The following is a 112,430-nucleotide window of genomic DNA, read 5'->3' on the forward strand; positions in this document are numbered from 1 at the left end:
GAGGCCGACCGCGACCGGCAGCACCGGCCGCATCCGTTCTCGGAACTCCGAGGCGGAGCGGGCGGTGTCGAGATGGACCCAGCCGATGTGCCGGTACCAGCGGGCACACCACTCGGCCGCCCCCATGGCGCAGGCGGGGGCGGCAGCCAGGGCCGGATCGGCCCCGGGCCCGAACAGCACCAGGCCGAGCAGGGCGGCCACGCCGAGGGCGTAGCCCAGGACGGCGCCCCGGGGCTGGCTCCGGCCGGCCGTCACGGCGGCGGCCAGGACCAGCAGCAGCCCGGCGGCGAGTTCGGCCCCCGGTTCGGCGGACGGCCCCAGCAGCCGCCCGGCGAGCCCGAGCAGCCCGCAGGGCAGCAGGTAGAGCAGCGCGGCGGCCCAGGCCGGGGCGGCCCGCCGGCGCCAGGGGTCCTCCGGCGCCAGGGCCGGCCGGGCGGCCGGCCGACGCGGCACCCGGGCGTACAGCTCGTCCGCCAGCGAGAAGACGTCGGCGTGCCGGTAGCGGGAGGCGGTGCCGGGACCGATGCCGGCCGCCTCCAGCTCGGCGGCGATCTCCAGCGGGTCCACCGCGCCCTCGCAGCAGAGCTGGTGACGCTCACGCAGGTCGTGGACGGGATCGGCGCTCATCCGGCACCCGCCTCCACCGGGACCGGCACCCGCAACCGGCTCGCCCCGGCCCCGACCGGCACCGGCTCCGTGCGCTCCCCCTCCCGGTCGGCCGCGCTGCCGCTCCCCGGCCGGGGTCCGGCGGGCAGTCCGGGGCGCTGCCCAGCCAGTGGTCGGCGGAGCGGGCGAAGGGCTGCCGGGCGAGGGCGGCGAGCGGGGCGAGGTCCTCCGGCACCGGCACCGGCTCGGGGCCCGCACCGGGCCAGCGCGAGACCAGCTCCAGGTACAGCCCGCGGAAGGCCGACGCGGCCGGTTCGACCGCGTACAGCTCCTGGGCGCGCAGCCGCCCGGCGGTGCCCAGCCGGGAGCGGCGCTCGGGGTCGTCGAGCAGCGCGGCGCAGGCCGCCGCCAGCGCCAGCGGGTCCTCGGCCGGGACGAGCAGCCCGGTGGGGCCGACCACCTCGCGGGCCGCACCGACGTCGGTGGCGACCACCGGTCGGCCGCTGAGCATGGCCTCGGCGAGCAGCCGGGGCGGCACCCCGCGGGTGCCGGAGAAGACCAGCACGGTGCCCTGTTCGGCCCCGGTCCCGGGCGGCACCGCCCGGTCCGGGGAGGTGGCCGGGGAGGTGTCGGGGGCGCTGTCCGGAAAGCCGTCCGGGAACCGGACCGCGTCGGGCCGGTCCGGGAGCAGCCGGCGGGCCAGGTCGCGGCAGTGCTCCGCGTGGGCCAGGCCGCCGACCGGGACCTCCCCCTCGATCCGCAGCACCGCGTCGGGGATCTGCCCGCGCAGGGTCGCGAAGGCGTGGAGCATCGCCACCAGCCCGCCGTAGGGCTCTATCGGCCCGGACCAGACCAGGGTGGGGAGGGCGGGTTCGGGCCCGGCCGGGGGCTCGCCCGCCCGCGCGGTGCCCTGGTAGACCACCCGGATCGACTCGGGGTCGGCGCCGCAGTGCAGCTGCCAGCGCCGGTCGTAGGCGCTGCCGGGGGTGATCAGGCCCGCCTGCCGGTAGCCCTCGGTCGCCAGCAGCCGGAAGAAGGCCAGCAGCAGCGCCCGCACCGGCCACCGGTAGGGGGCGGTGCGGTAGCCCCGGGCCCGTTCGCGCAGGTGCAGGCTGTGCTCGGTGATCAGCAGCGGGGTGCCGTGGTCGTGCTTGGCCAGCAGCCCGGGCAGCACCCCGAGACCGCCGTCGACGGCGTGGCAGAGGTCGGCCGCCGCCAGGGCGTCCCGGCCGTACCAAGGGGCGGACAGCGGTCTCAGGCAGCGTTCCAGCAGGTCGACGGCGACCAGGGCGTCACGGACCAGCGGCTCGCCGACGGATCCGGGGCCGATGGTGCCCCGGGCGCCCGGGGTCCGCCAGGCGGACTCGATCACGTCCAGGGCCGCGCCGGAGCGCAGCAGGGCCGGCAGCCCGCCGCCACGCCCGGCCTCGGCCAGCGCGTAGAGGGCGGGGCCGAAGCCACCGGTGGCGCCGGGCTCCACCAGTGAGCGGACCAGTTCGCGGTAGGCCGTCAGCGCCCGGCGGCGGCGCAGGCCGCGCAGCACTCCCCCGCTCAGCAGGCTGCCGAGCGGCCCTCCGGCCGGATCGGCGTGCCGGAGTCGGAGCAGCCGGGCCGGTGAGGGCTCGGGGAGCGGATCGTGCCGGGTGGCACCCAGCGCGTACAACTCGAACTCGTGCTCGGGGAGCCCGCGGGTGAGTCGTTCGCACCAGCCGCCCTCGACACTCCGGGCAGTGGGGAAGGCACTCTCGGTGAGCAGGGCAATGCGCATGGAGACCTCCTGAGCTGTTTGGTGCGAGGGATCGGGCGGGGCGTAAGGCCGTACAGGCACTCGACGTGAGGGGCGGACCGACGGGGCGGTCCGGATCGGATCCGTCCGGACCGGGGACCGCTCCGGTGAACGTCCCGACGTCTGTTCGGCCCGACGGACACGAAACTACGACCGGTGACTGACCATCAGTCGGCCATCCGGGTGCGTACCACCCGAAGGAGTGAAGCGGCGAAACCCTCGGCTTCCGGCGGCGTTACCCCGCCCGTCCCGGGCCCACGGCACGGCCGGTAACCCCGCCGCCGTCCGCTCGTTCCCCCAGGGGACGTACCGGCCCCGGCCGACCGCGTCCGGCCCCGTACTTCCCCTGGAGGCTCACCATGGACCGCAGCACCGGGCCCGGCCGGCTGCTCTTCCTGCTGGCGCTGGTCTGCGCGAGCGCACTGCCGACGGGCTGCGCCACCGCGGCCCGGAGCAGCCCGCCGACCGGCCCGGGGTCCCGCCCCGCCGCCCTCGCGCCCCCGGTCGCCGCGCGGACGGAGCTCCTGCCGGTGCCGACCGATCCCGTCCGCACCCTGGCGACGGCCTACGGCCCGGCCGCGCCCCCGTCCCCGCAGCGGCCCCCGGCCGTGGTCAGGTACCCGCGCCCGCTGCCGGGGAGCCCGGCCGCGCCGCGCCGCGCGCGTCGGCGTCCGACCCGGGCCCTCGGGACCGCGCCCGGGCTGGCCGCGCTGTGCGCCCTGGCCGCGCGGTACCCGGGCTGGCCCCCGGCGGCCCGGCGGGCGACCGGCTGCTGACCCGGCTCGCCGCCGCGCTGCGCCGCGCCGCCGCCGCTGCTTCCTGACCTACTTCCTGACCGCCGCCACCGACTCGGCATCCGGGCCGGCGGCGCCCGGACCGCCTCCGGCCGTGGTCCTCCGGGTCGGGTCCGGCGCCGTGCCCGCCGCCTCCGCCAGCAGCGCCCGGACGTGCCCGGCGACCAGCTCGGGGAACTCCAGCATGGCGACATGCCCTGCCTCGGGCAGGACCAGCAGCCGGGAGTCGCGGAAGGCGAGCCCGGAGCGGCGGGCCATCCGGTAGGAGACCAGCTTGTCCCGCAGCCCGTACACCAGCAGCACCGGCGCGACCACCTGCTCCGCCTGCTGCCACAGCGCCTGCGGACCGCGCTCGGTGTACGCCCGGACGATGCCCCGCGCCGTGCGCACCAGCACGTCCATGGCATAGGGCAGCGCCATCCGTCGCTGGTACTCGGCGACCATCTCGGCCCGCCGCTCGGCGTCGATCGCCCCGGGGTCGCCGTAGCAGAGGTCGAGCACCGCCTCGGTCTGCTGCTCGACCGGCTGGTTCCGGGTGAGCCGGCCGAAGAGCGCGGGCACCCCGGGCATCGCCAGCAGCGCGGTCGGCAGCGCCGAGGCCTGCGGCGGGACCTCCGGCAGCGCCGGGGAGATCAGCGTGAGCGTCCGCACCAGGTCGGGCCGGAGCGCGGCCAGCCGGGTGGCCACCGCCCCGCCCAGCGAGTTCCCGAAGAGGTGGACCGGGCCGCGCCCGGACAGTTCCAGGTGGTCGACGACGGCCCGCATGTGGGCGTTGACCGAGAGGTCGCCGTCGTCCGGCGGCGGGGACTGTCCGAACCCGGGCAGGTCCACGGCCTGGCCGTCGACGTCCCCGGCCAACCGGTCCATCAGCAGCGTCCAGTTCTGCGAGGAGCCGCCCAGTCCGTGGACGAAGACGGCCGGCGGCAGACCCGCGCGCTCGGGCTCCATCGCCGCGACGGCCAGCGGGCTCCCGGGGACCGTCAGCGGGTACGGGCTGCGCACGGGTTCGGGGTGTTCCGGCAGAACGCTCATGGTGACGATGGTAGAACGGGCCGTGCCGCGCGGCCGGGAAGGGCCGCCACAGGCCCGCCACCGTGCCCGCCCGGGCGGCGCTCCGGCACCGCTCCGGCACGGCTCCGGAGCCGGCCCAGGGAACTGACGTTCTTTGCCTGGTATGCACCATGATCAGGCGTTATGCCCTGAGATGCGTTGTGGACTTTGCACAACACTTGACCGAGACTTTCTACGAGCGACCTGGAGTCCGCAGGATTACCGACAAGTAGGATGGTCCAGGAAGCACCACCCGCCTCGGCCTCGGCCACGCGCGGAGCTGGGACCGGGGGTGTCGCGGGGCTACCCGCACGGAACCGTCACCGACCCGGCCCTTGCGTACCGGAGCCCCCCAACCGTGAGTGAGGAGCGCCGTGACGGCTGCCCAGGACACGGACGAGCGCCCGCGCACAGGCAAACCGACGACGGGCCGCCTGCCCCGCAGCGCCCGCCGCAACCAGCTGCTGGGCGCGGCCCAGGAGGTCTTCGTCGCCCAGGGGTACCACGCTGCCGCGATGGACGACATCGCCGAGCGCGCCGGCGTCAGCAAGCCCGTGCTGTACCAGCACTTCCCGGGCAAGCTGGAGCTCTACCTCGCCCTCCTGGACCGGCACTGCGAGGCCCTGGTCGAGGCCATCCGCACGGCGCTGGAAGCGACCACGGACAACAAGCTCCGGGTACTGGCGACCACCAAGGCCTACTTCGACTTCGTGGGCGCCGAGTCCGGCGCGTTCCGGCTGGTCTTCGAGTCGGACCTGACCAACGAGAGCGCGGTGCGGGAGCGCGTCGAGAAGGTCACCCGGGAGACCGCCACCCTGGTCAGCAAGGTGATCGCGGAGGACACCGACCTCCCCGAGGACGAGGCCATGCTGCTCGCCGTGGGCGTCTGCGGCCTGTGCCAGATCACCGCGCGGTTCTGGCTGTCCCAGGGCCGGAGCATCCCCAGCGACGAGGCGGTCCGGCTGGTGTCCAGCCTCTCCTGGCGCGGACTGAAGGGCTTCCCGATGCACGGCGGCGACCCGGCCGCGCACTGAGCGCCCGCTCCAACCTGCCCTGCCGGGCCCCGGCACGGCGCTCCGAAGCCGTAAGGTGGGCGCGTACGGCGCGGATCTTCCGCGCATGGATCACCAGCTACACGCCTTGAGGGGCCGGAGGGACGAAGCCGTGGAGGTCAAGATCGGCGTGCAGAACGCGGCTCGGGAGATCGTTCTCGAGAGCTCGCAGTCTGCCGAAGAGGTCGAGAGCGCGGTCGCCGCGGCGATCGACGGCAGCGCCAAGCTGCTGAAGCTCACGGACGAGCACGGCCGCAAGGTCCTGGTCCCGGCCGAGCGCCTCGCCTATGTGGAGATCGGCGAGCAGGCCGCGCGCAAGGTCGGCTTCGGCGCGATCTGAGGCGAGGTCCCGTACCCGCAGCCAACGGCCCCGCACCCCTCGAACGGGGGGTGCGGGGCCGTCGTCGTAGCGGACGCCCGCGCGAGTCGCCCGCCGGGTAAGGCCCAGGAGTGATTCCGTTCGGGAACCCGATCCGGACGGTTCGCCGCCGCATGCCCAGGCGTCCACCTGGGTAGTTCCTGAGTGTGCGGCCCGGCAGGGCCGGCACGGCGACGGAGCACGCAGGGACGAACCGGTTGCGACCGGGAGGAGGCAGGGCCCGTGGCGCTGGACTTTCTGACCTTTGCCCTGGTGGGACTGGTCGTCGGAGCAGGAGCCGTGCTGCTGCTGCCCCAGCTCTTCCGTGCCCCGCGCACCCTCACCGTACTGACCGGAGTCGCCTCGGCGCTGCTCATCGGCGGTGTGGCCCGGATCATCCTGGGAACGGACCACCTGCTGTTCACCGCGCTGGTGTCACTGCTCGGCTCCGGCCTGCTGGTCTCCGTCCTGGCCCGGCCGGACCAGCGCCCGCGGCCGCATTCGCACGGGACCCACCGCCGCCCGCACCACGCCTGAGGCGCCACTGCCCGGAGCGCCGCGCCCGGAAGCTCAGGACGCGAGGCCCAGCGCGGCCATCCGCCTGGTGTGCTGCTCGGTGATCCGGTTGAACATCTTGCCGACCTCGACCAGGTCGAAACCGCGTACCTCGACCCCGCCGATCAGCAGGTTGGACAGCGCGTCGCGCTCCGCCACGACCCGCTGGGCCTGACTCAGCGCCTCGCCCATCAGCCGCCGGCCCCAGAGCGCCAGCCGGCCGGCGATCCGCGGGTCGGCCTCGATGGCCAGCCGGACCTTCTCCACCGCGAACTCGGCGTGCCCGGTGTCGGACATCACCCGCAGCACCAGCGCCCGGGTGTCGTCGTCGAGCCGGACCGCGACCTCGCGGTAGAAGTCCGACGCGATGGCGTCGCCCACATAGGCCTTGACCAGGCTCTCCGGCCAGTCGGCGGGCGCCGTCAGCCGGTGGAACCCGTCCAGCGGCTCGGCGAAGGGCGTCATCGCGGCGGTGGCGTCCACCCCGGTCTCGACCAGCCGCTCGTGCAGCAGCCGGTAGTGCTGGAACTCGGCGGCGGCCATCCCGGCGAGCGCGGCCTTGTCGTCCAGCGTCGGCGCGAGCTTCGCGTCCTCGGCCAGCCGCTCGAAGGCGCTGAGCTCGCCGTAGGCGAGGGCGCCGAGCAGGTCGAGGACGGCGGCCCGGTACTGCGGATCGGCCGCGCAGCTCTCCCAGTCGCCGATCGAGGGGTGCGCCTCCCCGGCGTTGCGGCTGTCCTTGCGGTCCTGAGGGGTCTCCATACGCGGCACCTTAGTGCTCGGCGACGCCCCGTCCGAAGGGGGGCAAACCCGTCGTGTATCCCGCGTCACGTGTTCGATCATTCGCTTGACGGTATGGTGGTAGTGAGGACCGGCGTATGCGCCAGTGGCGCACACCCCCTTTCTCACGCAGACGGATGCCCGGTCGGTGGAACGATCGGCTCCGACCGACCCAGCCCTTCCGATCCGGGGACGGACCAAGAAGGGCCCGCAGTGGCCGAGCGAGGGCCGCCGCAGACCGCACCTACGCGGTCCCGCGCCGGGCCTCCCATCATTGGCCTCCCGCTGTGCCGCCCGACCGTGCATGTGATGTGACATGCGACCTCGGAGCCGGCGCGCGGGACGGCCCGCGAGGACGCCGGTTGCGGTCAGCGCCCCCGGGTACACGCATGTACCGGGTGCCCGGCCGCCCCACGCCCGGCCGCCCACACCGGAAGAGGCATCGCCCTGACTACGTTTCGAGACCTCGGGATTCTGTCCGAGACCGCAGAGGCCCTTGAGGCCGTTGGCATCACCAGTCCGTTCCCGATCCAGGAGATGACCCTCCCCGTGGCCCTCAGCGGCCACGACGTCATCGGCCAGGCCAAGACGGGCACCGGCAAGACCCTGGGCTTCGGCCTTCCCATCATCGACCGGGTGCGGGTGTCGGCCGACGTCGACGCCGGCCGCTGCACCGCGGCGGAGCTCACCACCGGACCGCAGGCGCTGGTCGTGGTACCGACCCGCGAGCTGTGCACCCAGGTCACCAACGACCTGCAGACGGCCGGCAAGGTCCGCAATGTCCGCGTCCTCGCCATCTACGGCGGCCGCGCGTACGAGCCGCAGGTCGAGGCGCTGCAGCAGGGCGTCGACGTGGTCGTCGGCACCCCCGGCCGACTGCTCGACCTGGCCCGGCAGCACAAGCTCGACCTCTCCTCGGTCCGCATCCTGGTGCTGGACGAGGCGGACGAGATGCTCGACCTCGGCTTCCTGCCGGACGTCGAGAAGATCATGACCATGCTGCCGACCAGGCGCCAGGCCATGCTGTTCTCGGCCACCATGCCGGGCCAGGTCATCAGCCTCGCCCGCCGCTACATGACCCAGCCGACCCACATCCGGGCCACCGCCCCGGACGACACCGGCGCGACCGTCGCCGCCGTCAAGCAGTTCGCCTTCCGGGCGCACTCGATGGACAAGGTGGAGACGGTCTCCCGGATCCTCCAGGCCGAGGGCCGCAGCCTGGCGATGATCTTCTGCCGGACCAAGCGCACCGCCGCCGACGTCTCCGACCAGCTGACCCAGCGCGGCTTCGCGGCCGGGGCGGTCCACGGCGACCTCGGCCAGGGCGCCCGCGAGCAGGCGCTGCGCGCCTTCCGCAACGGCAAGGTCGACGTCCTGGTCTGCACCGACGTCGCCGCCCGCGGCATCGACGTCGAGGGTGTGACCCACGTCATCAACTACCAGTGCCCCGAGGACGAGAAGACCTACCTGCACCGCATCGGCCGCACCGGCCGCGCGGGCGCCTCCGGCACCGCCGTCACCCTGGTCGACTGGGACGACGTCCCGCGCTGGGGCCTGATCAACAAGGCCCTGGACCTGGGCCTGGCGGACCCGGAGGAGACCTACTCCACCTCGCCGCACCTCTTCGAGCTGCTGAACATCGCTCCCGGAACCAAGGGCGTGCTGCCGCGCGCCGACCGCACCCGTGCGGGCCTGGGCGCCGAGCAGATCGAGGACCTGGGCGAGCCCGGCGGACGCGGCCGTCCGGCCGCGCGCGGCGAGAGCCGGGACGGCGGCCGGGGCGCGGGACGCGGCGAGAGCCGTCGTCCGGCCGCAGCGGTCGAGGCCCCGGCGGCCCCGGCGGAGGAGCGTCCGCGCCGCGAGCGGCAGCGCCGCCGCACCCGTGGAGCGGGCGCGGCCGAGGCGGTCGTCGAGGCGACGGTCGTCGAGACCGCGGTCGTCGAGGCCGCAGCGGCCGGGACCGGGGTCGTCGAGACCCCGGTGGTCGAGGCCCCGCCGGTCGAGTCGGCCGAGGAGGCGGCCCCGCGCCGCCGTCGCCGCAGCAGCGCCAAGCCGGTCGAGGCGGCGGAGCCGGTCGAGGCCGTGGTCGCCGAGACCCCCGTGGTCGCCGAGACCCCCGCGGTCGAGGCCGAGCCCGAGGCCGCCGCGCCGCGCCGTCGTCGTCGCAGCACCAAGGCGGCCGAGGCGGTGGACGCCGTCGAGGCTCCGGCCGCCGAGATCGCCCCGGCCGCCGCGATCGCGGAGGCGGTCGCCGAGGCGGTCGCCGAGGACGAGGCGCCCGCGCCGCGCCGTCGCCGCCGCAGCGCCGCGAAGCCGGTCGGGGCGACCGACGCCGAGGCCGTGGTCGAGGCCGCCGAGGCGGTCGTCGAGGCGGAGGCCGTCGTGGCCGAGGCCGAGACCCCCGCGCCGCGGCGTCGCCGTCGCAGCACCCGGGCGAGCGAGGCGCCGGCCGAGACCGAGACCGTGGTCGCGACTGTCGAGCCGGTGGCCGAGGTCCAGGACGAGGCTCCGGTCCAGCGCCGTCGGCGCCGGGCGGCGCGCCCCGAGGGCGCGGCCGAGGCCGTCGCCCCCGCCGCTGCACCCACCCCGGCCGAGGTCCCCGCGCCGCGCCGTCGGCGTGCGCCCGAGGCCAAGGTGCCGGCGGCTTCGTCGGCGCCGGCCGCCGAGGAGGCCGTGGCCGCCCCGCGCCGGATGCGCCGCAGCGAGCGGCTGGCCGCCGCCGCGGCCTCGACGCCGGCCTCCGAGCGGATGCCGCGCCGCTAGGCGCAGCAGGCAGTACCGCGACACCCGGTGGCGGGGTCGGGCTTCGGGCCCAGCCCCGCCACCGGCGCGTTCACCGGCAGCGCGTTCACCGGCAGCGCGGCGACCGGCCGCCGCCGTCCCGCCGTCATCCGGGTTGGCTACGCTCGCCCCCATGAGCACGCCACCCTTCCTCACCCTGCCCGCCTCGGCCCGGAGCGTCCGGCTGACCACCGGACGCGGGGAGTTCGCCGCCCTGCACGCCCGGCCGACGGGCCGAACCCTCGGCACCGCGCTGCTGGTGCCCGGGTTCACCGGGAGCAAGGAGGACTTCATCGCCCTGCTGGAGCCGCTGGCGGCGGCCGGCTTCGAGGTGGTCGCGGTGGACCAGCGCGGCCAGCACGAGACCGGCGGCCCGGACGACGAGGCGGCCTACTCCCTGGCGGAGCTCGCCCGGGACCTGTCGGCGGTCACCGAGGCGGTCACCGCAGCGGCGGGCGCCGAGGGCCCGGTGCACCTGCTCGGCCACTCCTTCGGCGGCTATGTCGTCCGTGAGGCCCTGCTGCACGCCGCCGCCGGCGACGAACCGCTGCCCTGGCGCTCGCTGACGCTGATGGGCACCGGTCCGGGCCCGGTCGGCACGGACGAGGCCGAGCGCGCCGAGCTGCTGGTCTCGGTGCTGCCGCCGGTGATGGAGCTGGAGGCGATCTGGCAGGTGATGCAGGAGATGGACGCCGCCGCCGGGAGCGCACCGGTGCGGGACCCGGAGGTGGCGGACTTCCTGCACCGGCGCTGGCTGGCCAATGTCCCGGCGGCGCTGCGGGTGACCGGTCGGCAACTGGTGGTCGAGCCCGACCGGGTGGCCGAGCTGGCCGCCGTGAAGCTGCCCAAGCTGGTGCTCTCCGGCGAGCGCGACTACGCCTGGCCGGTGCCGGAACAGGCCGGGATGGCCGAGCGGCTGGAGGCCCGCCAGGTGACGGTGGCCGGTGCCGGACACTCCCCCAATGCCGAGCGGCCCGAGGAGACGGCGGCGGAACTGGTCCGCTTCTGGGGTTCCTGCTGAGATTCCGGCCGGGGCTGTCAGCGGCTCGGTGACAAACGCTCAGACTCCGCCTGGAACCCGTCAGTTTCACGGAACCGAGGCGACAATAATCGTTAGCTTCGGTAATGTTCTCGGCGTCGGTATCCCTCTGCCCGGCACTCTCGTTCATCAGCGTGCACACCGTGCGCTCCCCTCGACCTTCAGGGCGCCCCGATACCCAGGTTTAACCATCGGGCAATGCCGACGAAGCGGCGCCACCGCAGAGTGGGCTGAGGAGTGGAGGAGCCCGCACGGGTGTGACGCCCTGCACCGCCCACTCCTCGCAAGAGGTCAGGAAGGGAGAGGCCCATGCGTTTCGAGGTCATGCGCCTGGACGCCGACGGCAACACCACGGACCCGCTCATCGCCGACGCCGAGACCGTGCGAGCCATGGTCGAGGACGCGGCGCTCACCGGCGAACGTCTCTACATCCGTCCCTACGAGGCGTCCTGACGCCCGTCCGGGACCCATGAACACCACCGGGCGGCGGTGGGGAGGAGCAGCATCCTCCCCGCCGCCGCCCACTGCCGTTCCGGGCCGCCCCGGCTCCCCTCCGCGTCCGCCCCGGTCTCCTCCGGACGGGTGATCGTCCTTGACGAGGGGGTTGAGAGGGAGGAGCGTAGACCTCTATGAGGGGCGAGCCCAGTTGCCCGAGGTGCGGGGGCCGTGTCCGCGCCCCGGGGCTGTTCACCGACACGTGGCAGTGCGACGTGCACGGCACGGTCCATCCGCTGCAACCCGTCGTCCCGCCCAGCGTGCAGGCGCTCGGCGTCGCGGTGGCGCGGGCCGAGGTCCCGGTCTGGATGCCCTGGCCGCTCCCGGTCGGCTGGCTGTTCACCGGCATCGCCCACGCGGGGGACGACGTCTCCGGCGCCCGGGCGACCGCGCTCGCCTGCTCCGGCCCGGGACCGCTCGGCGGTCCGGGTGAACTGATCCTGGTCGCCGAGGAGTTGGGAGTCGGTCTGGGGGCCCGCTTCGCCGGCCTCAGCGGCTCCGACCCGGGCGACTCGATCGACGTCGACCGGCCCCCGCACGCCAAGGTCCACGCCAGCGGGCGCCCCACCGCGCTCTGGCACGTCTCGGACGTCCCGGACGACCGGGCGGTCTTCGTGGGCGAGGCGCGCGGGCTGTGGCTGTGGGCCATCCTCTGGCCGGAGAGCTCCGGACTGCTGCTCTACGACGAGCTGGTCCTCACCGACCTGCGGGACGCCGGGGCCGAGCTGGACCTGATCCCCTGCGGCGCGCTCTCCCCCCGGCTGATCGGCTGACCTGCTGGTCCGCGGACCCCTCGGCCGCTCTCCCGGGCCCGGTACTACGCTGCGGGGAGCAACCCCTCGGCCCCAGGAGTCCCGCCCGTGCGCATCGACCTGCACACCCACAGTTCCGCCTCGGACGGCACCGACAGCCCGGCCGAACTGGTCCGCAACGCCGTGGCGGCCGGACTGGACGTGGTCGCGCTGACCGACCACGACGGCGTCGGCGGCCATCCGGAGGCGCTGGCCGAGCTGGCCTCCCCGGAGCTCCGCGGCAGCGGGCTGACCCTGGTCACCGGGGCCGAGCTGTCCTGCGTCGTCGGGGACGTCTCGATGCACCTGCTGGCCTATCTGTTCGACCCGGCCGAGCCGGAGTTCGCCCGGGAGCGGGAGCTGGTGCGCACCGACCGGTTCCGCCGGGCCGAGGCCATGGTCGGGCGCTGCCGGGAGCTGGGCGCGCCGATCACCTGGGAGCAGGTGCAGCGGATCGCCGGCAGCGGCGTCGTCGGCCGGCCGCATGTCGCCAGCGCGCTGGTGGAGGCCGGCATCGTGCCCGACGTCGACGCCGCGTTCACCGCGGACTGGCTGGCCAACGGCGGGCGGGCGGACGTGCGGAAGCACGAGTTCGACCCGTTCGAGGCGGTCCGGTTGGTGCGGGCGGCCGGCGGCGTCCCGGTCTTCGCCCACCCCGCCGCGGTGAAGCGCGGCCGCACGGTCTCCGAGCAGGTGATCGCGGACCTGACGGCGGCGGGGCTGGGCGGCATCGAGGTCGACCACACCGACCACGACCCGGAGACCCGGGTCCGGCTCCGGGGACTGGCCGCCGACCTGGGGATCCTGACCACCGGTTCCAGCGACTACCACGGCAGCCGGAAGAGCGTCCGGCTCGGCGCGAACACCACCGCGCCGGAGGTCTACGAGGCGCTGGTGGCCCAGGCGACCGGGGCGGAACCGCAGCGCGCCGGGTGATCGACGGGTGATCGTCCCGGCCCGTCCTTCACCCCGTCACCACAGATCTCCCCTTTAAACCTTACTTACTGATAATCTCTGCCGACTTCGGCGGGGGAACTCCGCCGCTGAGCAGGTATCAGTTCACAGATGGGGTGGGGCACATGGCCATTCGTCGGGCCAAGCAGAAGCAGCAGGTCATTGAGAAGCTCTCGCAGATCGCTCCCCCCGGGGAGACCTTCCTGACGACCGTGCACGTGGAGACCGGCCCCAGCCCCTGGCTGAACGCCCTCTTCGACGAGATCCCCGTGGTCGGCTTCGTGGTCGCGCTCACCCGGAAGCTCTACTTCCTGACCCTCACCAACAGCTCGATAGTGGTGAACAGCGCCAGCCGCTTCACCAACCGCCCCGGCGACGTCGTGGCGGTCTTCCCGCGCGACCAGTTCCCGGTCAGCAACGTCAACCGGGCCAAGGTCTGGAGCAAGCTCTACGTCCAGTTCCCCGGCAACCCCAAGCCGACCCGGCTGAACGTGCACTTCTACTGGCACGGCGAGTTCGACCAGCTGATCGCCGCCACCCAGCAGAACCAGCCCGCCATGAGCCAGAACCAGTTCTGACCGCAGGTCCGACCTGCGCGAACCGGACGCCGTCTAGTCCAGCGGGACGCCGCGGCGCTCCGGATCGCGCAGGTCGGTTCCGTGCCGGAGCCAGCGCTCCTGGAGCTCCGCCGCGCCGTGCACCCGCTTGTGGGCGGCCTCGTTCGGGGTCATCGGCAGCAGCGGCAGGAAGCGCACCGGCTCGGCCGGCTCCGGGAGTTCCAGGTCGGGCACCAGCCCGCCCGGCTCGGCCACCAGGAAGCCGGTGAACGGCGCGCCGGTCCAGAGCGGCCCACCCAGGTCCAGCGAGGCGCCGGGCGCCACCACCAGGCCCTCGACCTGCGGCGAAGCGCCGAGGGTGGCCAGCGGGCGGAGGACCTCGTCCCGGCCGCCGCGCACCGTCAGCACCAGCTCGGCGCGCGGCCCGCGCAGCGGGTCGGCGACGACGACGGTGGGATCGGCCATCGGGGCGGCGGACATGCCGAGGGTGGCGTAGCGGACCAGCCCGTCGGCGGTCGGGAAGCGCAGCACCTCGATCCGGTCGGCGCCGAGGAAGGTCACGGCGGCGCGGCTGTCCGGCTCACCGAAGGTGCTGATCAGCCGGGCTTCGACGGCGGCGAGGACTTCATCCTGGGGCATGGTCCACCACCCTACCGACGGGTCGGCGGGGATGCCGGGGCAGGCGGACGTCGGGGCAGGCGGGACGTCGGCTCAGGCGGCCCGGCGATTGCCGCGGACCACGACCACCAGTCCGGCCAGGATGATCCCGACCGCCGGGTAGACCGCGACCGGCGGCAGCTGCCCCAGCCAGACGGCGGCGATCAGCGCCGCCCCCGGGGTCTCCAGCAGGATCGCGGTGGAGACCAGCGAGGGGCCGAGGCTGCGGACCACCCGGTTGCTGAGCGAGTGCCCGAGGAACTGGGCGCAACCGGTGAGCAGTGCGATCTGCAGCCAGGCGGTGGTGCTCCAGCCGGTCATCGTGACCCCGCTGACCAGGCAGGTGACCAGCAGCAGGACGGCCGTGGTGCTGTAGCAGACGAAGGTGTAGGCGGTGGTGCTGACGGTCCGTCGGACCTCGCTGCCGAGCAGGAAGTAGCCGGAGGCGGCGACGCCCGCGCCGAGCGCCAGCCCGTCCCCGGCCAGGGCCCGGGCCGAGAGCTCGAAGTCCACCCCGGTGAGCACCAGCACCCCGACGAAGGCCAGCCCGGTGCCGATCCACACGGCCCTGGGCGCGTGGTGGCCGCGCAGCCGCAGGATCAGCGTGGTCCACAGCGGGGTGGTGGTGCAGAGCGCGGTGGAGGAGGCGATCGAGGTCATCCGCAGGCTGGGCAGCCACATCGCGAAGTGGACGGCGAGGAACGCGCCCGCCGTCAGCGCCAGCAGCAGGGTGCGCCGCCCGGCCGGGGCGAACAGCGCCCGCAGCTCGGCCCGCTGCCGCAGCAGCGCGACCGGGGCGAGCAGGCCGGTGGCCAGGCAGTTCCGCCAGAAGGCGATGGCCAGCACCGGCGCCGCGGTGGCGGAGATCAGCGGCGCGGAGAAGGCCACGCCGGAGACGGAGAGCGCGAGCAGCAGGAAGTCGATCCTGGGCACAGCGGCGAGATCGGGGTGGGCGGACCTCCGCACCGGCGCGGCATCGGCCGTCGCGGCCGGGCTCAGGGACGACTGCATGGTGCTCCTCGGCGGGTGTCGGACCCCGTCGTAAGGGGTGTTTTGATGGTATGAGACTGACGCCGATCGGCGGAGCGGGGGACCGAGGGGCGGACCGCGTACGCTTCGGCCCATGACTGAGGTGAGCGTGGAACTGCTGGACCGGGCCCTGGTGGAGGAGTCGGCGAAGAAGTCCGGGCTGCTGTGGGTCAGCGCCGGGGACGGCTCGGACCGGCCGGTCTGGCACGTCTGGCACGAGGGCGCGGTCGTGGTGGTCGGCGGGGGCGCGGAGCAGCCGCTGCACGGCTGGGCGACGGGTGACGCGGTGACCGTGACCGCGCGCAGCAAGGACTCCTGGGGCCGGCTGGTGGCCTGGCCGGCCCGGGTCGAGGAACTGCCGGCCGAAAGCCCGGAGTGGGCCGCGGCGGTGGAGGAGCTCAAGGCCAAGCGGCTGAACTCGCCCGACTTCGCGACGGTGGTGGAGCGCTGGGCGCGCGAGTCGCGGGTGCTCCGCTTCGTCCCGGCCGGTCCGAGCACCGAGCACCCCGGGGCGGAGCCGACGGACTCGCACGCGGCCGCCCCGGTGCCGACCCCGGTGACCACCCGGCAGCCCGCCCCGGCGGCCCTCCCCCGGCTGCTGTTCGGCCGCCGCCGCGCCCGGCGCGGCTGACCCCGGCCCGGCGTCCCGGGACCGGGCGCCGGTCCGGAAGCGGACACCGGTCGGGGTCCTGGCCCGGACCCGCCTCCGCCGGTGCGACAGCCCCCGCCACGGGGCCAGTAGCCTGTGCGTACCCTGGCGCGACACCGAGCCGACCGCACCTCTCCCTCCTGGAAGGTCACATGACCGGAGCTTCCTCCCGCGTGTTCATCTCCCACCTGGCCGGGGTCGGGGTGTTCGACCCCAACGGCGACCTGGTCGGCCGGGTTCGGGACCTGGTGGTGAACCTGCGACTGGGCGCCCGTCCGCCGCGGGTGCTCGGCTTCGTCGTCGAAGTGGTGAGCAAGCGCCGGGTCTTCGTGCCGATGAACCGGGTGACCAGCCTGGAGTCCGGGCAGGTGATCACCACCGGCCTGATCAACATGCGCCGCTTCGAGCAGCGCTCCAGCGAGACGCTGGTGCTGGCCGAGCTGCTGGACCGGCGGGTGGAGCTGCTGACCGACGTTCCGGACGGGGGTGCGCCGGAGAGCGTCACCGTCCGCGACGTCGCCATGGCGCAGACCCGCACCCGTGACTGGGAGATCGACAAGGTCTTCGTGGAGAAGGGGAAGCCGGGCCGGCTGCGCCGCAAGGGCGAGGCGCTGACCGTGGACTGGTCCGCCGTCACCGGCTTCGCCCTGTCCGAGCAGGGCCAGGGCGCGGCCAACCTGCTGGCGACCTTCGAGCAGCTCCGCCCGGCCGACCTGGCGAACGTGCTGCACCACCTCTCGCCCAAACGCCGCGCCGAGGTAGCCGCCGCGCTGGACGACGAGCGGCTGGCCGACGTGATGGAGGAGCTGCCCGAGGACGACCAGGTGGCGATCCTGGGCGCACTGAACCGGGAGCGCGCCGCCGACGTGCTGGAGGCGATGGACCCGGACGACGCCGCCGACCTGCTGTCCGAACTCCCCGAGAGCGAGGCCGAAGGACTGCTCCAGCTGATGGAGCCGGAGGAGGCCGCACCGGTCCGCCGGCTGCTGAGCTACGAGGAGCACACGGCCGGCGGCCTGATGACCACCGAGCCGGTGGTGCTGGAGCCGGACGCCACGGTGGCCGAGGCGCTCGCCCGGATACGGAACATCGACCTGAAGCCGGCCCAGGCCGCCCAGGTGTACGTCTGCCGCCAGCCCAGCGAGACCCCCACCGGCAAGTACCTGGGGCTGGTGCACTTCCAGCGGCTGCTGCGGGAGCCCCCGTACACGCTGCTGGGCTCGATCGTCGACCGCGACCTGGACGCGCTGTCGCCGAGCACCGAACTGCCCCGGATCACCAGCTACCTGGCCACCTACAACATGGTGGCCGCGCCGGTGGTGGACGAGAACGACCACTTGCTCGGCGCGGTGACCGTGGACGACGTGCTCGACCACATCCTGCCCGAGGACTGGCGCGAGTCGGCCCTGCACGGCGGCGACGACCACCCCGGCCACGACCACCCCGACGAGCCCGACGAGCCCGAGGAGCAGCCTGCCGATGGCCGGTGACCAGCACGAGCGGCAGCGCGAACGGATGCGCGAACGGACCCGGGAACGGGCACAGGAACGGCCCCGGGAACGGACGCGGGAACGGACGCACGACCGGCACGAGCGCGAGGACCTCCGCCGCGGCCGGCTGGACCAGCCGCAGCGCCGCCGCCCCCTGATGACCCTGCCCAACCCCGACTCGGACGCCTTCGGCCGGATGTCCGAGCGGATCGCCCGGTTCCTGGGCACCGGGCGCTTCCTGGTCTGGATGACCGTCCTGATCCTGATCTGGGTGGTCTGGAACATCGCGGCGCCGGCCTCCTGGCGCTTCGACGAGTACCCGTTCATCTTCCTGACCCTGGTGCTCTCGCTCCAGGCCTCCTACGCCGCGCCGCTGATCCTGCTGGCGCAGAACCGGCAGGACGACCGCGACAAGGTCAACATGGAGCAGGACCGCGCCCGGGGCGAGCGGAACATCGCCGACACCGAGTACCTCACCCGGGAGGTCGCCGCGCTGCGGCAGGGCCTGGGCGAGGTGGCCACCCGCGACTTCGTCCGCTCGGAACTGCAGGCGCTGCTCAAGGAGCTGGACAGCCGTGGCGTGGAGCTGCTGGAGGAGGAGCGGGTGGGCTGAGCCGGGGCCGCCGTTGTGAGCGGCCCCACGCCCGCACCGGTCCGGCCGGGAGCGCCCTGCGCCGTACCATCAGTGCATGGCTTCTGACACGCAGACGACGGCACTGGAGGAGTCCGTACGCACGGCCCTCGGGACCGTGCAGGACCCGGAGATCCACCGGCCCATCACCGACCTGGGCATGGTCAAATCCGTCGAGATCGACGAGCGGGGCGCGGCCAAGGTGGCGGTCTGGCTGACCGTCTCCGGCTGTCCGATGCGGGAGACCATCACCAGCCGGGTGACCGACGCGGTCGCCGCCGTGCCCGGGATCACCTCGGTCGCGGTCGAGCTGGACGTGATGAGCACCGAGCAGCGCCAGGAACTGGCGACCATGCTGCGCGGCGGCAAGGCCGAGAAGGAGATCCCCTTCGCCCAGCCGGGATCGCTGACCCGGGTCTACGCCGTGGCCTCGGGCAAGGGCGGCGTCGGCAAGTCCTCGGTGACGGTGAACCTGGCCGCCGCGCTGGCCGCCGACGGGCTGAAGGTCGCGGTGGTGGACGCCGACATCTACGGCCACAGCGTGCCCCGGATGCTGGGCGTCGAGGGCCGGCCCACCCAGGTCGAGAACATGATCATGCCGCCCTCGGCGCACGGCGTGAAGGTCATCTCCATCGGCATGTTCACCCCGGGCAACGCCCCGGTGGTGTGGCGCGGCCCGATGCTGCACCGGGCGCTGCAGCAGTTCCTCGGCGACGTCTACTGGGGCGACCTGGACGTGCTGCTGCTGGACCTGCCGCCGGGGACCGGCGACATCGCCATCTCGGTGGCGCAGCTCGTCCCCAACGCCGAGATCCTGATCGTCACCACCCCGCAGCAGGCGGCGGCCGAGGTGGCCGAGCGCGCCGGGACCATCGCGCTGCAGACCCACCAGACCATCGTCGGGGTCATCGAGAACATGTCCGGCATGCCCTGCCCGCACTGCGGCGAGATGGTCGACGTTTTCGGCACCGGCGGCGGGCAGACCGTGTCCGAGGCGCTGACCAAGGCGACCGGCGCGCGGGTGCCGGTGCTCGGCAGCATCCCGATCGACGTCCGGCTGCGCCAGGGCGGGGACGAGGGCAAGCCGGTCGTGCTGACCGACCCGGACTCCGCGGCCGGGGCCGCGCTGCGCGGGATCGCGGCCAAGCTGAGCAGCCGTCAGCGCGGGCTCTCCGGGCTGTCCCTCGGCATCACGCCGCGCAACAAGTTCTGAGCGGACGAGGGGCGGGGCGGGGACGCGGCCGGAGGCAGGCCCCGTCCCACGTCCCGCCCCTCGGCGCTACCGCTCGGTGTAGGCGGTGAGGTCGGTGACGGTGGTGAAGCCCAGCGCGTAGGCGCTGACCCCGCGCCCGTAGGCGCCCAGCAGCACGCCCGGCGCCTCGCCGGCCAGCACCCAGCCGTACTCGGACTCGCGGTAGCGGAACGGCTGCGGGGTGCCGTTGACCGGCAGCGTCAGCGAGGTCCAGCCGGAGCCGCTGAGGTCGTCGGCGAGCTCCCAGGCCAGGTTGGACTGCTGGTCCATCCAGGTCTGCCGCAGCTCCCGGCCCAGCGGCGCCTGCGAGGTCGCCGCCAGCAGCCCGGAGCCGGCCAGCCAGGCGGCCGAGGAGACCGAGGTGGCCTCCAGCATCCCGGTGCCGTCACCCATCCGCCGGGAGGGGCGCCGCGCCACGGTGACCACCACGGCGAAGCGCCGGCCGTCGGCCGGGTCCTCGGCGCTCCCGACGCTGCTGCCGCGCGGCACGTAGCCCCGGGCCGGGCTGTCGCCGTGCCCGATCGAGCCGTAGTCCACCAGCCCGTCCGGAGCGGTGGTGACCGTGGTCAGCCAGCGCGGTCCGGTCCAGGCGTCGTCCAGGCTGTACCAGGGGAAGTCCGCCCGCAGGTAGCCCTCGACCGGCGCCGGCAGCGGCGCCCTGACCGAGGTCGTGCGGCTCGTCGTGTCCATCCCGGCCCTCCGATTTCTGGCGCAAGGTCATGCGCTCAGCACGATACCCAGCTTCGCTGCGCGGTGTCTCCGCAGCGGACGCCGGGCGGGCGGGGCCGATCAGGTGGCGTCGAGGTCGTACGGAGCGGTCTCCCCGGCCGTCAGCGGGGCCGAGGCGGCGGCGGGCTTCTCCATCTCGACCTTGCCCAGCGGGTCCCGCTGGGCGGCCCGGACGGCGGCGCTGGCGTCGGCCGCGTCCTTGGAGAAGCCGTTCTTCAGGTCCGTGAGCTCCTTCAGGCCGAAGTCGTCGCCGTGGGTGGCGAGCTGCTTGCGGACGAAGGTCTTCGGGTTCAGGTCCTCGAACTCGAAGTCCTTGAACTCGGGTCCGAGCTCCTTGCGGATGTCCTGCTTGGCGGTCTCGGAGAACTCCCGGATCTTCCGGATGAACGCCATTGCCTCGGAGATCAGCTTGGGGAGCTTGTCCGGGCCGAAGATGACCACGGCAAGGACCACCAGCGCCACCAGCTTGAGTGGACCTATGTCGAACAACACCGTGATGCTCCCCTGAGAGATGAGGACGGCCGACCGAGAGGGCATCGGACGGTCTATTCGACCAGAGTAATCGCCCTGGGTGTCCGCAGGACCATGTGGTGTCAACGAGATCCACGCGACTTGGGAACGGTTCACCCCGCGTTCACCCGATCGGAGGCTGGTCCGCCCCGCCGCCGGGGCGGACCCCGTCAGTGGCCGATCAGGCCCTCGGGCAGCGAGAGCGGCGCGGTGGCGCCCAGCGGCGTGCTGCTCGGCGAGGCGGTGGGCCCGGCTGCGGACTGCGGCGCGCTGTACAGCCCGGAGCCGCCCGCCATGTTCGCGGCGCTCATCGGGATGCTGTTGGCCGACCGGCCGGTGAGCCGACCGGTCTGGTCGGGCCGGAGGCCGGCGCCGCCCACCCCGCCGGGGTCGGCGACCGGGGTGACGCTGCCGTAGGGCTCCTCCACCGTGGTGCCGGCGGCGGTCACTCCGGTGACGGCGCTGCCGAGGGCGACCGCGGCGACCGAGAAGGCGCCGGCTGCGGCGAAGGCGAAGCGGCGGCCGCGGGCCAGCGAGGCGGGCGCGGGGGCGCGCACCGGCTGCGGGGCGGCCTCCGGCCCCGGCCGTTCGGCGGAGCGGTCGTTGCGGCGGGCGCCCTCGTCCATCCGGGCGGCGATGGGGCGCTGCTGGCCCCGGAACGGCAGGCCGCCGGAGCGCTCGGCGCGCGGGTCCACGCCCGGCAGCGGGTTGTCGGCGCCCAGCGCGCCCCGGCCGAAGAGGCTCGACCCGAAGCCCGAGGAGCCGCCGAAGTGGCCGCCCCCGAGCGAGGGGCCGCCGAAGACGCCGCGCCCGCCCTGCGGACCCGACCGGGGCCCGGGCCGGGGCCCTCCCGGTCGCCGTCGAGGGAGATCGCCATCAGCCGGGACATCAGCACGGTGCTGGGGTCCGGCGCGGCGGCGGCGGAGAGCCGGGCCTTCAGCCCGCGCTCCTCCTCCGCCCGGGCCAGGCAGGCGGCGCAGCCTGCCAGGTGCGACTGGACGCGCTCACGGGCGTCGTGGTCGAGCTCGCCGTCCACGAAGGCGGCCAGCCGGTCGCCGAGGTGCTGTTCGGAGGTGACGGCGGCCTGCCCGGGTCGGTTGACCCGGAGCTCGACGACGACCTCGGGCCGACGGACGCGGCGCTCGGGCTCCGTCACGAGGACCGCCTCCGTTCGGCGGCGTCGTCGACCGGACCGGCCGCGGCTCCGGCGGTCGGCGGTCCGGCGTGGCCGGACGCCGCGGCGGCGCCGGAGACGCCCTCCAGCGAGGCTCCACGGCGCTCGCGGCCCTCCTGCGCGCCGGGCGCACGGTGCTGCAGCGAGGCGCGCAGATGGGCCCGGCCGCGGTGGATCCGGGAGCGCACCGTCCCGAGCTTCACGCCCAGGGTCGCGGCGATCTCCTCGTAGGACAGGCCCTCGATGTCGCAGAGCACCACGGCGGCGCGGAACTCGGGCGCGAGGGTGTCCAGCGCCTGCTGGACGTCGGCGTCGAAGTGGGTGTCGTAGAAGTGCTGGGCCGGCGAGGGCTCGCGGCTCGGCAGTCGCTCGGCGGCGTCCTCGGCGAGGGCGTCGAAGCGGATCCGCTGCTTGCGGCGGACCATGTCCAGGAAGAGGTTGGTGGTGATCCGGTGCAGCCAGCCCTCGAAGGTGCCGGGGGTGTAGGTCGACAGCGACCGGAAGACCCGGACGAAGACCTCCTGGGTGAGGTCCTCGGCGTCGTGCTGATTCCCCGTCAGGCGGTAGGCGAGCCGGTACACCCGCGCGCTGTGCGCCTGGACGATCTCCTCCCAGCTGGGGGGAGTCCACGCCGGAACGGCGCCGTCCTCGTCGAACGAGGCGGTCTGCGCGTTCATCGGATCTTCGGTCTGCGGATGCTCGGGCTGCGGCTCACTCATCACGGGCTTCGGTGTCAGGTCCGGCGCTGGACCGCGAAAGTGCCGCGAACGGGCGCCCCCCTCGACCACACCTCCTCGATCGACTCTTCTGCCAAGCAGAGCCACCACCATAGCCGCCTCGCCCGTTAGTACCGGATAAAAGCCAATCACCTGAACTGTCCGCCTGCGGTTCTCATGTCCCGCAGAACGCGGAGGGCCCCGGCGGACGCCTACCGCGTGCCGCCGTTTGCCGTATCCACCCGTCCCAACGCCTCGCGCCCACCTCGGGTTCCGCCGGTACCGACTAACCTGTGGCCTGAAATTGTCGACTCGCGGCACACGCTACGGACAAAGGGGCAGCCATCACCGGCTACGGGCAGTCGGACGCGGGCCTCGCCGACGCCTATGCCGCCGAGGACGACGTGTTGGAGCACGCCCGCGCCCAGTCCGAACTGGCGACCGTCCGGCCGGTCTCCCCCGGCAGCGGCGCGGCCCTCCAGCTGCTCGCGGCCGCACTGGACGCCAAGGCCGTGGTGGAGATCGGGACCGGGGCGGGCGTGTCGGGGATCTGCCTGCTGCGCGGCATGCGCGCGGACGGCGTGCTCACCACCGTGGACGTCCAGCCCGGGCTCCAGCGGCTGGCCCGGGAGGCCTTCGCCGCCGCCGGCTTCCAGCCCGGCCGCTCCCGCTGCATCCCGGGCGCGGCCCTGGAGGTCCTGCCCCGGCTCGCCGACGGCCAGTACGACCTGGTCTTCTGCGACGGCGACCCGGCCGAGTCCCCGGCCTATCTCGCTGAATCGTTGCGCCTGCTGCGACCTGGGGGAATGGTCTGCTTCGAGGGCGCCCTGAGCGCGCTGGACGCGGCCGCGCACGAGGCGCTGACGCTGGCCGCGCGGACCCTGGTCTCCACCGTCCGGGAGCACCCCGGACTGCTCAGCGTGCTGCTCCCGATCGGCGACGGACTGCTCTGCGCGGTCCGCCGCTGAGGCAGTACAGCCGCTGCGGCAGTACAAACGGCTGCGGCCCTGGACCCGCGCCCCGAAGCGGGACACGAAGCCAGAGCCACAGCCGTTTACATCCGTCCTACGGTCGACCCGAGGAGTCGTTCAGCCGAAGACCTTCTTGAGGGCATCGCCGAGCGCATCGGCCTCGTCCGGGGTCAGTTCGACCACCAGACGTCCGCCACCTTCGAGCGGTACTCGCATGACGATGCCCCGCCCCTCCTTGGTCACCTCGAGCGGGCCGTCGCCCGTCCGCGGCTTCATGGCCGCCATGCTCGTTCCCCTTCCTGCGAACCTGCTCACCGACGCACCCACGGCCCGTCCACCGCAGGTATCGAACGCATTGATCGGACCCCAGTATCCCGCATCGGAGCACCCGATGACCAACATCACTGCTCGCTCCCGCCCCGGAACCCGTCAGCCGCCCCTCGCGGACCCTCTTCCGACCGCTCCTCAGTTCCCTTTGCCGCCGCCCGCAGTCCGGCCACCGCCACCCCGACCGGCCTCCGGCCGACCGGCGCGGCGCGACCCACAGAAGAGTGACCTACGTCACATGATGCCGGACGCCGACGGTCCGTCATGCTGGGATGGGACTACTGATCAGTAATGAGGGAGAGCGGCATGGCCGACAGCATTGTGTACGAATTGACGGATGGGCTCGCCGTCGTCACCATCAACCGGCCGGAGGCGATGAACGCCCTGGACACGGCGACCAAGGTCGCGCTCCGGGACGCCATGGCCGAGGCCAAGGAGGACCCGGCGGTGCGGGCGGTGCTGCTCACCGGGGCGGGCGAGCGGGCCTTCTGCGTCGGCCAGGACCTCAAGGAGCACCTGGGCAAGCTGGTGGAGGCCAGGGCCGGCGGCGGCGGCGCCCTGTCCACCGTCAAGGAGCACTACAACCCGCTGGTCACCGCGATCGCGACGATGCCCAAGCCGGTGGTCGCGGCGGTCAACGGGGTCGCCGCCGGCGCCGGTGCGAGCCTCGCCTGGGCCTGCGACTTCCGGATCCTGGCCGACCACGGCGGCTTCAACACCTCCTTCGCCGGAGTGGCGCTGACCGCCGACTCGGGCGCCTCCTGGACCCTGCCCCGGCTGGTCGGCCAGGCCAGGGCGGCCGAGCTGCTGATGTTCCCGCAGACCGTCAAGGCCGCCGAGGCGCTGGCCCTGGGCCTGGCGCACCGGGTCGTCCCCGGCGCCGAGCTGGCACGGACCGCGCTGGAGTTCGCCCGCACCCTGGCCGAGGGCCCGACCGTGGCCTACGGCGCGATCAAGGAGTCGCTGGCCTACGGCGCCTCGCACTCGCTGGTGGAGACCCTCGCCAAGGAGGACGAGCTGCAGACCCGCGCGGGCGCGGCGGCGGACCACTGGATCGCCGTCCAGGCCTTCCTGGCCAAGGAGAAGCCCCGCTACACCGGCGCCTGAGCCGCCCGTCCGGGGCCCCGGCTCAGGGGCGCACCTGGCAGTCGGCCAGGTGGTCGTCGACCAGGCCGCAGGCCTGCATCAGGGCGTAGGCCGTGGTCGGGCCGACGAAGCGGAAGCCGCGGCGCTTCAGCTCCTTGGCGAGCGCCGTGGACTCCGGGGTGACCGCCGGCACCTCGGCCAGCGTGGACGGCCTGGCCGAGGCCCGGCGCGACGGGTCGGCTGTCGGGGCGAAGGACCAGATCAGCGGGTCCAGACCGCCCTCGGGGCCGTCGCGCAGGTCCAGCACCGCCCGGGAGTTGGCGACGGTGGCGAGGACCTTGGCCCGGTTGCGGATGATCCCGGCGTCGCCGAGCAGCCGCTCGACGTCGCTGTCGTCGAAGCGGGCGACCGCCTCCGGGTCGAAGCCGGCGAAGGCCCGGCGGAAGCCCTCGCGGCGGCGCAGGATCGTGATCCAGGACAGCCCGGACTGGAACGCCTCCAGGCACAGCCGCTCGTAGAGCGCCTGCTCGCCGTGGACCGCCCGGCCCCACTCCCGGTCGTGGTACTCGGTGTAGTCCTCGGCCGAGAGCGCCCAGGGGCAGCGCAGCAGGCCGTCGGGACCGGCCAGGGCGTCGCTCACGCGGGGTCGGTCCCCGGCTCCGGCGCGTCCTCCGGCCGGTCGGCGGCGGCCGGCCGACCCGGGGAGACCCGGGTCGCGCCCACGGTCGGCTGGGCGCCGTCCAGCGCGGCGGCGAGGGCGGCCTCCAGCTCGGCGATCCGCAGGTCGCGGTGCGAGAGCTCGGCGCCGACCCGGTCCAGCACGTCGTCCACCTCGTCCATCCGGTAGCCGCGCAGGGCCATCGGGAAGCGCAGTTCGTCGACGTCGGCGCGGTTCAGCGCCCGGTCGTCGGGGAGGTGCGGCGCCAGCCGGTCGCGCTCGGCGTCCGGCAGCGAGCCGCCTCCGCCCAGCGCGACCAGGGCCGCCGCACCCACCACGAGCACGATGACGACGAGGATCAACCAGAACACAGGCCCACCACTCCCAGCTCCCGGTGGGGGATCATGAGTACGCCCCACAGCAGTGACCACCATCATGGCCTACGTACCTTGGAGGACGCATGGCTCTCGTGCTCGGACCCCGGACTTTCGGTGACGACGAGCCGGTCATCATGGCCATCGTCAACCGCACCCCCGACTCCTTCTTCGACCGGGGGGCGACCTTCACCGACGACGCCGCCTTCGCCGCCGCCGACCGCGCGGTCGCCGAGGGCGCGGCGATCCTGGACATCGGCGGGGTGAAGGCCGGTCCCGGCGAGGAGGTGACCACCGAGGAGGAACTGCGCCGCACCGTGCCCTTCGTGGCCGAGCTGCGCAAGCGCCACCCGTCCACCGTGATCAGCGTGGACACCTGGCGGCACGAGGTCGGCGAGGCCGTCTGCGAGGTCGGCGCGGACCTGCTGAACGACGCCTGGGGCGGGGTGGACCCGCTGCTGGCGGAGGTCGCCGGGCGCTACCGGGCGGGGATCGTCTGCACCCACGCCGGCGGCGCCGAGCCGCGCACCCGGCCGCACCGGGTGGCCTACGAGGACGTCATGGCGGACATCCTGGAGCGGACCGTGGCCCTGGCCGAGCGCGCGGTGGCGCTGGGCGTGCCCAGGGAGTCGGTGCTGATCGACCCGGGGCACGACTTCGGCAAGAACACCCGGCACTCGCTGGAGGCCACCCGGCGGCTGCCGGAGATGACCGCGACCGGCTGGCCGGTGCTGGTCTCGCTGTCGAACAAGGACTTCGTCGGCGAGACCCTGGACCGGCCGGTGGGCGAGCGGCTGCTCGGCACGCTGGCGACCACCGCCGTCTCGGCGTGGCTGGGCGCGCAGGTCTACCGCGTGCACCAGGTCGCCGAGACGAAGCAGGTGCTGGACATGGTCGCCTCGATCCGGGGCACCCGCCCGCCGGCGGTCGCCCGCCGCGGGCTGGCCTGAGGCCGCCGGCCCCGGGGCCTGCTCCGGGCCTGCTCCGGGCCTATTCCGGGCCTATTCCGGGGAGTGGGCCGGCTGCGGGGAGCCGATCCGGCGGACGGCGTCGGAGAGGATCGCCATCGCCTCGTCGACCGAGTCGGTCAGCTGGAACAGCTCCAGGTCCGAGGCGGAGGCCTTGCCCTGGGCGACCAGGGTGTCCCTGATCCAGTCGACCAGGCCCGACCAGTAGTCCACTCCGAAGAGGATCACCGGGAACCGGGTGACCTTGTGGGTCTGCACCAGGGTCAGCGCCTCGAACAGCTCGTCCAGGGTGCCGAAACCACCGGGGAGCACGATGAAGCCGCGGCTGTACTTCACGAACATCGTCTTGCGGACGAAGAAGTAACGGAAGTTCAGCCCCAGGTCCACGTACTGGTTGAGGCCCTGTTCGAAGGGGAGCTCGATGCCCAGGCCGACCGAGGTGCCACCGGCCTCGTGGGCCCCGAGGTTGGCCGACTCCATCGCCCCCGGGCCGCCGCCGGTGATCACCGCGTAGCCGGCGTCCACCAGGGCCCGGCCGATGGCGACGCCGGCCGCGTACTCCGGCGAGCCGACCGCGGTCCGGGCGGAGCCGAACACGCTGACGGCGGGGCCGAGTTCGGCCAGGGCGCCGAATCCCTCGACGAACTCGGACTGGATCCGCATCACCCGCCAGGGGTCGGTGTGGAGCCAGTCCGAGTTCTGCGCCGAGTCCAGCAGCCGCTGGTCGGTCGTGCCCGTGTCCACCTGGGCTCCGCGCATCAGCACCGGGCCCCTCCGCTTCTCCGCAACCTTCTTCACGGCCGCTCGGATCTGCCCGGGGCCGCGGCCGTTCGCCTTGTCGTCTGTCATACCTAAGGAGGGTACGACGCCGGAGGACGGGCTGGTGGGAGGTTTGTCACCGGTTCACACGCGCAGCCAGTCGGCGATGCGCCGCTCGCATTCGCCGATCGCCGCCAGCGAGCAGTGCTCCTCCCGGGTGTGGGCCAGATTGGGGTCGCCGGGGCCGTAGTTGACGGCCGGGACGCCCAGCGCCGAGAAGCGGGCCACGTCGGTCCAGCCGAACTTGGCCTGCGGGGTGGTCCCGGTGGCCGCGATGAAGGCCGCCGCGGCCGGGTGGGACAGGCCGGGCAGCGCACCGGCGGCGAAGTCGGTGACCTCCACCTGGTAGCCCTCGAAGACCTCGCGGACGTGCGCCTCGGCGGAGGCCCGGTCCCGGTCGGGCGCGAAGCGGAAGTTGACGATCACGCTGCACACGTCGGGAATGACGTTGAGGGCCACGCCGCCCTCGATCCGGACCGCGTTCAGCCCCTCGTGGTACTGCAGCCCGTCGATGTCCACCAGCCGTGCCTGGTAGGCCGCCAGCCGCTCCAGCACCGGCGCGGCCTCGTGGATCGCGTTGACGCCGAGCCAGCTGCGGGCCGAGTGCGCCCGGTGCCCGGCGGTGGTCACCCGCGCCCGCATGGTGCCCTGGCAGCCGCCCTCGACCTGGGCGCTGCTGGGCTCCATCAGCACCGCGAAGTCGGCCTGCAGCCAGTCCGGGTGGTCCCGCACGAGTCGGCTGAGGCCGTTGCGGGCCTCCTCGACCTCCTCGCACTCGTAGAAGACCAGGGTCAGGTCGCGGTTGGGCTCGGTGACCGTCGCCGCGATCCGCAGCTGGACGGCGACCCCGGCCTTCATGTCGGAGGTGCCGCAGCCGTGCAGCAGGTCGCCCTCGACCCGGGAGGGCAGGTTGTCGGCGATCGGCACGGTGTCGAGGTGCCCGGCCAGCACGATCCGCTCGGCGCGGCCCAGATTGGTCCTGGCGACGACGGTGTTGCCGTCCCGGTCGACGGTCAGGTGCGGCAGCTTCCGCAGGGCGGCCTCGACCGCGTCGGCGATCGCGCGCTCGTCCCCGCTGACGGAGGGGATGTCGACGAGCCGGGCGGTCAGCTCCCCGCCCGACAGGGACAGGTCCAGCTCGGCGACGGACTCGTTGGCGGACGCGAGGGCTTCTGGAGCAAGGCTGGGTGTCATGGGTCGTCAGCCTACGGGGCGGCGGCGAGCCCGGGTCGCCGACTTGGTCGGCGGCCCAGAACCGGATGCCCCACTCGCCCGTCCAAGTGGATAGGGTGCACCGAAATCGAAAGGCCGTTGGACGCCGCCGCAGTTGACGACGTGCAGCAGTCGACGACGCACAGCGGTCGACGACGTGCAGGGAGGGAGGGCCCGGTGGGCCTGACGGAGATGATGGACTCCGGCGCCGATGCGCCGCCGCGCCGTCGCCGGCGCCGCCGCTGGCTGGGCTGCCTGCCGCTGGTGCTGCTGCTGGTGATCGCCGCGGGCGTGGGCCTCTACCTCGGCCGCTCGCACCACCTGCTGAGCCTCCCGGTGATCGAGGGCTGCACCGCCTCCACCCCGGACGGCATCGTCGACCTCGACGTCGACCAGATGGACAGCGCCGGAACGATCACCGCCGTGGCGGTGTCGCGGGGCCTGCCCGAGCGGGCCTCCACCATCGCGCTGGCCACCGCGATGCAGGAGTCCAAGCTGCGCAACCTCGGCGGCGGCGACCGCGACTCGATCGGCCTGTTCCAGCAGCGGCCGTCCCAGGGCTGGGGCTCCGCCGCGCAGATCGCCGACCCGGTGTACGCCACCGACAAGTTCCTGGACCGGCTGGTGGCCGTCCCCGGCTACGCCCAGCTCCCGCTGACGGTGGCCGCCCAGGACGTCCAGCACAGCGGCTACCCGGACGCCTACGCCCAGCACGAGACCGACGCCACGGTGCTCTCCGGCGCGCTCACCGGCCGCGTCCCGGCGGGGATCAGCTGCCAGGTGAACAGCGTGGGCACGGCCCCGGCGGCGACCGGCGCCTCGGCGCTCTCGGACCGGCTGCAGAAGGAGTACGGCTCGGTGGTCACCCCCCGGGTGCTGCCCGCGAGCGGCGGGTCGGGCGGGTCGGGCGACGCGGCCTCGGCCAGTGCCGCCCCGGTCGATCCGGTGGTCAGCGTGGCCCTGCACGCGGGCGCGACCACCGCGGCACAGCGCGGCTGGTCGGTGGCCCAGTGGTCGGTGGCGCACTGCCAGGACCTGCACCTGGCGTCGGTGCAGTACGCGGGCCAGGTGTGGACCGCGGCCGACTCCACCCAGGGCTGGCGGCCGGTCGCCTCCGCCGCTGCCTCCGCCCCGGCCGGGATCGCCGGGGCCGACCCGGCCGACGTGCTGATCACCGTCGCCGTCGGCTGATTCCGGAGCGGCCGAGGCTCCCGAAAGGGTGAGTCCGGCCATCGCCGGATTGACGCGCGAGAGTGTTCCCGGCCGGTGTGCCACCGGCAGTTGCGGCGATGCTGTGACGGCCGTCCGGCCTCGGGAAATCACCCGCCGAAACAATTCGGCGGCGGGCCGGATATGCCCTTTATGTCCGCAATATCCAGAAACAGATTATGCGATGTTTAGGAACTCTTTACCCAAGTCGGCCGCAACCTTCTCGCTCCTGGAGCGGTAGTCACCACGTCCGCCCGCCGGACGGGTCCTGTCACCACCTCCACGAGGAGCACCATGTCTCTCCCCCTCAAGCGCCGGATCGTCCAGGCCGCGTTCGTCGTCGCCGCCGGCGCCGTCCCGGCGCTGCTCGCCGGCTCGGCCTCCGCCGCGACCGCGCTGCCGAACGTTCCGGACCTGGGTGGGCTCAGCCAGCTCGACTCCGGGGGCCTCGGCGGCAATGCCCAGAGCGCCACCCACGAAGCGGGTCAGCTGGCCGGTTCCGGCGCCGCCACCACCGTCGGCACCGCTGTCCCCGCGCTCGCCGACGCCACCGGCGCCACCGCCGGACGGGCCATCCCGGCCTCCAGCGACATGCTGGGCACCGCGACCCAGCAGGCCGGGCACGTCGCCGGCGCCACCACCGGCTCGACCGGGAACCTCTCCGGCGTCTCCGGACTCTCCGGGCTCACCGGACTGACCGGGACCGGCCCGACCCGGGCCATGCCCGTCGGAGCCGTTCCGCAGGCCGCCCAGGCCCCGGCCGCCGCCGTACCGGCCGCCGCCCCGGCGTCGGCGCCCGCCCCGGCCGCCGCGCCCGCCGCACCGGCCAGCCCGCTGAGCACCGTCACCGGCGCACTGCCGCCGGAGACGCTGCCGCTGGGCCCCGTCGGCAGCGTGGCCGAGGGCAACCCCACCCAGCGCCTGGGCGGGCTGCCCAGCCTCGGCGACACCTCCGGCCTGGGCGGGCTCACCCACACCCTGCCGATCAGCAGCCTCGGCGGGCTGCCCGGCCTGTCGTAGTCCGGCACTGCGGCGGGGGTGGTACCGGGACTCCCGGTACCACCCCCGCCGCAGTCGTGGGCCACAGCAGCCGGGCGTCAGCCGCCCAGCCGCTGCACCGCCGCGCGGACCCGCTCGTCGGTCGCGGTGAGGGCGACCCGGACGAAGTTCGCGCCCGCCTCGCCGTAGAACTCGCCCGGGGCGACCAGCACCCCGTGCTTGGCCAGGTCCTCGACCGTGGCCCAGCAGGGCTCGTCGCGGGTGGCCCAGAGGTAGAGGCTGGCCTCGGAGTGCTCGATCCGGAAGCCGTAGGACTCCAGCGCCCCGCGCAGCGCCTCGCGCCGGGCGGCGTAGCGCCCCCGCTGCTCCGCCACGTGCGCGGTGTCGGCCAGCGCCGCCACGGTCGCCGCCTGCACCGGGGCCGGCACCATCAGCCCGCTGTGCTTGCGGATCTCCAGCAGCACCGCCAGCACCGCCGGGTCGCCCGCCAGGAAGGCCGAGCGGTAGCCCGCCAGGTTGGAGCGCTTGGAGAGCGAGTGCACGGCCAGCAGGCCCCGGTGGTCGCCGTCGCAGACGTCCTGGTGCAGCACCGAGACCGGCTCGGCGCCCTCCCAGCCCAGCTCCAGGTAACACTCGTCGCTGACCAGCAGCACACCGTGCTCCCTGGCCCAGGCGACGGTGCGCCGCAGCTCGGCGACGGTCAGCACCCGGCCGGTCGGGTTCGAGGGCGAGTTCAGCCAGAGCAGCCGCAGGCCGGTCGGGTCGAGCTCCCAGGGGTCGTCGTAGACCACGTGCTCGGCCCGGGCGAGCCGGGCGCCGACCTCGTAGGTCGGATAGGCCAGGCGCGGATAGGCCACCCGGTCGCCCGGGCCCAGACCCAGCTGCGCGGGCAGCGAGGCCACCAGCTCCTTGGAGCCGACCAGCGGCAGCACGTGGTGGTGCGTCAGCCCGCGTGCCCCGAGCCGCGCTTCGGCCCAGCCCACCAGGGCGTCCCGCAGTGCGGGCGTACCCCAGACGGTCGGGTAGCCGGGGCTGTCCGCGGCGGCGGTCAGCGCGTCCTGCACCAGCTGCGGCACCGGGTCGACCGGGGTGCCGACGGAGAGGTCGACGATGCCGTCCGGATGCGCCAGCGCCGTGGCCTTGTAGGGCTCCAGCCGGTCCCACGGGAAGGCCGGCAGCAGCCCGACCGTGCCGGTGAAGCCGGTCTTCCCGGCGGTGGAGACGCGGCGCGCCGCCCCTCCGGAGAGGGACGGCGCGGCGGTGCTGTCGTGCACGTTGCTCACGCCACGATCACTGGTTCTGCGGCGGAAGGGCCGCGATGAAGGGGTGGTCCTTCTCGATCAGACCGAGCTTGGAGGCGCCACCGGGCGAGCCGAGATCGTCGAAGAAGTCGACGTTCGCCTTGTAGTAGTCCTTCCACTCGTCCGGGGTGTCGTCCTCGTAGAAGATGGCCTCGACCGGGCAGACCGGCTCACATGCGCCGCAGTCCACGCACTCGTCAGGGTGGATGTACAAGGACCGCTGGCCCTCGTAGATGCAGTCCACCGGGCACTCTTCGATGCACGCCTTGTCCTTGACGTCGACACAAGGCTGCGCGATGACGTAAGTCACGCTGACGTTCCTCCTCGTAGGGGCTGGCTTTCGCGCACGGTAGGCGCGGCGTCGTCGATGCCCGCCCCTAGTATCGCCGTTTCAGGACGGCGGTTGCACCGGAGGTGGCGGGTATGGCGTACAACACTATCGGACGTGGACGAGCTGAGGTCCATATCACCCCGGCTGACCTGGGGCGACGCGTCTCCGTGCGGCGGATTGCGGGGATTTCGGACGAACGTCCGGTCTTCTCCGACGTGGTCGGCGTGCTCACATCGTGGGACAACGGGGTGCTGACGGTACTGGACCGGGCCGGGGAACCGGTGCTGATCAGGGAGGACGCGCTGGTCGCGGCCAAGGCGGTGCCGCCGGCGCCGGTCCGCCGGGGGGCCGGCGCGGTCGCCGCGCACCGGGCGGTGGAGGCCGTCGAGCTGGAGCGGATCGCCGCTCGCGGCTGGCCCGGCACCGACAGCGAACCGCTCGGCGGCTGGACCCTGCGGTCCGCACGCGGCTTCACCAACCGCGCCAACTCGGTGCTCACCGGCGGCGATCCCGGCCTGCCGCTGGACGAGGCGCTGGCCCTGGCCGACGACTGGTACGCGGCGCGCGGCCTGCCCGCCGCCCTCCAGGTCAACACCGGCGACCCGCTCGACGCCGAGCTGGCGGACCGCGGCTGGACGCCCCGCGCCTCGGCGCTGATGCAGACCGCGCCGCTGGCCCCGATGGTGGACGACCGGGCCGCCGCGGCGGCCGGGGTGCTGCTCGCCCGGGAGCCCGGCGCAGCCTGGCTGTCCCGCTACCGCCGGGTCACCGACCCGGCGTTGGCGCCGACCGCGCTGGCCGTGCTGCTCGGCGCGCCCTCGGTCCGGTTCGCCACCGTCCCCGACCCGGACGGCGGCGCGCCGCTCGCGATCGGGCGCTGCGCCGTGGACGGGCGCTGGGCCGGCTTCGCGGCCGTCGAGGTCGCGCCCGAGCGGCGGCGGCAGGGCCTGGCCGTGGCGGTGATGGCCGCCCTCGCCCGCGCCGCCGCCGACGAGGGCGCGGACCTGGCGTACCTCCAGGTGGAGCCGGACAACGCGGGTGCGATCGCGCTCTACGAACGCCTCGGCTTCTCCACCCACCACGGCTACCACTACCGGATCAGGCCCACCCGCTGACGCAGCGGCAGCACCCGACCCGGGCCGATACGGGCCCAGTCGCGCGCGCTCCGCATAGAATCCCCCGCGATGACCGAGGAGAGCAGAGCGCGGTTCGCCGAAGAGGCGCGGGCAGAGCGGCCCGACCTGGTACTGCTCTGCCTGCTGATCGGCTTCGAGGCCGGACTCGGCGAGATGACCGGGCTCGGCGGTCCCGGCGAGGGGGCCGCTCCGGCCGTCGACCCGCTGGACGCCGCGCTGGCCCCCAGCCTCCGTGCCCTCGGCCAGCTCGGCGCGCTCACCGCCGCGGCCCTGACCGCCGCCGGCCACCCCCGGGCGGCCCCGACGGCCCGCCGGACCCGGCCTGCACGGCCGGCCTGCTGGCCGGTGCGCTCGGCGGCTCGGCGGACCTGCGCGGCGGTCCGGCCGCCTACCGGCGGCTGGAGTCCTCGCTGCTGCACCAGGTGCTCCGCACCGGCCGGGGCCTGCCGATCACCCTGTCCGTGGTCTGGGTCCAGGTCGGCCGCAGCCTCGGCCTGCCGGTCTACGGGGTCGCCCTGCCGGGCCACTTCGTCGTCGGCGTCGGCGACCCGGACGGCGAGTACGTGCTGGTCGACCCCTTCCGCGGCGGCCGGCTGCTCGGCCCGGCCGACGCCGAAGCCCTGGTGGCCGAGGCCGGCTACCCGCTGCAGCCGGAGATGCTGCGCCCGGCCGAGCCGCTGGACATCGTGCTGCGGGTGCTCAGCAACATCCGCAACTGGGCCGCCGCCCGCCCGGAGCACGCCCGCACCCAGCTCTGGGCGACCGAGCTCTCGCTACTGCTCCCCCGGCACCCCGCCCAGCTGCGGCTGGAGCGCGGCGAACTGCTGGTCAAGACGGGCAGGTTCACCGAGGGCGCGACCGAGCTGGAGTCCTATGCGGAGATCCTCGACGCCTTCGACCCGGAGTCCGCACAGCGGGTCCGGCTGGAGGCCCGCGCCGCCCGGCACCGGCTGAACTGAGGCTTCCGCGCCGACCGCGTCAGAGCCAGCCCTTCTCCCGGGCGATCCGGACCGCCTCGCTGCGGTTGCGGGCCCCGGTCTTCTGGATCGCCGCCGACAGGTAGTTGCGGACCGTGCCCTCGGAGAGGTGCAGGTGCTTGGCCACCTCGCCGTTGGCCGACCCGTCCGCCACCGACGCCAGCACGTCCCGCTCCCGCGAGGTCAGCGGGTTGGCCCCCTCGGCCAGGGCGGCCGCGGCCAGGGTCGGATCGATCACCCGCTCGCCGCGCAGCACCCGGCGCACGGCCTCGGCCAGCTCGGACGCGGGCGCGTCCTTGACCAGGAAGGCGTCCGCCCCCGCCTCCATCGCCCGGCGCAGGTAGCCGGGACGGCCGAAGGTGGTGACGATCACGATCTTCGTCGTCGGGCGGGCGGCGTGGAGCAGCGCGGCGGCCTCGATGCCGGTGAGGCCCGGCATCTCGATGTCCAGCACCGCGACGTCGGCGTCGTGGGCTGTGGCGGCGGCCACCACCTCGTCGCCGCGCGAGACCTGGGCGACCACCTCGATGTCCTCTTCCAGGCCGAGCAGTGCGGCGAGGGCTTCGCGGACCATCCCCTGGTCCTCCGCGAGCAGAATTCTGATCATTGGTGCACGCTATCGGCACTCTCCGGGCCGAGGGCGCCGGTTGCCGAGGTCCGCAGCGGTACGGAGGCACTCAGCCGGAATCCGCGCCCCCGCGGTCCCGGGCCGGTCTCCAGGGTCCCGTCGGCCAGTTCCAGCCGTTCGGCCAGCCCGGTCAGCCCGTTGCCGGGACGGCTGCGCCTGACCCCGGCGCCGTCGTCCACGACCTCCAGCCGCAGCAGCCGGCCGCCGTCCTCGCGCGGGAACTCGGCGAGGCTGACCGTGCAGTGGCTGGCCCCGCTGTGCCGGACGACATTGGTCGCGGACTCGCGCAGGGCCCAGGCCAGCGCGCTCTCCCCGTCCGGGCCGAGGCCGGGGTGGCCGCCGGCGACGCCCGGGTCGGCGTCGACCACGATGTCGGCCGCACCGAGCGCGGTCCGGGCCGCCGCCAGTTCCACCGCGAGCTTGGGGCGCCGGTAGCCGCCGATGGCCTCGCGGACGTCCACCAGCGACTGCCGGCTGACCTGTTCGATGTCGGCGACCTGGGACCGGGCCTCGGCGTAGCGCTCCTGCTCCAGGAACCGGGCCGTCAGCTCGCTCTTCAGGGTGATCAGCGAGAGCGAGTGGCCGAGCAGGTCGTGCAGGTCCCTGGCCATCCGCAGCCGCTCGTCGGAGGCGGCCAGCGCGGCCACCGCCTGTCGGGCCTCGCGCAGCTCCTGCATCGTCCGGACCAGGCTCTGCAGGCCGGTCATGGCCGCCCCGCCGAGGAAGGCGCTGACCGCGACCGGCGCCAGTCCGTCGCCGACCGGGTCCGGGCAGCTCAGCCCGACCAGCACCAGCGCGCCGGTGACCACGGCGACCCCGGGCAGGGCGTGCCGCGGCGGCAGGGTGAGGCCGCAGGCGATGGCGGTGTAGCTGAACAGCGCGATCCAGTCGCCGCCCAGCGTGTAGCAGGTGACCAGGCCGATCACCAGCATCCCGGACAGCATCAGGAGCGCCAGCGGCCGCCACTGCGCGACCTGCCCCATCAGCTGACGGCGCACCACCAGCGTGACGTAGCAGGCCAGGAACGCCACCAGGGCGATCCAGCCGGCCGTCTTGGCCCCGGCGCCGTGCCGGTCGCCGAGCAGGTCGCTGATCGGGTAGGCCAGATAGACCATCCACAGCATCATCCAGCAGAGCTTCACCATCAGCGCGCGGCGGCTGTCCGGCGGCTGTCCGATGCGTGGCATGCCACGGGTGTCCATGGCGCGGCCTCCTTGCGAGTGGCGGCTTGGGTGTGCCGCCGCCGGGGAGCAGGGGCTCCCCGGCGGCGGGCCGGTCGGTGTCGGGCAGGTCGGCGCCGGGCGGGCGGTGGCCGCGGGCCGGTGACGGCCGGTCAGGACTCGCGGCGGTCGCGCTGGTAGAGCCAGGCGGCGAGGAGCCCGAAGACCGCCGCGTAGACCACCACCGCAGTGATCTCTCCGGCGCCGACCGAGGCGCCGGTCTGGGCGTAGCGGCCGAACTGGTTGTAGACCGCCACCGGCGTCCACTTGGCGAAGCTGCCGAAGCTGCCGCCGATCTGGAAGTAGGTGCCGCCCAGCATCAGCATCAGCATGTAGCTGATCATGATGATCGGCTGGATCGAGTCGGGCGCGGCGGAGTAGCCGAGGGCCACGCCCAGCGCGGCGAAGACGAAGCCGCCGAGCCACAGCGTCAGCCCGAGCAGCAGCCACTCGGAGACCGAGAGCCGCACCCCCTGGGAGTAGCCGACGACGAAGACCACCACGATGGCCGGCAGGGTCGAGGCGGCGGTGGCGGCGATCTTGGCGACCACATAGCCGTAGCTGGGCAGCGCGGTCAGCCGCAACTGGCGGGCCCACCCGCTCTTGCGCTCCAGCGCGATCCTGGTCGCGTTGGTGGTCATCGCCGCGGAGATGGTGCCCACGGTGGCCATCGTCACCATGAAGTACCCCTTGACGGACACCCCGCCGAGCTCTGCCAGGCCGTGGTACGCCTGCACCATCAGCAGGTAGAGGAGGACCGGGAAGACGATGGTGAAGAACATGTAGCGGCGGTTGCGGAGGATCCGCAGCACCTCGAGCTTGATCAGGGTGGTCATCGCACGCTCTCCTTGCCGGTCGAGCCGTCCAGCACGGCACTCTGGTCCTCTGCGTCCTGCTCACCGGTGATGGCCAGGAACGCCTGCTCCAGGCCCACCCCGGCGACCTCCAGGTCGTGCGGGTAGAACCCGGCCCGGTAGATCGCGGCCACGGTCGCGTCGGCGTCGCGGCTGCTGATCCGGACGGTGTGGCCGGAGACGTCCAGCAGGGTCACCTCGGGCAGGTTGGACAGCAGCCGGCGGTCGGTGTCGTCGTCCGGGCGCAGCTCGAAGGAGATCTTGCGGAGCCCGGCGCGGGCCTTGATCTCCGCCGCGGTGCCGTCGGCGATCAACCGGCCCCGGTCGACCACCAGCACCCGGTCGGCGATGGCGTCGGCCTCCTCCAGGTAGTGGGTGGCGAAGAGCACCGTCCGACCCGCGTCGACCTGCGCCCGCATCACCGCCCAGAACGCCTGGCGGGCCGTCACGTCCATGCCGGTCGTGGGCTCGTCGAGGACGATCAGCTCGCTGTCCCCAGCGGTGGCGAGGGCGAAGCGGACCCGCTGCTCCTGGCCGCCGGAGAGCTTGTCGACCATCCGGTCGGCGAGTTCGGTGATGCCGGCGGTCTTGAGCACGTCGTCGACGTCGTAGCCGCGGGGGTGGACGTCGCAGGCGAACTTCACCAGCTCGCGCACCTTGACGTCCGGCATCAGGCCGCCGCTCTGCAGCATCACCCCGACCTTGCCGTCCAGGATCGCCTGGCGCGGGGTGCCGCCGAAGAGGGTGACGGTGCCGGAGGTGGGCTCGCGGAGCCCGAGCAGCATGTCGATGCTGGTGGACTTGCCGGCCCCGTTCCGGCCCAGGAAGGCCACGGTCTCCCCCGGGTACAGCGTCAGCGACACGTCGTTGACTGCCCTGACCGAGCCGAAGTGCTTGCTGACGTTGCGGAAGGCCGCGACCTCCCCGGCGCCCGGACCGTTCCGGCCCGCCCCCGTCTGCTGCCCTGTGGAAGTACTCATCGTCTCGGCTGCTCCCTGTCCGTCTGCGTCGTCCTGCTGACAGTCATCAGACTGGCCGAAGCCGGACCGTGCCGGACAGTGCCGTGCCGCCCTATGTCGGCATGACGGATGTCATGGCCCGAGGGGTGCCCGAGGTGTTACGGCAACGTACCTGTGAGCAGGGAGTGACACTGGTGTACTCCCGTTTGGGCTACCCTCTGCGCGTCCGCAATGCTTTTGATGGGGGATTCAGCTATGGAACCGCTCGCCGCCGGTGATCCACGACAGGTCGGCCCTTACAGACTGATGGGGAGCCTGGGCGCAGGCGGCATGGGCGCGGTCTTCCTGGGCCGCTCGGCCGGCGGCCGGACGGTCGCGGTCAAGCTGGTACGCCGCGAGTTCGCCTCCGACGAGGAGTTCCGGGCCCGGTTCCGGCGCGAGGTGGAGGCCGCCCGCGCGGTCTCCGGAGCCTTCACCGCCTCGGTGGTGGACGCCGACACCGAGGCCGAAATGCCTTGGCTGGCGACGACGTTCGTGCCCGGCGTACCGCTGAGCTCGGCCGTGCGCCGGCACGGCGGCTTCGACGAGCCGGTGCTCCGCGCGCTGGGCGTCGGCCTGGCCGAGGCGCTCCAGGAGATCCACCGGGCCGGAGTGATCCACCGCGACCTCAAGCCGGCCAATGTGATGCTGGCCGCCGACGGCCCGCACGTCATCGACTTCGGCATCAGCCGCGCGGTCGAGGGCGCCGCGCTGACCTCCACCGGATTCGTCGTCGGCTCCCCCGGCTTCCTCTCGCCCGAGCAGGCGATGGGCAATCAGGTCGTGCCCGCCACCGACGTGTTCGCTCTGGGCGCAACCCTGGCCTATGCGGCCAACGGCACCGGCCCCTTCGGCGACGGTCCGACGCCGGCGCTGCTCTACCGCGTCGTCAGCCAGGAGCCCGACCTCTCGGCGATCCCCGAATCGCTGCGCCCCGCGGTGACGGCCTGCCTCGCCAAGGACCCGGCCAACCGGCCCACCCCCGCCCAGCTGGTGGCCGCGCTCAGCGAGGACGCCCCGGCGTTCAGCGGCGGCTGGCTGCCGCAGCCGGTGCTGCGCGACATCGTCGACGCGAGCGCCGTCCTGACCGGCGCCGCCGGCGGTCCGGCGGACGCGACCCACAAGCTGCAGCCCGCGCCGGTGGACGCGGCGGCCGGCGGCCCGCAGGGCTTCGGCCCGCCGACGCCGCCGCCGTTCCCGCCGCCGCAGTACGCGCCCCAGCAGGGCCAGGGCGGGCAGGGCACTCCGCCGCCGTTCCCGCCGGCCTACCCGCCGCAGCCGCAGGCCCAACCCTCGCCTTACCAGCAGTTCCCGCAGCAGCAGATGCCCTCGTTCCAGCAGCAGAGCCAGCAGCAGGGGCAGCAGCAGGGCCAGGGCGGCGGCGGTACCGGTCCCACCCGCCCGATGCCGCAGCAGGACGGCGGCGGCTCCGGCTCCGGCTCCGGCATGAGCCGCCGGACCCTGCTCGGGCTGATCGGCGGCGGGGTCGTGGTCGTCGGCGGCGCGGCCACCGCCTTCGCGCTCAGCGGCGGCAGCAAGCCCACGCCCAAGCCCGGCCCGAGCACCGGCCCGACCGGCGGCCCCAGCGCCAGCGCCACGCCCACCGGCGGCTCGTCCACCGCGCCGAGCAGCCCCTCCCCGGTCGCCTCCGGACCGCTCACCCCGGTCACCACCGCCCCCGGCACCATGGCCGGCCCGGCCGCCACCCCGGTCTGGTCGAAGGTGCTCAACGACACCGTCTACAACATGGTCGTGGGCAACGGCACCCTGGTCGCGGTCTGCATCGACTCCACCCAGGGGCTGAAGACCAGCGACGGCACGCCGGCCTGGCGCGGCACGGTCGACCTGGGCAGCGGCACCATCTCCTCGCAGCCGTACGTCTCCGGCAGCTACGCCTACGTGGTCGGCCAGAGCAACTCGGACGGCCACCGGGGCCTGGACGTGGTCAGCCTCGCCGACGGCACCACCAAGTGGTCGCTCAACGTTCCCAACCAGGACTGGGAGCTCCAGGGCGCCTACGGCATCCTCGGCAACAACCTGTACATCACCGCGAACATCGCCAGCATGTCGGCCAACGGTCTGTGGGTCGTCGACATCAGCACCCAGAAGACCGCCTACACCACCACCGGCGCCTTCGTCGGCTCGCTGGTGGTGCCGCCCAGCGGCAACACCGTCCTCGGATTCAACGAGGTCAACGAGAACGGCACGGCCAACGGCTTCAACGCCACCACCGGCCAGCGGATCTGGAGCCAGACCCCGCAGTACCTGACCACCGAGGGGCTGGGCGGCACCGACGGCTGCCTCGCCGACGGCATGCTCTTCTTCGGCGGCCAGGACCTCCACGCGGTCAACCCCAACACCGGGACCGCCAGTTGGACCCCGGTCAGCTACAACTCGATGGACATCTACGGCCCGCCGTCGACCGACGGCGCCGGACGCGTGTTCGTCACCGCGGGCTCCACGCTCTACTGCGTCCGGGCCTCGGACGGCACCAAGCTCTGGCAGTCCACCGGCGTGAACGAGTTCACCGCGCCCGGCAACGTCCTCTGCGCCAACGGCATGGCCTACGTCAACGACGACAAGGGCGTGCTGTACGCGGTCAACGCCGCCACCGGGGTCTGCGCCTGGAGCTACGCCAACCCGGCGGCCACCGGTGCCGGCGTCGACATCAGCGCGGCGGCCGACGCCGGCGGCGTCTACTACGCCATCGGCACCCAGGTGTTCCGCCTGCCGGTGAGCTGAGCCGGAGCGCACGGCGGGGCGGCGGCCGGAAGGCCGCCGCCCCACCTGCTCCGGCTGCGCTCAGCCCGCCGTCGGCGGCTTCAGCCCCAGCGAACGGCGCAGGAAGTCGACCTGGAGCAGCAGCAGGTTCTCCGCGACCTCCTCCTGCGGAGTCATGTGGGTGACCCCGGACAGCGGCAGCACCTCGTGCGCGCGCCCGGCGGCGAGCAGCGCCGAGGACAGCCGGAGCGAGTGCGCGACCACCACGTTGTCGTCGGCCAGGCCGTGGATCAGCTGCAGCGGACGGGTCAGCTTCGCGGCGTCGGCGGTGAGCGAGTTGGCGGCGTAGACCTCGGGCCGGACGGCCGGGTCGCCGAGGTAGCGTTCGGTGTAGTGGGTGTCGTAGAGCGTCCACTCGGTCACCGGGGCGCCGGCCACGGCCGCGTGGAACACGTCCGGGCGGCGGAGCACCGCCAGGGCCGCCAGGTAGCCGCCGTAGGACCAGCCGCGGATACCGACCCGGGTGAGGTCGAGCGGGTACTCCTCGGCGAGCGCCTGCACCGCCTCGACCTGGTCGTCGAGGGTGGACCCGGCGAAGTCGAAGGCGATGGCCTTCTCCCAGCCGGGGCTGCGCCCCGGGGTGCCCCGGCCGTCCGCGACCACGACGGCGAAGCCCTGGTCGGCGAACCACTGGGAGACCAGGTGGGCGTTGTGGGCAGCCAGCACCACCTGACCGTGCGGGCCGCCGTACGGGTTCATCAGTACCGGCAGCAGACCGTCGCGCTCGCGGTCGTAGCCGGTGGGCAGCAGCACCGCGGCCGGGATCCGGCTCTTTCCGGCCAGGGTGAGCACCGGGCGGGCGGTGAGCACCGGGTTCTGCGCCAGGGAGGCGATCACCGCGACCTCGACCCCGTCGCGGACCACCCGGACCAGCGCGCCCGGGCGGTCCGGCGCGGCGGAGACCAGCACGGTCAGCCCGCCGCTGCGGACGGCCGAGTGGTAGCCGGGCTCGGTGCTGACCCGGGCGATCCCGGCCTCGGCGACCCGGTAGACGTGGACCTCGCCGACCTCCGGCGACCCCTCCGCGGCGGCGCCCTCCCCGGCGGAGGCGGAGAGCAGGATGTCGTCGGCGCCGACGTCCAGGACCGCGCGGACGTGCAGCGCGTCGCCGGTCAGCAGCCGGGCGCCGACCGCCAGCGCACGGACGCCGCCCTCGTCCGCGATCCGGACCAGTCGGCCGTCCTGGGTCCAGGCCGGGACGCCGGGGAAGAGGTCGAGCCAGACCGGGTCCTCCTCGGCGTGCACCGGGGTGGTCGCGCCGGTGGCCGGGTCGAGCGCCAGGAAGAGCTGGCTGTGCTGGTCCCTGGCCTGGACCAGCAGCAGCGGCGGGCCGCCGGCCGACCAGTGCACCCGGGCCAGGTAGGGGTAGGCCGCGCGGTCCCACTCCACCTCGGTCCGGCTGCCGTCCAGGCCCAGCACGGCGAGCGAGACCTCGGCGTTCGGGCTGCCGGCCTTCGGGTAGGCCACCTCGGTCGCGGGGCGCTCGGGGTTGGCCGGGTCGGCGATCCACAGGCGCTGCACCGGAGCGCTGTCGACGCGGGCGGCCAGCAGCTGGTCGCCCTCGGGGGCCCACCAGTAGCCGTGGCTGCGGTACATCTCCTCCTGGGCGATGAACTCGGCCTGGCCCCAGACCACGTCGTCGTGCTCGGGCGAGGCCAGGGCGCGGTCGCCGCTGCCGTCGGCGGCGATCACCCGAAGCTCGCCGCCGGTCGTGGCGTAGGCGATGTGGCGGCCGTCGGGGGCGGGGCGCGGGTCGAGCACCGGCCCGGCGGCGGGCAGCTCGCGGGCCCCCTCGGCCAGCAGGTCGGCCAGGAACAGCCGGCCGGACAGTGCGAAGGCGGCGGCGGTCACCTCGGCGTCGGTGGCGTAGCCGACGACGCCGGAGGAGCTCTCCCGGCTGCGCTCGCGGCGGGCCCGCTCCTCCGGGGTGAGCTCCTCGCCGCCGGCGCCCAGCAGCGCGGCCGGGTCGGCCGCCACTCGCTCGGATGGCGCACCCTCGACCGGAAGATCGAGTACCTGGAGCAGGTTCGCCCGTTCGGCCCCGCCGGCGGACCGGAGGAAGACCACCCGGCGGCCGTCCGGGGAGACGGTGAAGGATCGGGGGGCACCCAGGGTGAAGCGCTGCGTCCGCGAGTGCTGGCGGGGGAAGGAGATCTCCTTGGTCATCCCCCGACCCTAGTCCGAGGCCCCGACGGCGGGAAAGGTCCGCCGACGAACCGTCGAAACCCCCAACGGTCATCGATCGCCCGTTCGGACGCTCGAAAACCTCCTTCCCCGCGCGCCGCACGCGCCCTGACCGTGCATCGGTGCACCGGCATATGCATGATGACCGAAAGTGACAGACAGGTCACTCGATGGGTATCAACCAACTGCTGTGCTCCGGGTACGTCCCGGTACCCGATACCCGCCCCCGCCCCTACGGTCGGCCGTCCCAGCCGTACCGCTGCTGAGAGGTGAGTCGCGATGATTCTGCCGATTTCCGCTTCCGTCCTGATGCTCATCGTGGTCGTCCTGCTGATCCGCCGCTCCGGCCTGAAGTTCTGGCACGCGTTCGCCTGTGCGCTGCTCGGCTTCTACATGGCGTCGACCTCCATCGCCCCCTCCATCCACACCCTGACGACCAACGTCGCCGGGATGCTGTCCGGCATCAAGCTCTGAGCGGTCGGCCGTCGGACCCGGCACGTACGCTGAACCCATGAATGTCCTGCCGCCCGATGCCCCCTCGGCCGACCGCCGTCTGCTCCTCGTCCACGCCCACCCGGACGACGAGTCGATCGGCAACGGCGCCACCATGGCCCGATACGCGGAGCAGGGTGACCACGTCACCCTCGTCACCTGCACCCTCGGCGAGGAGGGCGAGGTCATCGGCGCGGAGCTGGCGCATCTGGCGGCGGACCGGGACGACACCCTCGGCGAGCACCGGATCGGCGAACTCGCCGCGGCCATGGGCGAGCTGGGGGTGAGCGACCATCGCTTCCTGGGCGGCCCGGGGCGCTACCGCGACTCCGGGATGATGGGCGTGGAGAGCAACAAGCGTCCGGACTGCTTCTGGCAGGCCGACCTGGACGAGGCGGCCGGCCACCTGGTCGCGGTGGTCCGCGAGGTCCGCCCGCAGGTCCTGGTCACCTACGACCCCGACGGCGGCTACGGCCACCCCGACCACATCCAGGCGCACCGGGTCGCGATGCGGGCCCGCGAGCTGGCCGCCGACCCGGCCTTCCGCCCGGAGCTCGGCCCGGCCCACGCCATCGCCAAGGTCTACTGGAACTGCATGCCCCGCTCGGTGCTCGACGCCGGCTTCGCCGCCCTCCGCGCCGCCGGCCGGGAGGCCCCCTTCCCCGGTGTCGCCGGGGCCGACGACGTCCCCGGGGTGGTGCCGGACGAGCAGGTCACCGCCGCCGTCGACGGTGGCGCCCAGGCCGGGCGGAAGGCCGCGGCGATGCGCGCCCACGCCACCCAGATCGCGGTGGACGGCTCCTTCTTCGCCCTCTCCAACGACCTCGGCCAGCCGCTGCCGACCGTCGAGTACTACCGGCTGGTGCACGGCCGCCCCGGCCCGCTCGGGGCCGACGGCCGGGAGGCCGACCTCTTCGCCGGCCTCGACCTCGCCACCGGCCTCCCCACCGACAGCGCCGCCGCACCGGCCGTACAGGAGGCCTCCCGATGACGCGCCCCCACGACAGCCTCGGCCGCGCCACCGTCCCCGGCCCCCGGTCGGCCTCGCCCCGGCCGCCGGAGCCGGAGTACCCGGTCGGCAAGCCGGTCCGGGTGACCGCCTATGTGCTGCTGCTGGTCCTGGGCGCGGTGGTCGGCCTGGCCGGGACCTTCGTGCTGTCGCTCTGGTTCCCCGCCGGGCTGGTGCTGTCGCTCGCCGCGATCGCCGCGCTCTGCTGCGGCGGCCGGCTGCTGACCGGCTCCAGGACCGGCTCCGCGATGGCCGCACTTGGCTGGTTCGCGATGCTGATGGTGGCCCAGGCTCCGCGCCCGGAGGGCGACTTCCTGCTCGCCGCCAATGCCGGCACCTATGCGTTCCTGCTGGGCGGGATGCTGATCGGCGTGATCTGCACCACACTCCGAACGCTGCCGCGGGTCTTCACCGACTCCTCGTCCCGCTGATCCGGGTCGGTCGGCGGGGGCCCACCGGTTTTCCCGGGCGCTCCCGCCGCGGCAGAGATTCGCAGGTGGGCGGGGGCCCGGTCGGCCCAGGTCGGCCGCTGCCGGGGGAACTCTGTTACCGGTATGCAATCCGGGGCCGATGCGCTCCCAGTAAGGTAGTGCCGCAGCGCGGGGGCGCACGATCCGCCTAGGACGCACGATCCACGACCGCACCCTGCCCCACGGGCGGTGGAGCGAACCGGAGCAGAGCCAGTGAGCCGAGAATCTGACAATTCGTCGCCGACGCCGCCCCGCCCCAGTGGTGGCGCATATCCGTCGGGGACACCGCCGTACGGCATGCCCAGTGACACCTCCTTCTCCCGGGCCGGGCAGCCCGGTGCGGCGCCCCAGCCGCCGGAGCCCGTCGCCGAGGAGCCGCGTACCACCGAGACCACGCTGACGACCCGGATCCGGATCAACATCCCCGGCTCCCGGCCGATCCCGCCCGTCGTCGTACGCAGCCCGATCGCGGGCGGCGAGTCCGCCGAGGAGCAGCCGGAGGCCCGCGAGGCCGCGGCCCCCGAGCCGCCGGCCCGGCGTCGGCACCGGGGCGACACCTTCGGCTCGCCCGTGCTCGGGGTGATGGAGGGGAGCAACAGCACCGCGACCCCGCCCGACCTGCCCCCGGAGTGGCAGACCGGAGCGCCGGCGGCGGCCGCCCCGGCGCCGGCCCCGCCCCCGAGGCCGAGGGCGCGCCGGAGAGCGGCAGCACCTGGTTCGCGCCGCGCAAGAAGTCGCGTCCGGGCAGCGCCCCGGCGGCCGCGCCCGCCGCGCAGGCTCCCGCCCCGGCCCCGGCCCCCGCCCCGGCGCCGACCTATCCGGAACCGCAGCAGCAGCCGTCCTACCAGCCGGAGCAGACCTACGAGACCCCGCTGCCGCCGCAGGCGTACGAGCAGCAGCAGCCGTCCTTCGAGCAGCCGCAGCAGCCGTTCGAGCAGCCCTACGAGCAGCCCTACGAGCAGCAGCAGCAGCCGTTCGAGCCGGGGCAGCCGCCCTCGGACCACACCATGCAGCTGTTCCTGCCGCCCGCGCCCGAGGCCCAGCAGCCCTTCGAGCAGCCCTTCGACGAGCGGTTCGAGGCCCAGTTCGCCCCGCAGCCGTACGATCCGTCGGCGAACTTCCCGCAGCAGCAGGGCGGCGCACCCGCGGCCGGTCGCCGGCCCGCACCCGCCGCCGGCTTCAACGGCGGCCTCACCGCCGCCGCCTCGGCGACGGCGCAGCAGCCGGCGCAGAGCCCGGCGCCGGAGAACGCGTTCGAGGCGACCGCACCGATCCCGGTACTCCCCAAGCCGAAGGGCGGCCAGCAGCAGGGCGGGAAGCAGCAGACCCCCAAGCAGCGCGGGCCGAAGCAGCAGGCGGCAGCCCAGCAGCGCGGGCCGCAGGAGCGCGCCGCGGCCGCCCCCTCCGTGCCCGACGGCTACGCGGGCGGCACCGGCGGCGCGGGCGCCCCGCCGCGCAAGGAGAGCGACCAGGAGGCCGCCGCCCCGGCCGCCGGCGCCTCGGCGAAGCCCGCCAAGAAGCGCGGACGCGGGCGGAAGCTCGTGGTCACCGGTATAGGTGCGCTGGTGCTGGCCGCCGCCGTGGCCTACGGCGCCGGGCTGATGCTCAACCAGGCCGACGTCCCCCGGGGCACCACCGTCCTCGGCTACGGCATCGGCGGGGACACCCGCGACACCGCCGTGGACACCCTGAACAACACCGTGGGCAAGATCGCCACCGCCCCGATGACCCTGTCGGTCGGCGGAAGGTCGGTGTCGCTCAACCCGACCGCGGCCGGCCTGACCATCGACACCACCGCCACGGTGGCGAGCGTCGCCAAGAAGAGCTACAACCCGGTCACCGTGGTCGAGTCCCTGCTCGGCGGCGTCCACGCGGTGGACCCGGTGGTGGTGATCGACCCGGACAAGCTGCGCTACGCGCTGCAGCAGCTCTCGACCGGTTCCGGTACGTCGCACGAGGGCAGCGTCCACTTCGACGCGGACGGCAAGGTGGTCACCGTGCTGCCGCAGGCCGGCCAGGCCCTGGACGTGGACCAGGCGGTCAACCTGGTCCGACAGGCCTACCAGGCCAGGGCCCAGGGGGCGCCCAGCACCACCGTGGTACTGCCGATGACCACCACGGCGCCCAAGGTGTCGGCGGCGGCGGTGCAGTCGGCCGCGTCGACCATCGGCGCCTGGGCCGTGAAGCAGCGCTTCTACGTGACGGTCAAGGGCAGCAGTCCGGTGCCCTTCGGACAGCACACCTTCAGCGAGGCGCTGTCGCTCCAGCCGGGCCCGAACGGCACCCTGGTCCCGGTATTCGACCTGGCCAAACTGGAGAACGCCTATGGTCCGGCATTCGCCGGCGAGACCGTCCTCCACAATGGCACGGCCGGTCCGGTGACCGTCCAGGACGTGGCCTCGGCCCTGGTCCAGCTCATCAGCAAGCCGGGCGGGCCGACGACCATCACCATCCAGTAGTACTTCGCTTTATTGGCCGGGACCTGACAAAGGTCCCGGCCTTTTCGTTGCCCGGTCCGATATAAAACGGACATAAGTGCCATCCGCGCACATACTCCACCGGGGAAAATCGGCCGGATTGAAGGCCAATCTTCCTGGGCAACTACCTCGGGATTCACAATCCGGTGTCAATTCGATACGAGGCGCGTTGCGCAAGGGCGAGGCCCGCCCGGCGGAGCATAACCGCTGGAACCGGACATTAGTACCCTTAGGCACCACCCAGAGGGGTGGCAGCAACGTCGTCCGCATATCGGTGCAGCAAAATACTTGTTACGGATACATGAACGAGATTTGTCCGTTTTTGGCGCATAAGTACCGTATCAAGAAGTGGCTGTCAATACCCTGACAGACACAACCTGATGGACCTTGCAGAACGAAGCCGCAACTCAATCTCAGAAGCAGAGAAGCCTCTTGACGACCAGATAAAGCAGTTGCGAGAGTCCGTGCCACCCAATCTTTTTGCACCAGAACACCCAGCGGGCGGGAGCATTCGCACGATGACCATGCCAACCGAGGCTGCGCTCGACCCAACAGCCGACCCTGCGGGGGCGGAGGGCGGCCCGGCCAGCGGCAGCAAGAACGCGGAGCTCGTCGGGCGCTCCCCGGGGCAGCTCGCCTGGATCCGTATCAAGCGCGACAAGGTGGCGGTCATCTGTGCCGTCATCGTGGCCCTGTTCTTTGTGGTCGCCTATAGCGCTCCGCTGATCGCCAAGCTCTACGGGAAGAACCCCTACACCCCGTACGGCCTGGTCGACCCGAACCTGACGGACGCCAGCGGTATGCCGCTCGGCTCCTTCGGCGGTATCAGCAGCCAGTACTGGCTGGGCATCGAGCCCGGTGGGCTCGGCCGCGACGTCTTCACCCTGCTGATCTACGGCATGCGCACCACGCTGACCATCTCGGTGCTCGCCACCATCCTCAGCACCGTCCTCGGTGTCGGCCTCGGGCTGGCCCAGGGCTACCTCGGCGGCAAGGCCGACTACTGGCTCGGTCGCATCTCCGACCTGCTGATGGCCTTCCCGCAGCAGCTGTTCTTCATCGCCTTCACCCCGGTCGTGATCGCGCTGTTCTACCCCCCGGGCAACGCCGTTCCGACCTGGTTCCGCGGGACCGCGCTGATCGTGGTGCAGGTGGCGCTCGGGTGGATGGGCCTCGGGCGACTGCTCCGCGGCATGACCCTGAGCCTCCGCGAACGCGAGTTCATCGAGGCCGCGAAGATCGCCGGCGCCTCGCCCTGGCGGATCATCCGCAAGGAGCTGATGCCCAACCTGGGCACCACGATCCTGGTGCAGACCACGCTGAGCCTCTCGGGCTTCGTGACCACCGAGGCCGGCCTCTCCTTCCTCGGCGTCGGCATGGTCGACCCCACCCCTGACTGGGGTCGCCTCTTCCAGGACGCCGCTCCGTACTACCAGACGGACCTCGCCTTCCTTCTTGTCCCCGGCCTCTCGTTGATGATCTTCACGATCGCCTTCAACCTGCTCGGGGACTCGGTCCGGGACGCACTCGATCCCAAGACCGCGCGTTGAGTGTCCCAACCCCGTGAGTCGACCTCGACTCCCGGCGCCTGTGGCAAACCGGTGAACAGTGACAGGTAGGAATCCAATGAGACAGCGCAAGACCATAGCCGTGGTGGCAGTGGCCGCAGCAGGGGCACTCGCCCTCTCCGCGTGCAGCAGCAGCTCCAGCTCCTCGAAGACCAGCAAGGCCGACTCCGGCCCCACGTCGACCGTCGCCGACTTCGGCCTCGGCTCCGCGGCCGACTCGACCGGTCCCGCTCCGGCCGTCGCCGGCGCCAAGTCCGGTGGCACGGTCTACGACCTCGAGCCCAGCGGCTTCGACTACCTCGACCCCGGTCAGGTGTATGTCAGCAACGAGATGGCCGTCTCGACTCTGTACAACCGCACGCTGACCGGTTACAAGACCGACGCCAGCGGCAAGGAGATCCTGGTCGGCGACATGACCACCGACACGGGCACCGCGTCCGACGGTGGCAAGACCTGGACCTACCACCTGAAGTCGGGTCTGAAGTTCCAGGACGGCACCGCGATCACCTCTGCGGACGTCAAGTACGCGATCGAGCGCCTGTACGAGGCCTACCAGACCCAGGGGCCGACCTACCTGCCGATCTGGCTCTCCGGCCCGAACTACAAGAAGGTCTACACCGGCCCGGCCAGCGGCGAGCTGCCGCAGAGCGTCATCGGCACCCCGGACGCCAGCACGATCGTCTTCCACTTCACCGCCGTGCACGCCGACGCGCCCTACGCGATGGCCATGCCCAGCAGCGGTGCGATCGAGCGCTCCAAGGACACCGGCGCCAACTACAACAACGACTTCCAGTCGGACGGCCCGTACATGCTGGCCAGCCCCAGCGACTACGTGCCGAACAAGAGCCTGACCCTGGTTCGCAACCCCAACTGGAACCCGTCGACGGACCCGATCCGCAACGACTACCCGGACAAGTGGGTCTTCAACCTCGGCGTGCAGAACCCGCAGCTGACGACCCGTCTGGAGCAGAGCGTCGGCACCGACGCGGACGCCCTGTCGCTGTCGACCGCCGCGGACGCCTCGCAGAGCGACGTGATCCTCAACGGTGCTCAGTACAAGAGCCGTACGATCAGCCAGTACGCGCCCTACGTCGAGTACCTGAACATCAACACCTCGCGGGTCAAGAACGTCAACGTTCGCAAGGCCATCGCGCTGGCGTTCCCGGACGCCGCCATCCAGAAGCTCTACGGCGGCCCGTCGCAGCTGCAGATCGGCTCCACGCTGATCAGCCCCACCGTCGGTGGCTGGACCAACGCGGACCCGTTCAACAAGACGCAGAACCCGAACGGTGACCCGACCGCCGCCAAGGCGCTGCTCACCCAGGCCAACTCGGTCGGCTACAAGCTGGTCTACGCGTACGCCAACTCCCCGCGCAACCAGAAGATCGCCGTGGAGCTCCAGCTCGCCCTGGACGCGGCCGGCTTCAACGTGGTGACCGAGCCGCTCGACAACACCTCGTACTACACCCTGATCGGCACCGTGCCGAACTCGTACGACATCTACCGCTCCGGCTGGGGCGCGGACTGGCCGGTCGCCTCGACCGTCGTTCCGAACCTGCTCGACGGCCGTCAGATCGGCAGCGGCGACCCGGACTACTCGCAGTACCTGAGCACGTCCACCGACGCCCAGATCGACACCATCAACAACAACCCGGACGTGGCCTCCGCTGCCAAGCAGTGGAACACCCTGGCGCAGCAGGTCATCGCGAACGACGTGCCGCAGGTGCCGTTCGGCTTCGACAAGTTCCTGCAGATCTACGGCAGCGGCCTCGGCGGTATCCGCTACAACCAGGTCATCGGTGCTGTCGACGCGAACAGCGTGTTCGTGTCCAACCCCTGATGAGCTGATCGTCTAGCTCCACCCAGCCGGGTCCGCCCCCACCCCGGGGCGGACCCGGCACCCGGGCGACACACGCCCATCCGCACTCCCCACGACTTGGCCGCCTGCGGCGCCCTCTCTCGGAAGAGCCCCATCCATGCTCCGATTCCTGACCCGCCGGGCGCTCGGCGCCATCGTCATCCTGATCTGCATCAGCATCATCACGTACATCGCCTTCTTCGCGATCGTGCCCGACCCGGCGCGACTCTCCTGCGGGGCCAAGAACTGCACCCCGCAGATGCTGGAGCAGATCCGGATCAACCTCGGTTTCAACAAGTCGATCCCGGTCCAGTACTGGGACTACATGCACGGCATCTTCTTCGGCCGCAACTTCCCCGCCTTCGGCCACTGCGTCGCCCCCTGCTTCGGCTACTCCTTCGCCGACCAGGAGCCGGTCTGGACGCTGATCAAGAGCGACTACCCGACCACCCTCACGCTGGCCGTCATGGGCGCGCTGATGTTCCTGGTCATCGGTGTCGGCCTGGGCATGATCTCGGCCTGGAAGCCGGGCTCGACCTTCGACCGCATCGCCAGCTCGCTCTCGCTGATCGGTCAGTCCACCCAGATCTACTTCATCGGCCCGCTGCTGATCGTGCTCTTCGTGGTCGACCTCGGCTGGCTGAGCCGCGGCTCGGACCCCACCTGGTCCACCAACCCGATCGGTTCCATCACCGGGATGCTGCTGCCGGCCTTCACCATGTCGGTCATCTTCTGGTCGAACTACAGCCGCCAGGTCCGCTCGCTGATGCTGGAGCAGCTCTCCGAGGACCACATCCGGGCCGCCCGCGCCAAGGGCATGTCGAAGACCTACGTCTTCATGCGCTACGCCCTCCGCGGTGCCATGGGCCCGATCGTCACCATCTTCGGCATCGACCTGGGCGCGGTCTTCGGCGGCGCGATCATCACCGAGTACACCTTCAGCCTCCACGGCCTGGGTACCCTGGCTGTGTCGTCGGTGAACGCCTCCGACCTCCCCATGGAGATGGGCGTCATGCTCTTCAGCGCCGCCTCCATCGTCATCTTCAACGTGATCGTCGACGCCTCGTACGCTCTCATCGACCCCCGGATCCGGCTCGCGTGAGCACCGACCGTACTGTTGCCGTTCCGTGCACCGCACCCCAGGAGAACCGCCCGTGACCACCCTTGCCAAGCCCGAGGCCGACCCCGTGCCGAGCAACGGGGACGCCTTCCTCTCCGTCCGTGACCTGAAGGTCCAGTTCGCCACCGAGGACGGTGTCGTCAACGCCGTCAACGGTCTCTCCTTCGACCTGGAACGCGGCCAGACCCTCGGTATCGTCGGCGAGTCCGGTTCGGGCAAGTCGGTGACCAACCTGACCATCCTGGGCCTCCACAACATGCGGAAGACCACGGTCTCGGGCGACATCCTGCTCGACGGTGAGCAGCTCGTCGGCGCCTCCGACCACGAGCTGTCCAAGCTGCGCGGCAACAAGATGGCCATGGTCTTCCAGGACTCGCTGGCCGCGCTGTCGCCGTACTACACGGTCGGCCGGCAGATCGCCGAACCCTTCATGAAGCACACCGGCGCCAACAAGCGCGAGGCGCACGACCGCGCCGTGGAGATGCTGGAACGGGTCGGGATCCCGCAGGCGAAGACCCGGGCCAACGACTACCCGCACCACTTCTCCGGCGGTATGCGCCAGCGCGCCATGATCGCCATGGCGCTGGTGAACGACCCGCAACTGCTGATCGCGGACGAGCCGACGACCGCCCTGGACGTCACCGTCCAGGCGCAGATCCTCGACCTGCTCAAGGACCTCCAGCAGCAGACCGGCACCGCCATCATCTTCATCACCCACGACCTCGGCGTGATCGCCAACGTCGCGGACGAGGTGCTGGTGATGTACGCCGGGCGCTGCGTGGAGAAGGGGACGATGCGGCAGATACTGAAGGAGTCGCAGCACCCCTACGGCTGGGGCCTGCTGAGCTCCATCCCGCACCTGAGCGCCGACGTCGACGTGCCGCTGATGCCCATCCCCGGCTCCCCGCCGTCGCTGCTCAACCCCCCGTCCGGTTGCGCCTTCCACCCGCGCTGCGCGTTCCGCGACCAGGTGCCGGACGACCGCTGCGTCACCGACCGACCGGTGCTCGACCTGGCCAACGGTCACTTCTCTGCCTGCCACCTCACCCCCGCGCAGAAGCAGTCCATCTTCACCGAGCAGATCCAGCCGCGGCTCGGCTGATCAGGAGTCAAGGTAACAACGATGAGTGAGCAGCAGACCGTGGCAGAAGACGCCACCACCCCCGCCGCGAAGGTCCCGGCCCCGCGCACCGGAGAACCCCTGCTTGAGGTCAAGGGGCTCACCAAGCACTTCCCGGTGACCGCCGGCTTCCTGTTCAAGCGCACCGTCGGTGCCGTGCAGGCCGTCGACGGGGTGGACTTCGACATCCACGCCGGTGAGGCCCTCGGCATGGTGGGCGAGTCGGGTTGCGGCAAGTCCACGACCGGACGCCTGGTGACCCGCCTGCTGGAGCCCACCGGCGGCCGGATCAGCTACAACGGCGTCGACATCACCCATGCCAACCGCAAGCAGCTGGCGCCGATCCGGTCCGAGATCCAGATGATCTTCCAGGACCCGTACGCCTCGCTGAACCCGCGGCACACGGTGGGCACGATCGTGGCCGGCCCGATGGAGATCAACAACGTCAACCCGCCCGGTGGCCGCGAGGCCCGGGTGAAGGAACTGCTGGAGATCGTCGGGCTCAACCCGGAGCACTACAACCGCTTCCCGCACGAGTTCTCGGGCGGCCAGCGGCAGCGCATCGGTGTCGCCCGCGCCCTGGGCCTCAGCCCCAAGCTGATCGTCGCGGACGAGCCGGTCTCGGCGCTGGACGTGTCGATCCAGGCGCAGGTCGTGAACCTGCTCCAGCAGCTCCAGCGCGACATGGGGATCTCCTTCCTCTTCATCGCCCACGACCTGTCGATCGTGCGTCACTTCTCGCAGCGGGTCGCGGTGATGTACCTGGGCAAGGTCGTGGAGATCGCGGACCGCGACTCGCTCTACGGCAGCCCGCGCCACCCGTACACCCACGCCCTGCTGTCGGCGGCCCCCGAGGCCGACCCGGACCAGGTGGGCCGGGAGCGGATCCGGCTGGAGGGCGACGTCCCCTCGCCGATCGCCCCGCCGAGCGGCTGCCGCTTCCGCACCCGTTGCTGGAAGGCCCAGGAGAAGTGCGCGACCGAGGAGCCGCCGCTGATCCAGCTCTCCGGCAACAAGGCCGGCCACCTCACGGCCTGCCACTTCCCGGAGGACGGCGCGACCGTGCACGAGACGCCCAAGGAGATCATCCTCGACCCGGCGCTCGCCGCCATCGAGGGCGACGACAAGAAGTAGTCCCGCACGACGGAGGCCCCGACCGCAGCAGCCGGTCGGGGCCTCCGTCGTTCCCGGCCACCGGGCCTCCGGACCTCCGGCACCGGCCCTCCGGCACCGGGCCGTACGGCGTCCGGGAACGGCGCAGGGCCCGCACCCCCGGTGAAAGGTGCGGGCCCTGCGTAGCGGGACTGCGTCAGCTCGCGCCGACGATGTCCACGTCCTCGGCGAAGTGACAGGCCGAAGGGTGCGCGGCCGGGGTGTCCTGGCCGCGGAAGACCTCGGGGATCGCCAGCAGCGGCTCCTCGACCGCGCACTTCTCCTGGGCCTTCCAGCAGCGGGTGCGGAAGCGGCAGCCCGACGGCGGGTTGGCCGGCGAGGGGATGTCGCCGGAGAGGATGATCCGCTGGCGCCCCTCGCGCCCCGACGGGTCGGGGACCGGCACGGCCGAGAGCAGCGCCTGGGTGTAGGGGTGCGTGGGGTGCTCGTAGATCTGCTCGTCGGTGCCGATCTCGACCATCTTGCCGAGGTACATCACGCCGACGCGGTCGGAGATGTGCCGGACGATGGAGAGGTCGTGCGCGATGAACATGTACGACAGGTTGAACTCGCTCTGCAGCCCGGCCAGCAGGTTGATCACCTGGGCCTGGACCGAGACGTCCAGGGCCGACACCGGCTCGTCGCAGATGATGATCTCGGGCTTGAGCGCCAGGCCGCGGGCGATGCCGATGCGCTGGCGCTGTCCGCCGGAGAACTGGTGCGGGTAGCGGTTGATGTACTCGGGGTTGAGCCCGACCACGTCCAGCAGGTCCTGCACGGCCTTGCGGCGGTCGCCCCTGGGCGCCACCTCGGGGTGGATCTGGTACGGCTCGCCGATGATGTCGCCCACGGTCATCCGGGGGTTCAGCGAGGTGTACGGGTCCTGGAAGACCATCTGGATGTTGCGGCGGATCTCCTTGAGCGCCCTGCCGGACACCTTGGAGATGTCCTCGCCCTTGAACAGCACCTGCCCCGCGGTGGCCCGCTCCAGGTTCATCAGCACCTTGGCCAGCGTCGACTTGCCGCATCCTGACTCGCCGACGATGCCCAGGGTCTCACCCTGGTGCAGGTCGAAGCTGATGCCGTCGACGGCCTTGACCGCGCCGACCGTCTTCTTGAAGACGATGCCCTGCGTGAGCGGGAAGTGCATCTCCAGGTCGCGGACCTGGAGCAGCGGCTCGCCCTTCCGGATCGTGGCTGCCTCAGCCATGGAGGGTCTCCTTCCAGAAGTGGCAGGCGCTGCCGCGGCCCTCGAGCTCGGCGCCGTCCTCCTCGGTGACCGCGAACAGCGGCGGCACCTCGGTGCGGCAGATCTCCTGGGCCATCGGGCAGCGCGGGTTGAAGGCGCAGCCCGCGGGGATACGCAGCAGGTTCGGCGGCAGGCCCTTGATCGCGTAGAGCTCCTGGCCCTTCTGGTCCAGCCGCGGGATCGACTGCAGCAGCCCCTTGGTGTAGGGGTGCGAGGGGCGCGAGTAGAGCTCGTGCACCGGGGCGGTCTCGACGATCCGGCCCGCGTACATGACCGCGATCTTGTCCGCGACGTCGGCGACCACGCCGAGGTCGTGGGTGATCAGGATCAGGCCCATGTTGTACTCGCGCTGGAGGTCCGCCAGCAGCTCCATCACCTGGGCCTGGACGGTGACGTCCAGGGCGGTGGTGGGCTCGTCCGCGATGATCAGGTCGGGCTCCAGGGCCAGCGCCATCGCGATCATGACGCGCTGGCGCATACCGCCGGAGAACTGGTGCGGGTACTGGTTGACCCGCTCCTTGGCCCCGGGGATGCCGACCTTCTCCATCAGCTCGACGGCCTTGAGCTTGGCGTCCTTCCGGCTGGTGCCCTTGTGCGTCCGGTACATCTCGCCGAGCTGGTAGCCGACGGTCAGCACCGGGTTGAGCGAGGACAGCGCGTCCTGGAAGACCATCGCCATCTGCGCGCCGCGGATCTTGCGGCGCTCCTCGTTGCCGAGCTTGAGCAGGTCGCGGCCCTTGAAGATGATCTCGCCACCGGTGACGAACCCGGGCGGGCTGTCCAGGATGCCCATGACGGCCTGCGAGGAGACCGACTTGCCGGAGCCGGACTCGCCCAGGATGGCGAGGGTCTCGCCGGCCCGGACGCTGTAGTCGACGCCGTTGACGGCCTTGGCCACGCCGTCGCGGGTGCGGAACTCGACCTGCAGGTCACGGACCTGCAGCAGGGGTGCCTCGTCCGTGTCCGCGGTGCGGTTGCGAGCTGATACTGCGGTACTCACGTTCTACCTCTCTCAGCGCAGCTTGGGGTCGAGGGCTTCGCGCACCGCTTCGCCGAGCATGATGAACGCGAGGACGGTGATGCTCAGCGCTGCCGCCGGGTAGAACAGCATGTGCGGAGCGTTGCGGAACGACGTGGCGGCGTTGGAGATGTCGATACCCCAGGAGACCGCCGGGGGCTTCAGGCCGACACCGAGGAAGCTCAGCGTCGCCTCCAGCGAGATGTACGCGCCGAGGGAGATGGTGGCGACCACGATGACCGGCGCGACCGCGTTGGGCACGATGTGGCGCAGCATCAGCCGACGGCTGCCGGCGCCGAGCGCGCGGGCCGCGGTGACGTAGTCCTGCTGCTTGGCGGTGACCACCGCGCCGCGCGAGATACGCGCGACCTGCGGCCAGCCGAACACGGTCAGGAAGCCGACCACGATCCAGATGGACTGGCTGGTGAAGGCCGACAGCACCACGATGCCGCCGAGCAGCAGCGGGATGCCGAAGAAGATGTCGGTGATCCGGGAGAGGATCGCGTCCAGCCAGCCGCCGTAGAAGCCGGCCAGTCCGCCGAGGACGCTGCCCAGCAGGGTGGTGCCGAGGGTGGCGAAGACGCCGATGGTCAGCGAGTCACGGGTGCCGTGGACGACCCGGGAGTAGACGTCGCAGCCCTGGGTGTCGAAGCCGAAGGGGTGCCCGGGGGCCGACCCCAGCTGCGAGTTGGCCGCGGTGCAGTCCAGCGGGTTCACCGAGGTGAACAGGCCGGGCGCGAGCGCCATGACCACCAGCAGCGCGATGATCGCCACCGAGATCCAGAAGATCCAGCTGGTCCGCAGGTCCCGCCAGGCGTCCTGCCAGAGGCTGCGGGCCTTCTCGCGGTCCGTCACCCTGGGTTCCGGGGAGGACATGTGCGGCGTACCGCTCAGCACCTCCTCGCTCACCAGGTCGTGCGCCTCCATGGCGCCCGGGCCGAGGCCCGAGTCGCCGCTCGGGAACGCGCTGGACAGCTCGTTGCCGCCGGGGTGCTCGGGGTGGATCGAGTTCGGGTCAGACATAACGAATCCTCGGGTCCAGGACCGCGTACAGCAGGTCGACGAGCAGGTTTGCCGCCAGGTAGACGACCACCAGCACCGTCACGAAGCCGACGACCGTGGCGGTGTTCTGCTGCTGGATGCCCTGGTAGAGGTAGTAGCCGACACCCTGGATGTTGAAGATGTTCTCGGTGACGATGGCGCCACCCATCAGGGCGCCGAGGTCGGTGCCGAGGAAGGTGACCACCGGGATCAGCGAGTTGCGCAGCAGGTGGTTGACCACGACCCGGCGGCGGGGCAGGCCCTTCGCGGTGGCCGTGCGCACGTAGTCGGCGCGGACGTTCTCGGCCACGGTGGAGCGGGTCAGCCGCGCCACGTAGGCCAGTGACGTGGAGGCCAGCACGATGCCCGGGACGATCAGCGAGCCCCAGGGGGCGCCGTAGCCCACCGAGGGGCTGATGATCCCCCACTTGACGCCGAGGAAGTACTGCAGCAGGAAGCCGATGACCAGGACCGGGACCGAGATCACGATCAGGGTGAACACCAGCACCAGCGTGTCGACGATCTTGCCTCGCTGGAGGCCGCTGACGACACCCAGCAGGATGCCGAAGACCAGCTCGATCGAGAACGCGACGGTGGTCAGCTTCAGCGTGGTCGGGAAGGCCTGGCCCATCAGCTGGGTGACCGGGGTGCCGTTGAACGAGGTACCGAAGTCCAACCGGAACACGCCGGACATGTAGTGCAGGTACTGCACGATCAGCGGACGGTCCAGCCACAGCTGGTGCCGGATCTGGTTCGCGACGGCGGGGTCCGGGGCCTTGCCCTGGAAGAACGCCGCGACCGGGTCACCGAGGCTGTAGACCATGATGAAGATCAAGAAAGTGGTCCCGATGAAAACCGGGATCATCTGGAGCAGGCGTCGAATGACGTAGCGCCCCATGTGGCCTCCTGGAGTGAAGACGGCCGGCAGTCGGGAGCGTATGTCGCGACTGCCGGCCGCCTAACGAACAGACGTACTACTTCTTGATGGCCCAGTAGACCGGGTTCTTGAAGCCGTCCATCTGAACGTTGGACACGTTCGCTGAGTAGCCGGCCAGGTTGTTGGAGTACCAGAGCGGCGCCACCGGCATGTCCTTCGCCAGCTGCAGCTGCGCCTGCTGGAAGAAGCTGTTGGCCTCCGCGGGGCTGTTCGCCGCGTTGCCCTCGGCGATCAGGTTGTCGAAGGTGGTGCTGCTGTACTTCGAGAAGTTGTTCGGCGCGCCCGTGGCGTACAGCGGGGCGAGGAAGTCCACCGCGAGCGGGTAGTCCTGGCCCCAGCCGGTGCGGAACGGGCCCGTCATCTGGAAGCCGCTCATCTTGTTCAGGTAGTCGTTGAACGTCGTGGTCGGCAGGCCGACGCAGGCGGTGGTGTTGCCCACGACGTTGTTGATGCTGTTGCAGACCGCGTTGACCCAGTCCGCGTTGCCGCCGTCGGCGTTGTAGGCGATGGTCATCTTGCCGCCGGGGATGCCGCCGGCCTCGGTGATGAGCTTCTTGGCCTCGGTCGGGTTGTAGGTGCACGCGGCACCGCAGAGGCCGGCCTTGTAGCCGCCGGACGCGCCCAGCGTGGGCGAGGTCCAGTCGGTGGCCGGGGTGACCGAGCTGTGCAGGATCCGCGAGGTGATGGTGTTGCGGTCGATCGCCTCGGAGATGCCGGTGCGCAGCTCCGCGCCGTTCGGGCCGTTCCAGGCCTTGTCGTACAGCGGGAAGGACAGCGTCACGTTGGCGCCGGTCGGGCTGTTGATGACCCGGCCACTGAGGTCCGACTGCATGTTCGGGATGTTCGAGGTCGGGATGACGTCGTCGACGTCCAGCCGGCCGGACAGCAGGTCGGCGTAGGCCGGCACCGGGTTGGTGTAGACCATGAGGTCGATGCCCTTGTTCTCGGGCGTCTGGCTGCCCGAGTAGTCCGGGTTGGGGACCAGGTTCAGGTTGGCGCCCGAGGTGTAGCTGCCACTGACCTTGTAGGGGCCGTTGCCGACCGGGTTCTTCTCCCACGCGGTGGGGTTGGCGAAGAAGGAGGTGGGCAGCGGGTCGAAGTACAGCGCGCCCAGCGTCTGCGGGTAGGTCGAGTCCTTCGCGGTCAGCGCGACGGTGAAGGTGGTGTCGTTCAGGACCTTCAGGCCGGACATGGTCCTGGCCGTCGGGTTGCCGGTGGCCGGCGCGACCGCGTTGTAGCCCACGACGTTCGAGAAGTAGCTCGAGTTGACCTGCTGGTTGGTGGAGAGCGCGCTGTAGTTCCACGCGTCCACGTACGAGGAGGCGGTGACCGGCGTGCCGTCGCTGAACTTCAGGCCCGGCTTGAGCTTGATGGTGAAGTTCTGCTGGTCGGTCGTGGTGATCGACTCGGCGTTCTCGTTGATGACCGCGTTGGTCTTGGGGTCGTACGAGATCAGCCCGGTGAGGATCGAGGTGACGACCTTCGAACCGTTGATCTCGGCCGTGTCACCCGGGGTCAGCGGCTTCTGGGGGACGCCCCAGATGGCGGTGACGACACCGTTCCCGCTGGAGCCGGAGCTGCTGGAGCTGCTGCTCCCACAGGCGGTGGCTGCGAGGGCGATGGCAACCGCCCCGACAACGAACTTGGCTCGCGTGGCTCCACGCATATGAACGTGCCTCCTCAGGCGTGCTGTGCATCGACGAACGCCCTGCTCCCACCCCTGGAAGCCCTGGCGTCGACCCGGTGACTCAGACGTCACTTTTCCTACTATCAGTCACCACGGGCGATGCTTGTGGCCAAATTAGATTTCGGTTTGATCACACGCCTGTGACTCATGTCTCGCAACCCGGGCACTGCCAAGTGGGTGCAAGGAGTACGCAAACGGTCATCGGGCCTTCCTACAGCAGAGGATGTCACCGATATCCGAACAGAAGGGCCAGGACACTCGCGCGGCTGGCAACTACCCTCGGTCACCACTTGGGGGGACAAAAAACCGCCGTCCGGCCCCCCCGATCGGGGGGCGGACGGCGGTCCGGTCCAGCCAGGTGCCAGGCTGTGGATCAGCCCTTGTTGCGGCCACGGTTGCGGCCACGGGTGGCGGCGTCCAGGATCACCTTGCGGATGCGCACGGTCTCCGGGGTGACCTCGATGCACTCGTCCTCGCGGCAGAACTCCAGCGACTGCTCCAGCGAGAGCTTGCGCGGCGGCACCAGGTTCTCGGTGGTGTCGGAGGAGGCGGCACGCATGTTGGTGAGCTTCTTCTCCTTGGTGATGTTGACGTCCATGTCGTCGGCGCGCGAGTTCTCGCCGACGATCATGCCCTCGTACACCTCGGTGGTGGGCTCGACGAAGAGCACACCGCGCTCCTGCAGGTTGATCATCGCGAACGGGGTGACCGCGCCCGCGCGGTCCGCCACCAGCGAGCCGTTGTTGCGGGTGCGCAGCTCGCCGAACCACGGCTCGTGGCCCTCGAAGAGGCTGTGCGCGATGCCGGTGCCGCGGGTGTCCGTCAGGAACTCGGTACGGAAGCCGATCAGACCGCGGGCCGGGACCACGAACTCCATCCGGACCCAGCCGGACCCGTGGTTGGTCATGGTCTCCATCCGGCCCTTGCGGGTCGCCATCAGCTGGGTGATGGCGCCGAGGTACTCCTCCGGGCAGTCGATCGTCATCCGCTCGACCGGCTCGTGGAGCTTGCCGTTGATCTCCTTGGTGACCACCTGCGGCTTGCCGACGGTGAGCTCGAAGCCCTCCCGGCGCATGGTCTCGACCAGGATCGCCAGCGCCAGCTCGCCACGGCCCTGGACCTCCCAGGCGTCCGGACGCTCGGTCGGCAGCACGCGGAGCGAGACGTTGCCGATCAGCTCGCGGTCCAGGCGGTCCTTGACCAGGCGGGCGGTGACCTTGTGGCCCTTGCCGCCCTTGCCGACCAGCGGCGAGGTGTTGGTGCCGATGGTCATCGAGATGGCCGGCTCGTCCACCGTGATCAGCGGCAGCGGGATCGGGTTCTCCAGGTCGGCCAGGGTCTCGCCGATCATGATGTCCGGGATACCGGCGATGGCGCAGATGTCGCCCGGGCCGGCCACCTCGGCCGGCTTGCGGGTGAGCGCCTCGGTCATCAGCAGCTCGGTGATCTTGACCTGCTTGATCGTGCCGTCCCGCTGGATCCAGGCCACCTGCTGGCCCTTGCGGAGCTCGCCCTCCTCCACCCGGCAGAGCGCGATACGGCCGAGGAAGTTGTCCGCGTCCAGGTTGGTCACGTGCGCCTGCAGCGGCGCGCCCTCGGTGTAGGTCGGGGCCGGGACGTGCTCCAGGATGGTGGAGAAGAAGGGCTCCAGGCTGTCGCTGTCCGCCGGAACGGTGCCGTTCTCCGGCTTGGTCAGCGAGGCCACGCCGTCACGGGCGCAGGCGAAGACGATCGGGAACTCGATCTGGTCCTCGGTCGCGTCCAGGTCCAGGAAGAGGTCGTAGGTCTCGTTGATGACCTCGTCGATCCGGGCGTCCGGACGGTCGGTCTTGTTGATGCAGAGGATGACCGGCAGGTTCGCGGTCAGCGCCTTGCGGAGGACGAAGCGGGTCTGCGGCAGCGGGCCCTCGGAGGCGTCCACCAGCAGCACGACGGCGTCGACCATCGACAGGCCGCGCTCGACCTCACCACCGAAGTCGGCGTGGCCGGGGGTGTCGATGATGTTGATGGTGATCACGTCGCCGCCACCCTTGGGGTGGTACTTGACGGCCGTGTTCTTCGCGAGAATGGTGATGCCCTTCTCGCGCTCCAGGTCGTTCGAGTCCATCATGCGCTCGTCGAGGTGCTGGTGAGCGGCGAAGGCACCCGCCTGCTTGAGCATGGCGTCGACCAGAGTGGTCTTGCCGTGGTCAACGTGGGCGACGATGGCAACATTGCGGATGTCATTACGCGTGGGCATGCGGAGTACGGTTCTCCCGAATCGAGGGTCGTGGTATCCGCCGCCTCGGTCCGCCGACTCTCCCGAGTCGTCCGCGCCACCTGCCGCCGGTCCACCTACCGGGCACGACATGCCACGGCTTACCCCCATGGTACGGGGCGCGGCGTCGCTGCACCGACTCGGCCGGTCCGTGGGACGGTGCGACGCAGATCACACCGTACCGCGGACCGGCCTCCGGGGTGACCGCCGGGCGGCCGGCGGTCGACTACGGAGCCGTGCTCGGGTGTCCGGCGAGGGTGGTGAAGCCCAGGTCCTGGAACCGGGGCGTGGCGAAGCCGAAGGCTCCGGCGTTCACCACCCGGTCGCTGACCGCCACCAGCTGCGGGTGCTGGATCAGCGGGACCGAGCCGGCCACCTGCCAGATCCGGGTGTCGGCCCGGGCGGTCAGCGAGGCCGCGGTCTTCGGGTCCAGGGTGCGGACCGCCTGGCCGAGCAGCTGGTCGATCTCGTTGGTGCCGATCGCGGCCAGGTTCTGCCCCGGGTCCACCGTGCCGTCGGCGCCCACCTGCGGCTTGGCGTAGAGCGGCAGCTCGTCGGCGACCGGGTAGCGCGAGGCCGGCCAGCTGAACAGGGCGAGGTCGTAGTCCCCGGTCCGCACGTGGTCGGCGAAGAAGGTCTCGGCCGGCACCGCCTTCGTCGTCAGCGGGATCCCGGCGGCGGCCAGCTGACCGGTCAGCAGCTGGGCGACCTGGGCGTCCACCGCCGACCCGGCCCGGGTGAGCAGGGTGAGCGCGATCGCGTGCCCGGCCTTGGCCCGCACCTTGGCGCCGGCCGTGATCCGCCAGCCGTCGGTGTCCAGCAGGTTCCTGACCTCGTCCGGGCTGTTGTCGATGGCCGAGCTGTTGTCCTGGTAGCCCTGCTGGTCGGCCATCACCAGGTGGTTGCCGAGCGGGACGGCCGGCAGCCCGAGCGGGGTGAGCACCGCCCGGGCGATCTGCTTGCGGTCCACCGCCTCGGCCACCGCCAGCCGCAGGTCCGGATCGGCCAGCTGGCCGCGTCCGCCGTTCAGCGCGAGCTGGAGGAAGGCCGGCGCGGAGGCCCGGTGCAGGGTCACCCCGGGGATCGACCTCACCTCGGCGAAGGTCTGCGACTCGGCCGAGACGGCGGCGTCGGAGGCGGCGCTGCTGCTGATCCCGGTGCCGCCGTCCTCGACCGCGCTGCTGACGTCCGCGATGTCGAGCCGGCCCACCCGCAGCGCGTCGGCGCGGGCGCCGGGGGCGACGGCGGTGAAGTCGATCGCGTCCAGCTTGGCCCGGTCGCCCCACCAGCGCGGGTTGCGGACCACGGTGACGGTGCCGGACTGCTCGCCCTTCAGGGTGAACGGCCCCGAGTCCAGCGGCAGGGTGGTGCTGGTGCCGCTGCCGAAGGCGGCCGGGGTGGCGGTCGCGGCGGCCGGGTAGAGCGGGCTGAACAGCCGCCGCCAGGGCGCGTACGGGTGGGTGAAGGTCACCTGGACGTCCTGGGCGGTCGCGCCCTGCCGGACGTCGCCGATGCTGTCGTAGCCGTCGGTGCGGACCGCCCCGAAGGCGGCGCTGCCGCTGAGCGCCTGCCACTGGCCGCGGAAGTCGGCGGCGGAGAGCGGGGTGCCGTCGCTCCAGACCGCCTTGGGGTTGAGGTGGTAGACGACGGTCTGCGGCTGGGCCGAGGTCTGCTGGACGCCGCTCAGGTAGTCCGGGTCGGGCGTGGCCCGGGCGTGCTCGTCCTGGGTGAAGAGGGTCGGCAGCAGCGCCTGGTCGATCAGCGCGGTGCTGTCCCCGGCCTCCGGCTGGAAGGCGTTGAGGGTGGCCGGGACCTCGTCCACGGCCCAGTGCAGGGTGCCGCCGGTGACGATCCGGCCGCGGTCGGCGTGGGCCAGGTCGGCCGAGGTCTCGGCCGGCCCCCCGGCTCCGGAGCAGCCGCCGAGGGCCGTGACGGCCCCCAGGACGAGCGCCGCGCAGGCCGTGGCCGCGACAGGGCGTCGGGCCGGGCGGAGCGTCCCTGGGACCGGACGGTCGCTGCCGCGGACGATGGGCTGAGAACCGATGGACACAGGGGCCTCCGCGCTCGGGTGCAACTGCACATATGAGGTGATTTCTGGCTGCTCTCGGTCCACTGAAAGTCAGCCGTCCGGCGCCGCGCGGACGACACGGCCAGGTGGTTACGAAGACTCACCCGTTCGGGGCAGCGGGTGCGCCGGGCGAGGGGCGCGTGGCGGCCGAGAAATCCCGCCAATACTGACCAAGCCCTTCCCAAGGCCCTGTGATCGGGTTCACACTCGCTTCCGCGCACCATCCCTGACACGTCATCAGACCCAATGGCAAAACCGGACGTTGATCGCACCAACGCGCGGAGGTGAGTACAGCCATGCCCGCACCAGCTACGGCCCCCCTGGCCGAGGCCAGGAGCCGCCTCGAAGCGCTGGACAGCGCCGTCCGGGAGGCGCAGCAGCGCCTCGGCGGCGGCCTGGAGGTCCGCCGGGTCCGCACCGACCTCGACCACCTCCGGGAGAGCCTGGCCCTGCTCTGCGAGTCGGTCGCGGCGGCCGGCCCCGGGGCGGACCCCGCCGCGCCGCCCGGCATCCCGGCGATGACCGGCGTCGCCCTGGAGATCGTGCGGATCCCGGACACCCCCTACGACCCGGAGATGTGGCGCGGCATCGACGACGAGGGAATCGGCTGCCGCCACCGCTAGGCGCAGCACCCACCAGCAGGAGGACGAGCAAGCGTGACCACCGAGATCCGGCCCCCGGAGAGCCCCGACCGATCCCGACCGAACGGGAAGGGGGTGCACTCCCCGGGCCGGGCCGCCATCCCCGCGCGCCATCTGCGCACCGACCGGTGGTGGCTGCCACAGCTCGTCACCGGGCTCGGGCTGCTCGCCTTCGTCGTCTACTCGACCTGGCGGGCGTTCTGGGGCCTGCACACCGCCTACGCCGCGCCCTACCTCTCGCCCTTCTACTCCCCCTGCCTGGCGGCGAACTGCCCCAAGGTGGCGGGCGGAGCCGACTGGGCGCTGTTCGGCAGCTGGTGGCGGCTCTCCCCCGCGCTGATCGTGCTGATCTTCCCGCTGGGCTTCCGGATGACCTGCTACTACTACCGGAAGGCCTACTACCGCGCCTTCTGGTCCTCGCCGCCGGCCTGCGCGGTCGCCGAGCCGCACGCCTCCTACAGCGGCGAGACCCGGTTCCCGCTGATCCTGCAGAACCTGCACCGCTACTTCTTCTACTTCGCGGTGGTCGTGGCCGGGATCCTGACCTACGACACGGTGCTGAGCTTCCGCAACGCCGCCGGGCAGTGGGGCCACGCCGGCCTCGGCACCCTGGTCTTCCTCGCCAACATCGTGCTGATCTGGGCCTACACCCTGTCCTGCCACTCCTGCCGGCACATCGTCGGCGGTCGGCTCAAGCACTTCTCCAAGCATCCCGTCCGCTACCGGATGTGGAGCTTCGTCGGAAAGCTGAACGCCCGCCACATGCAGCTCGCCTGGGCCTCGCTGATCAGCGTCGGCGTGGCGGACTTCTACGTCTACCTGCTCGCCAGCGGCGCGTTCCACGACCCCCGCTTCTTCTAATCACAGGTAAGGACACGTACAGGTATGACCGAGGTGGAGCGCCACTCCTACGACGTGGTCGTGGTCGGCGCCGGCGGTGCCGGGCTGCGCGCGGCGATCGAGGCCCGCGAGCAGGGCCTGCGCACGGCGATCATCTGCAAGTCACTGTTCGGCAAGGCCCACACGGTGATGGCCGAGGGCGGCATCGCCGCCAGCATGGGCAACGTCAACGACCAGGACAACTGGCAGACGCACTTCCGCGACACCATGCGCGGCGGCAAGTTCCTCAACCACTGGCGGATGGCCGAGCTGCACGCCCAGGAGGCCCCCGACCGGGTCTGGGAGCTGGAGACCTGGGGCGCGCTGTTCGACCGCACCGAGGACGGCCGGATCTCCCAGCGCAACTTCGGCGGCCACGAGTACCCGCGCCTCGCCCACGTCGGCGACCGCACCGGCCTGGAGCTGATCCGCACCCTCCAGCAGAAGGTGGTCTCGCTCCAGCAGGAGGACTTCAGGGAGTACGGCGACTACGAGGCCCGGATCCGGGTCTTCCAGGAGTACACCGTCACCCGGATCTTGAAGGATCCCAGTCTCAAGAGCCGCAGCGGCGACCGGGTCAGCGGGGTCTTCGGCTACCAGCGCGAGTCGGGGCGCTTCTTCGCCATCGAGGCGCCCGCGGTGGTGCTCGCCACCGGCGGCATCGGCAAGTCCTTCAAGGTGACCTCGAACTCCTGGGAGTACACCGGCGACGGCCACGCGCTGGCGCTGCTGGCCGGGGCCAACCTGCTGAACATGGAGTTCGTCCAGTTCCACCCGACCGGCATGGTCTGGCCGCCCTCGGTGAAGGGCATCCTGGTCACCGAGTCGGTCCGGGGCGACGGCGGGGTGCTGCGCAACAGCGAGGGCAAGCGCTTCATGTTCGACTACATCCCGGACGTCTTCCGGGAGAAGTACGCCGAGACCGAGGCCGAGGGCGACCGCTGGTACAGCGACCAGGCCAACAACCGCCGGCCCCCGGAGCTGCTGCCCCGGGACGAGGTCGCCCGGGCGATCAACTCCGAGGTCAAGGCCGGACGCGGGACCCCGCACGGCGGCGTCTTCCTCGACGTCTCCACCCGGCTGCCGGCCGAGGAGATCCGCCGTCGGCTGCCGTCGATGCACCACCAGTTCAAGGAGCTGGCGGACGTCGACATCACCGCCGAGCCGATGGAGGTCGGCCCGACCTGCCACTACGTCATGGGCGGCGTCGAGGTCGACCCGGACACCGCCGCCTCCTCCGTCCCCGGCCTGTACGCGGCCGGCGAGGTGGCCGGCGGGATGCACGGCTCCAACCGGCTGGGCGGCAACTCCCTCTCCGACCTCCTGGTCTTCGGCCGCCGGGCCGGGCTCCACGCCGGACTCTACGCCGCGGCGCTGGCCGACCGGCCGACCCTGGACGAGGAGCAGATCACGGCGGCGGCGGCCGAGGCGGTCGCCCCGTTCGAGGGCGCCTCGGGCTCCGACGGCGGGCCGGTGGAGAACCCGTACACGGTGCACCAGGAGCTCCAGCAGTCGATGAACGACCTGGTCGGCATCATCCGCCGGGAGGGCGAGATGGTGGAGGCGCTGAAGCGGCTGGCGGCGCTGCGCGAGCGCGCCGACCGGGCCGTGGTCGAGGGCCACCGGCAGTTCAACCCGGGCTGGCACCTGGCGCTGGACCTGCGGAACATGCTGCTGGTCTCGGAGTGCGTCGCCCGCGCCGCGCTGGAGCGCACCGAGAGCCGGGGCGGGCACACCCGCGAGGACCACCCGGGCATGGACCACGAGTGGCGGCGGGTCAACCTGGTCTGCTCGCTGGCCGACAAGCCGACGGCGGACGGGCAGATCACCGTCCAGCACAAGCCCAACCCGCCGATCCGGGCGGACCTGCTGGAGCTGTTCGGCCTGGACGAGCTGAAGAAGTACCTGACGGCGGAGGAGCTCCCGGCAGCAGCAGCCGAGGTGCCCACGCCCCGCGCCGCCGACTCCGACACCACCTCCGACGCACCGACGGGAGCAGACCAGTGAGCTACCAGGCCAACTTCCGCGTGTGGCGCGGCGACTCCTCCGGCGGCGGCCTTGAGGACTACCAGGTGGAGGTGAACGAGGGCGAGGTGGTGCTGGACATCGTGCACCGGCTCCAGGCCACCCAGACGCCCGACCTCGCGGTCCGCTGGAACTGCAAGGCCGGGAAGTGCGGCTCCTGCAGCGCCGAGATCAACGGGCGGCCCCGGCTGATGTGCATGACCCGGATGTCCACCCTGCCGCCGGACCAGCCGGTGGTGATCACCCCGATGCGCTCCTTCCCGGTCCAGCGCGACCTGGTGACCGACGTGTCCTTCAACTACGCCAAGGCGCGCGAGGTCCCGGCCTTCGTCCCGCCGGCCGACCTCAAGCCCGGTGAGTACCGGATGGCGCAGGAGGACGTGAACCGCTCGCAGGAGTTCCGGAAGTGCATCGAGTGCTTCCTCTGCCAGGACACCTGCCACGTGGTCCGCGACCACGAGGAGAACAAGCCGGCCTTCTCCGGGCCGCGCTTCCTGATGCGGATCGCCGAGCTGGACATGCACCCGCTGGACGCGGCCGAGGACGGCGGCCTGGACCGCAAGCGGACCGCGCAGGAGGAGCACGGGCTCGGGATGTGCAACATCACCAAGTGCTGCACCGAGGTCTGCCCGGAGCACATCAAGATCACCGACAATGCGCTGATCCCGCTGAAGGAGCGCGCGGCCGACCGGAAGTACGACCCGCTGGTCTGGCTCGGCTCCAAGATCGGACGCCGCCGGTAGCGGCCCGGACCACGTCCTGACCGCCGGTCCGGTCGCGCCCTCCCCGGGCGGCGCGACCGGGCCGGCCTCAGCGCACGGTCGGCAGCGCCATTTCGAACCAGACGGTCTTGCCGGTCGGCGTCCGCCGCGAACCCCAGCGGTCGGCCAGCAGGCTGACCAGCTGCAGTCCGCGTCCGCCCTCGTCGGTGTCGCGGGCCCGGCGCTGGCGCGGCTGGGCGTAGCCGTTGTCCCAGACCTCGCAGACCAGGGTGGTGTCCCGGAGCAGCCGCAGCCGGATGTCACCGCTGCCGTGCCGCAGGGCGTTGGTGGCCAGCTCGCTGACGAGCAGTTCGCAGGTGTCGATCAGGTCGTCCAGCCCGCGCGACAGCAGCCAGGCACAGGCGAGTTCGCGACATCGGGCCACCGAGGCCGGGTGGGACGGCAGCGTCCAGTCGCCGACCGCGTCCGCCGGCAGGGCGTGCACCCTGGCCATGAGCAGCGCGATGTCGTCCTCGCCGTGGTGCGGGTCGAGGGCGGTGAGCAGGTGGTCGCAGAGGTTCTCCAACGGGCGCGGCGGCCCGGAGAGGGTCTCCCGCAGTGCCGAGAGGCCCTCCTCCAGCTGGTGCTTGCGGGACTCGACCAGGCCGTCGGTGTAGAGGCCGAGCAGGGCGCCGTCGGGGATGTCGACGCAGACCTCCTCGAAGGGCTCGCCGCCGACGCCCAGCGGCAGTCCGGGCGGGACGTCCAGCATCAGCGCCGGCTCCCCCGGGTTGACCAGGACCGGCGGAAGGTGGCCGGCATTGGCGATGGTGCAGCGCCGGGTCACCGCGTCGTAGACGGCGTAGACGCAGGTCGCGAGGTAGAGCTCCTCGTTGTGGGAGTCGGCGTTGTCCTCCGGCGAGGTGCCGTCGCCGAGGCCGCGGGCGATCTCGTCCAGGGCGGTCAGCACCTCGGCCGGGTCCAGGTCCAGCATGGCCAGGGTGCGGACCGCGGTGCGCAGCTGGCCCATGGCCACGGCGGCGCGCAGCCCGCGGCCCATCACGTCGCCGACGACCAGCGCGGTGCGGTTGCCCGGCAGCTGGATCACGTCGAACCAGTCGCCGCCGACCTCGGTGCCGCTGCTGCCGGGGCGGTAGCGGCAGGCGATCTCCAGGCCCGAGGCGGCCGGGTTGCCCGGGGGCAGCAGGCTGCGCTGGAGGATCAGCGCGCGCTCGTGCTCCCGGCGGTAGAGCCGGGCGTTGTCGATGCAGACGGCGGCGCGGGCGACCAGCTCGGTGGCGATGGCCACGTCCCGGGCGTCGAAGGGCTCGCTGCCCTTGGCCCGGGAGAGCTGGACCAGTCCGAGGACGGTGTCCCTGGCCACCATCGGGACGACCACGGTGCTCTGGATCATCGGGTCGGGATCGGGGTTGCCGGGGGCGGTGAGGGTGAGGCTGCGCCCGGTCCGCAGCGCCTTGGCGTACGGGGAGCGCGGGGGGTAGCAGAACGCGCCCCCGACCTCGGCGCGCGGGCCCGGCAGCATCGGCTCGGAGCCGGTCGCGGCGTGGTAGCCGACGGTGCTGGCCGAGGCGACCCGGCGCAGCTCGCCCGCGCCGTCGGCGCGCCCGGCCGGGAGGCCGAGGTCGGTGTCGGCGGCGAGCACCCCGTGGTAGAGGTCGACCGTGGCCACGTCGCAGAAGCCGGGGACGGCGACGTCCAGCAGCTCCTTGGCGGTGACCTCCAGGTCGAGCGTCGAACCGATGTGCGAGCTGGCCTCGTTGAGCAGGGCCAGGCTGCGACGGGCGCTGGCCGCCTCGCGCTCGGCCCGCTGACGGCCGGTCACGTCGACCACCTGGCCGGCGATGCCGATCGTCCGACTGCTCGAACTCAGCAGCCGGTAGAGCGAGATGGCCCAGCGGCGACGGCCCGGGCGGATCGGCACCGTGCCGCTGAAGCGCAGGTCGACCACCGGCTCGCCGGTCTCCAGCACCTGCTGCAGCGCCTGCTGCAGCCGCTCGGCCTCCGGCCGGGGCATCAGGTCGTGGACGTTCATCCCGAGCAGGTCGGCCGGGGACGCGCCCAGGCCCTCGGCGAAGCTCTCGTTGACCCGCTGCACCCTGAAGTCGCGGTCGAACAGCACGAATCCGGTGGGGGCCTGGCCGAAGACCGCCTCGGAGGCGGCCAGATCGGTCTCGATCCGGCGCAGCTTGCGCAGGTCGACGGCCATGCAGACGACCCCGCCGCGCCCGTCCTCGCCCCGGGCGGGCATCAGGTACAGCTCGGCGACGCTCTCGTTGCCGTCGCTGTCGCGGTAGGGCGCGGTGCCGACCCACTCCTGGCCGGCCAGGATCTCGGTCATCCGCTCCCGGCCGCGCAGCCAGAGCTCGCGCGGCGCGAAGGTGGTGACCGGGTCGCAGCCGACCGCCTCCTCGGCCGGGACGCCGAAGAACTCGGCCGCCCGGTCGCTCCACTGGCTGATCCGGCCGTCGGGTCCGATGGCGAAGGCAGCGACCCGTATGTAGTCGTAGATCGAGCCCGGGTCGCCGTGTCCCCAGTCGCCGGTGCCGCCCTCGTCCGACCCGCCGCTCAGGCCCATGGCCAGCAGGTTCGCCGCGCGCTCGGTGCGGGCGGCGCCCTGGCTGTCGTCCGCGGCGGCTTCGGGCCGGTCTCCGTGGTGATCGGACTGATGACCGATCGGCATCTGTCCACCGGCCGCGGCGGAGGCCGAACCGGCGGCCGAACCGGCGGCCGAACCGACCGCCGAACCGACCGCCGGAACGGGGCGCCAGCTGGATGACGCGATGGCCGGGCGGGTGGCGGACCGGGCCTCGGCCCGCGCCTCGGACCAGGCCCCCGGCCTCAGTTCCGGCCGCACGGCATCGACGCCGGGCCCGTCCTCGGCGGCGGCCCCGCCGCCGTCGTGCCCGGTCCCGGACGCGACTCGGTCGGGCGCTGGGCCCGTACCGCCGCCCGGCGACGCCTCTTGTGTCGGCATCTCACTCAACTGCCCGACTCCTCCAGCCTTCGTCACCTGGATGTCGCTTGCTCCGAGTATTCATCATCGGAGTGCGGCAGCACACGTCCCGGGAGTACACAACATCAAATCGAGGTAAGGAATTGGCATTCCTGCCGCTCGGAGCCCTGCCGGGACTCGCCGGGATCGGAACCCTACGCCTCAACCAGGAGAAACGGGAGGGCTCATGGGCAGACTCTGCTCGAACCACACCACTTTGCCCTCACCCTCCACTCTGGTTCCCCAGTTGTCCGCCAGGCTGTGGACCAGCTCCAGACCGCGTCCGCCCTCGTCCGTCCGGGCGGCCCGGCGCTGCCTCGGCGGGTCCGGCAGCGGGTCGGCCACCTCGACCCGCAGCACCTCGTCCAGCATCAGCCGCAGCCCGATCGGGGCGTCGGCATAGCGGACGGCATTGGTCACCAGCTCGCTGACCAGCAGCTCCGCCGTGTCCGCGAGCACGTTCAGGCCCCAGTCGGCCAGCGTCGAGCGGACCAGCCGCCGGGCCCGGCCCGGGGCCGCCGGATCGGCCGCCAGCGTCCACCCGACCTGCCGGGCCGCGCCGGGCTGCTCCGAGACCGGCGCCGCCGTGCCCAGCCGGGCCAGCAGCAGCGCGACGTCGTCCGGCTCCTGCCCGCGCTCCAGCGTGTCCACGATCCGCTCGCAGGCCTCCTCGACCGAGCCGAGCGGCTGGTCCAGGACGTCGCACAGCCGTTTGGTGCCCACGTCGATGTCCTCGGTCCGGGACTCGACCAGGCCGTCGGTGTAGAGCAGCAGCAGGGTGCCCTCCGGCACGGTCAGCTCGACCGACTCGAACGGCACCCCGCCGACGCCCAGCGGCGTCCCCGAGGGCAGGTCGAGCAGGACCGCCCCCTTCCCCGGGACGGCCAGGACCGGGGGCAGGTGCCCGGCCTTGACCAGCGTCAGCCTGCGGGTGGGCGGGTCGTAGACGGCGTAGATACAGGTCGCCATCAGCGCGTCGTCCGGCCCCTGGGCGAGGTCGTCGGCCAGGTCGTGGACGTGCTGGAGCAGCACCTCCGGCGGCAGGCCGAGACCGGCCAGGGTCCGGACCGCGGTGCGCAGCCGGCCCATGGTCGCGGCGGCGCGCAGCCCGTGCCCCATCACGTCGCCGACCACCAGCGCGGTACGGCCGTCCGGCAGCGGGATGACGTCGAACCAGTCGCCGCCGACCTCGGTGCCGCTGCTCCCGGGGATGTAGCGGTAGCCGATCTCCAACCCGGCCGGCTGCGGCACCGTCTTCGGCAGCAGGGTCCGCTGCAGCATCAGCGCGGCGGCGCGCTCCCGGGTGTAGAGCCTGGCGTTGTCGAGCGAGGCGCCGGCCCGGTCCGCCAGCTCGTCGGCGAAGGCCGTCTCGTCGCGGTCGAACGCCTCCCGGCGGCCGGCCCGGCAGAGCAGCATGAAGCCGAGCACGATGCCGCGCGCCCGCAGCGGCACCACCAGCATGGAGTGCAGACCCAGTTCGTAGGCGGCCCGGAGCCGGGGGTCGTCGGGCTGGGTGCTCGCCCCGACGGCTTCGAGCGAGTCCAGCAGTTCGGTCACCCCGGTCCGCAGCACCCGGGCGAAGACGGTGCCCTCGGGCATCGGGATGCTGTCGCCCCGGTGGATGACCGAGGCGGCCAGCGGGTTGTCGGTGATTCCGGACATGCCCATCAGGATCATCGGCATCAGCTGGTGGTGCGGGTGCCGGGGCAGGTCGTCGCCGTTGGCGACGGCCGGGAGCAGCACCACGCCGGCGTAGTCGGCCAGGGTCGGGACCAGTGCGTCGGCCAGCTCCTGGGCGATCCGCTCGGCGTCCAGCAGGTCGCCGATCCTGGTGCCCAGTTCGTTCAGCAGGGCGAGGCGGCGGCGAGCCTGCTCGACCTTGGCGACGGCCCGGTAACGGTCCGTCACATCCATGATCATCCCAGTGATTCCGATGATCTTGCCGGCCCGGTCGTGCAGCCGGGCGTAGGAGACGGAGCGGAAGCCGTGCCGGTCCGAGTGCGGCCCGGCCACGGTCAGGTCCACCACCGGCTCCCCGGTGGCCATGACCTGACGCTGGATCGCGGCGATCTCGTCGGCCGCCTGCTCCGGCAGGGTCTCGCCGGCGGTCCGCCCGAGGTGCTCCTCGATCGGCAGGCCGTTCATCCGGGCCAGGGTCTCGTTGAGGCTGACGTAGCGCAGCCGCCGGTCGAAGACCGCGATGCCCAGCGGCGACTGCTCGAACAGGGCGTCCTGGAGGGCGAGGTCGTGCTCGACCGCGCGCAGCTTGGTCGCGTCGGCGAGCCGGACCAGCAGGAAGGTGACGCCGTCCCCGTCCACCAGCCGCGACAGCCTGGCGTCCAGCTCGACCATCCGGTCGTGGTCGTCCCGCACCACCACCGAGCCGCGCCAGCCGCCCTCGCGCAGCACGTGGCCGAGCACCTGCCGGATGCTCCCGGCCAGATCGGGGACCGGCTCCCCCTGGTACGTCGGGACGAGGTAGGAGTCGATCCGCCGACCGATCAGCAGCTCGCTGGGCCAGCCGAGGAGTTCCTCGGCGGCAGGGCTCCAGAGCACGACCCGGCCGGAGGCGTCCAGCACCGCGATGGCGACCCGGACCACGTCGAGCAGGCTGCGCGGCTGGTCCGCCGGTCCGCCGGCCGGCGGACCGGGTCGAAGGCGGCCACCGGCGGGCCCGGCGGGCCCGGCGAAGCCGCCGGATCTGTCGGGACCCTCGCCGGGACCGCCGCCGATGGCTCGCGGGTGGCTCGCGGTGGGCGCGGCGCCCGGGAAGGGCTGCACGGCATGGCTCCGGTTGGAGAACGGCGCGCTCCCCGGGGCGCCGGGGTCCGGCTCGAAGCCGCCCTGGCCGCCGTCGGCCGGGCCGCTGCCGCGCGGACTGCCCGAGGTCGCAGCATCGCCGTCCGGGCCACCCGCGGCGGCCCCGCGCGCCCCGGGCATCCGGCCCTGCGGGGACGAGCGGTTCCGGCCGACGCCGCCGCGGCGCAGGCGCGCCCGGGCAGCGGCGCTCGGCTTGCGTCGTGGCTGCCTCACAGGCGTCCCCAGTCCCGGACCGCTGCCCGCTACTCGGAGTGATCGGTCATCTACCCGCATACCCGATCAAACCTGACCCTACCCAGGCGTACGGGTCAAGTCGAGAGGAGTGCGGCGACATGGGGCAGCGCGAACCGGTCCCCGTCCAGCCAGTCCACTTCGTCCAGTTCGTCGGCGGTCAGCCAGCGCAGCTCGGAGTGGTCCTGCAGCGGCGCCGGAGTTCCCGAGAGCAGTTCCGCCGTCCAGATCTGCAGCTCCAGATCGGCGCGGACCGGCCAGGCCCCGGGGATCCGGGCGAGCGCCCGGGTCTCCACCCCCAGCTCCTCGCGCAGCTCCCGGACCAGGGCCTCGGCCGTGGTCTCCCCCGGCTCGACCTTGCCGCCGGCGAACTCCCAGCGTCCGGCCACCGCCGCGGGTGCGCTGCGCCGCGCCGCCAGCACCCGCCCCCGGTGCAGCAGCGCCCCACCGACCACGATCCGCATCTCCGTCATCGTCACGGAGGGTAAGACTAGTCCGTCTCCACCCAGTACAGCTGCTTGTGGCCGCGGGCCTCGTACATCGCCGCCTCGGCCTCGGCCTCGGCGCGCACGGCGTGGCGGGAGACCGGGTAGCGGTTGCCGTTGTCGTCCTGGCGCATCAGTACGAAACGGGCCGGGCCTGCGCCGCCCCGGTCCGGGGCGGTCGGGGGTACTGGTTCGGGTCGTCCCATGGGCGCAGCCTAACCAGCGCCGCCGACGGCCGGAACCCCGTCCCGCGCCCGGCCCGCCCCCGTGGGGGTGGGGCGGGACCGGCGCGGTGCGTGCCGAGGCTAGCGCGGGCGTGCTGCTCCGGCGTTCCCACGCGGTTTCGTCCCGGTGACGCCCGGCGGGCGCGGGCGTCCGCCTCCCGTTCGCCGTCCGGCGCGGCGGCGTTCACCACGGCGCCGGTCGGCCGCACCACAGCTTCAGGACACGCCCTCGATGTCGGAGAACCGCCAGCGCCGGGCCACCCCTCGATGATCGAATGAGGTCATGACCACCCAACAGGAAAAGGCCCTGCTCTTCCGCTCGCTGCACAACCCCTCCGCTCCGCTCGCGCTGGCGAACGTCTGGGACGCCGCGAGCGCCCGCCTGGTCCAGCAGGCCGGGGCGCCCGCCGTCGCCACCACCAGTGCCGGCGTCGCCTGGGGACTCGGCGCCGCCGACGGGGACGTCCTCGGCCGCGACGAGGCCATCGCGCTGATCGCCCGGGTCACCGCCGCCGTGGACGTGCCGGTGACCGCCGACATCGAGAGCGGCTTCGGCGCGACCCCGGCCGAGGTCGCCGAGACCGTCGGCGGGGTGCTCGCCGCCGGCGCGGTGGGCGTCAACCTGGAGGACGGCCTCCGTGACCGCACCGCCCCGCTGCGCGAGGTCGCCGAGCAGGCCGAGCGCCTGGCGGCGGCCCGCTCGGCCGCGGACGCGGTCGGCGTCGACCTCTACCTCAACGCCCGGATCGACACCTACCTGCGGGGCGTGGGCGCACCGGAGACCCGGCTGCAGGAGACCCTGGCCCGGGCCTCGGCCTATCTGGCCGCCGGTGCGACCGGCGTGTTCGTCCCCGGCGTGGCCGACCCGGTCACCATCGCCGCGCTGGCCGAACTGATCCCCGCCCCGCTCAACGTCCTGGTCCACCCCGGCTCGCCCAGCGTCCCCGAGCTGGCGAAACTCGGCGTCGCCCGCGCCAGCCTGGGCTCGGCCGTCGCCGAGGCGGCCTACGCCGTGGTCCGCCGCGCGGCCCAGGAACTCGCCGCGACCGGCACCTACGACTCCGTCAGCGAGGCGCTGGCGTACGGCGACCTCAACTCCCTGATGCGCTGACGGCCTCGTCCGGAGGCATCAGTAGCATCTCCGAGCGGAATCGCAGTCGTCGAGCGGACCGTCCCGAGGCGTCGAGGCGTCGGGCAGCCGAGCAGCGGAGGGCGAGCGAGTCGTGTCGGAGCGTCCGCTGGAGGAACGCGCCAGCCAGTGCCCGAACTGCTGGACGGCCGTGATCGACGGACCGCACGGCGGTTTCGTGTGCTCCCACTGCGGCGACTTCACCGAGCCGCCGACCCGCGTCGTCGAACGCAAGGCCCGCCGGAAGCTCCCGCCCGTCCACCGCTACGTGGAGCTGCGGAAGCTGGTCCAGGAGCTCCGCGACGCCGGCGCGCTCGACGCCTGATCCACCGGCACTGACTCGGCCCCGGCCACCCTCTCCTCGTGGGGTGGCCGGGGCCTCCGCCTTTTCTCGGGCCTTCTTGCCTCGCAGCTCAGCCGCATGTCATCATGCGAAGACATCAACCGATGACATATCGAGAGGCGCCCGATGGCAGCGCAGCACGCCAAAGCGGACCAGCGGCAACGCGCCCTGGTGCCGGTCCTGGTCTTCCTCGGCATGGTGGTCGCCGTCATCAGCAGCCTGGGGGCGCCGCTCGTGCCCACCATCGCCACGGTCGACCACGTCTCGCTGACCGACGCCCAGTGGTCGCTCACCATCACGCTGCTGGTCGGCGCGGTCGCCACGCCCACCATGGGGCGGCTGGGCGACGGGCCGCACCGGCGGCGGGTGATCCTCGGCGCCACCGCGGTGGTCCTGCTCGGCAGCGTGCTGGCCGCCCTGCCGCTCGGGTTCGGCTTCCTGGTCGCCGGGCGCGGGCTCCAGGGCGTCGGCCTGGGCCTGGTCCCGCTGGCCATCGCCACCGCCCGGGACGCGCTGCCCGCGGACCGCTCCCGGCCGGCCGTCGCCATGCTCTCCATCACCACCGTGGCCGGGGTCGGTCTCGGCTACCCGCTCACCGGGCTGATAGCCGAGACCCTGGGCGTCCACGCCGGCTTCTGGTTCGGCGCGGTCATCAGCGCGCTGGCACTGGCCGGGGCCGCCGTCGTCGTCCCCCGTACCGACGGCCGGGAGAAGCACCCGCTGGACGCGCTCGGCGCGATCCTGCTCGGCGCCGGCCTCGCCGCGCTGCTGCTCGCCCTGAGCGAGGGGGAGAGCTGGGGCTGGGCCTCCGCACGTCTGCTCGGACTGACCTCCGTCGCACTCCTGCTGCTGGTCGGCTGGGCCTTCCACGAGCTGCGCACCGCGCACCCCCTGGTCGACCTGAGGACGCTCCGCAACCGCGCCGTGCTGACCGCCGACGTGTGCGGCCTGATCGCCGGCGTGGCGATGTACATGCTGATGTCGATGGTCACCCGCTTCGTCCAGACGCCGTCGGCGGCCGGATACGGCTTCGGCGCCTCGGTGCTGGTGGCCGGTCTGGTGCTGCTGCCCTTCTCCGCCGCCAGCGTGGCCTCCAGCAAGCTGGTGCCGGCCCTGGCCCGACGCACCTCGATGGCGGTGGTGCTGCCCTTCGGCTGCGCCGTCTCCCTGCTGTCGATGGTGCTGTTCCTGTGCGCCCGCACCAGCCTGTTGGAGCTCTTCGTGATCATGGGTGTCGCCGGGCTCGGCGTCGGCTGCACCTTCGCCGTGATGCCCGGACTGGTCGTCAGCGCCGTTCCGGCGCACGAGACCGGCAGCGCCATCAGCTTCAACCAGGTGCTGCGCACCATCGGTTACTCCACCGGCAGCGTGCTGGGCGCCGTCGTGCTGGAGGGCCACACCCCCGCCGGGCACCTGCTGCCCACCGACAGCGGGTACCAGGCCGCGGCCTGGCTGGGTTGCGCGGTCTGGATCGTCGCCATGGTGGTTACCATCGTCGTGCCGAGGCGACGCGCAGCGGCCCAGCAGCTGGTGACCGCGGACGAGGAAATCCTCATGGACGAGAGCATCGCCGACGCCGAGACGGCCGAGGACAGTGTCACGGCGATGACCGGCCGGGCCGGTCGATGAGCACCGAGCGGCAGCCGGGTCGGCGCCGCGACGCCGCCCGCAGCCGTGAGCTGCTGCTCACGGCCGCCAGCGAACTCTTCGCCGTACGCGGGTTCGACCGCAGCACCACCCGGGAGATCGGGGAGCGGGCCGGGGTGGACCCGGCCCTCATCGCCCGCTACTTCGGCGGCAAGGCCCAGCTCTACATCGCCACCCTCCAGCTCGACCAGGCCGGCGCCGCCCCGGCCGACCTGCTCGAACCCGAGCGGATCCGCGCGCTGCTCGACGCCACCGCCCAACGCGGCCCCGGCCCGATCCACCGGGCCGCGATCGTTCCGCACGAGGAACCCGACGTCCAGGCCGCCGCCGCAGAGCAGCTGCGCCGGCGCCTGGTCGACCCCCTGCGCGAGCGCTTCGCCCGTGAGGGCCTGGACCGCCCCCAACTGCGGGCGGAGCTGACCGTGGCCGCGTTCGTCGGCGTGGTCCTGGCCCGCAGCAGCGGCACCCTGCGGACGCTGGCCGAGACCGACAACGAAGAGCTCCAGGAACTCGTGCACGAGTTGCTCGACCCGCGCCGCTGACGCCGGCGCCAGCCACGGCGAATCGTCAGAATTGCAGTGGCCGCGCCGACGGGTCAAGGTCCTCCGTGTAACAGGACGCAACGGCGCGCGTAACTGCAGTTGTTACGGCCGCGGGGAAACTGAGTCGCCCCCGAACGGCGTGTAGCGGACTGAAGCCGTACCGCGCTTCGCCTTTCCCGCAGGAGGTACTTTCCATGAACGCTCGCCGTCGCATTCTGCCGCTCGCCCTCCTCTCCGGCGCCGCCGCTCTCGCCATCGGCCTGGTCGGCGCCGGCGGAGCCGAGGCAGCCGCCGTCCACGCCCAGCCGGCCACGGCGCACGCCCAGGTCCTGGCCGCGGCGGCCTCCGGCACCAACAGCGACGCGTACGCCTACAAGCACTCCTGCACCCCCGGTCAGGTCAAGGTCAATGTCGTCTACGACGCCAAGCTCGGCGCGACCAAGCGCCTCATCGAGGTCACCAACACCAGCTCGCGTGCCTGCGGCCTGACCTACTACCCCACGGTCGCCATCGACAACAGCAAGACGATCCACGTGCCGTGGGGCCAGGCCCAGACCGTTCAGCCGAAGGTCCCCGGCGGCCTCGGCGGCGCACCGGCCTTCCCGCTCCTGGCCAAGCAGACCGCCTACTCCGTCCTGGACCTGGACCCCAGCCACGCCAAGGTCGCCAAGCGCCCGTACAACGAGATCAGCGTCATCTTCAACAACAACCTGCCCAACGCCGACACCCGGAACTTCTCCGCCGCCATCGCCCACCAGGGCAACCCCAGCGTGAAGAACCCCTTCCTCGGCCTGTACCGCAGCACCATCGCCGCCGCGAACGCCTCCGCGAGCCCGGCCCACCGCTGACGTACCGGCACAGTCGACCCGGCCAGGCAGTTCCCGTTCGGTCCCGTCTCCCCGATTCCTCCGATCCCGGGGGCGGGACCGAGTCACAATCCAGGCAGACCGCTTCGTATATCGCCGACTTCGCCCTGGGGTTCTGGCGGATCGGCGGCCGCCGAGGAACTCCGCCCGGATTTCCAGGAATACTGCGAAGGAATTTCCGTCGCCGATTCCGGCTGCACCGGTTGCGGGTGGTCCGGGAGTCGACAACGCCCCGTGATCCAGTGGGAGATGCAGTTCCTGCACAGCCGGGAGCAGTGCGGGTCAGCTGTGCGGGACCAGGCCGACGATCACCGCGTGAACCCGTCGCCGAAGATCGACCAGCCCTCGGGCCAGTCGCCCAGCCCCGAGGCCGCGTTGATGTGTCCCCGGCGGCCGACGTTCACCAGTCGGGCGCCCAGCCGTTCGGCGGCTGCCGAGGCGAACTCCAGGGAGCCGTAGGGGTCGTCCTCGCTCGTCACCACAACCGTCCGGAAGGGCAGTCGGAGCTCCGGAGGCGCACCGAACCCCACGGCCCGGGCCGGGAAGTCGTCTCCGTGCACGTCCGGCATCGCGACCAGGAACGCGCCCACGACGGTCTCGTCCTCGTGCTCCGCCGCCCACTCGGCCACCAGCGAGCAGCCCAGGCTGTGCGCGATCAGGAGCTTGGGACCCTCGATCGCCGCGAGGGCGTCGTCCAACTCCCTGACCCACACCTCGCGAACGGGGTTGTCCCAGGAGTCGTGCTCCACCCAGACACCGCGCGCCACCCGGCCCCGCCACCGGGACTGCCAGTGCTCCGGCCCGGAGTTCCCGATGCCGGCGAGGAACACGTGCGTTGTCGCGGAGTCCATGCGCAGACCTCGTGCTCGGTGTCGACGATGCGGTGCTGCCCGCCACCGTACCGGGATGGACCGCCTGATCGTGGTGCGGTGCGAGGCGCCGTCGCGCAGCGGACCGGCACGCCGTCGCGAGGCCGACCGGCTCGCCGTCGCGCAGCGCGCCGAGCGCGACCACTCCGGTGGGTCGGGCCCACGGGTGGGTGGTTCAGTGGCGGTACCGCGCTGCCGGGTGGCTGGCGGGCAGCGCCCGGTCGGACGCGCCGGTCAGCCGTTCGCGCAGCGACTCGCCGGCCGCGTACTCGCCGCGGAAGACGCCGCGGGCGCGCAGGATCGGCAGCACCGACTCGACGAACTCCGTGCTGGAGGCCGGCTGCACGGTGGGCGAGAGCAGGAAGCCGTCCAGGTCGGCCCCCTCCGCCAGGGCGCAGATCTCGTCGGCGATCTCCTCGGCGGTGCCGACCACCGGACGGGCGCCGACACCGTGGGTGTGCCAGTCGGCGAGCACGTCGCCGACGGTCCGGCCGGCGAACCGGGCGACCTGGGTCTGCGACATCTCGGTGGACAGCTCCGTCATCGGGGTGTCCGGTGCGTAGGAGGACAGGTCTAGGCCGGTGAACATGGCGTAGCTGGCGACGGTGACCTCCGGGCGCTGGGCGTCCAGGACGCGCTGCCACCGGCGCTCGGCGTCCGAGGTGGTGGCGCCGACCACGCAGGAGAACGCCGACATCACCTGGACCTCGTCCGCACGGCGGCCGGCCCGTACGGCCTCCTCCCGGATCGCCGTCGTGTGCCCGGCGAGCTGCTGCACCGAGCCGCTGCCGACGAACATGCACTCGCCGTGCTGTCCGCCGACCCGCCGCCCGGCCGGGGAGGCGCCGGCCTGGAAGAGCACCGGGGTGCCCTGCGGGGAGCGGGCGGTGTTGCCGTAGCCGTGCGAGCGGAAGTACGGGCCCTCGTGCTCGACCAGGTGCACCTTGGCCGGGTCGGCGAAGCGGCCGTCCTTGTCCTTCTCCAGGGCGTCCGGATCCCAGGCGCCCTCCCAGTACTTGTAGACCAGGTCGAGGAAGTCCTCGGCCATCTTGTAGCGGTCGTCGTGCGCGACCAGGTCCATGCCGAAGGCCTTGACCGCGGTGTCGGCGGTGCCGGTGGTCACGATGTTCCAGCCGAGCCGGCCGCCGGACAGCTGGTCCAGGGTGGCCAGTCGGCGGGCGAACGCGTACGGCGGCTCCACCAGCACCGAGCCGGTCACCACCAGGCCCAGGTCGGTGGTGCTGGCCAGCAGCGCCGAGGCGATCACGAACGGGTCCAGCCGGGGCAGGTCCAGGGTCTCCTCGGTGGCGATCGGCGGGCGGACCCCGTCGATCTCCGACCAGCCCCAGGCGTCGGCCAGGAACAGGAAGTCCAGCCTGGCGTCCTCGCAGAGCTGCGCGATGTCCCGCCAGTACCCGAGGGTGTCGAACAGGTGCCGGCGGCTGTCGGGGTGGCGCCAGGTGGCGGTGCCGCTCGCGTTGGTCTGGGCGTTCTCGAACAGTCCGAGCTTGAGGTTGCGCATGGGTGGTTCTCCGTTGCACTGGCGGTGGTCCCGAGGATAGGGGAGTCGGGGGCAGGGAGTCAGCGAGCGCCCCGCAGCACCCTGGCTCTCCTCCAGGGGCCGTCCTGCGAACGCGCGGAGAGCGCGGAGAGCTTCGCACCGCAGCTGGTGCTCCGCTCCTCCGCCGACACCTGACACCTGACACCCGGCACCGTTGACCGGCCGTCAGGTCGGCAGCGCTCAGTGACTGTTGCCGACCCGACGGCCCGGCCTCACTTCAGGTGCCGGTCGAAGAACCGGCCCCCGTCCTCCAGTTCGAACCACGGGGTGCCGATGTGCCCGCCCATATTGGCGTGCAGCGTCTTCTCCTTGGTGCCGAAGGAGTCGAACAGCTCCAGGGCCCGCTGCCGGGGGTTCCCTTCGTCGTCCCACTGCAGCAGGAACAGCAGCGGGATGGAGAGCTGCCGGGCCTCCTCGCGCTGGGCGAGGGGCACATAGCCCCCGGCGAAGAAGCCGGCCGCCGCGATGCGCGGCTCCACCGCCGCCAGCCGAATGCCGACGGCGGTCCACCCCGAGTACCCGACCGGGCCGTCGATCCCGGGCAGCTCAAGGAGGGCGTCCAGGGTGGTCCGCCACTCCGGGACCGCCCCTTCGACCAGTGGGCCGATGAAGGACTCGAAGATCTCGTCGACCGGCTCGCCGGCCTGCATCGCCCTTCGGAGGTCGGCCCGGGCCTGCTCCTCGGCAGCGGAACGGGGCCGGTCACCGCACCCGGCCGCGTCGATGGCGGCCACCGCGTAACCGTGCGCAGCGTAGTACCGGGCCCGGGCCACCAGCCGGGGCTGCCCCTTGGGCAGGCCGTTGTTGTGGACCATCAGGATCAGCGGGGCCGGAGCGGATCCAGGCGTCCACAGGGTGCCGGGAATCTCGCCGAGGGTGAACTCACGTTCGAGGACGCCGTCATCGAGGCGCCGTTCGGAAGTGAACTGCATGGTCGTGCCTTTCGGGAATGCGCTTGGACGGCGCTCCCGGACGACCTATCGCCCGACCGTGACCCCGGAGGAGAGCACCCATGTCGATACTGTGTTCACGGGTACCACCTCCTCGTTCTCTCGCACGGCCTCCGAAACCCTAGCAGCGGCCGCAGTGGTCCGCCAGGTGGGCGAGCACGGGCCCAAGGGTCTCCACACCGTGCGACCACCGCCCGCCACGGGGTCAACCGGACGCGGGCCGGAGACCGTCCATCAGCAGGCCGAGGGCGAAGTCGAAGCGTTCGTGCCCGGTGCCGGAGACCAGCTCGGCGGCATGGCGTCGGGTCTGCGGGAACCTCTCGGCAGGCAGTGCGGTGAAGCGGTCCAACAGCTCCTCGTGGCTGAGCACCCACTCCTGGTCCTGGCGCCGGCGCCGTTGCTGGACCAGCGACTGCTCCAGCGTGTAGGCGCTGACGTAGAGGGACAGCGCGTCGCGGGCCCATCCGGCCGCCCTCGGTTCGATGCCGCCCGCGAGCAGGATCGCCAGGATTCCCTCGCCCACCCGCAGCGTCTCCAGGTTGGTCGACACCACGGCCAGCGCGGCGCGCGAGACCCCGGGGTATTCCAGGTACAGGTCGCGGATCTGCGAGTACACCCCGAGCAGCTGCTCGCGCCAGCCAGTCGGGTCCGGTTCGGGGAGCGCGACCTCGGCGTAGAGCCTGCCGATCAGCAGCTCGTCGATGCCGTCCTTGCTGTCGATGTGTGCGTACAGCGACGAAGGACCGGTGCCGAGCACGGCGGCGACCCGGCGGATGGTCAGCGCGTCGTACCCCTCGGTGGCGACGACCTCCAGGGCGGCGTCGGTGATCCGTTCGACGGTGATCGGCTTCTTGCGTGGCGCCGACACAGCGGCCTCCGCTCCGGGTTGGGCTTGGCGGGCTGCGCGGCGCTGGTGGGGATCGGCGGACATGCGGGCCACTATAACTTGACACGATCTAAGTTCGTTGAGTAGAACTAAGTTCGCTAGAACGAACTTAGTTCGTATCAATGTCCTGGAGGTGTGGGATGCGAGTTTCCGTTGTCGGAGCCGGTCTGGGAGGTCTGGCTCTCGCGCAGGGTCTGCGTGGTGCCGGGATCGAGGCCGACGTGTTCGAGCGCGACCCGGGGATCGTCGCGCGGTTCCAGGGCTACCGACTGGTGCTGGACCCGGTCGGATTCCAGGCGGTTCGCGACTGCCTGCCGACGCGCTGGCACCCGCTGCTGGACGAGATCGTCATGGACGCCTCCGCCGAGCAGCTGATCCTGGACCCGCAACTGAACGAGATCGGCCGGCTCGGCGCGGGCCGGACCGGGATCGTGGTCGACCGGCAGGTGCTGCGACAGCTGTTGCTGACCGGCCTCACCGTGCACACCGATGCCGCGCTGACCGGCTACGACGTGCTGGCCGACGGCGGTGTCCGAGCCCGGTTCGCCCGCCGCGACCCGGCCACCGCCGACCTGCTCGTCGGCGCGGACGGCGTCACCTCGGCAGTGCGCAGGGTGCTGTCGCCGCAGACCACCCCGACCGACACCGGCGTCCGGTTCGTCATCGGCCGCACCCCGCTGAGCGGCGGGTTCGCCGGCCTGTCCAGGGCGTACGGCTCGAAGATCACCGGCGAAGGCGTCAGCCTGCTGCTCGGCGCGATGCGCTTCCGCACCCCGCCGAAGCAGGCCGCCGAGCAGCTGGCCCCCGAAGTCACGCTGCCCGACATCGGCGACTACGTGCGCTGGGCCATGATCCTGCCGCCGAACGACTCACTGGAGGAGCTGACCGCGCAGGACGCCGTGCTGTCCAGGATGGACGGTTGGCACCCGGAGCTGCGCGCGCTGATCGAGCAGGCCGATCCGGACAACAGCACGCTGCTGTCCATCCGGGTGGTCAAGCCCGGTGGGCGCTGGGCCTCCGGCCCGGTCACGCTGCTCGGCGACGCGATCCACGCCACCTCGCCGACCGGCGGCAACGGCGCGAACACCGCGCTGCGCGATGCCGACCTGCTGCGCCGCTGCCTGATCGAGGCCGACGAGGGCCGCCAGGACCTGCTCGGCGCGGTCGGCGACTACGAGCGGCAGATGTTCGAGTACGGCGCCGAGGCCGTCCGCAGCAGCCTCGCGAAGCTGCCCGCCTTCGCCCCCGGAGCGAAACTGTCCTGAGTCGGCCGACTCCATGGCCAAGGGCATCCCGGCACCTACCGGACACTCGCCGATCAGTAGTGATACCGGGCGGCGAGGATGACGATCTCCCGGTCCGTCACCAGGTAGACGAGGCGGTGCTCGGCGTCGATCCGCCGCGACCAGGCCCCCGGCAGGTGATACTTCAGCGGCTCCGGCTTGCCGATGCCCGCGAAGGGGTCACGCCTGACATCCTCACCGGCCGTGATGTTCGTCAGGTAGCCCCAATCCAGCTCATACCGAATGTAGTTGGTCAGCGGGCAGGTGACGATGTGCACCCGGTGCATCCGCTTGCCTGCGGCCGTGTTCCGGCCGACCTGCGCCAGCCACCCAGCGTTGTAGTCCGCTGGCTTCTCCTCGCCAGCCGCGCAGGCCCGAAGATTCTCGGCGCTCGAAGACCCCGTGTAGTCGTCCAGGGACTCCAGTCGGAAGGCTTCCCGGTCGAAGCTGTCGAACAGCGCTCCGAAGTCCTCAGGCGAGATGTTCACGTGCAAGCCTCCGGATCAGTTCCATGGGGATCTCCACCATGGTTTCGCGAGCGGGGATGTCCCGCCCATGGTCGGTGATCTGCTCACCCTGGACAGCGAGCGTGCCCCGATCTGTGAGGTACACCGTCGGGCACGACCCGTTCTCGCAGTCGCCCACAAGTACGGTCAGCTTCGTCAAGGGTCCAAGTCCGTGGCCGGCGGTTTGGTGACGGCTGGTCATCTACGGAGTCCCGTAGAGGGCACGTCAGGTTCCTTGAAGGCGGCTACGCACCGCCTCGATCTCGTTCCGTGCGGCGGTGCCGAATACAGCCTGATCCCTCAGGGCACCGAACACGCGGATGAAGTACGCGATGTTCTCGGGTCTGGATGTCTGGAACGCACCCGACCAGAACTCTTGCTTGAGCAAGCTCTCATCAAACAGGTAGAAGCCCTCACCGGGGTAGAGCGTCCGTGGTCGGCCTTGGGGGATGATCCCGATAGACACATACGGAAGCTTGGCCAATTGCAACAGGTGGTCAAGCTGGCCGGTCATCACCTCGACCCCACCTGTGTTGTTCGTCAGCGCGGACGCCTCCAGGAGGAACGAGAATATGGGTGCTCCGGTGCCGAGGAACCGCTTCCGGACCATCCGGTTCTGTGCCGCTTCCTCGACGTCGTCCAACGGCAGGCCGTGCAGTTTGGCGTGAATGGTGAACTGTGCCTTGGCGTACTCGACCGTCTGTAGGAATCCAGGGATGAACAGCGACTCATACACGCGGAGGAACTTGGTCCTCGCGTAGAGGTCCATGGCCTGGAACTGGAGACGTTTCATCCCCGGCCGATGCCACCGCTTGTAGTCGGTCCACATCTGCTCGATCTCACGACTCACCGCGATTAGTTCGGGGATCTGCCCCTCAACGGCGCAGGCCGTCGCCCACCTCCGAATGTCGTCCTCGGTCGGGCTCTGTGTCCCGTGCTCGATCTTCGACACCTTGGTCTTGTGCCAACCGCAGCGCCGAGCGAGCTCGACACCCGAAATATGGCTGTCCCGGCGCAGTTCCTTGAGTTGAGTCCCGAACGCGCGCTTCGCGGACTCGGACGGTCCTTGATCCGACATGTCGTTACGGCTTGTACCCATCGTTGGGGACGCCGAGCGACCATGCCCGCTCGAACGCGTCATTGCAGAAACTGACCACGTCCGGATCGGTTGAGAGCTGAATATCGGTCTGTTGGTTGTCTCCACCGATGAGGTTGAACACCACTAGGTCATCACGGATCAGACAGTCGTTCCCCGGCAACGGCAGCGCCGACACGAGGGGGCGGGGAAGCCATCGAAGACGTTCCTCGGGGTCGGCCAACTCCACCGCCATCCGCTGATACTCCGAGAGCGGTTCGGAGATGACCCGCACACGCCGGTAGGGGAAGCCGAGAGCGGCCTTCCCGGACAGGAACGCGCGATGCCCACGCATCGACTCTTCGACCGTCTCACGGTCGCCTGAGCGCCACGCCTCGAACAGCGGGCGATCTACCTCATAGAAGTCCCGTAGCTCAAGCTTCCGCACCTCTTGGGCGGGCTCACCGAACAGCAACTCAAGTCGGCGTGATGCCGAGATCAATTCCATAGCGCTCCCTGACGTACTTCCGCACGAACACATCCATGGTCCGTCCGGACATCTCTCCGAACGTCTCGTCCTCGGCCAGCGAGACGAGCTGATCCCGGACCTTCGGGCCGCGCGTCTTGAGCTGCACGATCCAGGAGTCACGGTCGGTCTCATAGAACGTCTCGCACTCGACACCGCCCTGTGAGCTGGGGTCCGTGCAGAAGAACGTAGCGGTCAAGTCGTCGCTGTCGATGCTGTGTTGCCGCATGTTGCTCCCCATGATCCGGCCACATGTCACCTCCGACCTTCACCCCACGACTGCCCCGAGGTCAAGCATCCGGAGCACCGAAGCCCAGAGACGCTGATCGGTCACGCCAGAGCCTCCCTCGTGGGTTCGGGCAACTATGAGCAACTTCATTGAGCCTGCTGCACAGCCGCTTCTACCGTCGTGGAGAAACCCCGGAACTCACCGCTCGGGAGCGACGAAATGAGTGCAGCAGCCAGAGGCGAACCCCCTCTCCCGATGCCCCTTGACGGCTGCACCAGCCTGACGGGCGGGTGAGCGCATGAGCATGGCCGATGGTGAGATCTACCCCCGTGACCCTGACACGTTCGACTACGGGTTCCCCCCGAAAGATCCTCAGGTAGTCGGTGACTGTCCCACCTGCGCCGAACTGGTATTGCGTCGGGGAAAGTGCCGCGCGGTCAACAACCGCAGCGGCGCGTCCGACATGAACGTCCTGCTGCGGGAGCACCAAGACCAAGAGCACATGACCCCCGAACAGCGGGCACGGACGGTGATCCTGTGACCGTTCGCCAGCGCCTCCGGTTCCGGCAGTACCACGTGAAGCCGGACGAGACAGCTACCGTCATCGGGCAGGCATGGTGCTGCACCGATGAGACCGAGTGCCAGTGGACGAGTGGTGAGCGCACTCGTGCCGACGATCTCACTGCCCTGATCGCGAAGCATGCCGCCGAGACAGAACACCAGTGCTACCGGCGGACGGCTACGGACTACGCCACCGCCGTACCTGGTGACTGGGTCTGAGAAGAGAGCCGGATTCGCGCTGATCAGAGCAACTGAGAAGCCATCAGGTTAGTCACCACCGTGCCGGGGAAGAGACAGGAACGGCCCGGAACACTCCGAAGAGTGGCCGGGCCGTATGTGCTCTGGACTGCGTGTCTGGTGCTACTGACCAGGGGCGACAGAAGCCCCCGATCAAGTCCTAGACGTTGAAGCGGAACTCCACCACGTCGCCGTCCTGCATGATGTATTCCTTGCCCTCGATGCGGGACTTGCCCTTGGCGCGGGCCTCGGGGATCGAACCGCACTCGACCAGGTCGTCGTAGGAGACGATCTCGGCCTTGATGAAGCCCTTCTGGAAGTCGGTGTGGATCACGCCGGCGGCCTCGGGGGCGGTCGCGCCCTTCTTGATGGTCCAGGCGCGGACCTCCTTGGGGCCGGCCGTGAGGTAGGTCTGCAGGCCCAGGGTCTCGAAGCCGACGCGGCCGAGGGTGGACATGCCGGCCTCCTCCTGGCCCATGGACTGGAGCAGCTCCAGGGCCTCGTCCTCGTCCATGCCGATCAGCTCGGACTCGATCTTGGCATTGAGGAAGATCGCCTCGGCGGGGGCCACCAGCTCGCGCTGGGCCTGCTTGAAGTCCTCGTCCATCAGCTCGTCCTCGTCCACGTTGAAGACGTAGAGGAAGGGCTTGGTGGTGAGCAGGTGCAGCTCGCGGACGGACTCCTTGTCGAAGCCGACCTCGAACAGGGTCTTGCCGGACTCCAGGACCTTCTGCGCCGCCTCGGCGGCGGCCAGGGTGGCCGCCGACTCCTTCTTGAGGCGGGACTCCTTCTGCAGTCGGGGGACCACCTTCTCGATGCTCTGCAGGTCGGCCAGGATCAGCTCGGTGTTGATGGTCTCGATGTCGTCCTTGGGCGAGACCTTGCCGTCGACGTGCACCACGTCCGGGTCCTGGAAGGCGCGGATGACCTGGCAGATGGCGTCCGACTCGCGGATGTTGGCGAGGAACTTGTTGCCCAGGCCCTCGCCCACGCTGGCGCCGCGCACGATGCCGGCGATGTCCACGAAGTCGACCGTGGCCGGGAGCACCCGCTGCGAGCCGAAGATCTTGGCGAGCACGGCGAGCCGGGCGTCGGGCACGCCGACGACGCCGACGTTCGGCTCGATGGTGGCGAACGGGTAGTTGGCTGCCAGCACGTCGTTCTTGGTCAGGGCGTTGAACAGCGTGGACTTGCCGACATTCGGCAGGCCGACGATTCCGATCGAAAGCGACATGTGGCTGGATCCTGGAGGCGAGGCGGGACGGGGGACGGATCCCCAGTCTACGGAGGTCGGCCCGCCGCTCCGTACCGCGCCGGCGGCGGACGGTCCGGAGCGCGGACCCCGGCCCCCGCGAGCCGGCCGTCACCGGGCGAACGGTGGTGCGAGGGCAGCCCTGGCGAGCCCGGCCGATAGGCACAGCGGGTGACAGCGGTGAATTATCGGCGTGTCCGTGCGCACAGGTGGCGTTCATCCGACCGTACGTTGGTCCCGTGGAGTACCGACGCAGGTCCGACGAACGCCCCGGTGTCATGGAGGCCCCCGCCGTGCCCGGCCCGGCGCGCTCCCCCGAGCCGAGCCGAGGCGGCACGCCCCGGCCCGGCGGCGGGCGGCCCGTGCCGAGCGGCGCGGGCGGTCCCCGGGGACCGCGACGGCTGACCGCCATCGGCGGCGCCGTGGTGACCCTCGGCGCGACCTTCCTCGGCGGGGCGGTCGACTACTGGCTCTTCGACGGCGTGGGCATCCTGATGGGCCTGGTCTACGTGGTCGCGAGCTTCCAGGTCGCGATCCGGGTGCGCCCGATCGACCTCGCGGCGGCGCCGATCAGCGGGCCGATCGCCTTCGCGGTCACCCTGGCCGTGCTCAGCCCCGCCCCCGGCCCCGGCTTCATCGGCCACGCGGTCGGACTGGCCACCGCACTCGCGCTGCAGGCCGGCTGGCTGTTCACCGGCACCCTGGTCTCGGTCGTGATCACGCTGGCCCGGCACCTCGCGCTCAGCCGCGCCCGTCGCCGGACGGCCGGCCCCGCCGCCTGAGACCCACCGTCCGGAGAACCGGCGGCCTGACCCCGACCGGGTCCGGGGCCGGGCCGCGGCCCGGGTACTGGGCCGGGCCGCGGCGCCGGTCAGGCCAGCTTGGCGGCCGTCATCGCCGCGCCGACGATGCCGGCGTCGTTCTGCAGCTGGGCCGGGACGATCTCCGCCCGCAGCGGCTTCAGCAGCGGCAGGAACTTGTCCGCCTTCCGGCTGACGCCGCCGCCGATGATGATCAGCTGCGGCGAGAACAGTCCGTCCACCATCGCGAAGTAGTCGTCCAGTCGCTCCGCCCACTGGTGCCAGTTCCAGCCGTGCTCCTCCCGGGCCGCCGAGGACGTGTGCTTCTCCGCGTCCTTGCCGTGCAGCTCCAGATGGCCGAGCTCGGTGTTGGGCACCAGCACGCCGTCGACGAAGAGCGCGCTGCCGATGCCCGTGCCCAGGGTGAGCATCAGGGTCACGCCCTTGCGCCCCTTGCCCGCGCCGTAGGTGACCTCGGCCAGGCCGGCCGCGTCGGCGTCGTTCACCAGCGCGACCGGCAGCCCCAGGTCCTCCGCGAAGAGGCTGCGGGCGTCCAGGCCGATCCAGCCCTTGTCGACATTGGCGGCCGTCCGGGTGTGCCCGTCGACGACGACGCCAGGGAAGGTCAGGCCGACCGGCCCCTTCCAGCCGAAGTGGCCGACGACCTCCTTGACACTGGCTACCACGGCCTCCGGTTCGGCCGGGGACGGGGTGAGCACCTTGAACCGTTCCTCTGCGAGCCGGCCCTGGTCCAGGTCGGCGGGGGCGCCCTTGATGCCGGAGCCGCCGATGTCCACGCCAAAGACGTTCACGTTGTGATACCCCTGTTCGTCGTTGAACCAGCCGTTGAAGCGACTATCGCCAACGTAGGGCCTACCCCGTCGTGCCGCCCTGCTTTCGTGGTGCCACCGCGTTACTTCGGTGACTTGCGGCTACCTGCCCACAGCGGGCTACTTGCCCGCGGCCTCGGCCCGCAGATCGCGACGGAGCTCCTTGGGCAGCGAGAACTGCAGGTGCTCCTCCATCGTCCGGACCTGCTCGACGTCGCCGAAGCCGCGCGCGGCCAGCCACTCCAGCACGCCCTCGACCAGGATCTCCGGCACCGAGGCGCCGCTGGTCAGGCCGACCGTGGAGACGCCCTCCAGCCAGGCCTCGTCGATCTCCTCGGCGAAGTCCACCAGGTGGGCGGCCTTGGCCCCGGCCTCCAGCGAGACCTCGACCAGCCGCACCGAGTTGGAGGAGTTGCGCGAGCCGACCACGATCACCAGGTCGGACTGGGCGGCGACCTGCTTGATCACCACCTGCCGGTTCTGTGTGGCGTAGCAGATGTCGTCGCTGGGCGGGCTGGTCAGCAGCGGGAAGCGCTGCTTGAGCGCGCCGACGGTGGCCATGGCCTCGTCCACGGACAGGGTGGTCTGCGACAGCCACACCACCTTGGACTCGTCGCGGACCTGCACACTGGCGACGTCCTTGGGGCCGTCGACCAGATGGGTGCGCTCCGGCGCCTCGCCCATCGTCCCGATGACCTCCTCGTGGCCCTCGTGGCCGATCAGCAGGATGTCGTAGTCCTCGTCGGCGTAGCGCAGCGCCTCCTTGTGGACCTTGGTGACCAGCGGGCAGGTCGCGTCGATGGTGGCGAGCCTGCCGCGCTCGGCCTCGTCGTGGACGGAGGGGGCGACGCCGTGGGCGGAGAAGACGACGATGTTGCCCTCGGGGACCTCCTCGGTCGCGCCGACGAAGATGACCCCCTTCTTCTCCAGGGTCTGCACCACGTACTTGTTGTGGACGATCTCGTTGCGGACGTAGATCGGGGCCCCGTACTGCTCCAGGGCCTTCTCGACGGCGATCACGGCACGGTCGACGCCGGCGCAGTAACCGCGCGGTGCGGCGAGCAGGACACGGCGGGGAGCGGTAGCAGCAGACATGTGCCCAGCCTACCGGCCGCCCGGGCGCGGCCCCGGGGCGTGACGGCCCACGCCGGGGCGCGGGGCGCACGCCGAGCGCGGACGGCGGCAGGGACCCGGCCTTCTCGGGGCCTGGTGTTGTCGGGGTCGGCCGATACGCTCGACGCATGGCTCTCGACAGCTCAGCCGAAGCAGCAATCCCGGTCGGCCGGGTCTCCCAGCTCATCGGCGGGTGGATCAACCGCCTGGGTGCGGTCTGGGTGGAGGGGCAGATCACCCAGCTCAGCCGGCGGCCCGGCGCGGGCGTGGTGTTCCTGACGCTGCGTGACCCCTCGGAGGACGTCTCGCTCTCGGTCACCTGCTACCGCTCGGTCTTCGATCCGGTGGCGGAGCTGGTCGGCGAGGGCTCACGGGTGGTGCTGCACGCCAAGCCCGAGTGGTACGGACCGCGCGGGACGCTGTCGCTGCGCGCCGCCGAGATCCGGCTGGTCGGCCTGGGCGACCTGCTGGCCCGGCTTGAGCTGCTGAAGCGCACCCTCGGCGCGGAGGGGCTCTTCGCCGCCGAGCGGAAGCGCCCGCTGCCCTTCCTGCCGCAGTGCATCGGCCTGGTGACCGGCCGCGCCTCGGCCGCCGAGCGCGACGTGCTGCAGAACGCCCGGCGGCGCTGGCCGGCCGTGCGCTTCGAGGTGCGCAACGTCCCGGTGCAGGGGGTGCACGCGGTGCCGGAGGTGATCGCCGCCGTGAAGGAGCTGGACGAGCACCCCGAGGTGGACGTGATCATCGTCGCCCGGGGCGGCGGCAGCGTCGAGGACCTGCTGCCGTTCTCGGACGAGCGGCTGGTCCGCGCGGTCGCGGCGGCCCGGACGCCGGTGGTCAGCGCGATCGGCCACGAGCCGGACCAGCCGCTGCTGGACTACGTCGCGGACCTGCGCGCCTCCACCCCGACCGACGCCGCCAAGCGGGTCGTTCCCGACGTCCGCGAGGAGCTGGCCCGAGTGCACGGGCTCCGCGACCGGGCCCGCTACGGCGTCCGGGCGCGGCTGGACCGGGAGCGCTCGGGGCTGGACGCGGTGCGCAGCCGTCCGGTCCTGGCCGCGCCGCACCGGATGGTCGACGAGCGGGCCGCCGACGTGGCCGCCCTGCTGGAACGTTCCCGCCGCACCCTGGACCACCGGCTGGACCGCGCCTCGGCCGATCTGGCGCACACCCTCGCCCGGGTGGTGGCGCTCTCCCCGGCGGCGACCCTCCAGCGCGGCTACGCGGTGCTGCAGCGCGCGGACGGCGCCGTCGTCCGCGACCCGTCCCAGGTCACGGCCGGGGAGCCGCTGCGGGCCCGGGTCGCGGGCGGCGATTTCCCGGTCACGGTCGGCCCCGAGGACTGAGCCGCGCCCGGCGGCCGGCAGCCCGCGGACGGCAGCCGGCCGACGGCCGGACGGAGCGGCGGAATTGTCGGTGCCCACCCGTACGCTGAGTGCCATGACGAAGCAGTCGGACAGCGCGGTGGCGGCAGCGACGACAGGGACGGACGGGACGGACGCGTCGGCGGTCGACGACGCCCTCGGTTACGAGCAGGCGCGCGACGCGCTGCTCGACGTGGTGCGCCGGTTGGAGACCGGGGGCAGCTCCCTGGAGGAGTCCCTGGCGCTGTGGGAGCGCGGGGAGCAGCTGGCCAAGGTGTGCGAGCGCTGGCTCGACGGCGCCCGGGCCAGGCTGGACGCGGCCCTGGCCGAGGGCGAGGACGCCGACCCGGAGTAGGGCGCCGAGCACAGTGAGGTGGATCACACGAGAACTTGGCTGCCTTGGAAATAGTTGAAACTTCACCTATGTTGTAACCGGCAGGCGGCGATCGGGCCGCCCCGGACTTCTTCAGAGGTGTACCCATGACCATTGCCGACGCTCTCGTCCTCGACCCCGCCGCCCAGGACCTGCTTTTCCGCGAGGCCCGCACCGCGAACACCTTCACTGACGAGCCGGTCACCGACGAGCAGATCCAGGCCATCTACGACCTGGTCAAGTACGCGCCGACCTCGATGAACATGTCGCCGCTGCGGATCGTGCTGGTCCGCTCGGACGAGGCCCGCGCCCGTCTGGTCGGCCACATGAGCGACGGCAACAAGGACAAGACCGCGGGCGCCCCGCTGGTCGCGATCCTGGCCGCCGACCACGAGTTCCACGAGGAGCTGCCGAAGCTCTTCCCGCACTTCCCGCAGGCGAAGGACCTCTTCTTCGCGGAGCGCCCCGGCCGTGAGGCCGCCTCCAACCTGAACGCCACCCTGCAGGCCGCCTACTTCATCCTCGGCGTACGCGCCGCCGGCCTCGCCGCCGGCCCGATGACCGGCTACGACGCCGCCGCCATCAACAAGGAGTTCTTCGCCGACGGCGACCACTCCGTGCTGGCCGTCGTCAACATCGGCAAGCCGGGCGAGAACGCCTGGTTCCCGCGCTCCCCGCGGCTGGAGTACGACGAGGTCGTCACCACCGTCTGACCCGGCACGCACAGCGCCCCGGCCGAATCCGTTCGGCCGGGGCGCTGTCGTCGTTCCGTGCTGCGCTCAGCTGCCGCTGAGCCGGGCCGCGAAGCTCTCCATCGCGGCATAGGACTCGGTGCCGGTCACCACCGTCGTCACCTTGGGCGTCTGCAGCACCAGGGCGCGGTAGTTCGAGCCCTGGTAGTGGCTCCAGACCACGCCGTTCACCGTGCTGGTGCCGCTGACCTTGACGCCGCCGGTGGTCACGCTGGGGATGAAGTCGGCCGGCGAGCCGTTGCTCTGCTGGACCGAGACGTACTGGCCGCCGGGGTCGACGAAGCCCAGGCTCCAGACCGCGTCGGTGGCGTCCATCCCGTTGTAGTTGACCTCGGTCGCGTTCCAGCCCTTCGGCAGGCCGGTCGGGGCCAGCACCGGGTAGGGGGCCGCGCGCCGGGCCGAGTCGACGGCCGCGCCGTACTCCACCGGATGGACCCCGTTGCCGCCCGAATGCGGGATGAAGTAGTAGATCACCAGGCCGGTCAGCATGACCGCCGCCAGGGACAGCACCATGTCCTTGATCGACTTGGAGCCCATGCCCGGACGCTTCTGCGTCGTCGTGGGCGCCGTCCCGACCTGAGCCACCGCGTTCTCTGTTGCCACGTACCCATGGTGGCCCATGGGTCCGCGCGAGCACAGCACCGGGGGGGTACGTGCCGCGCGCCACAGACATCTCCGCAGGTCGCGGATACGATCAACACACCCTCATCCGGCCGTCGTCGTACAGAGAGGTACGGGAACCGATGACCGAGCAGCACCCGCACGACCAGCAGCACCAGCACGGCCAGCACAATCTGCCCCAATCCCTGGAGGTCGCCCCCGAGGCGCCCGACCGCAACCTCGCCCTCGAACTGGTCCGGGTGACCGAGGCCGCCGCCATGGCGGCCGGTCGCTGGGTCGGCCGAGGCGACAAGAACGGCGCGGACGGCGCAGCCGTGCGCGCCATGCGCACCCTCGTCCACACCGTGTCGATGAACGGCGTCGTCGTCATCGGCGAGGGCGAGAAGGACGACGCGCCCATGCTCTTCAACGGGGAGCGGGTCGGCGACGGCACGGGCCCCGAGTGCGACGTGGCCGTGGACCCGGTGGACGGCACCACCCTCACCGCCAAGGGCATGCCCAACGCGGTGGCGGTCCTGGCCGTCGCCGACCGGGGCACCATGTTCGACCCCAGCGCCGTCTTCTACATGGACAAGCTGGTGGCGGGACCGGAAGCGGCCGGTCTCGTCGACATCACCGCACCGGTCGAGCACAACGTCCAGGCCGTCGCCCGGGCCAAGGGCTGCGCACCGGAGGACGTCACCGTCGTCCTGCTGGACCGACCCCGCCACGAGAAGCTGGCGGCCGAGATCCGGGCCACCGGCGCCCGGATCAAGTTCATCTCGGACGGAGACGTGGCCGGAGCGGTGATGGCCGTCCGCGAGGGCACCGGGGTCGACCTGCTGCTCGGCGTCGGCGGGACGCCCGAGGGCATCATCGCGGCCTGCGCCATCAAGTGCCTCGGCGGCGTGATCCAGGGCCGGCTGTGGCCGAAGGACGAGGCGGAGCGCCGCAAGGCCCTGGACGCCGGCCACGACCTGAGCCGCGTGCTGCACACCGACGACCTGGTCAGCGGCGAGAACGTGTTCTTCGTCGCGACCGGGATCACCGACGGCGAACTGCTGCGCGGCGTCCACTACAAGGCGGAGACCGCGATCACCAGCTCGCTGGTGATGCGCTCCAAGAGCGGCACGATCCGTCGGATCGAGAGCGAGCACAAGCTGTCGAAGCTGCGGGCCTACAGCGCGATCGACTTCGACCGCGCACGCTAGCGGCGGCGCAGTACCGCAGGCACTCGCCGCGGCCGGCTCAGCCGGCCGCGGCGACCTGCGTTCCGATCCGGGCCGCCTCGCGCAGTTCCTGCTCCCGACGGCGGCGCCGGGCCAGCACCACCCGGCGCTCGGCGGCCGTCAGGCCGCCCCAGACGCCGTAGGGCTCCGGCTGCAGCAGGGCGTGCTCGCGGCACTCCAGCAGGACCGGGCAGCGTCCGCAGACCCGCTTGGCCTGCTCCTCGCGGGCCAGCCGGGCCGCGGTGGGCTCCTTGGAGGGAGCGAAGAACAGTCCGGCCTCGTCCCGCCTGCAGGCGGCACTGGAATGCCAGGGAGAGTCGTCCGTATGTCCGCGCTGCGTGGGAACGCGTGAACGGTTCGCGTCCAAACGGGCTTCTATCGGACGAAGCACAGCACACTCCTGACGGCGGTCCGGGGAGGGTCAGCACCGCCGTACGACCCAGCGGATCCACTGCCGCGCGGCGAGGCGATGTGAGCCAGGATCTACCCCGTCGGTAGGCCATTCATGCACACCGCACACAATCCGATGAACAGACTCGTCGGAATGCGCGCGGGCCCGCCGAGCGATTCCCCGCCGATTCCCCCGCCGCCCCTCTGCCCTCAGTACCCGCCGCGGTAGCGGTCCCGGCGCTGCCGGCCCCGGTCCCGGCGCTCCCAGCGGCGCTCCAGGTGGTCCTCGTGCCGCGAGCGGCGCCACTCGTCCCGCGCCTCGCGCCCGATCCGGCCCAGGTCCTCACGGTCGAAGCCCTCGTCCACCGCCCGGCGCAGCGTCTCCTTCAGCTTGCCGAACCGCTTGCGCTTCGCCTCGACCCCGCCGAAGACGCAGACGGACTTGACCACCACCACCGGGCTGGAGGCGTCGGCCCCCTCCTGCTGGCGGATGTCGGTCCCGCCGAAGATCCCGATCCCGCCGCCGCGCAGGGCCACGTGCTCCGGCACCTTGATCTCGACGCCGCCGAAGACGGCCGTGCAGTGGATCACCAGCTCGGGCTGGTCGAAGACGGCCTCGGACAGGTCGATCGAGACGCCGCCGAAGACCGCGATCGCCTTCATCCAACTACCGGCCCGGAAACGCCCCTTGCGCTCCGCGCCGCCGAAGACCGCGATCAGCTTCGGGTCCTCCGAGCGAGCCGGCGGCTCTCCGCCGGCCGGTCCGCGCGCGGGCGCGGGCTTGGACATCGAGACCGGCTGCGGCGCCTCGCCGTGCAGGTCGCCGTGGGACGGCAGGTCCCGGGTCAGCGGCACCAGTTCGCCCAGGGTCTTCGCGGCGTAGACGGAGTCCACCCGCTCCGAGTGCTCCTCGGCGGTGAGTCTGCCCTCGGCATAGGCCTCGCGCAGCGCCTCGGCGACCCGCTCGCGGTCGGCGTCGGAGGCGCGCATCGCCAGCGCGTCGACGGCGGCGTCGGCCGGATCCGCGTACGGCCGCTGGGGCTTGTTCTCCGGGACGGCTTTCTTCATGGGGTCCGGCAGGGAGGAGTTGTCCACAACGTGAGGATAGTCACCCGAGGGCACGGGCGGACACCCCCGCTCAGTACTCTGAACTGCAAACCCGGAACGGTGCCCGCCGACGATCACGCCCCGAGCCCGTACGACAACCCCACCTGTTGAAGGACAGCCGCTGATGCCTGACTTCGCCTACACCGACCTCCTCCCGCTGGGCACGGACCCCACCCCGTACCGGCTGCTCACCACCGAGGGCGTCAGCACCTTCGAGGCGAACGGGCGCCGCTTCCTCCAGGTCGAGCCCGAGGCGCTGCGGCTGCTCGCCGCCGAGGCCATGCACGACATCTCGCACCTGCTCCGCCCGGCCCACCTGACCCAGCTGCGCCGGATCCTGGACGACCCCGAGGCCAGCCCCAACGACCGCTTCGTCGCCCTGGACCTGCTGAAGAACGCCAACATCGCGGCCGGCGGCGTGCTGCCGATGTGCCAGGACACCGGCACCGCGATCGTCATGGGCAAGCGCGGGCAGAACGTGCTGACGGCCGGCACCGACGAGTCGGCGATCTCGCGCGGCATCTACGACGCCTACACCAAGCTGAACCTGCGCTACTCGCAGATGGCCCCGCTGACCATGTGGGACGAGAAGAACACCGGCAGCAACCTGCCCGCCCAGGTCGAGCTCTACGCCACCGACGGCGACGCCTACAAGTTCCTGTTCATGGCCAAGGGCGGCGGCAGCGCCAACAAGTCGTACCTCTACCAGGAGACCAAGGCGATCCTCAACGAGGCGTCGATGATGGCCTTCCTGGAGCAGAAGATCCGCTCGCTGGGCACCGCCGCCTGCCCGCCGTACCACCTGGCGATCGTGGTCGGCGGCACCAGCGCCGAGTTCGCGCTGAAGACCGCGAAGTACGCCTCCGCGCACTACCTGGACACCCTGCCGACCGAGGGCTCGGCCGTCGGCCACGGCTTCCGCGACCTGGAACTGGAGGCGCAGGTCCACCGGTTGACCCAGAAGATCGGCATCGGCGCCCAGTTCGGCGGCAAGTACTTCTGCCACGACGTCCGGGTGATCCGGCTCCCCCGGCACGGCGCCTCGCTGCCGGTGGCGATGGCCGTGTCCTGCTCGGCCGACCGGCAGGCGCTGGGCAAGATCACCGCCGAGGGCGTCTTCCTGGAGCAGTTGGAGACCGACCCGGCGAAGTACCTGCCGGAGACCACCGACGAGCACCTCGACGACAACGTCGTCCGGATCGACCTCAACCGGCCGATGCCGGAGATCCGCTCCGAGCTGTCCAAGCACCCGGTGAAGACCCGGCTCTCGCTCACCGGCACGCTGGTGGTGGCGCGCGACATCGCCCACGCCAAGATCAAGGAGCGGCTGGACGCGGGCCAGGGCATGCCGCAGTACCTGAAGGACCACCCGGTCTACTACGCCGGCCCGGCGAAGACGCCCGAGGGCTACGCCTCCGGCTCCTTCGGCCCGACCACGGCCGGGCGGATGGACTCCTACGTCGACCAGTTCCAGGCAGCCGGCGGCTCGATGGTGATGCTGGCCAAGGGCAACCGCTCGCAGCAGGTCACCGACGCCTGTGCCAAGCACGGCGGCTTCTACCTGGGCTCGATCGGCGGCCCGGCGGCCCGGCTGGCGCTGGACTGCATCAAGAAGGTCGAGGTGCTGGAGTACGCCGAGCTGGGCATGGAGGCGGTCTGGCGGATCGAGGTCGTGGACTTCCCGGCGTTCGTCGTGGTGGACGACAAGGGCAACGACTTCTTCACCGACCCCGGTGACGACCAGCCGCTGATCACCAGCATCCCGGTCCGGCCGGGGAAGTAGCGGCGCGCCCGCGCCCGGCGTCGACACGCCGGGCGCGGGAACACCCGAAGGGCCGGTGTGGCTGTCCATCCTGGTGGGGCTGTTCCTACAGGAGGTCATGGCCATGAGCGAGTACCGGATCGAGCACGACTCCATGGGTGAGGTGCGGGTTCCCGCGCAGGCGAAGTGGGGGGCGCAGACCCAGCGGGCGGTGGAGAACTTCCCGATCTCCGGGCAGCGTCTCGAACCGGCGCACATCGCCGCGCTGGCGCGGATCAAGGCAGCGGCGGCGAAGGTCAACGCCGAACTGGGCGTGCTGGACCCGGCGGCGGCGAAGGCGATCGAGGAGGCGGCCGAGGAGGTCGCCTCGGGCCGGTGGGACGCCGAGTTCCCGATCGACGTCTTCCAGACCGGCTCCGGCACCTCGTCCAACATGAACACCAACGAGGTGGTCGCGACCCTGGCCGGCGAGCGGCTGGGCCGACCGGTCCACCCCAATGACGAGGTCAATGCCAGCCAGTCCTCGAACGACGTCTTCCCCAGCTCCATCCACATCGCGGCGACCGCCGCGGTCACCCACGACCTGGTCCCGGCGCTGGAGCAGCTCGCCGCCGCGCTGGAGCGGAAGGCGGAGGAGTTCGCCGGGACGGTGAAGTCGGGCCGGACCCATCTGATGGACGCCACTCCGGTGACGCTGGGTCAGGAGTTCGGCGGCTACGCCGCGCAGGTCCGCTACGGGATCGAGCGGCTGCGGGCGACCCTGCCCCGGGTCGCGGAGCTGCCGCTCGGCGGGACCGCCGTCGGCACCGGCATCAACACCCCGCCGGGCTTCTCGGCCGCGGTGATCGCCGAGGTCGCCCGGGTGACCGGCCTGCCGCTGACCGAGGCCCGCAACCACTTCGAGGCTCAGGGGGCCAGGGACGGGCTGGTCGAGCTCAGCGGCCAGCTGCGCACCATCGGGGTCGGCTTCACCAAGATCGCCAATGATCTGCGCTGGATGGGCTCGGGCCCGCGCACCGGCCTCGGCGAGATCAACCTGCCCGACCTCCAGCCGGGTTCGTCGATCATGCCGGGCAAGGTCAACCCGGTGATCCCGGAGGCCGTGGTGATGGTCGCGGCCCAGGTCACCGGCAATGACGCGACGGTCGCGGCGGCCGGCGCGGCCGGGAACTTCGAGCTCAATGTGATGCTGCCGGTGATCGCCCGCAACCTGCTGGAGTCGGTCCGGCTGCTGGCCAATGTCGCCCGGCTGCTGGCCGACCGGACCGTGGACGGCATCACCGCCAACACCGACCGGCTGCGCGAGTACGCCGAGTCCTCCCCCTCGGTGGTGACCCCGCTCAACCGCTGGATCGGCTACGAGGAGGCCGCCAAGACCGCCAAGCAGGCGCTGGCCGAGCGGAAGACGATCCGTCAGGTGGTGCTGGAGCGCGGCTACGTGGAGCAGGGCAGGCTCACCGAGCAGCAGCTCGACGAGGCCCTGGACGTGCTGCGGATGACCCGCCCCTGAACGGTGCCGGGGGCGGGCCCGCAGCTCAGACCTCCGGGTCGCCGTCCATCGCGGCGGCGATCCTGAGGTGCGGGACGGCCTCGGCGGCCCGGCCCTGGCGCTCCAGGGTGCGGCCCAGCATGAGATGGGCGTAGGACTCGACCGGGTCCCGCTCCAGCACCAGCCGCAGCTCGGCGGCGGCCCGGGTGAGCTGGGCCGAGTGGTAGTAGGCGCGGGCCAGCAGCAGCCGGGCCGCGGTGCTCGCCGGGTCCTGCTCCACGATCCCGGCCAGGATCAGCGCGGCGTCGCTGTACGCCTTGGAGTCGAAGAACAGTTGGGCGCGGGCGTACTCGTCCGCGAGCGTGGGGGCGGTGGTCACGCCGGCTCCTTCCGGATGGATCCCGGCCGGTCTCCCGGCCGAGGTGTCGTGACCACCACAACACGGACATCCCGGACGGCATTCCCGCCTCACTGCAGCCAGGCGCGTTCGGTGGCGAGAGCGCCGGCCTGGAAGCGGCTGCGAGCCCCCAGGAGGTCCATCACCTCGGAGATCAGCCGCCTGACGGTGCGCTCGGAGATGCCCAGCTTCCGGGCCGCGACCAGGTCGGTCTCGCCCTGCTGGAGGATGCGCAGCAGGGCGTAGTGCTGACTGGACATGCCGTGCGAGTCGCGGCTCTTGGAGTCGCCCAGCGGCGCGGCGCCCGACCAGACCAGGTCGAACAGCGCGCACATCGCAGCGACCGCGCCCTTGCCGTAGAGCACGGTCGCGGTGTCGCTCCGTTCGGGATCGAGCGGCACCACCGCGGCCTCGCGGTCCACCACGACCATCCGCAGCGGCAGCGAGGGCGCCGTGCGCACCTGCCCGCCGCGCTCCGCGAGCCAGCGCGCGTAGTCCGTGGTGGGCTGGTGGTTGCGCACCGAGTCCAGGAAGGTGGTCCGCAGCTCGACGCCCCGGCCCAGCAGTTCCTCGTCGAGCGGCCGGCTGGACTCGCGGGCCGCCTCGCTCTGGCCGCCCCCGGGGACGAAGGTGAGCACCTGGAACCTGGTCCGGGCGCTCAGTTCGGCCAGCCGGTCGCGGATCGCGTCCACCCCGACCAGGTCCTCGGTCTGCAGGTACTGGCGCGCGCAGGCCGCCTCGGCGAGGACCACCGCGTAGGCCGCCTGGCACTGCTCCAACTCGTGTCGGTGCGCCAGCAGTTCGGCCTCCCGTTGGGCCAGCAGCGCCTTCAGCCCGAGCTCCGGCACCACCGGTCGCAGGGTCAGCGGGTCGTCCCAGGAGGAGCGGAGCAGTCCCAGCTCGGCCAGCTCCTGGTAGCCGGCCCGCACCTCGGGCTCGGACAGGTTCAGCTCGGCGGGCAGGTCGCCGAGGCCGGAGTCCGGGTTCTGCAGCAGTGCCCGGTACACCGCCTCGGCCGTCCCGCTCAGCCCGAATGCCTTCAGCGTCGCGCCCATGTCAGGACCGGGCCACCGCTCGGGGGCCGGGCCGGCCACGATCGATCACTTGAAGCACCGGACTCTCCGCTCCCCCGACTGACGATCACCCGGAGTAGGTCTAGACCATTGCGGCGTCCGGTGTCAATGCCTGCCCATTGGCCTCGGGAGTGTCGCCCACGAACGAGCCGGCCGGGGAAAGCCGGGGTCCGACCGGGTGGGCCGGAGCGTCGGCCGGAGCGGCGCGGTAGCGGTCGATCTGTCCGATCGGCCCGGTCGGCCTCCAGGTCATGTACGGGATCTCGTCGTTCCTGGCCGCCTCGTCCGGCCGGGGCGCCTTGACCGGATGGTGGAGATGGACCATGAAGTCGTCGGCCGCGTAGAGCGCGGTCGACGCCTGCAGCCGGAGCACGAGGTCCACGTCCTCGCCGCCCCAGCCCTCGTAGCGCTCGTCCATCCCCCGGATCCGGTCGAAGACCTCGCGCCGGAGCCAGACGCAGCCGCCGACCGGGCGGCGCATCCAGAAGCCGCGGAGCACCCCGGGGTCGAGGGCGGGCTCGCCGTCGAGGCAGCGCGCACCGATGGCGCGCTCACTGGAGGCGTCGTCGAGGTAGAGCATGTCGCGGTAGGGCAGCAGGGCGCCCGCCCCCGGCTCCCCGAGCCGGCCGACGTTCCGGGCGACGAAGCCGCGGTCCGCCAGCAGGTCGGCGTCGAAGACGCACACGGTCTCGGCCTGCGACGCCGACCGGACCACGCCGACGTTGACCACCCACGCCTTGTTGAAGGGGCCGTCGTGCCGGGCGAAGAGGTACTCGTCGGCCACCGCCTCGATCTCCGCGCGCCACCGGGGCGACTCGTCCGCCTCCACCACGGTCACCGTGTAGCCGCCGTCGACCCGGTCCTGGTCGCGCAGGCTGCTCAGGCAGCTCAGCAGGTTGCGCAGCCGGTGCCCGGAGGCGCTGCGGTCCCGGAACGGGATCACGATCTGCGCGGCCGAGCCCGGCGGCTCGGCCCGCGGCGGGGCGGGGACGGCACCGTCCGGCGGCAGCGGGCGCCGCGCGCCGGTGGGCACGGCCTCGCCCAGGTGGTAGCCGATGCGGCCGCGGTGGGCCGCCCTCCGGGCCAGGTCGGTCAGTTCGCGCATCCGCTCGGGGAACTGGGCGACCATCGGGGTGAGCGCGTCCACCAGCCGCCGGTGGCGCTCGGGCTGCGCCGGCTCCTCCATCAGTCGGCGTGCGGCAGGCGCGAAGGGGGCGCGGTCCTCGTCACAGGCCAGTCCGGCGATCGATTCGGTCAGCGGCTGCGACTGGAACCAGTGGTAGGGGTTGGTGGCTCGGGCATGCGGATCCGAGTGGATCACGAGGGCGTCCGCGATCAGGCGGGCCGCGGAGCGCGCGTCGTCGACGCGGGGCCTGTCCATGTTGATCTCCGATCTTCACTGGCCAGGTGCCAGTGACGCTGTGTCAGAACCGTGCGGGAGCAGCTCCTCCGGCAGCCGCCGAAGCTCCTCGGCCGCCCAGTGCGCCACTCCGTGGTTGGACCGCAGCCGGGCGCCGAATCCCACCGCCCGCCACAGGACGTCCGTCAGTTCGTCCGTCCAGGCCGTCGGCCAGCCCCACTGCGGCTGCGGCCGGACCGCGCACCGGACGGCGGTGCACAGGCACGGGCGGACGGCCCCGGCCGAGGTCTCGGGCGGCGCCCGGTTCAGCGTCGCCCCGAGGGCGATGCCGTAGCGGACGACCTCGGCCAGCGGCAGCAGCCGCTCCCGCTCCCGGGGCGGCGCCCCGTCCGCGACGGCGACGAAGGCCGCCGCCGGGGCCGCGCCCGGCCAGCACCGGCCGATCCGGGCCATGTGCTCCGGCCACGAGGCCCGGCGCCAGCCGGCCGACCCGGCGTCCCACAGGGCGACCTGCGCCCGGCCGTCGTGGAGCCGCGGCAGGACGGTCGGCAGCGGGCTCACCTCGTCCCGCGGCCGGCCGTGGTCCGCCGGGTGCTCGGCGGCGCGGGCGTCCGGGCCGGTGACCAGGCTGTGCACCCGGATCAGCAGCTCGATCCGGCGCTCCCACGAGAACCGCGCGACCAGGTCGCCGTCGTCCCCGGCGGCCGGGGCGGCCTCGGCGAAGTCGGCGAAGGCCAGCGCCTGGGCCGAGGGCAGCACGACGGCGAGCGTCGGCACCCGTGCCCGGGGCACCGCGACCGCCCACGCGCACCCCCGGAGCGCGGCCAGCCGCACCACGGCGCCGGTCCACGAGCCGCAGTCGACGGAGAGGGCCAGCGCCGCGTCCGGACGCCGCGCGACGGCCCGGAGGACCTCCTCGGCGAAGGACGGCACCGGTTCGGCGCCGGCCAGGACGACCAGGTGGTGGCTCGACCCGGTGCCCGCCGCAGCCCGCCAGGCCCGCACGGTGGCGGCCGGTCCGCGCGTCGGCGCCCCGTGTTCCGGGTGGACCGCGACCACCGGGCCCAGCTCCCGCAGCCGGGCGGCCAGCACCGTCGCGGCCTCCGGCCGGGACGGGTCGGCCACCACGGCCGCGCTGATGCCGGGCGTCACGGCGCCTGCCGGACCGCGCCCGCCCCGACCGGGACCGGCCGCGCCAGACCGCGGACACAGGCTGCCAGACAGGCGAGCTGACGGCCGGTCGAGTCGTCGAACGGCAGATGGAAGACCACCCGGTCGAGCCGGTGGGCGGCATAGCGCTCCAGGAGCGGTTCCACCAGCCGTGCGCCGACCTCCACCACCGACACCCGGCCGAGGCTGCGGACACCGATCGGCCGGTTCCGGTCCGCGGTACTGATCGCCAGGCTGAGCTGCATGGTCCTGGGCAGGTCCGCCACCGCCGGCGGAGTGTCCGGGCCGGGCCCGGCCGGCCGGTCGGGCCCGGCGCCGGGCACCATCAGGCCCTCCAGGTAGGGCGCCAGGGCGGAGAGCACCACCGGGTCCCCGCTCGCGAGCAGGATCGGCGGGGCCTGGAAGGTCGGCGGCTTCTCGAAGCGGACCGTGTCCGGCAGCAGCCGGCCCCCGTGCCGGAGCATGTCGTCCAGGGTGCGGACGGTGTCGAGCAGGTTCCGTCGACGGGCTTCGGCGTCCAGCCCGTAGAGGGCGTTGACATTGCTCCGGGAGCCCGCGCCGATGCCCAGGACCAGCCGGTTGCCGGAGAGCTGCTGGAGCATGACGACCGATCTGGCCATGCTCAGCGGGTGCCGGTAGCCGGCGCAGAGAATGGCCGTGCCGAACTCCTCGAACGGCAGGCCGGTGCCCATGGCGTGGGCGAGGTCGGCCACCGGGTCGCCGGCGACGGCACGGTCCGCGCCGTCGTTCTCGGTCAGGGTGACGTCCCTGGTCCACACGCCGGTGAAGCCCAGCTCGGCGACCTCGTGCAGCCGGCCCAGGCCGTGCTGCCAGGGGGCGTCGTAGAGGGGCAGCAGAAGGCCGGTCCTCATGCCGTCCACCGCCCCGGGGCCGGAGCGGTGAGCGGGGCCGGAGCGGTGAGCGGGGCCGGAGCGGTGAGCGGGGCCGGAGCGGTGCCGGGCACCGCCGAGACCCTCAGGTCGGGACCGACCAGGGCGCACTCCCGGAACTCCCAGCGGAGCGCCTCGCCGATGGTGTCGGCCCCGATGTCCCCCACGGCGGCGGGACCCGCGCCCAGCAGGGCCGGGGCGATGTACCCGACCAGCTCGTCGACGCACCCGGCGGCCAGCAGCCCCGCGGCGGTCAGTGGCCCGCCCTCGACCAGGACCGAGCCGATCCCGAGGTCGAACAGGGCCGACAGCAGCGCCTCCGGCTCCACCCGGCCGTCCACCGCGTCGACGGTCAGCACCTCGGTGTCGGGCGCGTCCCGGAGGACCGGGGCGGCCGTCGCGCCGGCGACCGCCGGAACCACGACGACGGTGCGCACGCTGCCGTCCAGGACCCGGGCGCCGACAGGGAGGCCGTCCGTCCCCGACGCCACGACCACCCTGGTGGGCGCGGCCCCGTCGACGCCGTGCCGCACCCCGAGCTGCGGATCGTCGGCGCGCACGGTTCCGGCCCCGACCAGGATGGCGTCGTGCCGCGACCGCAGCCGGTGCGCGTCGGTGCGGGCCGCCTCGGAGGTGATCCAGCGGGAGCTGCCGTCGCGGGCCGCGATCCGGCCGTCCAGCGTCGACCCGAACTTCCAACTGACCCACGGCCGCGACCTGGTGGCATTGGTGAGCCAGAAGCGGTTGGCCCAGCCCGCCTCCGCCGTCAGCAGACCGCCGGCGACGTCGACCCCCGCCGCCGCCAGGGTGGCGGCGCCCCCCGCCGCCGCGGGGTTCGGGTCGGCGACGGCGTAGACCACGCGTCCGACACCGGCCGCGCGCAGCGCCTCCGCGCAGGGACCGGTCCGGCCGGTGTGGTTGCAGGGCTCCAGCGTGACCACCGCCGTGCCGCCCCGGGCCCGGCGACCGGCCTGCGCCAGCGCCGCGACCTCGGCATGGGCCTCCCCGGCCCGCAGATGGAGCCCCTCACCGACGACCCGCTGCTCGCGGTCGAGGACCACGCAGCCCACCGTCGGATTGGCGCCGGTGAGCCCGAGCCGGCTCCCGGCCAGTTCGACGGCGCGGCACATGGCGTCGTGCTCAGCCTGGGTGAACACCGGCTACACCCCCGCCGGAGCTCGGAAGAGCACGGAGAGCCGCTGCAGTTCGGCCGCCATGGCCCGGCACCGTTCGCGCAGCTCGGCCGAGGCCGAGGCGGTCAGCGCGCCCTCCGGGACGAAGTCGTCCGGACAACTGGCCGCCTGCGTCGGCACGATCCAGGCGCCGAGCGCCCGGGCGACCGTCCGCAGCTGCTCGCAGACGACGGTGCCGGTGCGCGGACCGCTGCCGTTGGCCGCGACCGCGACCGGCTTGTCGGCGAAGGCGTCGCCCGGCAACAGGTCCAGCAATCCCTTCAGCAGCGCCGAGTAGCCGCCGTGGTAGACCGGCGAGACCAGGACCACGGCATCGGCCGCCGCGACCCGCTCCCGCAGCTCCGCCGCGATCCCGGCGGGGGTGCGGCCGGACGGCGCACTCCACTCCCCGGCGTTGAGGATGTCCGACTCGACCCCCACCGACAGCAGTGCGTCCGCGATCGTCCGGGAGAGGGCCGCCGTATAGGAGTTCTCACGCGAACTACCCATGATTATCAGCGCTGTCATGCGATGCCCCCGAGGTGCTGCACGGTCCTCATCCCGCAGCCCCGACGGTGAGTTCGCCGAGTTCCAGGGTGTGCCGCGTGACCCGGGCCTTGGTCTCCAGGTAGAACCGGTTCTGCTCGGTGACGAAAACCCCGGTCGGCACGACGCTGACGACGTCGATTCCGTACTTCGCCAGCTGTGCGGCCTTCTCCGGATTGTTGGTCAGCAGCCGGACCGAGGTGAATCCGAGAAGGGTGAGCATCTCGGCCGCCACCCGGTAGTCCCGGGAGTCCGGATTCAGTTTCAGCTCCTCGTTCGCGGCATAGGTGTCGAATCCGCGGTCCTGCAGCACATAGGCGTCCAGCTTGTTGTAGAGGCCGATTCCCCGCCCCTCCTGGCGCAGGTAGAGCATGCAGCCGCCCTCGGCGTCGATCTGCCGCACCGCCTCCTGGAGCTGGGGGCCGCAGTCGCACCGGGCGGAGCCCAGGACGTCACCGGTCAGGCACTCGGAATGGATCCGCACCAGCGGGACGCGCTCCGGGCTGAGGTTCCGCTCGCCGATGCTCACCGCGATGTGCTCACCCGGGTCGCTGAGCCCGTGGAAGGTGTGCAGCTTGGCGGCGACGCCGGCCCCGGAGTTGAGGTGGATCGGGATGGGCACGGTCGCGCGGATCCGTGCGGAAACGGTCTCGGTGTTCTGCATCGGTACTCGTCCCTTCGTTCTTCGGCCGACTAGTCGCAGGAGTGGGCGGCATCGGGCGCCGCCACCGGAATTGCGGTTCTCCGAAAGAGGCTTCCGACACGGGCCATGGCATGCTCCAAGGAATTGGCGGGCCGTACGACGGCGACCGCCGAAGTCCGGCCCGGTGCGCGAGTCGCATATTCTGCCGACGCCACAACTGTCCCCCGGTCGCGCGCACCGCCGCCACGGATCGCACTGGCCGGACCCGGCCCGGCCTGATCCGGTCAGCGGGGCGACGGACCTGAGCACCGGTCACGAATACGACGTTTCCTTTAGGGTGGCCGAATGACCCAGCAGAGAGAATCAGACCCGCAGACGACGCTGCTGCTGCTCCGGCACGGGGAGACCGTGCTGACGCCCGAGCGGCGGTTCTCCGGGAGCGGCGGCACCGACCCCGAACTCTCCGACACGGGAAGGTGGCAGGCGGCGCGCGCCGCCGACTCCTCGCTGCTGGCGGCGGCGTCCGTGGAGGTCGTCGTCTGCTCGCCGCTGCGGCGCTGCCGGCAGACGGCGGCGGCCGCGGCCCGGGTCCTCGGGCTGGACCTCGTGGTCGAGCCCGAGCTGCGCGAGGCCGACTTCGGCGACTGGGAGGGGCTCACCTACGCGGAGGTGCGCACCCGCTTCCCGTCCGACCTGGCGGCCTGGCAGGCGTCCGCCTCGGTACCGCCCACCGGCAGCAGCGAGAGCACGGCCGACGTGGCCGAACGGGCCGGACGGGCCAGGGACGGCCTGCTGTCCCGGTACCCGGGGAGCCGGGTGCTGGCGGTCACCCATGTCACGCCGATCAAGGCCCTGGTCCAACTGGCGCTCGGCGCACCGGGAGAGGCGATCCACACGATGGACCTGTCCCCCGCCTCGTTCTCCGGCCTGGTGTACCAGGGGGCGACGCCGTCGCTCCGCCTCTACAACGACACGGCGCACCTGCGCTGACCGGTTCCCCGGCGGTCCGGGGCGGCTGGCCGGATCAGGCAGTTCCGGGTCCGGCCAGCCGCCGTTGTGGCGGCCCCGGGCGGCCCCGGGCGATGGTTGACCCACCAGCGGAGCCGTTCGCTCGACCGGACTCGGGCACCCGCTCCCGGACCGACGGAGGGAATCATGGCCCACATCGTCTTCGCACACCAAGTCCCGGATGCTGCAGCTGAGTTCATCAGCGTGTTGGACCTGGCGGACGAGGATGTCTCGGTCGTCCTCACCGGCCACGAGTGGCGGTCGATCGCTCTCCCCCACGCCGGTGCGAAGGAACGGCTGCACTTCCTGGCCGACGCCGCCGCCCGGCCCGCGACCGGGACCTGGCAGCCGGACCGCAGCGGGCCCGACGACAGCCACTGGGCCCACAGCCCCGCCGACTGGCGCCAGGAGCAGGCCCGTTCCGGCCTGGCCGCCGCCGCGGCCGTCGGCGCCGGCCGGATCAGGTACAGCCTCGGCCACGCGGGCCACTCCCAGTTCCTGGTGAGCGAGGCGAGGCCGCTCTCGGTGGAGCAGCTGCGGACCAAGATCGACGTACTGGCCGGCTTCGCCTCCGGGGCGCTGCCCGGGGCCGACGCCAAGCGGCAGTTCCTCTCCCAGGCCGCGCCCTCCTGCGAGAGCTTCCTCGCCCTCACCCGGCAGCAGGCCGAGCACCTCTACTACCTGATGTACAGCCCGGATCCGCTGGTGAAGGTGCCACGGGACCCCTGGGACTTCGACCGCTCCGCCTACGAGCAGGAGCGGCTGTCGGCCACCCGGGACTGGGTCAGGGCGGCCGTCCCCGGCCCGGCGGCGACCCTGGTGGAGGCCGGGGCCTGCGAGGGCTCGCTGACCGAACTGCTCTGTGACGCGGGCTTCCGGGTGACTGCCACCGAGCCGGCCCAGGACTTCCGGGAGCGGCTGGGCTCCAGGGTGGCCGGGCGCGCCGAGGTGACCGCGGCCACCGTCGAGGACCTCGCCGGCCCGGCGCCCGTCCCTGCGGACGCCTACCTCCTGGCCGAGGTGATGTACTACCTCGACGACCTCGCCGTGGTCGAGTCGCTGCCGACCGACCTGCTGCTGGTCACCGCCCCGCGCGAGCTCCTGGAGTCGGTGCTGCGCCCGTACTTCGAGGGCGCCGGGGCCGCCTGCTGGCGGGTCGAGTCCGAGCAGGAACTGCTGGGCGCACGCCTGGACTTCCTCGTGGACGGCCTGATGTACCAGCGCAAGCGCGGAAGCGTCGGCCTGACCTGCCGCCGCCGCTGATCCTCCGCGGCAGCGCCCTTCAGCACTTCAGCCCTTCGCCCCTTCCTCCCGTTCGCTTCCCGTCCCAGGAGCCGCCATGCCCGCCCCCGCCCCCGCACGCCCGGAACTCCAGCACATCAGCTGGGAGTCCACGCCGGAGAACGACATCTCACCGCTGGTGCACCAGCAGCTGAACACCCTGCTGCGCGCGGCGTTCCCCTACACCGTCGACCAGTTCCGGGACGGCCGGAGCTGGGCGGGCGCCCGGCCCGAACGCCGGGTGATCGGCTGGGCGGACGGACGGCCGGTGGCCCACACGGGCCTGCTGCGGCGGTTCCTCCGGGTCGGCGGCCAGGAGCAGCTCGTCGGCGAGGTCGGACTGGTGGCGGTCCACCCCGACCTCCAGGGGATCGGCGCCGGACGGGCCCTGGCCGACCGGACCCGGCAGGCCCTGGCCTCGCTGGAGCTGCCCTTCGGCTATCTGAACTGCATGGACAGTGTGCTCGGCTACTACACCTCGGCGGGCTGGATCGAGGTCTCCGGCGCGGACACCCGGCACTACGAGCCGGACGACGAGCTCACCGCCGTGGTGACCACGGCCCGCCCGCTCATCCTGCCGGTCGCCGCGGACGCCGTTTCCTGGCCCGCCGGCCC

Annotated in this window: 109 protein-coding genes and 1 pseudogene (2 of these 110 running past the window's edge); 53 read left to right on the plus strand and 57 right to left on the minus strand. The window is 72.2% G+C overall.

All coding sequences use genetic code 11. The features are described from left to right. Positions 1-627, minus strand: the 5' portion of a protein-coding gene (locus tag BS75_RS44285; protein ID WP_052069429.1) for a hypothetical protein. It extends 393 nt beyond the left edge of the window; only the first 627 of its 1,020 coding nucleotides appear in the window; its start codon is at positions 625-627; its stop codon lies off the left edge, out of view. After that, positions 596-2,374, minus strand: coding sequence for a DUF3492 domain-containing protein (locus tag BS75_RS15280; protein WP_052069430.1), 1,779 nt, complete (start codon positions 2,372-2,374; stop codon positions 596-598). The genes BS75_RS44285 and BS75_RS15280 overlap by 32 nt, the downstream gene beginning before the upstream one ends. Before the next feature lie 377 nt (positions 2,375-2,751). On the opposite strand from BS75_RS15280, the gene BS75_RS15285 reads away from it, so the two are divergent. Next, complete coding sequence (locus BS75_RS15285; RefSeq protein WP_034088624.1) at positions 2,752-3,168, plus strand: hypothetical protein; 417 nt, start codon at positions 2,752-2,754, stop codon at positions 3,166-3,168. A gap of 48 nt (positions 3,169-3,216) precedes the next feature. Here BS75_RS15285 and BS75_RS15290 read toward each other — a convergent pair whose 3' ends face one another. After that, positions 3,217-4,218, minus strand: coding sequence for an alpha/beta fold hydrolase (locus tag BS75_RS15290; protein WP_042441104.1), 1,002 nt, complete (start codon positions 4,216-4,218; stop codon positions 3,217-3,219). Between the two features lie 392 nt (positions 4,219-4,610). Between BS75_RS15290 and BS75_RS15295 the strand changes: the two genes are divergently transcribed. From BS75_RS15295 to BS75_RS15305, 3 genes are all read left to right on the plus strand, one after another. Continuing rightward, positions 4,611-5,270, plus strand: a complete 660-nt coding sequence (locus tag BS75_RS15295) for a TetR/AcrR family transcriptional regulator (protein WP_034088625.1) — start codon at positions 4,611-4,613, stop codon at positions 5,268-5,270. A gap of 130 nt (positions 5,271-5,400) precedes the next feature. Beyond that, positions 5,401-5,628, plus strand: coding sequence for a DUF3107 domain-containing protein (locus BS75_RS15300; RefSeq protein WP_034088626.1), 228 nt, complete (start codon positions 5,401-5,403; stop codon positions 5,626-5,628). 261 nt (positions 5,629-5,889) lie between these two features. Beyond that, a complete protein-coding gene (locus tag BS75_RS15305) occupies positions 5,890-6,183 on the plus strand; it encodes a hypothetical protein (RefSeq protein WP_034088627.1) in 294 nt (97 codons plus the stop codon). Positions 6,184-6,216: 33 nt separating this feature from the next. Here BS75_RS15305 and BS75_RS15310 read toward each other — a convergent pair whose 3' ends face one another. Continuing rightward, a complete protein-coding gene (locus tag BS75_RS15310) occupies positions 6,217-6,960 on the minus strand; it encodes a ferritin-like fold-containing protein (protein ID WP_034088628.1) in 744 nt (247 codons plus the stop codon). 555 nt (positions 6,961-7,515) lie between these two features. Between BS75_RS15310 and BS75_RS15315 the strand changes: the two genes are divergently transcribed. From BS75_RS15315 to BS75_RS15335, 6 genes are all read left to right on the plus strand, one after another. Continuing rightward, complete coding sequence (locus BS75_RS15315; RefSeq protein WP_034088629.1) at positions 7,516-9,741, plus strand: DEAD/DEAH box helicase; 2,226 nt, start codon at positions 7,516-7,518, stop codon at positions 9,739-9,741. A 151-nt stretch (positions 9,742-9,892) separates the two neighbouring features. Further along, positions 9,893-10,780, plus strand: coding sequence for an alpha/beta fold hydrolase (locus BS75_RS15320; RefSeq protein ID WP_034088630.1), 888 nt, complete (start codon positions 9,893-9,895; stop codon positions 10,778-10,780). A gap of 327 nt (positions 10,781-11,107) precedes the next feature. Next, positions 11,108-11,251 carry a hypothetical protein gene (locus BS75_RS49310; protein WP_169790788.1) on the plus strand — a complete coding sequence of 48 codons (144 nt, stop codon included), beginning with the start codon at positions 11,108-11,110 and terminating at the stop codon, positions 11,249-11,251. A gap of 176 nt (positions 11,252-11,427) precedes the next feature. Then, positions 11,428-12,066 (plus strand): DUF6758 family protein, encoded by a 639-nt coding sequence (locus tag BS75_RS15325; protein ID WP_034088631.1) that lies wholly within the window; start codon positions 11,428-11,430, stop codon positions 12,064-12,066. Between the two features lie 87 nt (positions 12,067-12,153). Next, positions 12,154-13,020: a PHP domain-containing protein gene (locus BS75_RS15330; protein WP_034088632.1), complete on the plus strand. Its 867-nt coding sequence runs from the start codon at positions 12,154-12,156 to the stop codon at positions 13,018-13,020. A gap of 143 nt (positions 13,021-13,163) precedes the next feature. Further along, positions 13,164-13,616: a hypothetical protein gene (locus tag BS75_RS15335; RefSeq protein WP_034088633.1), complete on the plus strand. Its 453-nt coding sequence runs from the start codon at positions 13,164-13,166 to the stop codon at positions 13,614-13,616. A gap of 33 nt (positions 13,617-13,649) precedes the next feature. Here BS75_RS15335 and BS75_RS15340 read toward each other — a convergent pair whose 3' ends face one another. Next, positions 13,650-14,234, minus strand: coding sequence for a suppressor of fused domain protein (locus BS75_RS15340; RefSeq protein WP_034088634.1), 585 nt, complete (start codon positions 14,232-14,234; stop codon positions 13,650-13,652). A 72-nt stretch (positions 14,235-14,306) separates the two neighbouring features. Next, on the minus strand, positions 14,307-15,263 hold the full coding sequence (locus tag BS75_RS15345) for a DMT family transporter (protein WP_052069431.1): 957 nt from the start codon (positions 15,261-15,263) through the stop codon (positions 14,307-14,309). A gap of 112 nt (positions 15,264-15,375) precedes the next feature. Here BS75_RS15345 and BS75_RS15350 point away from each other — a divergent pair, with 112 nt between their 5' ends. The 4 genes from BS75_RS15350 to BS75_RS15365 all read left to right on the plus strand — a co-directional run bounded on the left by BS75_RS15350 (position 15,376) and on the right by BS75_RS15365 (position 19,264). Further along, entirely contained in the window at positions 15,376-15,912 is a 537-nt protein-coding gene (locus BS75_RS15350) for a hypothetical protein (RefSeq protein WP_034088635.1), read from the plus strand. A 170-nt stretch (positions 15,913-16,082) separates the two neighbouring features. Further along, positions 16,083-17,420 carry a magnesium transporter MgtE N-terminal domain-containing protein gene (locus BS75_RS15355; protein WP_042438401.1) on the plus strand — a complete coding sequence of 446 codons (1,338 nt, stop codon included), beginning with the start codon at positions 16,083-16,085 and terminating at the stop codon, positions 17,418-17,420. A 25-nt stretch (positions 17,421-17,445) separates the two neighbouring features. Then, positions 17,446-18,033: a DUF1003 domain-containing protein gene (locus tag BS75_RS15360; protein ID WP_034093102.1), complete on the plus strand. Its 588-nt coding sequence runs from the start codon at positions 17,446-17,448 to the stop codon at positions 18,031-18,033. A 76-nt stretch (positions 18,034-18,109) separates the two neighbouring features. Beyond that, positions 18,110-19,264, plus strand: coding sequence for an Mrp/NBP35 family ATP-binding protein (locus BS75_RS15365; protein WP_034088636.1), 1,155 nt, complete (start codon positions 18,110-18,112; stop codon positions 19,262-19,264). Positions 19,265-19,330: 66 nt separating this feature from the next. On the opposite strand, the gene BS75_RS15370 is transcribed toward BS75_RS15365, so the two are convergent. The 5 genes and pseudogenes from BS75_RS15370 to sigE all read right to left on the minus strand — a co-directional run bounded on the left by BS75_RS15370 (position 19,331) and on the right by sigE (position 22,435). Beyond that, positions 19,331-19,993: a hypothetical protein gene (locus tag BS75_RS15370; protein WP_034088637.1), complete on the minus strand. Its 663-nt coding sequence runs from the start codon at positions 19,991-19,993 to the stop codon at positions 19,331-19,333. Positions 19,994-20,092: 99 nt separating this feature from the next. Continuing rightward, positions 20,093-20,524 carry a sec-independent translocase gene (locus tag BS75_RS15375; protein ID WP_034088638.1) on the minus strand — a complete coding sequence of 144 codons (432 nt, stop codon included), beginning with the start codon at positions 20,522-20,524 and terminating at the stop codon, positions 20,093-20,095. Between the two features lie 188 nt (positions 20,525-20,712). Next, the gene (locus BS75_RS50290; protein WP_034088639.1) at positions 20,713-21,237 is read right to left on the minus strand and encodes a hypothetical protein; all 525 of its coding nucleotides are present in this window, start codon (positions 21,235-21,237) and stop codon (positions 20,713-20,715) included. A gap of 284 nt (positions 21,238-21,521) precedes the next feature. Continuing rightward, positions 21,522-21,698 (minus strand): annotated as a pseudogene (locus BS75_RS51470) (zf-HC2 domain-containing protein); the annotation flags it as partial. Further along, positions 21,695-22,435 carry an RNA polymerase sigma factor SigE gene (gene sigE, locus BS75_RS15390; RefSeq protein ID WP_408022538.1) on the minus strand — a complete coding sequence of 247 codons (741 nt, stop codon included), beginning with the start codon at positions 22,433-22,435 and terminating at the stop codon, positions 21,695-21,697. The gene sigE and the pseudogene BS75_RS51470, both read right to left, overlap by 4 nt. 341 nt (positions 22,436-22,776) lie before the next feature. Between sigE and BS75_RS15395 the strand changes: the two genes are divergently transcribed. Continuing rightward, the gene (locus BS75_RS15395) at positions 22,777-23,400 is read left to right on the plus strand and encodes an O-methyltransferase (protein WP_034088640.1); all 624 of its coding nucleotides are present in this window, start codon (positions 22,777-22,779) and stop codon (positions 23,398-23,400) included. Positions 23,401-23,520: 120 nt separating this feature from the next. On the opposite strand, the gene BS75_RS46445 is transcribed toward BS75_RS15395, so the two are convergent. Further along, a complete protein-coding gene (locus tag BS75_RS46445; RefSeq protein WP_152645929.1) occupies positions 23,521-23,688 on the minus strand; it encodes a DUF3117 domain-containing protein in 168 nt (55 codons plus the stop codon). Positions 23,689-24,036: 348 nt separating this feature from the next. Between BS75_RS46445 and BS75_RS15400 the strand changes: the two genes are divergently transcribed. Then, complete coding sequence (locus BS75_RS15400; RefSeq protein ID WP_034088641.1) at positions 24,037-24,837, plus strand: enoyl-CoA hydratase-related protein; 801 nt, start codon at positions 24,037-24,039, stop codon at positions 24,835-24,837. 22 nt (positions 24,838-24,859) lie between these two features. Here BS75_RS15400 and BS75_RS15405 read toward each other — a convergent pair whose 3' ends face one another. Then, the gene (locus tag BS75_RS15405) at positions 24,860-25,456 is read right to left on the minus strand and encodes a DNA-3-methyladenine glycosylase I (RefSeq protein ID WP_034088642.1); all 597 of its coding nucleotides are present in this window, start codon (positions 25,454-25,456) and stop codon (positions 24,860-24,862) included. Then, positions 25,453-25,845: a DivIVA domain-containing protein gene (locus BS75_RS15410; RefSeq protein WP_063771506.1), complete on the minus strand. Its 393-nt coding sequence runs from the start codon at positions 25,843-25,845 to the stop codon at positions 25,453-25,455. Before BS75_RS15410 ends, BS75_RS15405 begins: the two co-directional genes overlap by 4 nt. 89 nt (positions 25,846-25,934) lie before the next feature. On the opposite strand from BS75_RS15410, the gene folP reads away from it, so the two are divergent. Further along, the gene (folP, locus tag BS75_RS15415; RefSeq protein ID WP_034088643.1) at positions 25,935-26,798 is read left to right on the plus strand and encodes a dihydropteroate synthase; all 864 of its coding nucleotides are present in this window, start codon (positions 25,935-25,937) and stop codon (positions 26,796-26,798) included. Between the two features lie 51 nt (positions 26,799-26,849). On the opposite strand, the gene BS75_RS15420 is transcribed toward folP, so the two are convergent. Both BS75_RS15420 and dapE read right to left on the minus strand, forming a co-directional pair. Then, a complete protein-coding gene (locus BS75_RS15420) occupies positions 26,850-27,575 on the minus strand; it encodes an LOG family protein (protein WP_042438460.1) in 726 nt (241 codons plus the stop codon). 144 nt (positions 27,576-27,719) lie between these two features. Further along, a complete protein-coding gene (gene dapE, locus BS75_RS15425; protein ID WP_042438409.1) occupies positions 27,720-28,829 on the minus strand; it encodes a succinyl-diaminopimelate desuccinylase in 1,110 nt (369 codons plus the stop codon). Positions 28,830-29,042: 213 nt separating this feature from the next. Between dapE and BS75_RS15430 the strand changes: the two genes are divergently transcribed. Together BS75_RS15430 and BS75_RS49315 are read left to right on the plus strand one after the other, a co-directional pair. Next, positions 29,043-30,038 carry a hypothetical protein gene (locus BS75_RS15430; RefSeq protein ID WP_042438461.1) on the plus strand — a complete coding sequence of 332 codons (996 nt, stop codon included), beginning with the start codon at positions 29,043-29,045 and terminating at the stop codon, positions 30,036-30,038. Between the two features lie 312 nt (positions 30,039-30,350). Beyond that, entirely contained in the window at positions 30,351-31,076 is a 726-nt protein-coding gene (locus tag BS75_RS49315) for a hypothetical protein (protein WP_052069434.1), read from the plus strand. A gap of 77 nt (positions 31,077-31,153) precedes the next feature. On the opposite strand, the gene dapC is transcribed toward BS75_RS49315, so the two are convergent. Continuing rightward, the gene (gene dapC / locus BS75_RS15440) at positions 31,154-32,236 is read right to left on the minus strand and encodes a succinyldiaminopimelate transaminase (protein ID WP_034093110.1); all 1,083 of its coding nucleotides are present in this window, start codon (positions 32,234-32,236) and stop codon (positions 31,154-31,156) included. A 109-nt stretch (positions 32,237-32,345) separates the two neighbouring features. Continuing rightward, positions 32,346-32,666, minus strand: a complete 321-nt coding sequence (gene fdxA, locus BS75_RS15445; RefSeq protein ID WP_034088644.1) for a ferredoxin — start codon at positions 32,664-32,666, stop codon at positions 32,346-32,348. Between the two features lie 113 nt (positions 32,667-32,779). Between fdxA and BS75_RS15450 the strand changes: the two genes are divergently transcribed. Both BS75_RS15450 and BS75_RS52200 read left to right on the plus strand, forming a co-directional pair. After that, entirely contained in the window at positions 32,780-33,802 is a 1,023-nt protein-coding gene (locus tag BS75_RS15450) for a GNAT family N-acetyltransferase (RefSeq protein ID WP_174515060.1), read from the plus strand. A gap of 389 nt (positions 33,803-34,191) precedes the next feature. Next, on the plus strand, positions 34,192-34,782 hold the full coding sequence (locus BS75_RS52200) for a transglutaminase family protein (protein WP_408022592.1): 591 nt from the start codon (positions 34,192-34,194) through the stop codon (positions 34,780-34,782). 19 nt (positions 34,783-34,801) lie between these two features. Here the strand turns inward: BS75_RS52200 and BS75_RS15460 are convergent, their stop codons facing one another. The 4 genes from BS75_RS15460 to BS75_RS15475 form a co-directional block, all read right to left on the minus strand. Next, entirely contained in the window at positions 34,802-35,407 is a 606-nt protein-coding gene (locus tag BS75_RS15460; protein WP_034088646.1) for a response regulator transcription factor, read from the minus strand. Beyond that, a complete protein-coding gene (locus tag BS75_RS15465; protein WP_034088647.1) occupies positions 35,404-36,630 on the minus strand; it encodes a sensor histidine kinase in 1,227 nt (408 codons plus the stop codon). The genes BS75_RS15460 and BS75_RS15465 overlap by 4 nt, the downstream gene beginning before the upstream one ends. 131 nt (positions 36,631-36,761) lie before the next feature. Further along, the gene (locus BS75_RS15470; RefSeq protein ID WP_034088648.1) at positions 36,762-37,484 is read right to left on the minus strand and encodes an ABC transporter permease; all 723 of its coding nucleotides are present in this window, start codon (positions 37,482-37,484) and stop codon (positions 36,762-36,764) included. After that, entirely contained in the window at positions 37,481-38,482 is a 1,002-nt protein-coding gene (locus tag BS75_RS15475) for an ABC transporter ATP-binding protein (protein WP_042438415.1), read from the minus strand. Before BS75_RS15475 ends, BS75_RS15470 begins: the two co-directional genes overlap by 4 nt. Before the next feature lie 234 nt (positions 38,483-38,716). On the opposite strand from BS75_RS15475, the gene BS75_RS44300 reads away from it, so the two are divergent. Further along, complete coding sequence (locus tag BS75_RS44300) at positions 38,717-41,242, plus strand: protein kinase domain-containing protein (RefSeq protein ID WP_081982346.1); 2,526 nt, start codon at positions 38,717-38,719, stop codon at positions 41,240-41,242. Positions 41,243-41,302: 60 nt separating this feature from the next. Here the strand turns inward: BS75_RS44300 and BS75_RS15490 are convergent, their stop codons facing one another. Continuing rightward, complete coding sequence (locus tag BS75_RS15490) at positions 41,303-43,447, minus strand: alpha/beta fold hydrolase (protein ID WP_034088650.1); 2,145 nt, start codon at positions 43,445-43,447, stop codon at positions 41,303-41,305. A 297-nt stretch (positions 43,448-43,744) separates the two neighbouring features. Here BS75_RS15490 and BS75_RS15495 point away from each other — a divergent pair, with 297 nt between their 5' ends. From BS75_RS15495 to BS75_RS15535, 9 genes are all read left to right on the plus strand, one after another. Then, positions 43,745-43,939: a hypothetical protein gene (locus tag BS75_RS15495; protein WP_034088651.1), complete on the plus strand. Its 195-nt coding sequence runs from the start codon at positions 43,745-43,747 to the stop codon at positions 43,937-43,939. Positions 43,940-43,976: 37 nt separating this feature from the next. Then, positions 43,977-44,948, plus strand: coding sequence for an N-acetyl-1-D-myo-inositol-2-amino-2-deoxy-alpha-D-glucopyranoside deacetylase (gene mshB / locus BS75_RS15500; RefSeq protein WP_042438418.1), 972 nt, complete (start codon positions 43,977-43,979; stop codon positions 44,946-44,948). Next, positions 44,945-45,397: a DUF6113 family protein gene (locus BS75_RS15505; RefSeq protein ID WP_034088652.1), complete on the plus strand. Its 453-nt coding sequence runs from the start codon at positions 44,945-44,947 to the stop codon at positions 45,395-45,397. The genes mshB and BS75_RS15505 overlap by 4 nt, the downstream gene beginning before the upstream one ends. A gap of 668 nt (positions 45,398-46,065) precedes the next feature. After that, entirely contained in the window at positions 46,066-47,895 is a 1,830-nt protein-coding gene (locus BS75_RS15510; protein ID WP_034088653.1) for a hypothetical protein, read from the plus strand. Positions 47,896-48,431: 536 nt separating this feature from the next. Further along, a complete protein-coding gene (locus BS75_RS15515) occupies positions 48,432-49,463 on the plus strand; it encodes an ABC transporter permease (protein WP_034088654.1) in 1,032 nt (343 codons plus the stop codon). A 76-nt stretch (positions 49,464-49,539) separates the two neighbouring features. Then, the gene (locus BS75_RS15520; RefSeq protein ID WP_052069437.1) at positions 49,540-51,321 is read left to right on the plus strand and encodes an ABC transporter substrate-binding protein; all 1,782 of its coding nucleotides are present in this window, start codon (positions 49,540-49,542) and stop codon (positions 51,319-51,321) included. A gap of 136 nt (positions 51,322-51,457) precedes the next feature. After that, positions 51,458-52,441: an ABC transporter permease gene (locus tag BS75_RS15525; protein WP_034088655.1), complete on the plus strand. Its 984-nt coding sequence runs from the start codon at positions 51,458-51,460 to the stop codon at positions 52,439-52,441. 52 nt (positions 52,442-52,493) lie between these two features. Further along, positions 52,494-53,561: an ABC transporter ATP-binding protein gene (locus tag BS75_RS15530; protein ID WP_034088656.1), complete on the plus strand. Its 1,068-nt coding sequence runs from the start codon at positions 52,494-52,496 to the stop codon at positions 53,559-53,561. A gap of 21 nt (positions 53,562-53,582) precedes the next feature. Beyond that, positions 53,583-54,713, plus strand: a complete 1,131-nt coding sequence (locus BS75_RS15535; RefSeq protein WP_034088657.1) for an ABC transporter ATP-binding protein — start codon at positions 53,583-53,585, stop codon at positions 54,711-54,713. A 175-nt stretch (positions 54,714-54,888) separates the two neighbouring features. On the opposite strand, the gene BS75_RS15540 is transcribed toward BS75_RS15535, so the two are convergent. The 7 genes from BS75_RS15540 to BS75_RS43375 form a co-directional block, all read right to left on the minus strand. Next, on the minus strand, positions 54,889-55,941 hold the full coding sequence (locus BS75_RS15540; protein WP_034088658.1) for an ABC transporter ATP-binding protein: 1,053 nt from the start codon (positions 55,939-55,941) through the stop codon (positions 54,889-54,891). Then, a complete protein-coding gene (locus BS75_RS15545) occupies positions 55,934-56,980 on the minus strand; it encodes an ABC transporter ATP-binding protein (RefSeq protein WP_034088659.1) in 1,047 nt (348 codons plus the stop codon). Before BS75_RS15545 ends, BS75_RS15540 begins: the two co-directional genes overlap by 8 nt. 12 nt (positions 56,981-56,992) lie before the next feature. Beyond that, a complete protein-coding gene (locus tag BS75_RS15550) occupies positions 56,993-58,021 on the minus strand; it encodes an ABC transporter permease (protein WP_034088660.1) in 1,029 nt (342 codons plus the stop codon). Beyond that, the gene (locus BS75_RS15555; RefSeq protein ID WP_034088661.1) at positions 58,014-58,937 is read right to left on the minus strand and encodes an ABC transporter permease; all 924 of its coding nucleotides are present in this window, start codon (positions 58,935-58,937) and stop codon (positions 58,014-58,016) included. Before BS75_RS15555 ends, BS75_RS15550 begins: the two co-directional genes overlap by 8 nt. 76 nt (positions 58,938-59,013) lie before the next feature. After that, a complete protein-coding gene (locus BS75_RS15560) occupies positions 59,014-60,642 on the minus strand; it encodes a peptide ABC transporter substrate-binding protein (RefSeq protein WP_034088662.1) in 1,629 nt (542 codons plus the stop codon). A gap of 394 nt (positions 60,643-61,036) precedes the next feature. Next, positions 61,037-62,902, minus strand: a complete 1,866-nt coding sequence (typA, locus tag BS75_RS15565; protein WP_034088663.1) for a translational GTPase TypA — start codon at positions 62,900-62,902, stop codon at positions 61,037-61,039. A 244-nt stretch (positions 62,903-63,146) separates the two neighbouring features. Further along, a complete protein-coding gene (locus BS75_RS43375; RefSeq protein WP_052069438.1) occupies positions 63,147-64,970 on the minus strand; it encodes an ABC transporter family substrate-binding protein in 1,824 nt (607 codons plus the stop codon). Between the two features lie 314 nt (positions 64,971-65,284). On the opposite strand from BS75_RS43375, the gene BS75_RS15575 reads away from it, so the two are divergent. The 4 genes from BS75_RS15575 to BS75_RS15590 are packed head-to-tail and all read left to right on the plus strand — an operon-like array spanning position 65,285 to position 69,276. Further along, entirely contained in the window at positions 65,285-65,611 is a 327-nt protein-coding gene (locus BS75_RS15575; protein ID WP_034088664.1) for a hypothetical protein, read from the plus strand. 33 nt (positions 65,612-65,644) lie between these two features. Next, complete coding sequence (locus BS75_RS15580) at positions 65,645-66,490, plus strand: hypothetical protein (RefSeq protein ID WP_034088665.1); 846 nt, start codon at positions 65,645-65,647, stop codon at positions 66,488-66,490. Between the two features lie 24 nt (positions 66,491-66,514). Continuing rightward, positions 66,515-68,515, plus strand: coding sequence for a fumarate reductase/succinate dehydrogenase flavoprotein subunit (locus BS75_RS15585; protein ID WP_034088666.1), 2,001 nt, complete (start codon positions 66,515-66,517; stop codon positions 68,513-68,515). Then, entirely contained in the window at positions 68,512-69,276 is a 765-nt protein-coding gene (locus BS75_RS15590; RefSeq protein ID WP_034088667.1) for a succinate dehydrogenase/fumarate reductase iron-sulfur subunit, read from the plus strand. The genes BS75_RS15585 and BS75_RS15590 overlap by 4 nt, the downstream gene beginning before the upstream one ends. Before the next feature lie 67 nt (positions 69,277-69,343). Here the strand turns inward: BS75_RS15590 and BS75_RS15595 are convergent, their stop codons facing one another. From BS75_RS15595 to BS75_RS48160, 4 genes are all read right to left on the minus strand, one after another. Next, positions 69,344-71,830 carry a SpoIIE family protein phosphatase gene (locus tag BS75_RS15595; protein WP_042438465.1) on the minus strand — a complete coding sequence of 829 codons (2,487 nt, stop codon included), beginning with the start codon at positions 71,828-71,830 and terminating at the stop codon, positions 69,344-69,346. 579 nt (positions 71,831-72,409) lie between these two features. After that, positions 72,410-75,280 (minus strand): SpoIIE family protein phosphatase, encoded by a 2,871-nt coding sequence (locus BS75_RS15600; protein WP_231607782.1) that lies wholly within the window; start codon positions 75,278-75,280, stop codon positions 72,410-72,412. A gap of 95 nt (positions 75,281-75,375) precedes the next feature. Then, on the minus strand, positions 75,376-75,771 hold the full coding sequence (locus BS75_RS15605) for a (deoxy)nucleoside triphosphate pyrophosphohydrolase (RefSeq protein WP_034088668.1): 396 nt from the start codon (positions 75,769-75,771) through the stop codon (positions 75,376-75,378). Positions 75,772-75,788: 17 nt separating this feature from the next. Next, positions 75,789-75,989: a hypothetical protein gene (locus BS75_RS48160; RefSeq protein WP_034088669.1), complete on the minus strand. Its 201-nt coding sequence runs from the start codon at positions 75,987-75,989 to the stop codon at positions 75,789-75,791. Positions 75,990-76,290: 301 nt separating this feature from the next. Between BS75_RS48160 and BS75_RS15615 the strand changes: the two genes are divergently transcribed. The 5 genes from BS75_RS15615 (at position 76,291) to BS75_RS15635 (ending at position 80,516) form a co-directional block, all read left to right on the plus strand. Beyond that, positions 76,291-77,118 carry an isocitrate lyase/PEP mutase family protein gene (locus BS75_RS15615; RefSeq protein WP_034088670.1) on the plus strand — a complete coding sequence of 276 codons (828 nt, stop codon included), beginning with the start codon at positions 76,291-76,293 and terminating at the stop codon, positions 77,116-77,118. Between the two features lie 112 nt (positions 77,119-77,230). Continuing rightward, positions 77,231-77,461, plus strand: coding sequence for a hypothetical protein (locus BS75_RS15620; protein ID WP_034088671.1), 231 nt, complete (start codon positions 77,231-77,233; stop codon positions 77,459-77,461). Positions 77,462-77,605: 144 nt separating this feature from the next. Beyond that, entirely contained in the window at positions 77,606-79,108 is a 1,503-nt protein-coding gene (locus BS75_RS15625) for an MFS transporter (protein ID WP_042438426.1), read from the plus strand. Next, the gene (locus BS75_RS15630; protein WP_034088672.1) at positions 79,105-79,668 is read left to right on the plus strand and encodes a TetR/AcrR family transcriptional regulator; all 564 of its coding nucleotides are present in this window, start codon (positions 79,105-79,107) and stop codon (positions 79,666-79,668) included. Before BS75_RS15625 ends, BS75_RS15630 begins: the two co-directional genes overlap by 4 nt. A gap of 194 nt (positions 79,669-79,862) precedes the next feature. Next, positions 79,863-80,516 carry a DUF4232 domain-containing protein gene (locus BS75_RS15635; RefSeq protein WP_052069440.1) on the plus strand — a complete coding sequence of 218 codons (654 nt, stop codon included), beginning with the start codon at positions 79,863-79,865 and terminating at the stop codon, positions 80,514-80,516. 326 nt (positions 80,517-80,842) lie between these two features. Here BS75_RS15635 and BS75_RS15640 read toward each other — a convergent pair whose 3' ends face one another. The 4 genes from BS75_RS15640 to BS75_RS15655 all read right to left on the minus strand — a co-directional run bounded on the left by BS75_RS15640 (position 80,843) and on the right by BS75_RS15655 (position 84,845). Beyond that, entirely contained in the window at positions 80,843-81,385 is a 543-nt protein-coding gene (locus tag BS75_RS15640) for an RBBP9/YdeN family alpha/beta hydrolase (RefSeq protein WP_052069441.1), read from the minus strand. A gap of 193 nt (positions 81,386-81,578) precedes the next feature. Further along, on the minus strand, positions 81,579-82,925 hold the full coding sequence (locus BS75_RS15645; RefSeq protein ID WP_034088674.1) for an NtaA/DmoA family FMN-dependent monooxygenase: 1,347 nt from the start codon (positions 82,923-82,925) through the stop codon (positions 81,579-81,581). 251 nt (positions 82,926-83,176) lie between these two features. Beyond that, a complete protein-coding gene (locus BS75_RS15650; RefSeq protein ID WP_034088675.1) occupies positions 83,177-83,896 on the minus strand; it encodes a dienelactone hydrolase family protein in 720 nt (239 codons plus the stop codon). Between the two features lie 223 nt (positions 83,897-84,119). Further along, entirely contained in the window at positions 84,120-84,845 is a 726-nt protein-coding gene (locus BS75_RS15655; protein ID WP_034088676.1) for a TetR/AcrR family transcriptional regulator, read from the minus strand. Positions 84,846-84,940: 95 nt separating this feature from the next. Here BS75_RS15655 and BS75_RS15660 point away from each other — a divergent pair, with 95 nt between their 5' ends. Beyond that, positions 84,941-86,065, plus strand: a complete 1,125-nt coding sequence (locus BS75_RS15660; RefSeq protein ID WP_034088677.1) for an FAD-dependent oxidoreductase — start codon at positions 84,941-84,943, stop codon at positions 86,063-86,065. A gap of 53 nt (positions 86,066-86,118) precedes the next feature. Here BS75_RS15660 and BS75_RS51915 read toward each other — a convergent pair whose 3' ends face one another. The 5 genes from BS75_RS51915 to BS75_RS15685 form a co-directional block, all read right to left on the minus strand. After that, on the minus strand, positions 86,119-86,571 hold the full coding sequence (locus tag BS75_RS51915) for a Txe/YoeB family addiction module toxin (protein ID WP_052069442.1): 453 nt from the start codon (positions 86,569-86,571) through the stop codon (positions 86,119-86,121). Then, the gene (locus tag BS75_RS15670) at positions 86,555-86,749 is read right to left on the minus strand and encodes a hypothetical protein (protein ID WP_034093119.1); all 195 of its coding nucleotides are present in this window, start codon (positions 86,747-86,749) and stop codon (positions 86,555-86,557) included. The genes BS75_RS51915 and BS75_RS15670 overlap by 17 nt, the downstream gene beginning before the upstream one ends. A 66-nt stretch (positions 86,750-86,815) precedes the next feature. Continuing rightward, positions 86,816-87,667 (minus strand): helix-turn-helix domain-containing protein, encoded by an 852-nt coding sequence (locus BS75_RS15675; protein WP_034088678.1) that lies wholly within the window; start codon positions 87,665-87,667, stop codon positions 86,816-86,818. A 4-nt stretch (positions 87,668-87,671) separates the two neighbouring features. Then, positions 87,672-88,172 carry a DUF6879 family protein gene (locus BS75_RS15680; RefSeq protein WP_034088679.1) on the minus strand — a complete coding sequence of 167 codons (501 nt, stop codon included), beginning with the start codon at positions 88,170-88,172 and terminating at the stop codon, positions 87,672-87,674. Next, positions 88,141-88,431: a hypothetical protein gene (locus tag BS75_RS15685; RefSeq protein WP_034088680.1), complete on the minus strand. Its 291-nt coding sequence runs from the start codon at positions 88,429-88,431 to the stop codon at positions 88,141-88,143. The genes BS75_RS15680 and BS75_RS15685 overlap by 32 nt, the downstream gene beginning before the upstream one ends. Before the next feature lie 286 nt (positions 88,432-88,717). Between BS75_RS15685 and BS75_RS15690 the strand changes: the two genes are divergently transcribed. Both BS75_RS15690 and BS75_RS52425 read left to right on the plus strand, forming a co-directional pair. After that, entirely contained in the window at positions 88,718-88,960 is a 243-nt protein-coding gene (locus BS75_RS15690) for a hypothetical protein (protein WP_034088681.1), read from the plus strand. Further along, on the plus strand, positions 88,957-89,199 hold the full coding sequence (locus BS75_RS52425) for a DUF7848 domain-containing protein (protein ID WP_034088682.1): 243 nt from the start codon (positions 88,957-88,959) through the stop codon (positions 89,197-89,199). The genes BS75_RS15690 and BS75_RS52425 overlap by 4 nt, the downstream gene beginning before the upstream one ends. A gap of 178 nt (positions 89,200-89,377) precedes the next feature. Here the strand turns inward: BS75_RS52425 and ychF are convergent, their stop codons facing one another. After that, on the minus strand, positions 89,378-90,451 hold the full coding sequence (gene ychF, locus BS75_RS15700) for a redox-regulated ATPase YchF (RefSeq protein WP_034088683.1): 1,074 nt from the start codon (positions 90,449-90,451) through the stop codon (positions 89,378-89,380). Between the two features lie 257 nt (positions 90,452-90,708). On the opposite strand from ychF, the gene BS75_RS15705 reads away from it, so the two are divergent. Further along, the gene (locus BS75_RS15705; RefSeq protein WP_152645930.1) at positions 90,709-91,251 is read left to right on the plus strand and encodes a DUF6542 domain-containing protein; all 543 of its coding nucleotides are present in this window, start codon (positions 90,709-90,711) and stop codon (positions 91,249-91,251) included. Positions 91,252-91,340: 89 nt separating this feature from the next. Here the strand turns inward: BS75_RS15705 and ppgK are convergent, their stop codons facing one another. Together ppgK and BS75_RS15715 are read right to left on the minus strand one after the other, a co-directional pair. Beyond that, positions 91,341-92,081, minus strand: a complete 741-nt coding sequence (gene ppgK / locus BS75_RS15710) for a polyphosphate--glucose phosphotransferase (RefSeq protein ID WP_034088684.1) — start codon at positions 92,079-92,081, stop codon at positions 91,341-91,343. A gap of 138 nt (positions 92,082-92,219) precedes the next feature. Next, complete coding sequence (locus BS75_RS15715) at positions 92,220-93,194, minus strand: 4-hydroxy-3-methylbut-2-enyl diphosphate reductase (protein ID WP_063771508.1); 975 nt, start codon at positions 93,192-93,194, stop codon at positions 92,220-92,222. 146 nt (positions 93,195-93,340) lie between these two features. On the opposite strand from BS75_RS15715, the gene xseA reads away from it, so the two are divergent. The 3 genes from xseA to BS75_RS15730 all read left to right on the plus strand — a co-directional run bounded on the left by xseA (position 93,341) and on the right by BS75_RS15730 (position 95,659). Next, a complete protein-coding gene (gene xseA / locus BS75_RS15720) occupies positions 93,341-94,555 on the plus strand; it encodes an exodeoxyribonuclease VII large subunit (protein WP_034088686.1) in 1,215 nt (404 codons plus the stop codon). A gap of 94 nt (positions 94,556-94,649) precedes the next feature. After that, complete coding sequence (locus BS75_RS15725; RefSeq protein WP_042438471.1) at positions 94,650-94,928, plus strand: exodeoxyribonuclease VII small subunit; 279 nt, start codon at positions 94,650-94,652, stop codon at positions 94,926-94,928. Positions 94,929-95,053: 125 nt separating this feature from the next. Beyond that, positions 95,054-95,659 (plus strand): malonic semialdehyde reductase, encoded by a 606-nt coding sequence (locus tag BS75_RS15730; RefSeq protein WP_034088687.1) that lies wholly within the window; start codon positions 95,054-95,056, stop codon positions 95,657-95,659. 66 nt (positions 95,660-95,725) lie between these two features. Here the strand turns inward: BS75_RS15730 and BS75_RS15735 are convergent, their stop codons facing one another. Further along, a complete protein-coding gene (locus BS75_RS15735; protein WP_231607783.1) occupies positions 95,726-96,301 on the minus strand; it encodes a DUF4245 domain-containing protein in 576 nt (191 codons plus the stop codon). 140 nt (positions 96,302-96,441) lie between these two features. Here BS75_RS15735 and glpX point away from each other — a divergent pair, with 140 nt between their 5' ends. Further along, positions 96,442-97,509: a class II fructose-bisphosphatase gene (gene glpX, locus BS75_RS15740; RefSeq protein WP_042438431.1), complete on the plus strand. Its 1,068-nt coding sequence runs from the start codon at positions 96,442-96,444 to the stop codon at positions 97,507-97,509. Positions 97,510-97,546: 37 nt separating this feature from the next. On the opposite strand, the gene BS75_RS15745 is transcribed toward glpX, so the two are convergent. Next, positions 97,547-97,918 carry a WhiB family transcriptional regulator gene (locus tag BS75_RS15745; protein ID WP_081982350.1) on the minus strand — a complete coding sequence of 124 codons (372 nt, stop codon included), beginning with the start codon at positions 97,916-97,918 and terminating at the stop codon, positions 97,547-97,549. A gap of 209 nt (positions 97,919-98,127) precedes the next feature. Then, positions 98,128-99,012 carry a DUF1707 SHOCT-like domain-containing protein gene (locus BS75_RS51475; RefSeq protein WP_063771509.1) on the minus strand — a complete coding sequence of 295 codons (885 nt, stop codon included), beginning with the start codon at positions 99,010-99,012 and terminating at the stop codon, positions 98,128-98,130. Between the two features lie 136 nt (positions 99,013-99,148). Between BS75_RS51475 and BS75_RS15755 the strand changes: the two genes are divergently transcribed. Both BS75_RS15755 and BS75_RS15760 read left to right on the plus strand, forming a co-directional pair. Continuing rightward, positions 99,149-100,807, plus strand: a complete 1,659-nt coding sequence (locus tag BS75_RS15755) for a fumarate hydratase (protein ID WP_034088688.1) — start codon at positions 99,149-99,151, stop codon at positions 100,805-100,807. 97 nt (positions 100,808-100,904) lie between these two features. Beyond that, entirely contained in the window at positions 100,905-102,296 is a 1,392-nt protein-coding gene (locus BS75_RS15760) for a class II fumarate hydratase (RefSeq protein ID WP_408022539.1), read from the plus strand. Between the two features lie 25 nt (positions 102,297-102,321). Here the strand turns inward: BS75_RS15760 and BS75_RS15765 are convergent, their stop codons facing one another. From BS75_RS15765 to BS75_RS15800, 8 genes are all read right to left on the minus strand, one after another. After that, positions 102,322-102,654: a tetratricopeptide repeat protein gene (locus tag BS75_RS15765; RefSeq protein ID WP_034088689.1), complete on the minus strand. Its 333-nt coding sequence runs from the start codon at positions 102,652-102,654 to the stop codon at positions 102,322-102,324. A gap of 89 nt (positions 102,655-102,743) precedes the next feature. Further along, positions 102,744-103,727, minus strand: coding sequence for a LuxR C-terminal-related transcriptional regulator (locus BS75_RS15770; protein WP_034088690.1), 984 nt, complete (start codon positions 103,725-103,727; stop codon positions 102,744-102,746). Positions 103,728-103,827: 100 nt separating this feature from the next. Then, positions 103,828-105,126 (minus strand): galactosyltransferase-related protein, encoded by a 1,299-nt coding sequence (locus BS75_RS44305; protein WP_052069444.1) that lies wholly within the window; start codon positions 105,124-105,126, stop codon positions 103,828-103,830. 15 nt (positions 105,127-105,141) lie between these two features. Continuing rightward, on the minus strand, positions 105,142-106,257 hold the full coding sequence (locus BS75_RS44310) for a hypothetical protein (protein ID WP_052069445.1): 1,116 nt from the start codon (positions 106,255-106,257) through the stop codon (positions 105,142-105,144). Further along, positions 106,254-107,147, minus strand: a complete 894-nt coding sequence (locus BS75_RS15785) for an LLM class flavin-dependent oxidoreductase (protein WP_034088691.1) — start codon at positions 107,145-107,147, stop codon at positions 106,254-106,256. The genes BS75_RS44310 and BS75_RS15785 overlap by 4 nt, the downstream gene beginning before the upstream one ends. Continuing rightward, the gene (gene ribD, locus BS75_RS15790; protein WP_081982351.1) at positions 107,144-108,322 is read right to left on the minus strand and encodes a bifunctional diaminohydroxyphosphoribosylaminopyrimidine deaminase/5-amino-6-(5-phosphoribosylamino)uracil reductase RibD; all 1,179 of its coding nucleotides are present in this window, start codon (positions 108,320-108,322) and stop codon (positions 107,144-107,146) included. The genes BS75_RS15785 and ribD overlap by 4 nt, the downstream gene beginning before the upstream one ends. 3 nt (positions 108,323-108,325) lie before the next feature. Then, positions 108,326-108,865 (minus strand): NADPH-dependent FMN reductase, encoded by a 540-nt coding sequence (locus BS75_RS15795; protein ID WP_081982352.1) that lies wholly within the window; start codon positions 108,863-108,865, stop codon positions 108,326-108,328. Between the two features lie 28 nt (positions 108,866-108,893). Beyond that, positions 108,894-109,547: a GTP cyclohydrolase II gene (locus tag BS75_RS15800; RefSeq protein WP_034088692.1), complete on the minus strand. Its 654-nt coding sequence runs from the start codon at positions 109,545-109,547 to the stop codon at positions 108,894-108,896. Positions 109,548-109,871: 324 nt separating this feature from the next. On the opposite strand from BS75_RS15800, the gene BS75_RS15805 reads away from it, so the two are divergent. The 3 genes from BS75_RS15805 to BS75_RS15815 all read left to right on the plus strand — a co-directional run. Continuing rightward, positions 109,872-110,516 carry a histidine phosphatase family protein gene (locus BS75_RS15805; protein ID WP_052069447.1) on the plus strand — a complete coding sequence of 215 codons (645 nt, stop codon included), beginning with the start codon at positions 109,872-109,874 and terminating at the stop codon, positions 110,514-110,516. A gap of 165 nt (positions 110,517-110,681) precedes the next feature. Then, the gene (locus BS75_RS15810; protein WP_081982353.1) at positions 110,682-111,797 is read left to right on the plus strand and encodes an SAM-dependent methyltransferase; all 1,116 of its coding nucleotides are present in this window, start codon (positions 110,682-110,684) and stop codon (positions 111,795-111,797) included. Positions 111,798-111,873: 76 nt separating this feature from the next. Further along, positions 111,874-112,430: the 5' portion of a GNAT family N-acetyltransferase gene (locus BS75_RS15815; RefSeq protein WP_052069448.1), read on the plus strand. It continues 31 nt past the right edge of the window; only the first 557 of its 588 coding nucleotides appear in the window; it begins with the start codon at positions 111,874-111,876; its stop codon lies off the right edge, out of view.

Source organism: Streptacidiphilus albus JL83, assembly GCF_000744705.1.
Taxonomy (GTDB): domain Bacteria; phylum Actinomycetota; class Actinomycetes; order Streptomycetales; family Streptomycetaceae; genus Streptacidiphilus; species Streptacidiphilus albus.

Bases quoted from the DNA above. Each gene is read 5' to 3' on its own strand.
- BS75_RS46445 (WP_152645929.1), bottom strand. From the start codon at position 23,688: ATGGCGGCCATGAAGCCGCGGACGGGCGACGGCCCGCTCGAGGTGACC.
- BS75_RS15650 (WP_034088675.1), bottom strand. From the start codon at position 83,896: ATGCAGTTCACTTCCGAACGGCGCCTCGATGACGGCGTCCTCGAACGT.
- BS75_RS15475 (WP_042438415.1), bottom strand. From the start codon at position 38,482: ATGAGTACTTCCACAGGGCAGCAGACGGGGGCGGGCCGGAACGGTCCG.
- BS75_RS15725 (WP_042438471.1), top strand. From the start codon at position 94,650: ATGACGAAGCAGTCGGACAGCGCGGTGGCGGCAGCGACGACAGGGACG.
- dapE (WP_042438409.1), bottom strand. From the start codon at position 28,829: ATGACACCCAGCCTTGCTCCAGAAGCCCTCGCGTCCGCCAACGAGTCC.
- BS75_RS15585 (WP_034088666.1), top strand. From the start codon at position 66,515: ATGACCGAGGTGGAGCGCCACTCCTACGACGTGGTCGTGGTCGGCGCC.
- mshB (WP_042438418.1), top strand. From the start codon at position 43,977: ATGAATGTCCTGCCGCCCGATGCCCCCTCGGCCGACCGCCGTCTGCTC.
- BS75_RS15315 (WP_034088629.1), top strand. From the start codon at position 7,516: ATGACCCTCCCCGTGGCCCTCAGCGGCCACGACGTCATCGGCCAGGCC.
- BS75_RS15340 (WP_034088634.1), bottom strand. From the start codon at position 14,234: ATGCCCCAGGATGAAGTCCTCGCCGCCGTCGAAGCCCGGCTGATCAGC.
- BS75_RS15645 (WP_034088674.1), bottom strand. From the start codon at position 82,925: ATGCGCAACCTCAAGCTCGGACTGTTCGAGAACGCCCAGACCAACGCG.
- BS75_RS15400 (WP_034088641.1), top strand. From the start codon at position 24,037: ATGGCCGACAGCATTGTGTACGAATTGACGGATGGGCTCGCCGTCGTC.
- BS75_RS15335 (WP_034088633.1), top strand. From the start codon at position 13,164: ATGGCCATTCGTCGGGCCAAGCAGAAGCAGCAGGTCATTGAGAAGCTC.
- BS75_RS15755 (WP_034088688.1), top strand. From the start codon at position 99,149: ATGCCTGACTTCGCCTACACCGACCTCCTCCCGCTGGGCACGGACCCC.
- BS75_RS15535 (WP_034088657.1), top strand. From the start codon at position 53,583: ATGAGTGAGCAGCAGACCGTGGCAGAAGACGCCACCACCCCCGCCGCG.
- BS75_RS15595 (WP_042438465.1), bottom strand. From the start codon at position 71,830: ATGGGCCTGAGCGGCGGGTCGGACGAGGGCGGCACCGGCGACTGGGGA.
- BS75_RS15280 (WP_052069430.1), bottom strand. From the start codon at position 2,374: ATGCGCATTGCCCTGCTCACCGAGAGTGCCTTCCCCACTGCCCGGAGT.
- BS75_RS48160 (WP_034088669.1), bottom strand. From the start codon at position 75,989: ATGGGACGACCCGAACCAGTACCCCCGACCGCCCCGGACCGGGGCGGC.
- BS75_RS15605 (WP_034088668.1), bottom strand. From the start codon at position 75,771: ATGACGGAGATGCGGATCGTGGTCGGTGGGGCGCTGCTGCACCGGGGG.
- BS75_RS15575 (WP_034088664.1), top strand. From the start codon at position 65,285: ATGCCCGCACCAGCTACGGCCCCCCTGGCCGAGGCCAGGAGCCGCCTC.
- BS75_RS15490 (WP_034088650.1), bottom strand. From the start codon at position 43,447: ATGACCAAGGAGATCTCCTTCCCCCGCCAGCACTCGCGGACGCAGCGC.
- BS75_RS15655 (WP_034088676.1), bottom strand. From the start codon at position 84,845: ATGTCCGCCGATCCCCACCAGCGCCGCGCAGCCCGCCAAGCCCAACCC.
- BS75_RS15525 (WP_034088655.1), top strand. From the start codon at position 51,458: ATGCTCCGATTCCTGACCCGCCGGGCGCTCGGCGCCATCGTCATCCTG.
- BS75_RS15320 (WP_034088630.1), top strand. From the start codon at position 9,893: ATGAGCACGCCACCCTTCCTCACCCTGCCCGCCTCGGCCCGGAGCGTC.
- BS75_RS15365 (WP_034088636.1), top strand. From the start codon at position 18,110: ATGGCTTCTGACACGCAGACGACGGCACTGGAGGAGTCCGTACGCACG.
- BS75_RS49315 (WP_052069434.1), top strand. From the start codon at position 30,351: ATGTCTCTCCCCCTCAAGCGCCGGATCGTCCAGGCCGCGTTCGTCGTC.
- BS75_RS49310 (WP_169790788.1), top strand. From the start codon at position 11,108: ATGCGTTTCGAGGTCATGCGCCTGGACGCCGACGGCAACACCACGGAC.
- BS75_RS15350 (WP_034088635.1), top strand. From the start codon at position 15,376: ATGACTGAGGTGAGCGTGGAACTGCTGGACCGGGCCCTGGTGGAGGAG.
- BS75_RS15795 (WP_081982352.1), bottom strand. From the start codon at position 108,865: ATGACAGCGCTGATAATCATGGGTAGTTCGCGTGAGAACTCCTATACG.
- BS75_RS15355 (WP_042438401.1), top strand. From the start codon at position 16,083: ATGACCGGAGCTTCCTCCCGCGTGTTCATCTCCCACCTGGCCGGGGTC.
- BS75_RS15555 (WP_034088661.1), bottom strand. From the start codon at position 58,937: ATGGGGCGCTACGTCATTCGACGCCTGCTCCAGATGATCCCGGTTTTC.
- BS75_RS15635 (WP_052069440.1), top strand. From the start codon at position 79,863: ATGAACGCTCGCCGTCGCATTCTGCCGCTCGCCCTCCTCTCCGGCGCC.
- BS75_RS15770 (WP_034088690.1), bottom strand. From the start codon at position 103,727: ATGGGCGCGACGCTGAAGGCATTCGGGCTGAGCGGGACGGCCGAGGCG.
- BS75_RS15785 (WP_034088691.1), bottom strand. From the start codon at position 107,147: ATGAGGACCGGCCTTCTGCTGCCCCTCTACGACGCCCCCTGGCAGCAC.
- BS75_RS15660 (WP_034088677.1), top strand. From the start codon at position 84,941: ATGCGAGTTTCCGTTGTCGGAGCCGGTCTGGGAGGTCTGGCTCTCGCG.
- BS75_RS15360 (WP_034093102.1), top strand. From the start codon at position 17,446: ATGCGCGAACGGACCCGGGAACGGGCACAGGAACGGCCCCGGGAACGG.
- BS75_RS15615 (WP_034088670.1), top strand. From the start codon at position 76,291: ATGACCACCCAACAGGAAAAGGCCCTGCTCTTCCGCTCGCTGCACAAC.
- BS75_RS15310 (WP_034088628.1), bottom strand. From the start codon at position 6,960: ATGGAGACCCCTCAGGACCGCAAGGACAGCCGCAACGCCGGGGAGGCG.
- BS75_RS44305 (WP_052069444.1), bottom strand. From the start codon at position 105,126: ATGGACAGGCCCCGCGTCGACGACGCGCGCTCCGCGGCCCGCCTGATC.
- BS75_RS15640 (WP_052069441.1), bottom strand. From the start codon at position 81,385: ATGGACTCCGCGACAACGCACGTGTTCCTCGCCGGCATCGGGAACTCC.
- BS75_RS15805 (WP_052069447.1), top strand. From the start codon at position 109,872: ATGACCCAGCAGAGAGAATCAGACCCGCAGACGACGCTGCTGCTGCTC.
- BS75_RS15285 (WP_034088624.1), top strand. From the start codon at position 2,752: ATGGACCGCAGCACCGGGCCCGGCCGGCTGCTCTTCCTGCTGGCGCTG.
- BS75_RS15550 (WP_034088660.1), bottom strand. From the start codon at position 58,021: ATGTCTGACCCGAACTCGATCCACCCCGAGCACCCCGGCGGCAACGAG.
- BS75_RS15625 (WP_042438426.1), top strand. From the start codon at position 77,606: ATGGCAGCGCAGCACGCCAAAGCGGACCAGCGGCAACGCGCCCTGGTG.
- BS75_RS15675 (WP_034088678.1), bottom strand. From the start codon at position 87,667: ATGTCGGATCAAGGACCGTCCGAGTCCGCGAAGCGCGCGTTCGGGACT.
- BS75_RS15810 (WP_081982353.1), top strand. From the start codon at position 110,682: ATGGCCCACATCGTCTTCGCACACCAAGTCCCGGATGCTGCAGCTGAG.
- BS75_RS15630 (WP_034088672.1), top strand. From the start codon at position 79,105: ATGAGCACCGAGCGGCAGCCGGGTCGGCGCCGCGACGCCGCCCGCAGC.
- BS75_RS15430 (WP_042438461.1), top strand. From the start codon at position 29,043: ATGGACTCCGGCGCCGATGCGCCGCCGCGCCGTCGCCGGCGCCGCCGC.
- BS75_RS15505 (WP_034088652.1), top strand. From the start codon at position 44,945: ATGACGCGCCCCCACGACAGCCTCGGCCGCGCCACCGTCCCCGGCCCC.
- xseA (WP_034088686.1), top strand. From the start codon at position 93,341: ATGGCTCTCGACAGCTCAGCCGAAGCAGCAATCCCGGTCGGCCGGGTC.
- BS75_RS15520 (WP_052069437.1), top strand. From the start codon at position 49,540: ATGAGACAGCGCAAGACCATAGCCGTGGTGGCAGTGGCCGCAGCAGGG.
- BS75_RS15760 (WP_408022539.1), top strand. From the start codon at position 100,905: ATGGCCATGAGCGAGTACCGGATCGAGCACGACTCCATGGGTGAGGTG.
- BS75_RS15560 (WP_034088662.1), bottom strand. From the start codon at position 60,642: ATGCGTGGAGCCACGCGAGCCAAGTTCGTTGTCGGGGCGGTTGCCATC.
- BS75_RS15680 (WP_034088679.1), bottom strand. From the start codon at position 88,172: ATGGAATTGATCTCGGCATCACGCCGACTTGAGTTGCTGTTCGGTGAG.
- ychF (WP_034088683.1), bottom strand. From the start codon at position 90,451: ATGTCGCTTTCGATCGGAATCGTCGGCCTGCCGAATGTCGGCAAGTCC.
- typA (WP_034088663.1), bottom strand. From the start codon at position 62,902: ATGCCCACGCGTAATGACATCCGCAATGTTGCCATCGTCGCCCACGTT.
- BS75_RS15345 (WP_052069431.1), bottom strand. From the start codon at position 15,263: ATGCAGTCGTCCCTGAGCCCGGCCGCGACGGCCGATGCCGCGCCGGTG.
- BS75_RS15515 (WP_034088654.1), top strand. From the start codon at position 48,432: ATGACCATGCCAACCGAGGCTGCGCTCGACCCAACAGCCGACCCTGCG.
- BS75_RS15715 (WP_063771508.1), bottom strand. From the start codon at position 93,194: ATGTCTGCTGCTACCGCTCCCCGCCGTGTCCTGCTCGCCGCACCGCGC.
- BS75_RS15540 (WP_034088658.1), bottom strand. From the start codon at position 55,941: ATGGCTGAGGCAGCCACGATCCGGAAGGGCGAGCCGCTGCTCCAGGTC.
- BS75_RS15685 (WP_034088680.1), bottom strand. From the start codon at position 88,431: ATGGGGAGCAACATGCGGCAACACAGCATCGACAGCGACGACTTGACC.
- BS75_RS15730 (WP_034088687.1), top strand. From the start codon at position 95,054: ATGACCATTGCCGACGCTCTCGTCCTCGACCCCGCCGCCCAGGACCTG.
- BS75_RS15800 (WP_034088692.1), bottom strand. From the start codon at position 109,547: ATGCAGAACACCGAGACCGTTTCCGCACGGATCCGCGCGACCGTGCCC.
- BS75_RS15370 (WP_034088637.1), bottom strand. From the start codon at position 19,993: ATGGACACGACGAGCCGCACGACCTCGGTCAGGGCGCCGCTGCCGGCG.
- BS75_RS15325 (WP_034088631.1), top strand. From the start codon at position 11,428: ATGAGGGGCGAGCCCAGTTGCCCGAGGTGCGGGGGCCGTGTCCGCGCC.
- BS75_RS15420 (WP_042438460.1), bottom strand. From the start codon at position 27,575: ATGCGCGGAGCCCAGGTGGACACGGGCACGACCGACCAGCGGCTGCTG.
- sigE (WP_408022538.1), bottom strand. From the start codon at position 22,435: ATGAGTGAGCCGCAGCCCGAGCATCCGCAGACCGAAGATCCGATGAAC.
- BS75_RS15470 (WP_034088648.1), bottom strand. From the start codon at position 37,484: ATGACCACCCTGATCAAGCTCGAGGTGCTGCGGATCCTCCGCAACCGC.
- BS75_RS15690 (WP_034088681.1), top strand. From the start codon at position 88,718: ATGAGCATGGCCGATGGTGAGATCTACCCCCGTGACCCTGACACGTTC.
- folP (WP_034088643.1), top strand. From the start codon at position 25,935: ATGGCTCTCGTGCTCGGACCCCGGACTTTCGGTGACGACGAGCCGGTC.
- BS75_RS15450 (WP_174515060.1), top strand. From the start codon at position 32,780: ATGGCGTACAACACTATCGGACGTGGACGAGCTGAGGTCCATATCACC.
- BS75_RS15495 (WP_034088651.1), top strand. From the start codon at position 43,745: ATGATTCTGCCGATTTCCGCTTCCGTCCTGATGCTCATCGTGGTCGTC.
- BS75_RS15290 (WP_042441104.1), bottom strand. From the start codon at position 4,218: ATGAGCGTTCTGCCGGAACACCCCGAACCCGTGCGCAGCCCGTACCCG.
- BS75_RS15465 (WP_034088647.1), bottom strand. From the start codon at position 36,630: ATGGACACCCGTGGCATGCCACGCATCGGACAGCCGCCGGACAGCCGC.
- glpX (WP_042438431.1), top strand. From the start codon at position 96,442: ATGACCGAGCAGCACCCGCACGACCAGCAGCACCAGCACGGCCAGCAC.
- BS75_RS15460 (WP_034088646.1), bottom strand. From the start codon at position 35,407: ATGATCAGAATTCTGCTCGCGGAGGACCAGGGGATGGTCCGCGAAGCC.
- BS75_RS44300 (WP_081982346.1), top strand. From the start codon at position 38,717: ATGGAACCGCTCGCCGCCGGTGATCCACGACAGGTCGGCCCTTACAGA.